This is a genomic window from Pseudomonas sp. HN8-3 (assembly GCF_020790195.1).
Classification (GTDB): domain Bacteria; phylum Pseudomonadota; class Gammaproteobacteria; order Pseudomonadales; family Pseudomonadaceae; genus Aquipseudomonas; species Aquipseudomonas synxantha_A.
In genome coordinates, this window is the sequence record NZ_CP086206.1 from 4,394,960 (window position 1) to 4,508,322 (window position 113,363).

Below are 113,363 nucleotides of genomic sequence, written 5' to 3' on the forward strand. Positions count from 1 at the left end.
CGCATCGCCGATGTGGCCGACAAGTACAACGTGCCGATGGTCAAGGTCACCGGCGGCCAGCGCATCGACTTGCTCGGCATCAAGAAGCAGGACTTGCCAGGGGTGTGGAAGGACCTGGACATGCCGTCCGGCCATGCCTACGGCAAATCCATCCGCACCGTGAAAACCTGCGTGGGCAGCGAGTTCTGCCGTTTCGGCACGCAGAATTCCACCCAACTGGGCATCGAACTGGAGCATGACCTGTTCAATATGTGGTCACCGCACAAGGTCAAGCTGGCGGTGTCCGGTTGCCCACGCAACTGTTCGGAAGCGGGCATCAAGGACGTGGGAATTATCGGTGTCGACTCCGGTTGGGAGATGTATATCGGTGGCAACGGCGGCATCAAGACCGAAGTCGCGGAGTTTTTCGTCAAGCTCAAGACCGCCGATGAAGTGCGCGAATACAACGGCGCATTTCTGCAGCTGTACCGCGAAGAAGCGTTCTACCTGGAACGCACGGTGCACTACCTGCAACGGGTGGGCATGGAGCACATCAAGAAGGCCGTTCTGGAAGACCCGGCCCGCCGCCAGGCGCTCAATGAGCGTTTGCAGTTCTCGCTGTCATTCGAACAGGACCCGTGGAAGGAACGCCTGGAACAGCCGCTGCTGAAAAAGGAGTTCGACGTTATCCCGGTCAAACAACTGGAGGTGTCGCTATGAACTGGCTGGATATCTGCGCCCTTGATGAAATCAATACCCTGGGCTCGCGCATCATCAGTGGGCCCAAAGGCGACATCGCGATTTTTCGTACCAGTGACGACGAAGTCTTCGCCCTTGACGACCGTTGCCCGCACAAGGGCGGCCCGCTCTCCCAAGGTTTGATCTACGGTAAGCGCGTCGCCTGCCCGCTGCACAACTGGCAGATCGACCTGGCGTCCGGCGAAGCCCAGGCCCCGGATATCGGCTGTGCCCACCATCATCAGGCCCGGGTAGAAAACGGCCGGGTGATGCTGGCCCTGCGGGACGCGGGTTGATGAACCGCCAGACCACCGCGTCCACCTGCTGTTATTGCGGCGTGGGCTGCGGCGTGCTGATCGAGCATGACGGCGAGCAGATCCTGGGGGTGCAAGGCGATCCGAGCCATCCGGCCAACTTCGGCAAATTGTGCAGCAAAGGCGCCAGCCTGCACCTGACCGGCGACGTGAGCGCACGCGCCCTGTATCCGGAGTTGCGCCTGGGCAAAGGTTTGGCCCGTGCCCGCACCGACTGGGACACCGCCCTGGATCACGCCGCCAACGTATTCGCCGAGACCATCGCCGAGCACGGCCCGGACAGCGTGGCGTTCTATATCTCTGGGCAACTGTTGACCGAGGATTACTACAGCTTCAACAAGCTGGCCCGGGCGTTGGTGGGCACCAACAATATCGACAGCAATTCTCGGCTGTGCATGTCATCGGCGGTGGTCGGCTACAAACGCAGCCTGGGCGCCGATGCGCCGCCATGCAGTTATGAAGACCTGGAAAACAGCGACTGCGTGATGATCGTCGGCAGTAATATGGCCTACGCCCACCCGGTATTGTTCCGACGCCTGGAGCAGGCCAAGGCGCAGCGCCCGCAGATGAAAGTGCTGGTGATTGATCCTCGGCGTACAGACACCTGCGATTTGGCTGACCTGCACCTGGCAATCTTGCCGGGGACGGACGTGGCGTTGTTTCACGGGATTTTGCATTTGCTGCTGTGGGAAGACTGGATTGATCGTGCGTTCATCCAGGCCCACACCGATGGCCTGGCCGAGCTCAAACGCCTGGTGCATGACTACACGCCGCAGATGGTCACGCAGTTGTGCGGGATCAGCGTCGAACAACTGCGCCTATGTGCGCAGTGGGTCGGCACATCCAGCAGCTTCTTGTCGCTATGGTGCATGGGCCTCAACCAATCCACTGCCGGCAGCGCAAAAAACAGCGCGTTGATCAACCTGCACTTGGCCACGGGCACCATTGGCAGGCCGGGGTGCGGGCCGTTTTCCCTGACCGGTCAACCGAATGCCATGGGCGGTCGCGAAACCGGCAGCCTGTCCAACCTGCTGCCGGGCCACCGCGAGGCGTCCAACCCGGCACATCGCGCTGAAGTGGCCACCTATTGGGGTGTGGAGCAACTGCCTGCACCCGCCGGCCTTACCGCGATCGAACTGTTTGAACAGATGCAGGCAGGCAAGATCAAGGCCCTGTGGATCGCCTGCACCAACCCTGCACAATCCTTGCCCGACCAGAACGCCGTGCGTGCGGCCTTGGCGGCGTGCCCGTTCGTGGTGTTGCAGGAGGCTTTTCGCACCACCGAAACCGCCACTTATGCCGACCTGCTGTTGCCTGCCGCCAGTTGGGGCGAAAAAGACGGCACGGTCACCAACTCCGAGCGGCGTATTTCCCACGTACGCCGCGCCATCAGCCCACCGGGAGAGGCGCGGGCGGACTGGGCAATTACCGTAGATTTCGCACAGCGCCTGGAGCGTCGCCTACGGCCAGGGTTGCCCAGCCTGTTCGCCTTTGCACAGCCGGCGCAGCTGTTTGACGAGTTCAAGGGGCTCACTCAAGGGCGTGACCTCGACTTGTCCGGTATCAGCCATGGCCTGCTCGACCAACTCGGCCCGCAGCAATGGCCGTTTCCTACAGGCGCACAGGCAGGCACAGCGCGCTTGTACACCGACGGCATCTTCCCCACCGACAATGGCCGGGCGCGGTTTGTGGCCGACCCTTACCGCGCGGCCAAGGAACAACGGGACGCGCGCTTCCCCCTGACCTTGATCACCGGCCGTCTGCGTGACCAGTGGCACGGTATGAGCCGCACCGGCACGGCCGCACAGTTGTTCGGGCATGTCAGTGAAGCGCTGTTGAGCCTGCACCCGGACGAGCTTCGCCGCCACCGCCTCCAGGAAGGTGACCTGGTCAGCCTGAAAAGCCGTCGCGGCAGCGTGATCGTCGCTGTCAGCAGCGATGACAGCGTACGGCCCGGCCAGGCATTTCTGCCGATGCATTGGGGCGACCGCTTTCTCAAGGGCGGCGTCAATGTGATCACCCAACCGGCGTTTGACCCACTGTCCAAACAGCCTGAACTCAAGCACAGCGGGGTGCGTCTGGAAGCCGTGCAACTGCCGTGGCAGCTGTTCGCGTTGATCGAGGGCAATGTGCAGCAGCATTTCGAAGCGCTGCGCCCGCTGTGTGAGGAATTTGCCTACGTCAGCCTTAGCCTGGCCGGCCGTGAACGCCCTGCGTTGCTGGTACGGGCAGCCCATACCGAGGCGCCGGACCTGCATTTGTTGACTCGGATTGACCACTTGCTGGGCCTGAACGACGGTCCGGTCATGGCCTACGACGACCCGCGCCGCTCGATCGGCAAGCGCGTGAAAATCGAAAAAGGCCGTATCACCGCCCTGCGCCTGGCCGGCGAAACCCTGGCCCGCCACTGGTTGCAAAGCCTGTGGCTGGAAGGCCGCGCCGACGAGCAACTGCGACGCTGGCTGTTGGCACCTTTAAGCGCGCCACCCGGTGCCGCAACGGCCAGCAACAAGATTGTGTGCAACTGCAAGAACGTCAGCGAAAACGCCGTGTGTGCGGGCGTTGGACGTGGCCTGGACCTGGATGGACTTAAACGGGAACTGGGTTGCGGCACCCAATGCGGCTCCTGCGTGCCGGAAATCAAACGTCTTTTGGCCAGCAAACCGCAGCCAATCGCCATCAGTGTGTAAGGGGAACAACATGAGCGCAAAAGTGTGGCTGGTAGGCGCTGGGCCCGGTGATCCGGAGTTGCTGACCCTCAAGGCAGTCAGAGCCCTGCATGAAGCGGACGTGGTGCTGATTGATGACCTGGTCAACCCGGCCGTGCTCGAACACTGCGGCGATGCACGCGTGATTACCGTCGGTAAACGCGGTGGCTGCCGCTCCACGCCCCAGGATTTTATCCATCGCCTGATGCTGCGTTATGCCCGCCAGGGCAAATGCGTGGTGCGGCTCAAGGGCGGCGACCCGTGCATTTTTGGTCGCGGTGGCGAAGAGGCGCTGTGGCTGCGCGAACGTGGCATTGAGGTGGAGTTGGTCAACGGCATCACGTCGGGGTTAGCCGGGGCGACGAGCTGCGATATTCCCCTGACGTTACGCGGTGTGAGCCGTGGGGTGACGCTGGTCACTGCTCATACTCAGGACGACAGCGCGTTGAACTGGCGCGCACTGGCGGAAAGTGGAACCACACTGGTGGTGTACATGGGCGTGGCGAAGCTGGAGGAGATTCGTCAGCAGTTGCTCGAAGGCGGCATGGCCCCGGACATGCCCGTGGTGATGATCGAAAATGCTTCGCTGCCCCAGCAGCGCGAATGCCGCAGTGATCTGGCGCGGATGCATGAGGATGCGCAAGCGTTCGCCCTGAAAAGCCCGGCTATCCTGGTGATTGGTAGCGTTGCTGGTGCTGCGCAGGCGGCTTGCCTGGCGACGGCGGCCAGTGCCTGAGGCAAATTCCAGGCGAAAAAAACCCGGCCTAAGCCGGGTTTTTTTGTAAAGCCAGGCTAATTACTTAGCGGTGGCTTCAACAGCTGCTTCTACGCGACGGTTAACAGCGCGGCCAGCTTCAGTTGCGTTGTCAGCAACTGGGCGGGACTCACCGTAACCAACGGAAGTGATGCGGCTAGGAGCTACGCCATCTTTAACCAGGACTTGCTTAACAGCGTCAGCACGACGCTGGGACAGCTTCTGGTTGTAAGCGTCTGGACCGACGGAGTCAGTGTGACCAGCAACTTCTACGTTGGTGTCTGGGTACTGAGCCATGAAGTCGGCCAGGTTTTTCACGTCGCCGTAGCTGTTAGGCTTAACAACCGACTTGTCGAAGTCGAACTTAACGTCCAGCTCAACACGAACAACCTGAGCAACCGGAGCTTCTGGCTCTGGAACTGGCTCTGGAGCTGGTGCTGGGGTAGGAGCTGGAGCAGCTGCGCCAGCGTTACCGCCGAAGTTCACGCCCAGGCCAACCAGTGCGGAGTAGTCCCACTTGCCGTTGTCCAGACCGTAGTCAGCTTCAACACCAGCACGAGCGTACAGGTTGTTGGTGAAGTAGTACTTCACGCCAGTACCGATGGTGGCGAAAGTGGTCTGGTCGCGACCGCTGTGGCCGTCAGCCTTGACGTTGGTACGGCTCTGGTGGCCGAAACCGCCTTCAACGTATGGACGCAGGCTATCAACGCCAGCCTGACCGAAGTGGTACTGAGCAACGAGGCTGCCAGTGTCACCTTTGATCTTCTGGTTGCCAGTGCCGTCGTTCGAACGGGTGTGGTTGGTCTTGTCGTACGACAGATTCAACGACAGATCGTCGGTCAGGAAGTAACCAATGCGAGCGCCTGGGTTGAAGCCGTCTTCGATGTGCTTAACGCTATCGTTGTACTGCTTCTTGTAGAACAGCTCGCCTTCAACTGCGCCTTGGCCTTGTGCCAGAACGCCGAAAGAAGTAGCGGCAATAAGAGAACCAATGGCCAAGCCCAAGGTGTTTTTCAGTTTCATCCGTTAAATCCCCATCTGGTGATTGTAAAGCAGTCCCACAAACCGGGGGACAACTCGGCGACAAGTCTAACAGAACTTGCCTACACGTAAGAGATATTTGCTACGCACTAAGTTTCAGTCTCGCCCGCAAATTTCTCACGTAATTTATCAAGAGCACGTTTGTACCGCATTTTTGTAGCACTCAAGCCCATATGCATGATGTCAGCGATTTCCTGGAATTCCAGCTCTGCGACAAAGCGAAGCACCAGAATTTCCCGGTCAATCGGGTTCACATGCACCAACCAGCGATCAAGTCCGCCCTTCTCCTCGGGTGCCGGCGCCTTTTCTTCAGACGCCTCCTCAAGGGGGTCCAGACTCAAAGCGTCCATCAAGCGACGCTTTCGCCGTTCCTTCCGATACTGCGTGATGCACTCGTTGTACGTGATGCTGTACAGCCAGGTCTTGAACTTCGATTTGCCCTCGAAGTTCTTCAGGCCATATAGCACCTTGAGCATCACTTCCTGACAGACATCGTCCGCGTCTCTATCGTTCCCCAAATACCTTGAACAAACGTTGAACAGAGTGCGTTGATACCTGCGCATCAATTCTTCGTACGCGCGTGTTACGTGAAACAGCTCCGTGTGCGAGCGCGCGACCAACTCCTCATCAGAGAGCTCACGGGGGTCATAGCGCGTGGACAGCGTTTGGGCTTTATTCAAAACAAGTCGTGCCGGCAGTCAGGTCAATGTCCGTTGCAACCCGGTCACCCGGGTTTGCGGCGGCGTACATTAGCAGGGTTTGCCGGATTAGCGGCTACTGACCTGCTGCTCCAGGAGAATCCGGTTGGACAGCGAAACCAGTTCTCCGTCATCGGTCAGCACTGTCGTCTTGACCGTGCCGATCTCCTCGATCTGCCCTTCAACCTCGCCCACACGCACTTGTTGCCCAACCTGATATAGCTCACGCACATAGATTCCCGCAAGAATCTGACCGGCAATTTCCCGGCTTCCCAAACCCATGGCCAGTGCAACGGCCAGACCAACGGTAATCAAAACAATCACAATAACGTGGTTCAGCAGGTCAGTCTTGACTTCCAACTGGCTGATCGCGACGGAAATACTGATGATGATCACCAGCCCCTGTGCGATTCGCCCCAAGCCTGCCGCGTAGTCCAACCCCACGCCTTCAGCGGCCCCGCGCACCAGCCCATTGGCCAATTGCGCGAGTAAAACACCTACCAGCAACACCAGCGCGCCGCCGAAAACTTTCGGCAAATACAGTGCCAGCATGTCGAGCGTAGCTGAAACTCGCTCAAGTCCAAGGGATTGCGCTGCAGAAACCAGAAAAATAAGTAGAACAAACCAGTAGACGATCTTGCCGATCAAGGTAGAAATCGGCACCTGCAGCCCGGCGCGACCCAGCAATTTGGTCAAACCGGTGCCGGCCATCAGGCGATCCAGCCCGAGTTTGGCGAGCAGCTTGGACAACAGGGTGTCGAGCAACTTGGCCACGACAAAGCCCAGCAACACCAGGACCAGGGCACCAAACAGGTTGGGAATGAAATTCGCAACCTTGGTCCACAATGCGGTCATCGCGGTGACCAGGCTCTGGGTCCAGAGATCAAGTTCCATATTCAATCAGCCTTATCAGCAGTGCGAGCAAGAGGTTTACGGCGCGAAACCGGTGACACATGGGCCGAACCGTTGTTCAGGGCCATCATCAATGCCGGCAACCAACGCCCGAGCAGCCCGAACAGATCACCCGCACCGACCTGACGGTTGGCGGTTTTCAATACGCGACCCAGGCAAGCATCGTCATCACGGTTGGATGGCGAAGCATTGAGCATGTCACGCAAAGACTGTTCGAACGGATCGTGCATAGAGACCTCTCGCAAGTGATTTAAAAGACGAGGGTAAAATTCATCGGGTCACATCGACCCTTTCTTACGTTCAGGTCATATTCAGCTCAAACCCATCGTAATCGTCGAAATAGCCACCATTGTCCCAGGGCCACCGAGACCATCAACAGGCACGCAATCATGAATCCGTAGGGGCTCTCGGAGAACGGAATGCCACCCACATTTATACCGAGCAAACCGGTGAGAAAACTCATCGGCAAGAAGATCCCGGTGATGATCCCGAAGCGATACATGGTGCGGTTCATGCGCAGGCTCAAGCGCCGGTCTTCGGCCTCAAGCACAAGCCCCACGCGCTCTCTGGCCAGTTCCAGCTCTTCCAGGTAACGGGTCAGACTGTTGTGCAACTCGTTCCAATAGTCAGCATCGTCATCGCAAAACCATGCCAATTTTATTCGCGTCAGCTGGGCAAAAATATCCCGCTGTGGTGCCAAAAACCGCTTGAGCCCGGCCGCGCGCCGACGGATCTGCAAAACGCTGCCGTGCTCTGGGGTATACCGTTCGTCGGCATCGAGTTTTTCTTCCTCGGAATCGACGATTTCAGACAACCCTGTAACCAGATCCTGCACTTTGTTGGTCAGGTACTGAGCCATATAAAGGATGAGTTCAGACGCCGTTTTAGGGCCTTTGCCGTCCGCCAGTTGCACCAATAGCTCATCGGTGGCGCGCAACGGGCGCAAACGCAGGGAGATCACACGATTGGCGGCGGCGAAGATACGCACCGAAACCATGTCCTCCGGCTCTGCCCCGGGGTTGAGATTGATCCCGCGCAGAAACAACAGCAATTCGGCGTCGGGCAACGGCAACAACCGTGGGCGGGTGTTCTCCTCCAGCAGCAGGTCGCAGGCAAATTCGCTCAGGCCGCTGGATTTGCGCAGCCAGGTCTGGGTCTGGGGATGGCTGCGATCCCAATGCAGCCACAGGCTTTCCTGGGGTTGCAACTGCAGATCGTCGAGCTCAGTCCGGGCAATCGAACGCGCACCGCCTTTACCATCCAGCACCAGGGCATGTACCAGCCCCCATTGCGCGTTCTCTTCCTCGAACATCCAGACTCCTTGGGTTTATTCAGGCATTTTCAGCGGGCTGGGCGACACGATCACGCCGTTATTGTCGGCGTAGATGTACTCACCCGGACGGAACGTCACACCCGCGAACGTCACAACGACGTTCAGGTCACCGAGGCCACGCTTGTCGGTTTTCATCGGGTGGGAGGCCAGTGCCTGCACACCCAGGTCGGTCTGGGCGAGAACATCCACATCCCGGACGCAACCATAGATCACCAGCCCTTCCCAGCCATTTTTCGCAGCTTTATCGGCAATCAGATCGCCCAGCAACGCGCGGCGCAGTGAGCCTCCGCCGTCAACGACCATCACTTTGCCAGCGCCCGGCTGGTCAGCCTGTTCCTTTACCAGGGAATTATCTTCGAAGCATTTGATGGTGACGATCTCACCCCCAAAAGAATCTCGGCCACCGAAGTTGCTGAACATCGGCTCCACTACCTGCACCAGTTCCGGGTAGGCGTCACACAGGTCGGGGGTCACGTAATGGTTCATCGAGAAGCTCCTGTCGTCAAAGAAGAGATCGAACATCCACGGTGTACATCAGAAAAACGCGCCGCGACAGGCATTCTTTAAGTGCCTGCCAGTGGTGAGCCGCCATGATCGGACCCGCATCAGCGCAACGCAATACACGTTGCGCGACTGAATATGACCAGAAGCGCCCAGCGCGTCATATCTTAGCCGCAACCACTCAAGAGTGAAACGCCCTTGGTAGAGCGTTTGCTCAAACTGCTGCGGCCACTTGGGGTCGAGTCCCGAATAATGGTGTCAGTGGGTCGTTCAACCACCGTTCCACCAATGGCCATACTTCGGCCTGCGCGGCTTTGTTGACCAGCATCTGCACATGCCCGAAGTCCTCGCTGAAACCCTGCTCGCGCCCCAGGCACAGATACTGGCGATGCTCGCTGCCGACCTGCTCGAAGAGCTTGCGACACGCCCAGTCCGGGTCTTGCCGATCGCCCGCCGCGCTGACCGCGAGCAACGGCACATCGATCTGCGCCAAGCCCTTCCACCAGTCACATTCGGCATCGCCGAAGCGGCCGAACAGGCCATTCCAGCGCATCGCTTCGATCATCACTCCCGCCGGCTCATCCTCGGGGCCGCGCTTGAAGCGTGGGCCAGACACATGGGCAAGGCGCTTGAGGATCAACCGAGTACCCCACTCCACGGGTGGAATTTTCAACGGCCAATGGGTGCGGCTGACCTGGCAGCCGAACAATGCCACCGAAGCCACCTCAGGCGCCCCCAAATGTTGCCCGCCCAGGGCCGCAGCCAAGGTCGTGGCACCGAGGGAATGCCCGATCCAGTGCGGGACCTGCCCGCTTTGCTCACGCACAAAGGCCCCCATGGCCGGCAAATCGTAGCGGGCGTAATCGGCGACGCGGTTTCTGGCGTACTCATGGTTGCGCTTGGACAGCCCATGGCCGCGCATTTCCGGGATCCACACATCAAAACCCCGGCGCGCCAGGTACGCGCCCAGGCCGATCCCCTTGGGCGAGTACCAGAAGCGCCGATTGGAAAAGCTGCCATGCAACAAAATAATCGGCGTGCCCCGGTTTTCCGGGACATCGGCCAGGCCCAAACGGGTAACCGCCAGCTCGACGGTGCCATCAGGGCTATTGCCGGGCTTGAGCCGGTAGACGTCTTCACTCAGGTCGCCACGACGTTCAGCGCTGATCAAGGCGACGGGAAACAGGTTGCTGCTGCTTTGCATAATGCTCTTGCACAAAAAAGGGCGGCGTCCGCAAGGAGTTCCCGCCCAGTACAGATAAGAATGCCGGTCACCCTCACGAGTGACCGGCACTTTTGACGTTGCGACTTTAAGCGGACGCTTGGCCTTCCGCCAGGAAGAACCAGGTTTCCAGCACAGAGTCCGGGTTCAGCGAGACGCTTTCAATGCCCTGCTCCATCAGCCATTTAGCCAGGTCAGGGTGGTCGGAAGGGCCTTGGCCACAGATACCAATGTACTTGCCGGCCTTGTTACACGCCTGGATGGCATTGGCCAGCAGCTTTTTGACCGCTGGGTTACGCTCGTCGAACAGGTGAGCGATGATCCCGGAGTCGCGGTCCAGGCCCAGGGTCAGCTGGGTCAGGTCGTTGGAGCCGATGGAGAAACCGTCGAAGAACTCCAGGAACTCTTCGGCGAGGATGGCGTTGGACGGCAATTCGCACATCATGATCACGCGCAGGCCGTTCTCGCCACGGGTCAAGCCGTTTTCGGCCAGCAGGTCGACCACTTGGCTCGCTTCGCCCAGGGTGCGCACGAACGGCACCATGATCTCGACGTTGGTCAGGCCCATCTCGTTGCGCACGCGCTTGAGGGCACGGCACTCAAGCTCGAAGCAGTCACGGAACGCTTCGCTGATGTAACGCGAGGCGCCACGGAAGCCCAGCATCGGGTTTTCTTCTTCCGGCTCGTAGAGCTTGCCGCCGATCAGGTTGGCGTACTCGTTGGACTTGAAGTCCGACAGGCGCACGATGACCTTTTTCGGGTAGAACGCCGCGGCCAGCGTACTGATGCCTTCCACCAGCTTCTCGACATAGAAGCCTACCGGGTCGTTGTAGCCGGCGATGCGCTTGTCGACGCTTTCCTTGATATCCAGCGGCAGGCCGTCATAGTTCAACAAGGCCTTTGGGTGCACGCCGATCATGCGATTGATGATGAACTCCAGGCGGGCCAGGCCCACCCCGGCGTTCGGCAACTGCGCGAAATCGAAGGCGCGGTCCGGGTTGCCGACGTTCATCATGATCTTGAACGGCAGGTCGGGCATGGCGTCGATGGAATTTTGCTTGATATCGAAGCCCAGCTCACCTTCGAAGATGAAACCGGTATCGCCTTCGGCGCAAGACACGGTGACACCCTGGCCCTCCTTGAGCAGTTGGGTGGCGTTGCCGCAACCGACTACCGCCGGGATCCCCAGTTCACGGGCGATGATCGCCGCGTGGCAAGTACGCCCGCCTCGGTTGGTGACGATGGCGCTGGCGCGCTTCATCACCGGCTCCCAGTCCGGGTCGGTCATGTCGGAAACCAGCACGTCGCCGGGCTGGACCTTGTCCATTTCCGACACGTCCTTGATGATCCGCACCTTGCCAGCACCGATGCGCTGACCAATGGCACGGCCTTCCACCAGTACGGTGCCGGTTTCCTTGAGCAGGTAACGCTCCATGACATTGGCCGAAGTGCGGCTCTTCACGGTTTCCGGACGCGCTTGCACGATATATAGCTTGCCGTCGTCACCGTCCTTGGCCCACTCGATGTCCATCGGGCACTTGTAGTGCTTCTCGATGATCATCGCCTGTTTGGCCAGTTCGCTGACTTCAGCATCGGTCAGGCAGAAACGCGCGCGCTCGGCCTTGTCGACGTCAACGGTTTTCACCGAGCGACCGGCCTTGGCTTCGTCGCCGTAGATCATCTTGATCGCCTTGCTGCCCAGGTTGCGGCGCAGGATGGCCGGGCGGCCGGCCTCAAGGGTGTGCTTGTGCACGTAGAATTCGTCAGGGTTGACCGCGCCTTGTACGACGGTTTCGCCCAGGCCGTAGGCACCGGTAATGAATACCACATCACGGAAGCCCGACTCAGTGTCCAGGGTGAACATCACGCCAGCAGTGCCGGTTTCCGAACGCACCATGCGCTGCACACCAGCAGACAAGGCCACCAGCTTGTGGTCGAAACCCTGGTGTACACGGTAGGAAATAGCGCGGTCGTTGAACAGCGAGGCGAATACTTCCTTGGCCGCGCGAATGACGTTTTCCACGCCACGGATATTCAGGAAGGTTTCCTGCTGGCCGGCAAAGGAAGCGTCCGGCAAGTCTTCGGCGGTGGCCGAGGAGCGTACGGCGACAGCCATGTCCGGGTTGCCGGCGGACAGGGTGGCGAAGGCGGTGCGAATTTCTTCGTTGAGCTTCTCGGGGAACTCGGCTTCCATGATCCACTGACGGATCTGGGCGCCGGTCTTGGCCAGGGCGTTGACGTCGTCGACGTCCAAGGCATCCAGCGCGGCGTGGATCTGGGCGTTGAGGCCGCTCAGCTCGAGGAAGTCGCGGTAAGCCTGGGCCGTGGTGGCGAAACCACCGGGCACCGAGACACCAGCGCCTGCAAGATTACTGATCATCTCGCCGAGGGATGCGTTCTTGCCCCCCACATGCTCTACATCATGGACGCCGAGCTTATCGAGGGAAACTACGTACTCTACCAAGGTGATCTCTCCACTTTCTGTGTTGGAAAAGCTCAGGACGCGGGTTGCTCAGTAGGAGCTAACGCCAGCGCTTGTGGCCTGGACCTGGAAAATAAGTGAGAATGCGGCCCACTGCGGGACGGCAAAATCGCGCCTATCATATCCAAGATTCGCCATCAGCTTAAGGCCCAGGGCTCAAATGAAACGATCTGCTTTCTTTATTTCCGACGGCACCGGCATCACAGCCGAAACACTGGGCCAGAGCCTGCTTGCGCAGTTCGAAAACATTACCTTCGCCAAATTCACCCGGCCTTATATAGACAGCGTGGATAAAGCGCGGGCCATGGTACAACAAATCAATCTGGCGGCTGAAAAAGACGGTTTTCGCCCGATCATTTTCGACACCATCGTCAATCAAGACATTCGTGAGATTCTCGCAACGTCGAATGGTTTCATGATCGACATTTTCTCGACCTTCCTGGCGCCATTGGAACAGGAGTTGAGTGAGCATTCTTCATACTCTGTCGGAAAGTCCCATTCCATCGGGCATAACTCCAACTATATGGAGCGCATCGAGGCGGTGAACTTTGCCCTCGACAACGATGATGGCGCCCGCACCCACTACTACGACAAGGCCGACCTGATCCTGGTGGGCGTGTCGCGTTGCGGCAAGACCCCGACCTGTCTGTACATGGCCATGCAATTCGGTATCCGTGCGGCCAACTACCCGCTGACCGAAGACGATATGGAGCACCTGACGCTGCCCGCCGCCCTGCGCGCCCACTCGCACAAACTGTTCGGCCTGACCATCGACCCGGACCGCCTGACCGCCATCCGTAACGAACGCAAGCCCAACAGCCGCTACTCCAGCTATGCGCAGTGCGAGTTCGAAGTGCGTGAAGTGGAAAATCTGTTCCGTCGCGAGAATATTGCACACATCAATTCCACGCATTTTTCGGTGGAAGAGATTTCGGCAAAGATTTTGGTTGAGAAGGGTGTGGAGCGGCGCTTCAAGTGATCTCTGTCGCCTGATCTGACGCTATCGCAGGCAAGCCAGCTCCCACAGTTGGAATGCGTTCCCCTGTGGGAGCTGGCTTGCCTGCGATGAACGGTAACGCGGATTTACAGATGAAACCGCCCCCCCCCCTGCCCCAACGCCGTCGCCAGCGCATCAAACCCCTCGCGCAGTAACTGATCATCGCCAGACGTATTGCAGATACTCGCCCGAATAAACTGCGGCACCGCCGTCTGCCCCACGGCAAACGCCTCGGCGGTGGCGATCAGGTAATTGTTCTGCCTGAGCTCTGCCTCGATTTCCGACGCACGCCATGGCTCCGGCACCTCGATCCAGAAATGCGGGCTGTTGAGGTGGGTGCGATACGCCAGCCCGGTCAATAAATCCTCGACCAAGGTCTTGCGGCGGCTGATTTCGTTGATTTGTTGGCGCAACAGATATTCCGCCGTGCCGTTTTCAATCCACTGGGTGGCCAGTTCCAGGGTCACAGGCGTCGCCATCCAGCAGGTCGAGCGCAGTGCCGCCGAGATGCGGCTGACCAGTGCCGGTGGCGCGTGCACGTAGCCTACCCGCAACCCTGCCGACACCGCTTTGCTCAGACTGCTGATCAAAATCGTACGCTCAGGCGCGAAATAGCTGAGGGGCGGCGGGCGATCCTCAACCAGCACGCCGTGGGCTTCGTCCTCGAGAATCAGCAGGTTGTGCTCACGACACACCTTGGCCAAGGCTTCGCGACGCGCCACCGACAACACCGCCGTCGTGGGATTCTGAATAGTCGGCGTGCAGTACAACGCCGAAATGCGGTGATTACGACAGACCTCATCCAGCGCCGTGGGCAACACGCCTTCTTCATCCATTTCCAGGCCAATCAGGCGCACGCCCAACATGCGCGCAGCCGTAATCAGCCCAGGATAAGTCAGTTGCTCGGTGACTACCGTATCGCCAGCACGCAGCAGCGCCATCATCGCGCACAGCAAACCGTGCTGGCCGCCGTTGACGCAGATGACCTGCTCTGGAATCGGATGAAAATCGCGCTGCACCAGCCATTGCGCCCCGGCTTCACGGTAACGCGGCAAGCCGGCGTCGGGGGTATAGGCGCTGATGTCCTGCAGGAACTTGGCGTTGGTCGACAGCGTTTGGAAGCTCTGGGCAAGAAACACCGTTTCCTGCCCCGGAATGTGCATGTTGCGACTCATGTCGAAGTACTGGCGCGGCTCCTCGCTGAAATTGCGAAAGCCTTCATCACGCTGACGCTCCATCCCACGCTTGCGCACGAAGGTTCCGTCACCGACCCGTGCAACCACCAAGCCCAGGCGCTCCAGCTCACCGTAGGCCCGGCTGATGGTGCCAATGGTCACCCCCAGGTTGTCGGACAGCACCCGATGGGGCGGCAGTTTTCGTCCCGGTTCAATCAAGCCTTCGAGGATGCCCCGCTCCATCACATCAGACAGGCGCTTGTACTTCACGCCCTGCCCGTTGGACAGGCCCTCACGCATAATTGACACCATGTCAATATTTGTTTTGACAGCCATCTTTCGCCCTAATAGTGTGCTTTTACGGGTTCAATCGCCGATAAACATAACTCATTACAAGTTCAATATAGAGTTCAATTCCGGCTCAGGGAAGCAATAAAAGATGCCAATGTCCGCCGTTCTCGAAAACACTGCAAAAACAAAAACTCAAAAACAGTGGCTCGCCGGGCTGGTGACCAGCTTGATGTTTCTGATCGTGTGCCTGAGTTGGGGCACTACATGGCTGGGCATCAAGATCGCCGTAGAGAGCGTGCCGCCGCTGACATCCGCCGGGCTGCGCTTTCTGATCGCGTTTCCGCTGTTCCTGTGTTTTGCCATGGTGCGTCGCGAGCCGATCCTGTTCCCACGGGAAAGCCGCTGGTTCTTTGTGTTTGTGACCCTGTCGTACTTCAGCGTTCCCTACTACCTGCTCAACTATGGCGAGATGCACGTGTCATCCGGCCTGACGGCCCTGCTGTTCAGCTGCATGCCGGTATTCATCCTGATCTTTTCGGCGCTGTTCCTGCGTGAGCGCATCTACTTCTCCCAGGTCGTTGGCATCGGTATCGGGTTTGGCAGCCTCTACATGATCATCAAGAGCCAGGGCCTGCACCTGGACCACGCCGAGTTCTTCGGGGTGTTGGCGATACTGAGCGCCGCGATCATGCACGCGTTGTGCTACGTGATTACCAAGCAGAAAGGCAGTGCCATCAGTGTGATTACCTACAACACCCTGCCCATCGGCATCGCCGGGCTGATGTTGTTCGTCGCCGGCCTGTGGTTTGAAACGCCAGCCTTCAATGACATCACCCTGCGCTCCTGGACTGCACTGTTCTACCTCGGGCTGGTGGCCTCGGTAGGCGGGTTTATTGTGTATTTCATGCTGCTCAAGCGCCTGAGCCCGATCATCCTGTCGTTCGTCTTCATCATCTTCCCGGTGTTCGCGGTGATCATCGGTGCCTGGTACGAAGGCGTGGAAATTTCCCGCGACCTTATGCTGTATTCGGCGATTCTGCTGGCCGGCTTTGCGATCACCAAGCTGCCGGTTGAAAAACTCCTGGCCAAGAAAAAATGACCCTCAACCAACGCGAGAGAAACATGGAAGTCCTCCGCCCCACCGCCCTGGAACAGATCTACGCCCACGCCAGCCGCAGCTACCCAGAAGAGTGCTGCGGCTTCGTCTTCGCCGACGGCAGTGTGTACCTGGGCAGCAATATCCAGAACGAGCTGCACCACAAGAACTCCCAGATGTACCCCCGCAGCGCGGCCAACGGCTACACCTTCTCGGTGGCCGATACCCTGCTGCTGAACAAGGCGTTTCGCAGCGACAATCCGGTGGTGGTGATCTATCACTCCCACCCGGATGTCGGCGCCTATTTCAGTGATGAAGACCAGGACAAGGCGCTGTTCATGGGGGAGCCGATCTACCCAGTCAGCTATCTGGTGGTGGATGTTCGCCAGAGCCAGGTCCTGGGCTCAAAACTGTTTGCCTGGGATGGCAAGCATTTCGCACCTCAACCCTTCAACGACCTGCACACGGAGTTGTCCATGAACGCTGTCTCTTTCCCCGACATTCTGGTTCGCGTGGCCAAGCTGCCGGAATCGACCCTTGAGGGCGCCGGATCGACATTGCGCGAAGTCATTGAAAATCTCTGCACCAATCACCCCCAATTGCGTCAGTACCTGTTCCATGAAAAGAACAACCAGCTCAAGGAACACTTCCTGTTTACCGCCGAGGAGGCGCTGATCGAAGCCGATGAAGTCCTGCCGCCAAAATCCCGGATCGAAGTGTTGCTCGCCACCTCAGGCGGCATGGACATCGACACCCTGAGCAACGAAGAAGTGCAGCGCTACGTGCGCCACATCACCCTGCCGGGCGTCGGCCGCGAAGGCCAATTGAACCTGAAGAAAGCCAAAGTTCTGGTCATCGGCACCGGGGGCCTGGGCTCGCCCATCAGCCTGTACCTGGCAGCGGCAGGCATCGGCACCCTGGGGCTGGTGGATTTTGACGTGGTGGAAAGCAGCAACCTGCAGCGCCAGATTGTCCATGGCAACAGCACACTGGGAATGCCCAAGGTCGAGTCCGCCAAGCAACGCCTGCTGGACCTCAACCCTCATATCCGGATCAATGCGCACAACACCGCGCTTGACACCGACAACGCTCTGGAACTGGTGGGCGCCTATGACCTGGTGATCGACGGTACCGATAATTTCGATACCCGCTACCTGGTCAACGATGCTTGCGTACAGTTGGGCAAACCTTTGGTCTATGGCGCCATCTACCGTTTCGACGGGCAGATCAGCGTGCTCAACTACAAAGGCGGGCCGTGCTATCGCTGCCTGTTTCCCAAGGCCCCGCCCGCAGAACTGGCGCCCAATTGCAGCGCCGGCGGCGTGATCGGCGTGCTGCCGGGTGTGGTAGGAATGATCCAGGCCACCGAGGCGATCAAATTGCTGATCGGCATTGGCGAACCTTTATCCGGCCGCTTGATGCGCTTTGACGCGCTGGCGATGAAGTTCAGCGAGATCCGCTTCAAGCGCCGCCTCGACTGCCCCTGCTGCTCGGAGCTGCGCAGCAGCGAAAGCGCCGCCCCCACGGCGTGTGCCGATGCCGTACCGAGCCAACCGTCGCTGGCGGCAGAACGCTACATCAAGCCTCAGAACCTCAAGCAGGTGCTTGAGCACCCCAACAGCGCCGATGTATTGCTGGACGTGCGCGACGCCAGCGAATTGGAAGTGTGCAAGCTGCCAGGCGTGTTGCACATTCCCCTAGCCGAACTGGATGGGCAACTCGACAACCTCAGCCGAGACAACACCCATTACCTGATCTGCTACGCGGGCACCCGAGCCGAACAAGCCGCCAGCACCCTGCTGGCAGCCGGGTTCGCGAACACCAAAGTCCTGCAGGGCGGCATGAAGCACTGGGTTCGCGACGTCGAACCCGACATGCCTCTGTACTGATCGTGGAGACTTGCTGATGCTGCATAACTCCATTCTCGACGTCATCGGCCAAACGCCTATCGTGCGCCTGGCCCAGTTTTCCGAAGACCTCGGCATCGAAGTCTACGCCAAGCTGGAATCCCTCAACCCCGGTGGCAGCCACAAGGCGCGCATCGCCCTGGGCATGATCCTCGATGCCGAGTGCCGTGGCGTACTGATCCGCGACTCCGGGCAAACCATCATCGAACCCAGCGGCGGCAACACCGGCATTGGCCTGGTGATGGCCGGCAATGTCCTGGGCTATAAAGTGGTGCTGGTGATCCCTGACAACTACAGCCCCGAAAAGCAGAAATTGCTACGCCTGTATGGTGCCAAAGTGGTGCTGTCAGACAGCCGCCTGGGCAACAACTCCCACGGCGAAAAGTGCATGGAACTGCAGTTGGAAAACCCCAACTTCGTGATGCTCAACCAGCAGCGCAACGGCGCCAACCCGCAGACCCACCGCGACACCACCGCGCCGGAGATCATCCGCGCCTTCGGTGATCAGCGCGTGGACTACTTCGTCAGCGGCATCGGCACAGGTGGCCATATCACCGGCATTGGCGAAACCCTCAAGGCCGCCTGGCCAGCGATCCGCGTGATGGGCGTGGAGCCGCAGGAATGCGACCTGCTCAAAGACCAGCACGCTGCGCACGCAATCCAGGGCCTGTCGATTGGCCTGATCCCGAGCATCCTCAACCTGGACGTGATCGACGGCATGCTCAAGGTGTCGCACTCGGCGTGCCTGGACATGATCAAACGCATCATGCGCACCGACGCCATCAGCCTGGGGCTGTCCTCCGCCGCCAACATGGTTGCCATCGCCCAACTCGCCCCCGAACTGCCGCCTGAAACGGTGGTGCTGACCATGGTCTACGACAATGCCGACAGTTACCTGCCCAGTTTCGAGTAACGGGTTTTTCAATCATCCAGAATGCGGGGGTGCCTCCATGGGGGGCTTTATCGACATGCAACTGCTGCACGATGAGTTGCTTACCCATCTCATCACGACCCTGACGCCCGGGCAGATGAAGCAGTTGGAACCACACCTGGCGCCACTGATCCAGAACGCCGCCCAAGCAGTGGCCGAGGACCTGATCGCCTACGCCTATCGAGATCCGGCATCGCGTGGGCGCGGTGAGTTGATCCTGGAATCCTATGCCTCGTTCAAGGCAGTGCTGTTCTATCGTCTTGCGCACCAGGTGTGGAATTTCCCCGACCCGGGCCATGGGATGTTTTCGCGCATGGCGCTCAAGCTCAGCAACCAGGGCAAGATTCTCTCCGGTGCCGAGATTCATCCGGCGGCGTGTATCGGCCGGCGCTTTGTACTGGACCATGGCTATGGCACCGTCATCGGCGAAACCTGCGTGATCGGCAACGACTGCTACATCCTGTGCGGCGTGACCCTGGGAGCCCGCGGCATCGCCAACAATCCGGACGGCAAACGCCACCCGCGCCTGGGCAACAACGTCGAGGTGGGCGCCGGTGCCCGGGTGCTGGGCTACGTGTCGATCGGCGACAACGTATTTATCAGCCCCTCCTGCGTGATCACCCAGGACGTACCGGCAGGCACCAAGGTCAAAGTAGTCAACCAGATCCAGTTGCAAAAAAACGACGAATCGGACCGCAGCAATTACCTAGGCGCCTTTGCCCTGGATGAGCGCTTGCACGTCGTCGGTGAGGTGAGTGCCGGTCATAAGGTCACGGTGCTGGATGCCGACTTTCATCCGCTGCAAGGGTTAATGCTCGAACCCACGGTGAAAGAGCGCCACCACCTGCAATTTCGCCTGCACCGTGTCGATACCGGCGAACAACTGCCGCGCTTGCCGCTGAACCTGAAAGTCTGCGGGCCGGAATTTGAAATCACCCTGCTCTCTCCCCCTGGCTTGAGCGCGATGGTGCGCCATCTCTTGCAAGCCAGCCCACTGATCGTTGGAGGTTGAACATGTCCGTGCATACCATGGAAACCCTGGCGCTGTTCGACAGCGCGCCCTATCAGAACGCGTTCAGCGCCCGGGTTATTGCGGTCAGTGAACACGGCATCGCCCTGGAGCACACACTGTTCTACCCCACCGGCGGCGGGCAACCGGGCGATACCGGCCATTTCACCCTGCCCGATGGCACGCGGGTCGAGGTGACAGGTACCGTGCGCGATCCGGTGTTGCGCTCGATCATCTGGCATCAGGTGGACCATTGCCCCGAGCAGTTGACGGCGGGCATCCAGGTAGACGCCGGCCTGGATTGGGAGCGGCGCTACCAGCACATGAAAATGCACACCTGCCTGCACTTGTTGTGCTCGCTCATCGACGCGCCCGTGACCGGTTGCAGCATCAGTGCGGATAAAGGCCGACTGGATTTCGACCTGCCGGAAATGACCCTGGACAAAGACGGTCTAACCCGTGACCTCAACGCCCTGATCGAGCAGGCCCATGCGGTGAAGACCCTGTCGATGCCCGCCACCGAATACGCGACCTTGCTACAGATCACCCGCACCCAGGCGGTTGCGCCACCGGTGGTGTCGGGCTCGGTACGGGTGATTGAAATCCCCGGCATCGATATCCAGCCATGCGGCGGCACCCATGTGCTCAACACCGAAGAAATCGGCCGGGTGTTCTGCGAGAAAATCGAAAAGAAGAGCAAGCACAACCGCAGGGTGATACTACGGTTTGAACAAGCTTGCGCCTGACCCGATAGTTGCCCCAATGGAGGACAAATGTGAGAGGGGGCTTGCTCCCTCCCACATTGGCCGCGTTGTTTTTTAGATCACCAACAGATCCATGAAACGGTTCACAGCCGTCGCCTCAAGCCGTGCCTGATCCTTGCACAACGCAACAATCTCGGCGCTGCGCTGCGCAGTGAACCGCGTCGCCAGGTTGGCTTTGAACTTGTCTTCCAGCAATGGGATACCGTCCACCCGACGGCGGCGATGGCCAATCGGGTATTCCACCGCTACCTGCTCAGTGCAGGTGCCATCCATAAAGAACACCTGCACCGCATTGGCAATGGAACGCTTGTCCGCCTCCAGGTATTCGCGGCTATAGCGTGGGTCTTCAACGATGACCATCTTGTCGCGCAGCTCGTCGATGATCGGGTGGGCCGCGTGGAAATCATCTTCGTAGTGCTCGGCCACCAGATTGCCGAACACCAAGGGCACGGCGGTCATGTATTGCAGGCAGTGGTCGCGATCGGCAGCGTTGGCCAATTGGCCAACCTTGGAAATAATCCGAATCGCCGACTCATGGGTGGTGATCACGATACGTTCGATTTCATGCAGACGATGCTTGACCTGCGGGTGCAAGGTCACCGCCGCCTCGCAGGCGGTTTGCGCGTGGAACTCCGCCGGGAAACTGATCTTGAACAGCACGTTTTCCATCACGTAGGTGCCGTAGGCCTGAGGCAGGCTGAAGGCGCGCTTGTCTGTGGGCTTGAGCGCCAGGTCCTTGTTGGTGTGGCTGAACAACACGTCGTAGAACCCCCACTGCGGCGCACTCAACACACCGGGGATGCCCATTTCGCCACGCAGGGCGATATCCGCCAGGCGCACACCACGGCTCGATGCATCGCCTGCGGCCCAGGATTTGCGCGAGCCGGCATTCGGTGCATGGCGATAGGTGCGCAACGCCTGCCCATCAACGAAAGCGTGAGACAAGGCCGACAGCAGTTGTTCACGATTGGCGCCCATCAGCTTGGCGGTGACCGCGGTGGAGGCGACTTTGACCAGCAGCACGTGGTCAAGGCCGACGCGGTTGAAAGAGTTTTCCAGGGCGATCACCCCCTGGATTTCGTGGGCCATGATCATCGCTTCCAGCACCGCACGTACGGTGAGCGGCGCCTCGCCATTGGCCACGCGTTTTTGCGAAAGGTGATCGGCCACGGCGAGAATGCCCCCGAGGTTGTCCGAAGGGTGGCCCCATTCAGCAGCGAGCCAGGTGTCGTTGTAGTCGAGCCAGCGCACGATGCAGCCAATGTCCCAGGCGGCCTTGACCGGGTCGAGGCGAAACGAAGTGCCCGGCACGCGCGCGCCGAACGGCACCACGGTGCCCTCCACTATCGGCCCCAGGTGCTTGGTGCACTCGGGGAACCGCAGGGCCAGCAGGCCACAGCCAAGGGTGTCCATCAGGCAATTGCGGGCGGTGTCCAGTGCATCCCGGGATTCGATGCGGTAGTTGAGGACATAGTCGGCGATGTCCTGCAAAAACTGGTCGTAGTCGGGGCGGTTGTTCTGGTCGACGTTGGCGCTCATGGCAGTTCTCCTAAAAGTTGGGTTGTTCCATCCTCAGGGTCAGGGTTAATCGTTGCGCAGGTCTGATTGCCTGCTTGTATCCCTGTGGGAGGGGGCTTGCTCCCGATGCCGGTGGGTCAGTTAATGAATGGGGCGACTGACACCCTGCTATCGGGAGCAAGCCCCCTCCCACATAAAGCTAAAAAGCGTCACCGGGGACGCGCACGAAACCTTCCATTAACACCCGCGCACTGCGGCTCATGATGGCTTTCTTCACCACCCATTCACCGTTCACTTGGCTGGCTTCGGCACCGACGCGCAAGGTGCCGGACGGATGCCCGAAGCGCACGGCATTGCGCTCCACGCCGCCCGCCGCCAGGTTGACCAGGGTGCCGGAGATCGCCGCCGCCGTGCCGATCGCTACCGCCGCCGTGCCCATCATGGCGTGGTGCAGTTTGCCCATGGACAGGGCACGCACCAGCAGATCCACATCGCCGGCCTTGATTGCCTTGCCGCTGGAGGCCACGTAATCCGCAGGCTTGGCCACGAAGGCGACCTTGGGTGTGTGCTGGCGCTGGGCGGCCTCGTCCAGGTGCTTGATCAGGCCCATGCGCAACGCGCCATAGGCCCGTACCGTCTCGAACATGGCCAGGGCCTTGGGGTCGCTGTTGATCGCGCCCTGCAGTTCGGTGCCGGTGTAGCCGAGGTCCTGGGCGTTGATGAAAATGGTCGGAATACCGGCGTTGATCAACGTGGCCTTGAAGGTGCCGACGCCCGGTACTTCCAGGTCGTCGATGAGGTTGCCGGTGGGGAACATCGAACCACCACCGCCCTCTTCTTCCGCCGCCGGGTCGATGAATTCCAGCTGGACTTCGGCGGCCGGGAAGGTCACACCGTCCAGTTCGAAGTCGCCGGTTTCCTGTACCGCGCCGTTGGTGATCGGCACATGGGCGATGATGCTCTTGCCAATATTGGCCTGCCATATCCGCACCACCGCCACCCCGTTCTCGGGCACGCGGGCCGGATCAACCAGGCCAGCGCTGATGGCGAACGAGCCCACTGCTGCCGACAGGTTGCCGCAGTTGCCACTCCAATCGACAAACGGCTTGTCGATGGAGACTTGGCCGAACAGATAGTCCACGTCGTGATCGGCGCGGGTGCTTTTGGCCAGGATCACGGTTTTGCTGGTACTTGAAGTGGCACCGCCCATGCCGTCGATCTGCTTGTCGTAAGGGTCGGGGCTGCCGATGACCCGCAGCAACACGGCATCGCGGGCCGCCCCCGGCACCTGCGCGACTTCGGGCAGGTCCTTGAGGCTGAAGAACACGCCCTTGCTGGTGCCGCCACGCATGTAGGTGGCTGGGATCTTGATTTGCGCTACGTGTGCCATGGTAGTCCTCTTCAGGCGGTGGCCGCCGATTCCAGGAAATCCTGGGCAAAACGTTGCAACACGCCGCCCGCCTCGTAGATCGACACTTCTTCGGCGGTATCCAGGCGGCACGTCACCGGCACCTCGACACGTTCGCCATTCCTGCGGTTGATCACCAGGGTCAGTTGCGCGCGCGGGGTGCGCTCGCCGATCACGTCATAGGTTTCACTGCCGTCGATCTTGAGGGTGTGGCGGTCGGTGCCCGGCAGGAATTCCAGCGGCAACACGCCCATGCCCACCAGGTTGGTGCGGTGAATGCGCTCGAAGCCTTCGGCGGCAATCGCTTCCACACCGGCCAGGCGCACGCCCTTGGCGGCCCAGTCGCGGGACGAGCCCTGGCCGTAGTCGGCACCGGCGATGATGATCAGCGGTTGCTTGCGCTCCATGTAGGTTTCAATCGCTTCCCACATCCGCGTGACCTTGCCTTCCGGCTCGATTCGCGCCAGCGAGCCCTGCTTGACCTTGCCGTTTTCCTGCACCATTTCGTTGAACAGTTTCGGGTTGGCGAAGGTGGCGCGCTGCGCCGTCAGATGGTCACCGCGATGGGTCGCGTAGGAGTTGAAGTCGACTTCCGGCAAGCCCATCTTCGCCAGGTATTCCCCGGCGGCACTGCCCGGCATGATCGCGTTGGACGGCGACAGGTGGTCGGTGGTGATGTTGTCCGGCAGCACCGCCAGCGGGCGCATACCCTTGAGCGGCCGCGCGCCGGCCAGCGCGCCTTCCCAGTACGGCGGGCGACGGATGTAGGTGCTCTGCGGGCGCCAGTCATACAGCGGGGTGACTTTGGGGCCGGTGTCTTCGTGAATCGCGAACATGGGGATGTACACCGCACGGAACTGCTCGGGCTTGACCGATGCTTTGACCACCGCGTCGATCTCTTCGTCGCTCGGCCAGATATCCTGCAGGCGAATTTCCTTGCCGTCGGCATCCAGGCCTAGCACGTCCTTCTCGATATCGAAACGGATGGTGCCGGCAATCGCATAGGCCACCACCAGCGGCGGCGAAGCCAGGAAGGCTTGCTTGGCGTAAGGGTGAATGCGCCCGTCGAAGTTGCGGTTGCCCGACAACACGGCGGTGGCGTACAGGTCGCGGTCGATGATTTCCTGCTGGATCACCGGGTCGAGCGCGCCGGACATGCCGTTGCAGGTGGTGCAAGCAAAGGCCACCACGCCGAAACCGAGCTTTTCCAGCTCACGGCCCAGACCGGCCTCTTCCAGGTACATGGCCACGGTTTTCGAGCCCGGCGCCAGCGACGACTTGACCCACGGCTTGCGGGCCAAGCCAAGCTTGTTGGCGTTACGTGCCAGAAGCCCCGCGGCGATGACGTTGCGCGGGTTACTGGTGTTGGTGCAACTGGTGATGGCCGCAATGATCACCGCCCCGTCGGGCATTTGCCCTGGCACTTCGTCCCATTGGCCGCTGATGCCTTTGGACGCCAGGTCGCGGGTGGCAACACGGGCGTGTGGGTTGCTGGGCCCGGCCATGTTGCGCACGACGCTGGACAGGTCGAAGGTCAGGCCACGCTCGTACTGAGCCCCCTTGAGGTCATCGGCCCACAGACCAGTGTGGCGTGCGTACTGTTCGACCAGGGCGACTTGTTCGTCTTCTCGGCCAGTGAGTTTGAGGTAGGCGATGGTCTGCTGATCGATATAGAACATCGCTGCGGTGGCGCCGTATTCAGGGGCCATGTTGGAGATGGTCGCACGGTCGCCCAGGGTCAGTGCACTAGCCCCTTCGCCGAAGAACTCCAGCCAGGCGCCGACCACTTTCTGCTGGCGCAGGAACTCGGTGAGTGCCAGCACCATATCGGTGGCGGTGATGCCCGGTTGCAGCTTGCCGGTCAGTTCCACGCCGACGCTTTCCGGCAGGCGCATCCACGACGCACGGCCGAGCATCACGCTCTCGGCCTCCAGGCCGCCGACGCCAATGGCGATCACGCCCAGGGCATCGACGTGGGGAGTATGACTGTCAGTACCGACGCAGGTATCCGGGAAGGCTACGCCGTCACGGACCTGAATCACCGGCGACATTTTCTCCAGGTTGATCTGGTGCATGATGCCGTTGCCCGGCGGGATGACATCGACGTTCTTGAAGGCTTTTTTGGTCCACTCGATAAAGTGGAAGCGGTCTTCATTGCGACGGTCTTCAATGGCGCGGTTTTTCTCGAACGCCTGTGGGTCAAAGCCGCCAGCCTCGACAGCCAGGGAGTGGTCGACGATCAGTTGGGTCGGCACCACCGGGTTGACCTGCGCCGGGTCGCCGCCTTGCAGGGCGATGGCATCGCGCAGACCAGCGAGGTCCACCAGGGCGGTCTGGCCGAGGATGTCATGGCACACCACGCGCGCCGGGAACCAGGGGAAATCGAGATCACGTTTGCGCTCGATCAGTTGGCTCAGGGATGCGTTGAGGGTGGCCGGGTCGCAACGGCGCACCAGGTTTTCGGCAAGCACGCGCGAGGTGTAAGGCAAGGTGGCGTAGGCGCCGGGGGTGATTGCTTCGACAGCCGCACGGGCGTCGAAGAAATCCAGGCGGCTGCCGGGGAGCGGTTTGCGAAATTCAGTGTTCATCGTCAGGACTCGGTCACGGTAAGTTCGAAAGGTGAACTGTCGACACTGGCTTTGTTTCCTGTGGGAGCTGGCTTGCCTGCGATTGCATCACTGCGGTGTGACAGGTACACCAAGGTGATGCCATCGCAGGCAAGCCAGCTCCCACAAAAAAGCACATTAGCCAGCGAACACAGCCCATCCCATTCAGCGACGTTCGATTGGCACGAACTTGCGCTGCTCAACGCCGATGTACTCGGCGCTTGGACGGATGATGCGGTTGTTGGCGCGCTGTTCGAACACGTGCGCGGCCCAGCCAGTCAGGCGCGAGCACACGAAGATCGGTGTGAACAATTTGGTCGGGATGCCCATGAAGTGGTAAGCCGAGGCATGGTAGAAGTCGGCGTTGGGGAACAGCTTTTTCTGCTCCCACATGGTCTTGTCGATGGCTTCAGACACCGGGAACAACACCGTGTCGCCCACTTCATCAGCGAGTTTTTTCGACCAGCCCTTGATCACTTCATTACGCGGGTCGCTGTCTTTATAGATCGCGTGGCCGAAGCCCATGATCTTGTCCTTGCGCGCCAACATGCCAAGGGTGCCTTCGACCGCTTCTTCGGCCGAGGAAAAGCGCTCGATCATTTCCATCGCCGCTTCGTTGGCACCGCCGTGCAGCGGGCCGCGCAGGGAACCGATGGCGGCGGTGACGCAGGAATACAGGTCGGACAGGGTCGAGGCGCACACCCGGGCAGTGAAGGTCGAGGCGTTGAATTCGTGCTCGGCGTAGAGAATCAGCGACACATTCATGACTTTGACGTGCAGCTCGCTGGGTTTCTTGCCGTGCAGCAGGTGCAGGAAGTGGCCGCCGATACTCGGCTCGTCGGTCACGCAGTCGATGCGCTTGCCGTCGTGGCTGAAGCGGTACCAGTAGCACATGATCGCCGGGAATGCAGCAAGCAGGCGGTCAGTGACATCGCGCTGTACGCTGAAATCTTTTTCCGGCTCGATATTGCCCAAAAACGAGCAACCGGTGCGCATCACGTCCATCGGGTGGGCGTCGGCGGGGATGCGTTCGAGCACTTCTTTCAATGCCTGGGGCAAGTCACGCAGCTTGCTCAGCTTGGCGCTGTAGGCGGCCAGTTCGGTCTTGGTCGGCAACTCGCCGTACAGCAACAGGTAGGCGACTTCTTCAAACTGCGCATCGGCGGCCAGTTCACGCACATCGTAGCCACGATAGGTCAAGCCTGCACCAGCCTGGCCCACGGTCGACAGTGCGGTCTGCCCGGCAACCTGGCCACGCAGGCCGGCGCCACTCAATACTTTTGCTTCAGCCATGTTCGTTCTCCAATCTTGAATTTATTAGGGAGGCGCACCGCATTATTTTTTCGCGGCAAACAGCGCGTCGAGCTTCTGCTCGAAGGTGTGGTAGTCGATGCGATCGTAGAGCTCCATGCGCGTTTGCATGGTGTCGATCACGTTCTGTTGGGTGCCGTCGCGACGGATCGCGGTGTAGACGTTCTCGGCGGCCTTGTTCATGGCACGGAAGGCCGAGAGCGGGTACAGCACAATGGAAACATCCGCAGATTTCAACTGTTCGGTGGTGTACAGCGGCGTCGCACCGAACTCGGTAATGTTAGCCAGGATCGGCGCCTTTACGCGGGAAGCGAACAGCTTGTACATCTCGAGCTCGGTGATGGCTTCCGGGAAGACCATGTCGGCACCGGCTTCGATACACGCGGCGGCACGTTCAAGGGCAGACTCCAGGCCCTCGACCGCCAAGGCGTCGGTGCGCGCCATGATCACGAAGCTGTCATCGGTACGCGCATCCACGGCAGCCTTGATGCGGTCGACCATTTCCTGCTGCGACACGATCTCTTTATTGGGGCGATGCCCGCAGCGCTTGGCGCCGACCTGGTCTTCGATATGGATGGCGGCGGCGCCGAACTTGATCATCGACTTGACGGTGCGCGCCACATTGAACGCCGAGGAGCCGAAACCGGTGTCCACGTCCACCAGCAGCGGCAGGTCGCAGACGTCGGTAATGCGGCGCACGTCGGTGAGTACGTCATCCAACCCGGTAATACCCAGGTCCGGCACGCCGAGCGAGCCGGCGGCGACACCGCCACCCGACAGGTAAATAGCCTTGAAGCCGGCGCGCTTGGCCAGCAACGCGTGGTTGGCATTGATTGCACCAACAACTTGCAAAGGCTGTTCGCTGGCGACTGCGTCACGGAAACGCTGGCCGGGAGTGCTGTTGTTATGGGAACTCATGACTCACCTCGTGATGAAGGAGCACCGTCCGGGAAGTGACGGGCGATGTTGCGTTTGGAGGCGCCGATATGCCGGCGCATCAACAGTTCGGCCAATTCACCATCGCGATCGGCAATCGCGTCGAGAATGCGGTGGTGTTCGGCAAAGGCCTGGCGTGGACGATTGGGGGTGGCGGAAAACTGGATGCGGTACATGCGCACCAGTTGGTACAGCTCGCCGCAGAGCATTTGGGTCAGGGTGCGGTTACCGGCGCCCTGGATGATCCGGTAATGAAAGTCGAAGTCGCCTTCCTGCTGGTAGTAGCCAACACCGGCCTGGAACGCGGCATCGCGCTCATGGGTGTGCAATACCTGGCGCAGCTCTTCGATTTCTGCGTCGGTCATGCGCTCGGCAGCGAGGCGGCAGGCCATGCCTTCCAGGGACTCGCGGATCTCATAGAGTTCGATCAGCTCGGCATGACTCAACGACACAACCCGTGCGCCGACGTGGGGCACGCGCACCAGCAGGCGCTGGCCTTCCAGGCGGTGGATCGCCTCGCGCAGCGGGCCGCGGCTGATGCCGTAGGTACGCGCCAGTTCCGGCTCGGAAATCTTGCTGCCGGGGGCGATTTCACCTTTGACGATGGCGGCCTGGATACGCCGAAAAACGTTCTCGGACATGGTTTGGGAATCGTCTGACGCCGCTATCGGAATTTCCGCCTGACCCAGCATATTGTCGACACCTTTAAAAGCAATGCCGCAAAAACTAGCTAATTACCCCTTAACAGTCAAAGAATAAATACACATTGTCGACAATCGTCTAATACGCCTGAATAATCCATCCAAGGCATGGCCGCCTGCCAGCGCTGGCGCCAAAAAAGCATCATGTTAGAATGCCCGGCGTATTTGCCTGACATCCCTGGATGAAACGGCGCACGAGGGAGTTTGCGCAGCAATGCCAGTCGCCTTGAATTGAACATCGCACGGCACCGCCTCAGGATTTATGAGACTCAAGCCCTTCCCCCTGTTTGTTTGCCTACTGTTGCTACCCAGCCTTGGCTTCACCGCCGAGAAAACGGTGTATGGCCTCAATGAATACGCCAAGCTGGACGGTATCGACCTGGAAGTCGCGGCCAAGCTCGACACCGGCGCCAAGACCGCCTCGTTGAGCGCCCGCGATATCAAGCGCTTCAAGCGCAACGGCGAAACCTGGGTACGCTTCTACCTGGCCATCGACACCGCCCACTCCCACCCCATCGAACTGCCCCTGGCCCGCGTCAGCAAGATCAAGCGCCGCGCCGGCGACTACGACCCCGATGAGGACAAGAACTACACCGCCCGTCCGGTGGTTGCCCTGGATATCTGCATGGGCACTGCTTTACGCAGCATCGAAGTGAACTTGACTGACCGCAGCAGCTTCCAATACCCGCTGCTGATCGGCTCCGAAGCGCTGAAACGCTTTGATGCGCTGGTCGACCCCAGTCTTAAATATGCAGCAGGCAAACCCGCCTGCGTCGCCGACGCTCATACCGCCGAGTAAACCGAATGCGCTCTCTGACCCTGCACCTGAAAATCCTGATCACCTTCCTGGTGGTGCTCGGCATTTCGGTCACCGCCTATCAGATTTTCGTGCTGGGGATTCCCGTGACCGAGGATGCCACCGACGACTTGTGGAACATCGACGCCAAGGTCGAGTTCGTCGCCAACCCCAAGGACCCGGTCAAGATCCAGATGTTCGTGCCGCCACTGAGCCGCGACTTCGTCAGCCTTAATGAAAGCTTTATCTCCAACAACTACGGAGTCAGCGTCAACCGCATCGACGGCAACCGCAAGGTCACCTGGTCAGCGCGCCGGGCCAAGGGCAACCAGACCCTGTATTACCGCCTGGTGCTGACCAAGCGTTACAGCGGCGAAAAGGTCAAGATCAAAGGCCCGACCTTCCGCGACAGCATCGCCGTGGAAGGCCCGGAAAAAATCGCCGCCGAAGCCTTGCTGGCGCCGATCCGCCAGCACTCGGCCGACGTCGAGACCTTTATCAGCGAAGCCATCAAGCGCACCAACAACCTCAACGACGACAATGTGAAGCTGCTGCTGGCCGGCGACCCGTCGACGCCGCACAAGGCCAGGATCGTCGAGCTGCTGCTGTCCATCGCCCATGTGCCGGTGGAGAAAGTCCACACCATCCGCCTGGTGGCCGACCAGCCGCAAACCCCGGAACTGTGGCTGCGCAGCTTCAACGGCAACGACTGGCTGTACTTCAACCCGGAGACCGGTGAACAGGGCCTGCCCGCCGACCGCCTGCTGTGGTGGACCGGCGATGAAAACCTGATCACGGTCGATGGCGGCAAGAAGGCCATGGTGACCTTCAGCCTCAACAACAGCGAAATGAACGCGATTCGCCTGGCCAAGCTGACCGACGAAAACACCGACGCCAACTTCCTCGAATACTCGCTGTACGGCCTGCCGCTGCAAACCCAGCAGACCTTCATGATCATGGTGATGATCCCGATTGGCGTGCTGGTGATTCTGATCCTGCGCAACCTGATCGGCCTGCAGACCCTGGGCACCTTCACGCCGGTGCTGATCGCCCTGGCGTTCCGCGAGACGCAATTGGGCTTCGGCATTGTGCTGTTCACGATCATCACGGCACTGGGGCTGTCACTCAGGTCGTATCTGGAACATTTGAAACTGCAGATGCTGCCGAGGCTGTCGGTGGTGCTGACCTTCGTGGTGGTGCTGATCGCCGCCATCAGCCTGTTCAGCCATAAGCTGGGGCTGGAGCGTGGCTTGTCGGTGGCGCTGTTCCCGATGGTGATCCTGACCATGACCATCGAACGCCTGTCGATTACCTGGGAAGAGCGCGGCGCCAACCATGCACTGAAAGTGGCGATTGGCACCCTGTTCGCCGCCTCGTTGGCCCACCTCATCATGAGCGTGCCGGAGTTGGTTTACTTCGTGTTTACCTTCCCGGCGATCCTGCTGATTCTGGTGGGCTTCATGCTGGCCATGGGTCGTTATCGCGGCTATCGCCTCACCGAGCTGGTGCGTTTCAAGGCATTCCTGAAGGCTGACTCCTGATGTTTGGCTTCTGGAAAACCTGGAAGGCCCTGGAAGCGCGCGGGATCATGGGCATCAATCGGCGTAACGCCGACTACGTGCTCAAGTACAACAAACGCAGCCTGTACCCGATTGTGGATGACAAGATCATCACCAAGGAACGGGCGCTGGCCGCCGGTATCCATGTGCCGGAAATGTACGGGGTGATCTCCACCGAGAAGGAAATCGACAAGCTCGACGAGATCATCGGTGGGCGCAGCGATTTCGTGATCAAGCCCGCCCAGGGTGCCGGCGGCGACGGCATCCTGGTGGTGGCAGACCGTTTTGAAGGGCGCTATCGCACGGTGTCCGGCAAGATCATCAGCCATGAAGAGATCGAGCACCAGATTTCCAGCATCCTCACTGGCCTGTATTCACTGGGTGGCCACCGCGACCGCGCACTGATCGAGTACCGTGTGGTGCCCGACCAGATCTTCAAAAGCATCAGCTACGAGGGTGTGCCGGATATTCGCATTATCGTACTGATGGGCTACCCGGTGATGGCCATGCTGCGCTTGCCGACCCGCCAGTCCGGCGGCAAGGCCAACCTGCACCAGGGCGCGATTGGCGTAGGCGTCGACCTTGCCACCGGCCTGACCCTGCGCGGTACCTGGCTGAACAACATCATCACCAAGCACCCTGACACCACCAATGCGGTCGATGGTGTGCAACTGCCCAACTGGGACGGTTTCATGCAGCTTGCGGCCGGCTGCTATGAGCTGTGCGGGCTGGGCTATATCGGCGTGGACATGGTACTGGACCAGGAAAAAGGCCCGCTGATCCTTGAATTGAATGCACGGCCGGGGCTGAATATCCAGATCGCCAATGACTGCGGGCTGACCTTGCGCACCCATGCGGTGGAGGCGCGACTGGAGGAACTCAAAGCTGCCGGCGTGACGGAAACCCCGCAAGAGCGGGTGAAGTTCGTGCAGGAGATGTTTGGGCATATACCGCCCGTGGAAGGCTGATCCGGTCTTCAAACTGTCTATCCCCGACATCCCCTCTAGGAGCAAATCCTACAGGGGACTACAATCCCCCTCCCCCGCGCCATTGGCTGATCCAACCCCGCATGTTGACCTGCTCCGTACACCCATTGCCCTACCGGGCCAACCCCGCCGAGTATTTTGCGGCGATTCGCCGTGCTCCAGGCGCGGTACTGCTCGACAGCGGCCGGCCGACGGCTGAGCGCGGCCGGTATGACCTGCTCAGTGCCTGGCCGGAAGCGACATTGACGGTAGAGCCGGACGAAAGCGGCAGTGATTTCCTGCAACGCTTACGGGAAAACCTCACGCGATTGGGTGAAGCCGCAATCCCCGCCGATTTACCGTTGCCGTTCGCCGGAGGCTTGATAGGCTACCTGAGCTACGACTTCGGCCGGCACCTTGAGAACATGCCGCACCTGGCGGTGGATGACCTGCACCTGCCGGACGCGCGCTTCGGGCTGTACGCCTGGGCGCTGATCAGCGACCACCAGGCCCGGAGCAGCCAACTGGTGTTTCATCCCACGTTGGCCGATAGCGAACGACAACGGTTGATCGCGCTGTTCAGCCACGGGACTGTCGACACCTCTGCGACGTTCAAACTCCAGGGCCCGATGGCACCAGACCTCACCGCAGAGGCCTACCGCCAAACCATCGCGCGTATCCAGGATTACATCCAGGCCGGCGACTGCTATCAGGTCAACTTTGCCCAGCGCTTTCGCGCACCCTGCATGGGGGATCCCTGGGCAGCCTATTGCGCCCTGCGCGAAGCCTGCCCCACGCCGTTTTCCGGGTTCCAGAGCTTGCCCGATGACGGTGCGGTACTGAGCCTGTCACCGGAACGCTTTGTGCGCATCAGCGAACGCCAGGTCGAGACCCGCCCGATCAAGGGCACCCGCCCTCGCGGCGTAACACCTGCAGAAGATGCCGCCAACGCCGCCGAGTTGCTCGCCAGCCCCAAGGACCGCGCAGAAAACCTGATGATCGTCGACCTGCTGCGCAACGATCTCGGTCGCAATTGCCGCATCGGCTCAGTGAAAGTGCCAGAGCTGTTCAGCCTGGAAAGCTACCCCAACGTGCACCACCTGGTGAGCAGTGTCACCGGCATATTGGCCGACGATAAAGACGCCCTCGACCTGATCGCCGGCAGCTTCCCCGGCGGCTCCATCACCGGCGCGCCGAAGATCCGTGCGATGCAGATCATCGACGAACTTGAGCCAACCCGCCGCGGGCTTTACTGCGGCTCGCTGGTGTACCTGGACGTGCGCGGCGAGATGGACAGCTCCATTGCCATCCGCAGTTTGCTGGTCAAGGACGGGCAGGTGTGTTGCTGGGGTGGCGGTGGGATTGTGGCGGATTCGCAGTGGCAGGCTGAGTATCAGGAGTCGCTGACGAAGGTGCGGGTGTTGTTACAGACTTTGGAAAGTTTGTAGGGCCTGTACCGGCCCTATCGGGGGCAAGCCCCCTCCCACCTTCGACCGCGCCGCGATCAAAGGTGGGAGCTGGCTTGCCTGCGATGGGGCAATCAGTCGCGTCGCATAACTTACAGGCTCAACTGCCGATTCGACGCCTTGATAAACTCTTTCTTCAAGTCTTCAAACGTATGCACCGCCGGGAACTGCGGGAATTCGCGAATCACATTCTCCGGCGCATGGAACAGAATCCCACGGTCCGCTTCCCCCAGCATGGTGGTGTCGTTGTACGAATCACCGGCAGCGATCACGCGGTAGTAGAGGCTTTTGAACGCCAATACCGACTGGCGCTTGGGGTCTTTCTGGCGCAACTGGTAGCTTACCACCCGATCATTTTCATCAGTGATCAAGCGGTGGCACAGCAAGGTCGGGAAACCCAGCTGGCGCATCAGCGGTTGGGAGAATTCGTAGAAGGTGTCGGACAGGATCACCACCTGGAAGCGTTCGCGCAGCCAGTTGACGAACTCGACGGCCCCGTCCAACGGTTTGAGCGTAGCAATCACCGCCTGGATATCGGCCAGTTTGAGCCCGTGCTCGTCGAGGATGCGCAGGCGCTGCTGCATCAGCACGTCATAGTCGGGAATGTCGCGTGTGGTGGCGCGCAGGGATTCAATACCGGTTTTTTCGGCGAAGGCGATCCAGATTTCCGGAACCAGCACCCCTTCCAGGTCAAGACAGGCAATTTCCACAAGACACTCCATTGGATTTATTAGTTGAGCGGGCAAAAGGACTGCCGAACTCTAGCGACTCAAGCACGCCGCCGCAACGCACGGCAGATTTTGATACCATCGCCGCCTATAGAGCGCTCAGCGCCACTGACCTGTAGGAACCGTCCTGATGAACCAAGCCTTCGACGTCGCTGAACTCGCCGCGACTTATGCCAACAAGTCTGCACAGGATATTCTCAAGCTGGCGTTCAGCCAGTTCGGCGATGACCTGTGGATTTCCTTCAGCGGTGCCGAGGATGTGGTGCTGGTGGACATGGCCTGGAAGCTGAACAAGAACGTCAAGGTATTCAGCCTCGACACTGGCCGTCTGCACCCGGAAACCTACCGGTTTATCGAGCAGGTGCGCGAGTTCTACAAGATCGACATCGAACTGATCTCGCCGGACCAGAGCAAGCTGGAACCCTTCGTCAAGGAAAAGGGCCTGTTCAGCTTCTATAAGGACGGCCATGGCGAATGCTGCGGCATCCGCAAGATCGAACCGCTGCGCCGCAAGCTCGCAAGTGTAAGTGCCTGGGCCACCGGCCAGCGCCGCGACCAGAGCCCCGGCACCCGCAGCCAGGTGGCTGCGCTGGAAATCGACACGGCTTTCTCCACCCCCGAACGTACCCTGTACAAGTTCAACCCGCTGGCGCAGATGACCAGCGAAGAGGTGTGGGGTTACATCCGCATGTTGGAGTTGCCTTACAACAGCCTGCATGAGCGCGGCTTTATCAGCATCGGCTGCGAGCCCTGCACCCGCCCGGTATTGCCGAACCAGCATGAGCGCGAAGGTCGCTGGTGGTGGGAAGAAGCCACGCAGAAGGAATGCGGGCTGCATGCGGGGAATATCATCAGCAAGGCCTGAGGCCTGGCAAACTGGTGAGGTAAAAATGTGGGAGGGGGCTTGCTCCCGATAGCGGTGGGTCAGTTGCAGATTTTCTGACTGATATACCGCTATCGGGAGCAAGCCCCCTCCCACATTTTGTTTTGTGCGCAGCATAAAATGTACACAACCTTGTAACCATCGGTGCCATTTTTGTGTGCAACTCATATTCGAGCGCACCAAAACGTAACATTCATCTCTGCTAGTCCCCACACCCCCGAATCACGCTACTCCCAATCAAAAATAAATACCTGTTCAAACGGTCAATTTATATTGCTTTCAATTCAGTAGTTTATTTAAAAATACTATAAAAAAGAAATTATCCCCGTTTTTCATATAACGAAAACTGGCACGCATGTGGCTTAGTGAAAAGTACGCCTTGTATACAATCAATACAAAACCTACATACACTTTGCCATCCGCCGCTTTGCTGCCGATGCGCTGGAGCCTGCCGGAATGCGTACAAGTCTTTCGAGCAATATCGCGCTGGATCTGCCCTCCTCCACCCTCCACCCCGAGGCTGCAAGCCCCGGCCTCCTGGTCCTCAGCCCGCGCCTGCACAACAAGGACCTGGCCCCCACCAAAATCGAGGGCCGACGCTGGGGGCGCTATAGCATCTTTGCGCTGTGGACCAATGACGTGCACAACATCGCCAACTATTCGTTTGCCATCGGCTTATATGCATTGGGCTTGGGCGGCTGGCAAATATTGCTGTCCCTGGGGATCGGCGCGGCGCTGGTGTACTTCTTCATGAACTTGTCGGGGTACATGGGACAGAAGACCGGTGTGCCGTTTCCCGTGATCAGCCGCATCAGTTTCGGTATCCACGGGGCGCAGATTCCAGCATTGATCCGGGCGGTGATTGCGATTGCCTGGTTTGGTATCCAGACGTACCTGGCGTCGGTGGTTTTCCGTGTATTGCTGACGGCGATTCATCCGGGCTTTGCCGACTATGACCACAACTCGATCCTGGGCCTGTCGAGCCTGGGCTGGGCGTGTTTTGTCGCGATCTGGCTGGTGCAGTTGGTGATCCTCGCCTATGGCATGGAAATGGTACGCCGCTATGAAGGCTTCGCCGGGCCGGTGATTTTGCTTACGGTGGCTGCGTTGGCCGGCTGGATGTACTTCCAGGCGGGCGGGCATATCGCCTGGTCGATCCGTGAACCGCTGAGCGGCGGCGAGATGTGGCGCAATATCTTTGCCGGTGGCGCGCTGTGGCTGGCGATCTACGGCACCTTGATCCTCAACTTTTGCGACTTCGCCCGCTCTTCGCCCTGCCGCAAGACCATCCAGGTCGGCAATTTCTGGGGCCTGCCGGTGAATATCCTGGTGTTCGCCGCCATTACCGTGCTGCTGTGCGGCGGCCAGTTCCAGCTCAATGGCCGAGTGATCGAGAGCCCGACCGAAATCATCGCGGCAATCCCCAATACCTTCTTCCTGGTGCTCGGTTGCCTGGCCTTCCTGATCGTCACCGTGGCGGTGAACATCATGGCCAACTTCGTCGCCCCGGCCTTTGTGCTGAGCAACCTGGCGCCCAAGTACCTGAACTTTCGCCGCGCCGGGTTGATCAGCGCCTTCGTGGCGGTGCTGATACTGCCGTGGAATCTCTACAACAGCCCGCTGGTGATTGTGTACTTCCTTTCTGGCCTGGGCGCGCTGCTGGGGCCGTTGTACGGGGTGATCATGGTCGATTACTGGCTGATCCGTAAAAGCCAGGTGGACGTGCCGCAGCTGTATAGCGAAGACCCCAATGGCGTTTATTACTACAGCCGGGGGGTGAATATGCGCGCCGTGGCGGCGTTTATTCCTGCGGCGGTGATCGCCATCCTGCTGGCGCTGTTGCCAGGGTTTGCCAGCGTTTCACCGTTCTCCTGGCTGTTCGGCGCCGGCATCGCAGGGTTGCTGTACCTGCTGATCGCCAAGCGTCAGCCGCACTACGCCGATGTCAGCGGCGAAAGCATTGCCGTCGATAACGTCAGTCATTAAACAAGGACTCTCCATGCGTATCCTCGTGGTCAACGTCAACACCACCGAATCCATCACCGACACCATTGCCCAGCAAGCACGGGCCGTGGCTTCACCGGGCACCGAGATTGTCGGGCTCACCCCGTACTTCGGCGCAGAATCGGTGGAAGGCAATTTTGAAAGCTATCTGGCAGCCATCGCCGTGATGGATCGGGTAATGGCCTACGACCAGCCCTTTGATGCGGTGATCCAGGCCGGCTATGGCGAACATGGCCGTGAAGGCCTGCAGGAGCTGCTCAATGTGCCGGTGGTGGATATCACCGAGGCGGCAGCCAGCATCGCGATGTTCCTGGGGCACGCCTACTCGGTGGTGACGACCCTGGACCGCACTGTGCCGCTGATTGAAGACCGGCTGAAACTCGCCGGCCTCTACCAGCGTTGCGCTTCGGTGCGCGCCAGCGGCATGGCAGTGCTGGAGCTGGAAGAAGACCCGCTGGGCGCCATGGAAGCCATCGTGCACCAGGCGGAACTGGCCATTCGCGACGACAAGGCCGAGGTGATCTGCCTGGGCTGCGGCGGCATGGCCGGGCTGGATGAGCAGATTCGCAAACGCACCGGAGTGCCGGTGGTGGACGGGGTGACGGCGGCGGTGATGGTTGCCGAGTCGTTGGTGAGGTTGGGGTTGTCGACGTCCAAAGTCAGGACGTATGCGGCACCCAGGCCTAAGAAAGTCATAGGTTGGCCCGGTAAGTTCGGCCACTGAAGATCAAATGTGGGAGGGGGCTTGCTCCCGATAGCGGTGTATCAGCCAGCTTATCTATAGCTGGCCCACCGCAATCGGGAGCAAGCCCCCTCCCACATTTTGATCACTACAAGGTGTTAGATGGCACTGAATCTTTGGCCTAACTGCTGCTCGGCAAACTGCTCGATGATGAAATCCACAAACGCCCGAGTCTTGCCTGGCAGCAGTTTATGTTCGGCGTAGTAGATGCAAATATTGCCGTCGTTCACATACCAGTCCGGCAATACCCGCAGCAACTTGCCGCTCGCCAGCCAGGGTACGGCAAACGGCATGCTCACCAGCGCAACGCCCAAGCCCTGTTCGGCGCAGATGCAGGCGGCCTGCGAGTCGCTCATGGTCATGCGCGGTTTGAGACTCAGCGGGCCGTGCTCGCCATTGCGATGAGTCAGTTGCCAGGAGCGCACTCGCCCGGTTTGCGGTGAGCGAATCAGGATGCCGTCGCAGTGCTCCAGGTCTTCTGGCTGCAACACCGCTGGGCGTGCCGCCAGATAGTCAGGCGATGCCACCAGCACGCGGTGAGCCGGCGTCAGCTTGCGTGCCACCACGCCTTGGGGCAACTCAAAGCCGCCGCCAAGGGCCGCGTCAAAGCCCTGGCCAATCAGATCGACCTGGCGATTGTCGAAATGCCAATCCGGGCTGATATCGGGGTAGCGTTTCAGAAACTCCCCCAGCAGCGGCACGATATACAAACAGCCGACCACCGTGCCCATGCTGACCTTGAGCGTGCCCACCGGTCGCCCTTCGGCGCTGGCCAGGTTGGCCACAGCATTCTGGATAGTGGTGAGGCTGGCGCTGACCTCTTCCAGGAATAACTTGCCGGCTTCAGTCAACGTAAGCCGCCGAGTGCTGCGCTGAAACAGCCGCACACCCAGGCGCGCTTCCAGTTTGGCGACACTTTTGCCCACGGCTGCGGGCGTCAGGCTCAGGTGCCGGGCCGCCTCGGCAAAGCTGCCACCCTCGGCGCTGCGCACAAAGCATTCGATACTGCCAAAGCTCTCCATATCGGCCACTCTAAACTTTTGGTTTACACAGACTATAGCAATCACGGTCTACCGGCGTACCGGAGGCAGGTCGATACTCAGCCCATCAACTACTTGGAGATCGACATGACCACACAAAACCTCACCGGCAAAGTCGCCCTGATTCAAGGCGGTTCCCGCGGCATCGGCGCCGCCATCGTCAAGCGCCTCGCCGCGCAGGGTGCTGCAGTCGCCTTTACCTACGTCAGTTCGGCCGCCAAGGCCCAAGCGTTGCAGCACGACGTGATCAGCGAAGGCGGCAAAGCCCTGGCGATTCAAGCCGACAGCGCCGATGCCACGGCAATTCGCAATGCCGTCAACGCCACGGTCGATGCGTTTGGGCGCCTGGATATCCTGGTGAACAACGCAGGCGTGCTGGCCATCGCGCCGCTGGAAGACTTCAAGCTGGAGGACTTCGACCAGACCCTGGCAATCAACGTGCGCAGCGTATTTATCGCCACCCAGGAAGCCGCCAGGCACATGGGCGAAGGTGGCCGCGTAATCAATATCGGCAGCACCAACGCCGAGCGTATGCCCTTCGGTGGTGGCGGGCCTTATGCCATGAGCAAGGCGGCGCTGGTGGGGTTGACCAAGGGTTTGGCGCGGGATCTGGGGCCACGGGGTATCACCATCAACAACGTGCAGCCCGGGCCGGTGGATACCGATATGAACCCGGCGAACAGTGAGTTTGCCGAAAGCTTGATCGGGTTGATGGCGGTGGGCAGGTATGGGCACGTGGAGGAGATTGCCAGCTTTGTGGCGTATCTGGCCGGGCCGGAAGCCGGGTATATCACGGGCGCCAGCCTGACCATCGATGGTGGTTTCAGCGCCTGATTTTGCAAAACCGCAAACCAAATGTGGGAGCGGGCTTGCCCGCGAAGGCGGTGTGTCAGTGCCACATCTGTCACTGCACTACCGCTTTCGCAGGCAAGCCAGCTCCCACATTTTTGACCGCGCGGGGTCAGGCCATGGGGGGCAAGCCGTAGGCGGCCAAATCAAAGTCGGCGAGCTTGCGAATAATCTGGTCAGCATGTTGGTACTTGCTGTCCGCCATGGCCTCATCGGGCACGGCGATGGCGGTCATGTTGGCAGCCTTCGCCGCAGTCACGCCGAACGGCGAATCTTCGAACACCAGGCAATCCTCAGGCGCCACACCCAGACGGCGCGCAGCCGTGAGGAAGATATCCGGCGCCGGCTTGGCCGCACCGACTTCCGGGTCGTCGGCAGTGACGATGGTGTCGAACAGGCCAAACCATTCGCGGTGCAAGGTGGTCTTGTGGCCAAACGAGTTACGCGATGAACTGGTGCCCACCGCAATCGGGATATTGTGCGCCTTCAGATGCCGCACCAACGCTTCAGCGCCCGGCATACCCAGGGCCTTGGGAAAGCGCTCGCTCATCAACGGCTCGCGAATTTCCAGAAACTGCGCGGGCGTGATCGGCAAATCCAGCGCCTTGACCACGTAATCGGCCAGATCCTGAGCGCCTCGCCCGATGATGTGCTGCTTGATACCCCAGTCATAGGTACGGCCATAGCGCTCGGCGATGATCTGCGTGACTTCGGTGTAGATGCCTTCGGTATCCAGCAACAACCCGTCCATATCGAAAATCACGGCTTTGATCGGGACAGCGGTACGCGGTGCATTCATCACGATACAACCTTGGGGCAAGGACTAAATGGATTCAGCACAATAACGGCCACCCTTGCCGGCGAGCAACCCTTTAGACTGTTTGCCCCTCCTTTCGAAGTGCCCACAATGCTCTACCGACTCGTCGCCGACGGCCTCGTGCTGTTTCACCTGACCTTTATCCTGTTCGTACTGTTCGGTGGCCTGCTCGCCCTGAAATGGCCCAGGGTAATGTGGCTGCACTTGCCCGCCGTGGCCTGGGGGATCGCGGTAGAGGTGCTGCACCTGCCCTGCCCCCTCACCCGCTGGGAAAACCTGTTTCGTCACCTGGCCGGGCAAGACGGTTATGGCGGTGGGTTTATCGAGCACTACATCCTGACGCTGATCTACCCCGCCGGGCTGACGGCGAATATTCAACTGGTGCTGGGGGCGGTGGTGATATTGATCAACGCCGTGGTGTATGGGCGGTTGATCCGGAGTTTGCTAACACGCAGACGCGCATGACTTTCAGCTCCGAGCTTGATCGCCTGGGCGCACGCACAAGCCTGAGCATGAAACCTGGGCAGATTGTTTTCAATCTGCCAACCGAGCGCTTAAAGCGTCGCCCCCTCGGGAATTGAATCTCGAGGTTGAGTCCATGGAGTTTCAAGTGAAATACGTCAGTAAAGCAGTTGCAGCAGCGGTTCTTGGTTTCACCCTGGCAGGTTGCACCGGCACCGCCATGAAAACCCAGCAATACGACGCCAGCCAATACACCGTCCTCGGCCACAGCGAAGCCAGCGCCACCGGCATCATGCTGTTGGGCGTCATCCCAATCGGCCAGAACAACCGCTTCGTACGCGCTCAGGATGCAGCCATCAAAGCCAAAGGCGGCGACGCGCTGATCAACACCCAAGTGCAAGAAAAGTGGTTCTGGGCCTGGGTATTGAACGGCTACACCACCAAGATTTCCGGTGATGTGATCAAGCTGAAAACCGCGCAATAAAGTATGAAACTGCCAGGGCGCTGACCCCGGCAAGCGACGTATCATGGGCCTGACCTTCGAGGATGGCCCATGAACATCAGCATCATTTACGCCCTCGTGGCCGCCGCCCTGTTCGGCGCCAGCACTCCGCTCGCCAAAAGCCTCGGCCTGGGCCTCTCGCCTATATTGCTGGCCGGCCTGCTTTACCTGGGCAGCGGCATTGGCCTTGCCGGCGTACGTCTGATCCGTGATCGCGGCTGGGAACCTACCGGGCTGACCCCATCGCAATGGCCCTGGCTGCTCGGCGCCATAGCCTTCGGCGGCATCCTCGGCCCCGTCGCCCTCATGTTCGGCCTGATTCGCACCGCCGGCGCCACCGCCTCCTTGATGCTCAACCTCGAATCAGTGCTCACCGCCGTGATCGCCTGGGTCGTATTCAGAGAAAACGCAGATCGGCGCATCGTGCTCGGCATGGTCGCCATTGTGCTGGGCGGCGTGGTGTTGTCATGGACAGGCGCCGGCGGCGGCAGCCAGGACTGGACCGGGCCGCTCGCCATTGCGCTGGCGTGTTTGTGCTGGGGGATAGATAACAACCTGACGCGCAAGGTGTCGGCGTCTGACGCGCTCTTTATCGCCGGTGCCAAAGGTTTGATTGCGGGGCTGGTGAATTGCAGTTTGGCGCTTTACCTCGGGACGCAGATTCCGGGGGTGTCGCAATTGGCGCCGATCCTGGTGGTGGGGTTCCTCGGCTATGGCATCAGCCTGGTGATGTTCGTACTGGCGCTACGCGGGCTGGGCAGTGCGCGCACCGGGGCTTATTTCTCCACGGCACCCTTCCTCGGTGCCGCAGTGGCGCTGCTGGTATTTGGCGAGTCGGTGACCGTGGCGTTCTGGATTGCTTCGGCGCTGATGGCCGCGGGCGTGTGGCTTCACCTGACGGAGCGCCATGCCCATGAGCATGTGCATGAGGCAACGGAACATGGGCATTGGCATGTGCATGATGAGCATCATCAGCATGAGCATGGGTTTGAGTGGGATCCGGCGCAGCCTCATAGCCATGTGCATGTGCATGCGGTGATGAAGCACAGCCATGCGCATTTTCCGGATGTGCATCATCGGCATAGGCATTGAGCGCGGTGCGGATGTATCAGGGCGGCTCTATTGGCCGCCCTGGTGGAGAACAGGCCCGTTTAAGCGTGGTGGCCCGTGTAACCTTTATGCTCATACTCCCACCCCCTACATGCCAACCCGACATGCTTGGGAATAAGCGCAGCACCACTGCTGTACGCGGTGATAGTCCTACGAGAAAAGCCCAGTTGAACAGCAGCTGCGGAAAGGGATAAATTGTTACTGAGCATCCACTTTCTGAAATCCTGGGTCAGCATGACCTCACCAGATTGCTCCAACGCCAGACGGTGCAACGTGACAGCGGACAGTTCTAGGTTATTACCCCATGTCACATCAAAGCCCCACTCACCAACTTCCACTTGGCTGAATAGCGCCAAATCCAAGAGTGGTGTGAGGACAGGAAAAGTATTTATATGATCGGTGAGGTCAACAGTGTGTCGCTTACCGTTGCTCCATTCGATCTCTAAGGCATGCTTGCCGGCAACTGGTTGCACAGCAGAAATACGAAGTTTGCTGGTCATATGTCAGTCCCTCCGGTTTTGTTCATCCCATACCCGCTTAAGATCAGCGATATGAGCTTTTGCCCAAAGCAGGGCAGCTTTCAAGGCTTTCTTCTCGGCGCCTGCGCCGGGCACAACAAGCCCTTCTAGCAGAAATGTGGGGCTCCCGTTTCAAAATCGCAATGTCTATAGTCACCCGGTCGCCCATACGGCGGCCGGGTTTGGCGACTCGAAAACAAGACGGAACGTAGACGACGTTATTTTCATGCGGCTGCCATTTTTGGCGGTTTAGCGTGAAAAGAGCTCATTGTTTTTATATTTGTCTTGTGGAGTTACACATGAACCAATACATAGCCCTCACCAGCAACGACAGCGCCACACCTGCCCTTTTTGTCGATACCACCGTGCCATTGGAAATACTCCTCGACGCTGCGACCTATCGAGTTCGTGCCGTTACACAAGTCCTTGAGAACCTCGCACTACGCAGTGAGATCAGTAGTGATGCGGTTGTACTCAGTGATTTTGCGTTGCTTTGTTCCATCTCTTTGCGCGACGGCTGCGATTTGCTGGACGTCATAGGAAGGCGAATGGATATGCCAAGCGCGTGATCTGATAAAGCTGGACTTTTCAAACCCTAGAAATCACAAAACCCCTGGTTTCTCTCGAAACCAGGGGTTTTGTTTACATCGAATTTGGCGGTGAAGGAGAGATTCGAACTCTCGATACAATTTCTTGTATACACACTTTCCAGGCGTGCTCCTTAAGCCACTCGGACACTTCACCGTATCTCGGCAAACCAGTTCAGTCTGTCGAGGCGCGCTAATGTAGTCGAAAGCCTTTCTGATGGCAAAGGTTTTTTTCAGAATTTTCATGCGGTTAGACCGTTATGCCATTCCCCGCCCGGCAAGGGGTGATGATTGTGCCATTCTCGGGCACCGGCGGCAGGCGTCTGGGACGGTTGCTGCGCCCTGCTGCGGGCCGTCTACCCTTGGGGATGCAGGAAAAGCCTGACTGGGTAGTCAGTCACGGCGCTTTACCAGCGCGGGCGTGGTGAGTAACGTCTGCGCATCTACCTCTATAACAAACCCTACAAGGAACCGCGTCATGAGTGAGTTGATTGCCTACCACTTCGAAGACGGTATCGCGACCCTGACCTTGAGCAACGGCAAGGTGAATGCCATTTCTCCGGCAGTGGTCAGTGAGTTTAATGCTGCGCTGGATCAGGCCGAGAAGGATCGGGCGGTGGTGATCATTACGGGCACGCCGGGGATTTTGTCGGGTGGTTATGATTTGAAGGTGATGACTGCCGGCCCTAAAGAAGCGATCAGCCTGGTGACGTCGGGCTCGACCCTGGCACGGCGCTTGTTGGCGCACCCGTTCCCGGTGATTGTGGCTTGCCCGGGCCATGCGGTAGCCAAGGGCGCGTTCCTGTTGTTGTCGGGCGATTACCGTATCGGCGTCGAAGGCCCGTTCAGCATTGGTTTGAATGAGGTGGCGATCGGCATGACCATGCACCATGCCGGTATCGAGTTGGCGCGGGATCGTCTGCGCAAGTCGGCGTTCCATCGGTCGGTGATCAATGCCGAGATGTTTGACCCGCAAGGCGCCTTGCAAGCGGGCTTCCTCGATAAGGTGGTGGCACCGGAGGAATTGCACGCAGCCGCCCTGGAAGCGGCACGTCAGTTGAAGAAGATCAATATGAATGCCCACAAGCACACCAAGTTGAAAGTGCGCCGCGCACTGCTGGAAGCCCTGGATGATGCGATCATCCAGGATCAGGGCCACAATCTGAGTTAACACCTACATCCGTCTTACCCGAGCCCGACCTAGTGTCGGGCTTTTTCTTACAAATGAATCCGACATATCCGTAGCCGCTCTAGCCGGCCTTTGTGGGCATATGTGGAAACATGCGCTTAAACATCGCCTATCTCCCACCTCTGTAGGGGCAATTGCCGAATACAGTGCACATCCGTACACTGCGCCACCTTTTGTCCCGATGGGCCGCTTCGATGCTTTTTCTGTTACGTATGTTGTTGATGGGCCTGCACTTTATGATCGCAGGGGTATTGGGCGTACTTTTAGGGGTATGCCGGCCATTCAATCCGGACAACAGCCGCCTCTGCGCCCGTCTTTACGCATTGCCAGCCATGTGGATCTTGCGCCTGAAGGTGAAGACGGATGTCGACTCGCTGCGCAACAAGCCCGGCACCTGTGTGGTGATCGCCAACCACCAGTCCAACTACGACCTGTTTGTACTTGGCAATGTAGTGCCGCACCGCACCGTATGCATCGCCAAGAAAAGCTTGAAATGGGTGCCGCTGTTCGGCCAGTTGTTCTGGCTGGCGGGCAATGTGCTGATCGACCGCGGTAATGCGCACAAGGCCCGACGCGCCATGCTCACCACCACCCAGACCTTGCAACACAAGGACACGTCGATCTGGGTGTTCCCGGAAGGTACGCGCAACCTGGGTAAAGGGCTGTTGCCGTTCAAGAAAGGTGCGTTTCATATGGCGATTGCGGCCGGCGTGCCTATCGTGCAGGTGTGTGTCAGCAATTATGTAACGCAGATGCAGCTCAACCGCTGGAACAGCGGGGAAGTGCTGATACGGTCGTTGCCGCCGATTCCTACCACTGGCATGACGGTGGATGACATCCCTCAATTGATGCTGGACTGTCATGCGCAAATGACCGCATGCATTGAAACAATGGACCGTGAACTTGCAGGAGCGAGCTTGCTCGCGAAAACCGTGTAAGCGCCGCGGGTCATCTGATAGCGCTGCGTCATCGTTGATGATCTTCGCGAGCAAGCTCGCTCCTGCAAGGGAATGGGCAATGTCAGTCAGCAACAACGGAACGCCATTCAGGCTAAGCTGCCCAATATCTGTCCTCTTAATAAGAAGTGATCAGCACCATGGGTAGAGTTGTTGCGGCCGCCGTCTACAGCGCCGGAAAGAAAGTCTCGGATATCACCCTCGATGAAGGCGCGGCCTGGGCCGCCAAACCCGGACACTTTGTGTGGATCGGCCTGGAAGAGCCCAGCGCCCAGGAGTTGAACAACCTGCAACGCCAGTTCAACCTGCATGAACTGGCCATCGAAGACGCCATGGAAAAGCACAGCCGGCCGAAGCTGGAAACCTTCGGTGACGCGCTGTTTATCGTCACCTACTCACCGGTGCGCGAGAACGGCAAGCTGGAGTTTATCGAAACCCATATCTTTGCCGGCAACGGCTACATCATCACTGCACGCAACGGTCACTCGGCGTCCTACGGTTTTGTGCGCCAACGCTGTGAGGCGCGGCCGCTGTTGCTGGAGCATGGGGAAGACTTCGTACTCTATGCGCTGCTGGATTTCGTCACCGAGAACTACCAGCCGGTCAGCGAGGCGATTCACGCCGAAATCGATGAGCTGGAGCGCAATGTGCTGTGCAGTTCACTCAATGAGCGAGATATCCAGCACCTCCACGGCCTGCGTCGTGATGTGCTGCGGCTCAAGCGTCATGTGGCGCCGATGGTGGAAATCAGCCAAGAGTTGCAGAAGCTGAGCTTTCCGTTTATCGACAAAAACATGCGCCCGTATTTCCGCGACGTGCAGATCCACGTCACCCGGCAGATGGAAGACCTCACCACCTTGCGCGACATTGCCAGCCAGACCATCGAGATCGGTGTGTTGCTGGAGGCGTCGCGCCAGAGCGTGGTGCAGCGCAAGTTCGCCGCGTGGGCGGCGATCCTGGCGTTCCCCACGGCGGTGGCGGGGATCTACGGGATGAACTTTCAGAACATGCCCGAGCTGCAATGGCATTACGGCTATTTTGCGGTGCTCGGGTTTATTGCTGTGGGCTGTGGCGGTTTGTGGGCCAGCTTCAAGCGTTCAGGCTGGCTTTAGGCCGCGGTATCCGGCTTGTGTGCGACAAAGCGCATCATCCACTCCGCCACGGTTACGCCGTGGTGGTCGCGATCCAGGCTGGCCACGCCGTTGGTGTAGACCTTCTCACCCAGGGTTGTCTGAAGAATCTCCAGCAACTCGCGGGAATAATCATGGATAAATTCCGGATGGCCCTGGAAGCACAGCACCTGATCGCCGATGTGGTAAGCGGCGAACGGGCAGAACTCGCTGGAAGCGATGACCGTGGCATTGTCCGGCAACGTGGTGACTTGATCCTGGTGGCTGATCAATAGCGTCAGCTCCGGCACCTCGGGGCTCATCCATGGCGTCTTGGCATCCAGCTTGTAGGCGTGGGTGCCCATGCCCCAACCCTGGCTGGCACGCTCGGCCTTGCCGCCCAGTAGCAGGGCGAGCAACTGATGGCCAAAGCACACACCCAGCAACTTGTCGCCACGCTCGTACCGTGTGAGCAAATAAGCCTTGAGAGTCTGGATCCAGGGGTCAGTGCCGAACGAGTCGGCCTTGCTGCCGGTGATCAGGTACGCGTCAAACACCTCGTCATCCGGCGGGTATTCGCCCTGCACCACGTTGTAGACGACAAATTCGGCGGCAATCGGTTGCTTGGCGAACAGGCGCTTGAACATCTGCCCGTAACCTTGGTACTGATCGATCAAGCCTGGACGCAGGATATCGGTTTCCAGGATGCAGACGCGTAGCGACATAAAAAATACCTGACACGGCGATGGGAATATTGCACACCCCAGAGCCTGCCTTGAAATACACCCTCAAGGCAAGCTCCGCTCCCACATTTTGCTCAGCCGAACACTTCGCCCTGTGCCGCTTTCTCCAGCAACAACGCCGGTGGTGAGAAGCGCTCCCCATACTCTTCGGCCAAATAACGAGCGCGGGCGACAAAATCGTTCAGCCCGTATTGGTTGATAAACTGCAGCGCGCCGCCACTCCACGCGGCAAAGCCGATGCCGAAGATCGAACCGACGTTGGCGTCAGCCGTGGACATCAACACGCCCTCCTCCACGCAGCGCACGGTTTCGATGGCCTGGATAAACAGCAAGCGGTCGCGCACGTCCTGGGGTGAAATTCGATTGCCGGGCCGTTCGAACCGGTTTTTCAACTCTGGCCACAGGTGCTTCTGGCCACCGGCGGGGTAATCGTAAAAACCGCCGCCCGCCGCCTTGCCGGTGCGCTTGTATTCATTCACCAGCAAATCAATCACCGCTGTCGCCGGATGATTCGGCAATGCCTTGCCTTCGGCCTGCAGATCCTTGGCGGTTTGCTGTCGGATATGGCTCATCAGGCTGAGGGACACTTCATCGGACACCGCCAGCGGCCCCACCGGCATCCCGGCCTTGCGCGCTTCGGTCTCGATCATCGGCGCGGCCACGCCTTCGCCGAGCATGGCAATGCCTTCGTTGGTGAAGGTACCAAAGACCCGCGAGGTGAAGAAGCCACGGCTGTCGTTGACCACAATCGGGGTTTTCTTGATTTGCAGGACGAAATCGAAACCGCGGGCCAGGGTCTCATCGCTGGTGTGGGTGCCTTTGATGATTTCCACCAGGGGCATCTTGTCCACGGGGCTGAAGAAGTGCAGACCGATAAACCTGGTTTGGTCCGGCACCGCCGTGGCCAGGCCGCTGATGGGCAAGGTGGAAGTGTTGGAGGCGATCACCGCATCGGCACCGACCACGCTTTGTGCGGCGGCCGAGACCCTGGCCTTGAGTTCGCGGTCTTCGAACACGGCCTCGATGATCAGGTCGCAACCGGCCAGGTCAGCGTCATCCTGCGTAGGGTGAATGCGCGCCAGGGTGGCCTCGCGCTGTTCGGCGGTCAATTGCCCACGGCTGACTTTCTTGTCCAGCAAGGCAGCGCTATGGGCTTTGCCCTTTTCGGCGGCGGCGAGATTGATGTCTTTGAGCACCACCTCGACCCCCGCACAGGCACTGACATAGGCGATGCCCGCACCCATCATCCCGGCGCCGAGCACACCGACCTTACGGGTGACGTGAGGGGCAAAACCCTGTGGGCGTGAGCTGCCGGCATTGATTTCATTAAGCTGAAACCAGAAGGTGCCGATCATGTTTTTCGCCACCTGCCCGGTCACCAGTTCGGTGAAGTAGCGGGTTTCGATCAGGTGTGCGGTGTCGAAATCCACTTGGGCACCTTCAACGGCGGCGCAGAGGATTTTCTCCGGTGCCGGGAAACAGCCATTGGTTTTGCTGCGCAACATCGACGGGGCAATGGCGAGCATCTGCGCGACTTTGGGGTTGGACGGCGTGCCGCCAGGGATCTGATACCCCTTGTTGTCCCAGGGTTGCCTGGCCTCGGGATTGGCGAGAATCCAGGCGCGGGACTTGGCCAGCAGCTCATCGCGATCAGCCGCCAATTGATCAATCAAGCCTGCTTGCAGTGCCTGGGCGGGCCGGACTTTTTTGCCTTCGAGCAAATACGGCAGGGCTTTTTCCAGACCCAGCATCCGCACCATGCGCACCACCCCGCCGCCGCCCGGCAACAGGCCAAGGGTGACTTCGGGCAGGCCCAACTGCACGGACTTGTCGTCCAGCGCGACCCGATGATGGCAGGCCAGGCAAATTTCCCAGCCACCGCCCAAGGCCGCGCCATTGATCGCGGCCACCACCGGCTTGCCGAGGGTTTCCAGGCGGCGTAACTGCGCTTTCAGCACCCGTACGCTGTCATGGAAATCCTTGGCTTGGGCCTTGTCGACCTTGATCAGCTCATTGAGGTCGCCACCGGCAAAAAAGGTCTTCTTGGCCGAGGTGATCACCACCCCGGCAATCTGGTCCTTTTCTGCTTCCAGGCGCGTGACGGTGGCCGCCATCGCTTCGCGGTAGACGGCGTTCATGGTGTTGGCGCTCTGGCCGGGCATGTCCAGGGTCAGTACCACGATCTGGTCCTGGCCTTTTTCGTAACGAATGGCATCGGTCATGACAAATTCCTTGGGCTCAGAGGCGTTCGATGATGGTGGCGATTCCCATGCCACCGCCGACACACAGGGTGGCCAGGCCGTAGCGTTGCTGGCGCACTTCCAGCTCGTCGAGCAAGGTGCCGAGGATTGCGCAACCGGTGGCGCCCAACGGGTGGCCCATGGCTATAGAGCCGCCGTTGACGTTGACCCGTGCGGCGTCGATGCCCATGTCTTTGATGAACTTGAGCACCACCGAGGCAAACGCTTCGTTGACTTCGAACAGGTCGATGTCTTCTACCCGCAGGCCGGCCTTGGCCAGCGCCTTGCGGGTGGCGGGTGCGGGGCCGGTGAGCATGATGGTCGGGTCGGTGCTGGTGACTGCCGTGGCGACAATGCGCGCCCGCGGTTGCAGGCCCAACTCGCGCCCCTTGGCCTCGGAGCCGATCAACATCAATGCCGCGCCATCAACGATGCCGGAGCTGTTGCCCGGCGTGTGCACATGGTCAATGCGTTCCACATGGCTGTAGACCCGCAGCGCGGTAGCATCAAAGCCCATCTGGCCCATCATTTCGAAGCTGGGCTTGAGCTTGCCCAAGCCTTCGAGGGTCGAGTCGCCGCGGATAAATTCGTCATGATCCAGCAGCACGATGCCGTTCTGATCCTGCACCGCGATCAACGACTTGTTGAAGGAACCGTCCGCCCGCGCCCTGGCGGCCTTCTGTTGTGACTGCAGGGCAAAGCTGTCCACATCCTGGCGAGTGAACCCTTCCAGCGTGGCAATCAGGTCAGCGCCAATACCTTGAGGGGTGAAGTGGCTGTGCATATTGGTTTGCGGGTCGAGCACCCAGGCGCCGCCATCGCTGCCCATGGGCACGCGGGACATGGATTCGACGCCACCCACCACGACCAGATCTTCGAAGCCGGAACGCACTTTCATTGCCCCCAGGTTGACTGCTTCCAGCCCCGAGGCGCAGAAGCGATTGACCTGGACGCCGGCGACGCTGATGTCCCAGTCCGCCACCAGGGCGGCGGTCTTGGCGATATCGGCGCCCTGGTCGCCCACCGGCGTGACGCAGCCCAGGACGATGTCATCCACTTGGCGGGTGTCGAGGTCGCTGCGTTGTGCCAGCGCCGTGAGCAAGCCGGCCACCAGGTTTACCGGTTTGACGCTGTGCAAGGCACCATCGGCCTTGCCTTTGCCCCGGGGCGTGCGTATCGCATCAAAGATCAAAGCTTGGGTCATGACATCCTCGAACCGCTGTGGGTGTATGCCCCCTACCTTAGGCCCGATTGACACGGTTTCAATGACGGATGCGCTCATTGCTTTTGACCCCCTCGCTCGGACGAACGGTAGGTAGCTACGGGAATTACCTGATTAATCGTTTTAGCTGTCTAGCCCTAGGGCTCGCGCCAAGATGGCAATAAGCCTCATGCCGTTTTTAGCGCAAATGCTGATTAGCTGATATGAAATGGATCTAAGCGAAGAAGATCGGGCGCTCTAAGGTTGAACCTGTAGGACACTGCTGCCGGGTTTTGCTGGAGCAGTTGTAAGAAAAGTGCAATGTCATCTCGCGATACTGAAAGAAACCGGCACGCATTTGACGCTCAGGAATAACAACAAATAGGCAGTCAGCCATGTTCAAACATTCGAAAGTACGTCAGGCGGGACTTATTCTGTTCGCCACCACACTGATTCTGATCTTGCCCAATTTAACCAAGGTTATCGGGTGACGATCCAGCACCCGGTCTTCGTGCTCACACAGCACCGGACCAGCAGCGTTTGGCAGCACCTGCCGGGATACTGCGCTTAGCGCTACCGTTGCGGGCGCTGTCTTTTTACCTGTGCGTTTCGGGTATCTTGTGCGCTATCGCCATTTATCGTCGGGCCTGTGCCTTGAAACTGATCCTCGCTTTTTTTACTGCTTTGCTGAGCCTACCCGCTGCGGCTGCGCAATTGACCATTGAGCTGGACCACGCCAGCAAGACCTGGCAGACCGCGCAGTTGCTCAAGCACCCCGAGGCGCAGGACGTACAAATCGTCGACGACGTGTCTTACAAGCGCGACATGACCTATCGCGCGGTGCCCCTGGCGGTACTCCTGCCGGGCCTGAAGCCTGCGAACCACCTGCAAGCCGTTGCCCTTGATGGCTTTGCCGCCGAACTCACCGCCGCGCCCTTGTTGGAAAAAACCGGTGCACGCGCCTGGCTGGCCGTGGAAGACCCGGCCCATCCGTGGCCGGCGCTGGCGCAAGGAAAACCCAGCGCCGGGCCGTTCTACCTGGTGTGGACCAACCCCCAAGCCGGGCATATCAGCCCGGAACAATGGCCCTTCCAGATTTCCACGATCAAGCAATTGCAGACGGTCGCCGAGCGCTTTCCAGCGTTGCTGCCCGACCCGAAGCTGGCGGCGGATGACCCGGTGAACCAAGGCTTTGCGTTATTCCAGAAGAACTGCCTGGCTTGCCATCGCCTCAATGGTGCCGGCGATGCGCAAATGGGGCCGGACCTGAATATTCCCTATAACCCGACCGAGTATTTCGGTGGCGATTTCCTCAAGCGCTACATCCGCGACCCACAAAGCCTGAGGCACTGGCCACAGGCCAAGATGCCGGCGTTTGCCGCCAGCGTGTTGCCAGACCACGAACTGGATTTGCTGGTGGGGTATTTGCAGCATATGGCGGGGCGTAAACAGCAACCTTAAGCCTCCCACATCTGGCCCGCTGTGCTCAGGAAGTTTATTGCTGCTGCACGGAAACCAAGGTCGGGGCTACAAATACCTTGGCATGCATCTGCTCATGCCCGCCGCCACGGCGCATACCGCGTACCGGGCAGGCGTCGAGGTAGTCCAGGCCCACGGCGAGCTTCAAATGCCGCTCCGGACGGGCCAGTTGGTTGGTCACGTCAAAGCTGTACCAGGCGCCATCCAGCCAGGCTTCGGCCCAGGCATGGCTGGCCAGGTGCGCGCTGTCTTCGGTGTACAAATACCCCGACACATACCGCGCAGCAATCCCCAGGCTGCGCGCGCAGGCCAGGAACGCATGGGTGTGGTCCTGGCACACGCCCGCCGCGCCCGCGAAGGCTTGGGCGGCGCAGGTATCGACGGCAGTCGCACCTGGCGTGTAGATCATCGCTTGGTTGAGGGCCTGCATCAGGTCGATCAACGCAGTGCGGTCGCGACGCTGATGGCAGTGTTGTTCGGCAAACCGGCGCAAGGCTTCGTCGGGCTCGGTGAGGCGCGTGCTGCGCAGGAACGGAAAGGGCGACTGGCTTTCGTGCTCGGCCTCGCGCAACTCATCAATTTCTACCTGGCCGCGGGCTCCGATGATGATGGCGTCGTGGGGTTCATCCAGGGTCAGCACATGCAGGATGTTGCCGAAGGGGTCTACTTGGGCGCGCACCGGGCGCGGCAGGTCGAGTTGCCAGCTGAGCACGTGCTGGCGCTCACTGTCGTGGGGTGTAAGGCGCAGGTATTGAATGCTGGCACGTACCTGGTCTTCGTAGTGGTAGGTGGTTTCGTGGCTGATGGAGAGTCTCATGCCGCCTCCAGGTAGGAACTGTAGATGGCGTCGCCCAACTGGCGGACCAAGGGGATAAAGTCGGTCAGCCAGGCGTGCAGGCCTTCCTCAAGGATTTCGTCGATGGCGGTGAAGCGCAGGCGCGCATCCATCTCGGCGGCCAGGCGCTGGGCCGGGCGGCCGTTAAGACCGGGCAGGCTGGCGAGGATCTGGTCGATCTCTTCACTGCACGCCCGCAGTGAACGCGGGACATCAGCACGTAACAGCAGCAGCTCGGCAACCTGCCGGGCACCTGGGGCATCACGATAAATTTCGGTGTACGCCTCGAATGACGACAGCGCACGCAGCAATGCGCTCCACTGGTAATACGCGTGAGCAGTGCCATCGCTGACCGCCGCCTGGTCGCCGGCCATTTCATAGCGGGCATCCAGCAGGCGCAGGGTGTTATCGGCGCGCTCGATAAAGGTACCCAGGCGGATAAAGCGGAAGGCATCGTTACGCATGATGGTGCCGTAGGTGGCGCCGCGGAACAGGTGGGAACGCTCCTTGACCCACTCACAAAACCGGCTCATACCGTAGTGGCTCAGCCCTTGCTGGGCGATGTCACGAATGTCCAGCCAGGTGGCGTTGATGTTTTCCCACATGTCGGCGGTAATACGCCCACGCACCGCATGGGCGCTGGCCCGCGCGGCGCCAAGGCAGCTGTAGATGCTGGCCGGGTTGGCCGCATCCAGCGCGAAAAAATGCAGCAGCCGTTCGGCATGAAGTTCGCCATGACGCTCGTGATAATCCTCCAGCGTGCCAGTGATCAACAACGGCATGGCCAGTTCGTGCAGGCCATCGCCGCGCCCATCCTGGGGCATCAGCGACAGCGAATAGCTGACATCCAGCATACGCGCGAGGTTTTCTGCGCGTTCCAGATAGCGAGACATCCAGTACAAATCCGAGGCAGTTCTACTCAGCATGGCATCAGTCCTCGACCACCCAGGTATCTTTGGTGCCGCCGCCCTGGGACGAGTTGACCACCAGCGAACCTTCGCGCAGCGCCACGCGGGTCAGGCCGCCAGGCACCACCCGGGTTTCCTTGCCGGACAACACGAACGGGCGCAGGTCGATATGCCGGGGCGCGATACCGTTTTCGACGAAGGTCGGGCAGGTGGATAAGCACAGGGTCGGCTGTGCGATATAGGCGTGGGGCTTGGCCTTGATACGCGCACGGAACGCTTCGATTTCGGCCGTCGTGGACGCCGGGCCAACCAACATGCCGTAGCCACCGGAGCCCTGGGTTTCCTTGACCACCAGGTCGGGCAGATTAGCCAGTACGTGGGACAGTTCGTCAGGCTTGCGGCATTGAAAAGTCGGAACGTTCTGCAGGATCGGTTCTTCATCCAGATAGAAACGGATCATTTCTGTCACGAACGGATACACCGATTTATCGTCCGCGACCCCGGTGCCGATGGCATTGGCCAGCACCACATTGCCACAGCGATAGGCCGCAAGCAGGCCAGGGACACCGAGCATCGAGTCGGGGTTGAATGCCAAGGGGTCGAGGAAAGCATCGTCGAGGCGGCGGTAGATCACATCGACAGCCTTGGGGCCGTCGGTGGTGCGCATGAACACGCGATCATCACGCACAAACAAATCCGCGCCCTCCACCAGTTCCACACCCATTTCCCGGGCCAGGAAGGCATGCTCAAAGAACGCACTGTTGAAGCGCCCCGGGGTCAGCACCACCACGCTGGGGTTATCCAGAGGGCTGGCGCTTTTGAGGGTATCGAGCAGCAGGTTGGGGTAATGGTCGATGGGCGCGATGCGCTGGGCGGCGAACAACTCGGGGAACAGACGCATCATCATCTTGCGGTCTTCGAGCATGTAGCTGACACCGCTGGGCGTGCGCAGGTTGTCTTCCAGCACGTAGTAGGTGCCATCGCCATCACGTACGAGGTCTACCCCAGAGATGTGGGAATACAGATCGCGGTGCAGATCCAGCCCCTGCATTGCCAACTGGTATTGCTCGTTGGCCAGCACCTGTTCGGCGGGCACGATACCGGCCTTGATGATGCGCTGTTCGTGATACAGGTCGGCGAGGAACATGTTCAACGCCTTGACCCGCTGGATACATCCACGTTCGACGATCCGCCATTCACTGGCGGGAATACTGCGCGGGATGGTGTCGAAGGGGATCAGGCGTTCGGTGCCCTGCTCGTCTCCGTAGAGGGTGAAGGTGATGCCGGCGCGGTGGAACAGCAAATCGGCTTCGCGCCGACGCTGGGCCAGCAGTTCGGCAGGGGTATCGGCGAGCCAGCGGGCGAACTCGCGGTAATGGGCGCGCACCTGCCCTGCCCCATCGTACATTTCATCGTAATAAGTGCGGATCATGCCGTACTCCTTGTCACTGGGACGCAAGAACCTTCGCAAGGCCCGTGCCATCGACATAAACACTTGGTTATCAATGAGTTGAATAAACCAAGCGGCTTCGCCGCACCGTCCTGGTGCGCAGAACGCCCGCTGTGATGTGGGGTGCTTCATTGCAACGCGCGCTTTGACTATCAACAGCATAGTCAGAGTTGATTTCACGGCTCGGCGGACACCGCACATAATCGCTTCCATCAGCTGATCAGGAGATGTCCTACAGCCAACGCTTTTGCGCAATCGGTAATGTGTTACCTGTTGTACTGATTTACTCCTCAAGGTTCCCTTTCCGCCACCCTATCCGGGTGGTTTTTTTTGCGCGCAAGACTGCGATGTGCAGCCCTGCAAACAAAAACGGCCGACCCAAAGGTCAGCCGATACGCTGCGCTGCTCATAACACTTGCTACATGGGTAACCCACGCACCTCCTGCTTGACGCCCCATCCTTCGATGATGCCGCCGAGCGGTTCGACCACCGCTTCAAAGTCTTGCTCAAAGTCTCCTATACCGTCGTAGGTGGCGAACATGACCTTGCTCAGCTCCAGGTACCAGGCGCCGTCATCGCGCGCACTGACCTGGGCATTCAGGGACTCTCCACGAAATCGACCCGCAGCCCTGCGCGCCCGTTCCTCATCCGGGAAAATGGCGTAGAACTCGATGGGGTGAAAACGCGAAAAATCAAAACCGCCTTCTTTCATGCGGCGCAGAACGTTGGTGCTGATGTCTTCTTGATAGGCTGTGCTCATGAAAAGTGCTCCTCAAATGATGGATAGACTTTCCGTGCTTCCCGAAGCTCGCGCCCTGCTGGCGCGAGTACTACGGCAGGAACAACACCGCTGGAAAACAAGCATGTAGCTGACAAGACCAGACCTTAGCGATTCATTCGCTGATCTCGATTGCAGAGTAGCGCGAAGCTATCACCTCCACCAGAGGTGCTTGAAAGGCAGACAGGGAATATTCAGGCCGCGGGTTCGACCTTGAGATTTTTGATACCGTTTTGATCATGCAGGCTCTTGACCGTGGGGTCGGGAACACGATCGGCAAGATCGTTAAGGTCCAGCTTTTCCAACACCGGCGACACACGCACGCGCACCATCTGTGCGGCTTCTTCCAGCGTCGGCTCATGCTCGCACTCGAATTGCTCGACTACCGGCTCGCCGCGGTCATTGATGAAAGAAACATTCCACTTCGGCATCGGTGCCTCCTCGATAAAACCCATTGGTGGGCTTACATTTATCTGGACCTTGAGGGCTCGCCAAACGTTCCACTCAAGCCCGGAGGCACCTGATCAACAGCGCTTATTTTTCAGCGTGTTCCTTCAAGGCTTTCAAGGTGTTGAACGGCGCGTCCACCACGAACTTGTTGGCCAACCACGACGGCACGCTGCCGCCTGGTTCGGTGTGTACCTGGTAGGTCACTTCGGTTTCGTTGGCACCTTTGGGCACCAGTTTCCAGAAGCCATCAACCTGGGCCACTCGCACGTAGCCTTTTTCTTCAGGCTTGTAAGTCGGCACGCCTACCAGCTTGCGCGTAACGCTACCGTCAGCGGCTTTGGTGGTGGTGACGTGGATATACGAATCACGATCCGTCACAGGGAACGGCGCCTTGAACTGGGTGTAGGTCCATGCCTCGTCGCCTTTCTTGTCGACGAGTTTCTGGGATTTGCATTCATGGATCCACGCGCAGGCCCCCGCGACGTCTTCCTGCAAAGCCTGGATTTTGGCGACAGGCGCCTTGATTACTGTGACACCGCGATAGGCTTTGTACTTGGAGCCGGCCATTTCGCTCAGCGAAATCTTGATGCCGTCTTCGTCCTTGGCAACTTGCCAATCCTCAGCCTGGGCAGTGGCCGCGAACATCATCGTAAAACCGCACACCACAGCCATTCGTTTCAGCGAACCCATCGTTGTATTCCTTGTTGTTGAAGTTCCGATAGTAAAGCCCATCAAGCCGCCGTCATTTGCTCCCACCAGCCGATCAAGCGAATCGCATCGGCCTGGTCGTTACCGCAGACCTCGATATCCGCCTTGAAATCACTGCACACCGCCGGACGTTCCGGTTGACCGAACAGCTGGCACAGTTGTTCCACCGACAGGTGCAGACAACGCACGCCTGCAGGTTTGCCCTGGGGCATTCCCGGCAGCGGTGAACTGATGGAGGGGGCGATGCAGCATGCGCCACAGCCTTCACGGCATTTCATGACCAGCAGGTCCTCGACGACTCAATAGGATGGCCGGGCTAGAGTACGCCCTTAAACAGCCGTTTTAAAATGGTCCAACAGGGGTTTTTCGCACAAAACAAAGATGACCGACCAGTCTACGACAGATGGTCGGCAACCCGGGTCACCTGTGACTGAACAGTTTATTGCTTGAATTCGAAATCCAGCGCGGCGCCTTCTACATCGCGACGCTCATCGTTACGCAGTTGCAGCTTCATCTCATTGCTGAGCAAGCGGCCGTTGATCTGGAACGCGCTGTTATCGGTGGGCTTTTCGCCGAACATCGGCGGCAGCAAGGGCACGCTCTTGGGTTTGGGCATGGTGCCGATCGGCTGCAAGTGCCTGACCATGTCCGAAGGCAGGGACAGGTCCAACTGTGCCGGTGGCAGTTTGGTCTGGGCCACTTCATGGGCCGACTTGGACTTACTCGCCACAGGTGCGCGCTTTTTGGTCTTCACCGCTTTTTTCACGGTGGCTGGGGCTTTTTTTGCGGGCGTTGGCTGCTTGGCCGACGTTTTCTGCTCGGCACTTGCGGCGGGCTTAACGTCAGCCACCGGCGTTGCAGCCAGCACAGTGCAGACGTTGCACAGGCTTAACAGGCCAATCACCAAAGTTACACGAAAAATAGACGTCATATCGCCAACAGCATTAACGGCAGAAGGCCATATGCTCGCTTGTTGTGCGTGGCATGACAAGGGCGCAGATCAATGTTGTCCCCTCTGCCCCCCTCAAAAACCTGCTGCAGTTTCCTGGCACAGCTGGCTGGCAAGCATGCCCAGGGTCATCAACGCCCGCTCTGCCTCGCGGTTCCACGGGGTGCCGCAATTGAGACGGATGCAGTGGTTGAACTGTTCGGTATTACTGAAGATCAGCCCTGGTGCAATGCTGATGCCCTGTTGCAGGGCACGCACGTGCAGCTCCTGGGTATTGACCCGCCCCGGCAAACTGACCCACAGGATAAAGCCGCCGGTCGGACGGGTCATCTGGGTGCCTTCGGGGAAATATTGCTGCACCGCCAGCTGGAAGGCGCTGAGGTTCTTGCGGTATTCCTGGCGAATGTAACGCAGGTGACGGTCGTAGCCGCCGTTTTCCAGGTACGCCGCCACGCCCATCTGCGTGACGCTGCAGGCGGAGTGAGTGCTGAACATTTGCAGGCGCTGAATCTCCTGCTGGTACTTGCCGGCGATCATCCAGCCGATGCGTACGCCCGGGGACAAGGTCTTGGAAAAACTCGAACAATAGATGACCCGGTCAAGACGGTCATAGGCTTTCAGGGCCTTGGTGCGGCCCAGTTCGAACATCAGCTCGCCATAGATATCGTCCTCGACGATCTGGATATCGAAATCCGACGCCAGGCGCAGCAATTGCTTCTGCCGCTCCTCCGGCATGGTGCCGCCCAAGGGGTTGCTCAGGCGCGTAGTCAGCACCAACGCTTTGATCGACCATTGGTTGGCCGCCAATTGCAGGGCTTCCAGGCTCATGCCTGTGGCGGGGTCGCTGGGGATCTCGATGACTTTGAGGCCGAGCAAATCGGCCAGTTGCAGCAAGCCGTAGTAAGTCGGTGATTCGGCGGCGATCAAGTCGCCGGGCCGGGTCAGCACGCGCAAGGACATCTGCAACGCATCGACGCAACCGTGGGTGATCACCACTTCGGACGGATCCACGACTACGCCGGCATCACGCATTCTGATCGCCACCTGGCGACGCAACGGTTCAAAGCCGGGGCTGAACATGTAGCTGAAGGCCCGTGGGCTCTGGAACCGCGTGACCTTGGCCAACTGCTGGTGCAGCGCCCGTACCGGCAGGTAGTCCACACTCGGCACCGCAGCGCCCAGGGGGAATACGCCTTCACGGCGTGACTCGACCAACACCTGCTGGATGATGCTGCTGCGGGTGACCAGCCCCGGGCGCTCGACCCGGGCGATGTCTGGCGTCGGCGCCGTGAGTGCCGGGGTCTGGTGCACGTAATAACCCGATTGCGGCCGCGCCCGAATCAACCCCTGGTCTTCCAGGTTGGCGTAGGCCTGCAACACCGTGGCATGGCTCACATTGAGCTGGGAGCTCATCTTGCGCACAGAGGGCACGCGCTCTCCCGGTTGGTAGACACCGCGCCGGATATCCTCAGCCAGTTGCTGGGCAATACGTTGGTAAAGCAACAGATTGGTCATGACGCAGCACTCGATTTCACGGCTATTTTATTTTTGTGTGAAACATACCAGCACAGTTTAGAAGTGTACGGGGACAGTTAACACAATAATCGAGCGCGAACCGTAGTGACAGCAAAAACTGTGAAGGGAGTACGCGTGACAAAATGTGGGAGGGGGCTTGCTCCCGATGACGGTGTATCAGTCGAAGATGTTGCAACTGAACTACCGCTATCGGGAGCAAGCCCCCTCCCACATGCAATTGCGTCAGACTTTAGCGAGCGGCACCCAGTTGGCCCTTCTCGTCAGAGAACACGATTTCCACCCGGCGGTTCTGCGCGCGGCCACGCTCGGAGGCATTGGCTTCCACCGGGTATTGATCACCGTAACCCTGGACTTCGATACGCTTGTCGTCGACACCCAGGTCCATCAACAGGTCTGCCACCGATTGGGCGCGGTCACGAGACAGTTTGAGGTTCTCCTGCTCGCCCCCGGTGTTGTCGGTGTAGCCCTCGATACGCACCCGACGCTTGGGGTTCAGTTGCAGAAACTGCACGATCTTGAGCACGGTGCGGCTGGCCGAGTTTTGCAGTTCGGCTTCGCCGGTATCGAACAACACATCCCCCAGGGTCATCACCAGGCCTCGGTCGGTCTGGGTGGTGAGGCTGGCGATCTGCGCTTCAACCCACTTGCCCTGCTGCTGCACACTGGCCAGCTTGTTTTCGCGCAGGGCCAGTTGCAGGCGCTGACGCTCCAACTCGAGCTGGGTGCCGCGCTCGGCATTGAGGCCCTGCTCGGTGTGTTCGCGGGCGATGGCACTGTAGCGCTGGCTCAGGTAGGCGTAATGCACCACGTCGGAGCCGCTGCCCCAGTAGCTGGACAGGCGATCGGCACGGGCCAGGGACTCGCCGGCGCGGATCACATCCTTGGGCGCAAAGCGCAGCACATTGGAGTCTTCCTTGACCTTCTGGAAGTCATCGCCCGCCTGTTGCAATGCCTGCTCGCTGCTGGGCTGGCTGGCGCATCCGCCCAGTGCCGCACTGCCCAAGAGCAACGCACAGCTCAAACCACGGATCATCGGGCTCATTGCGCGTCTCCCAATTGCAGTTGCTTGCGCAGGCGAGTGATACGGGTATTAAGCACGTTCAATTGTTCCTGGCTCTTGGCGGTCAGCACTTTTGCCTCGGCCAGGCGCGCATCCAGCTCGGCCTGCTCGGCCCGCATACGCGCGCGCTTGTAGGATTGGTCGGCCATGTTGGACTTGGCCCTGGCGAATTTTTCTTCGGCCAGTTTCAGTTCGGGCGATTCATCGGCGTTGACCCCGACCGCGTTGGCTTGCTCCAGGGCTTGCTGGGTCAGGCGCATTTGTTCATTCGGCGCAGGATCGGTTGCACATCCCGCCAGAGCGACAACGGCGAGGGCCGCGAAAAGAGGTCGAAAAATCACTGTAAATCCCTACTTTGTTGGGGTGCCGACGGGTTGTTGCAATTGCGCTTTCCAGCGCTCCAGATTGCGCTGCAGCGCGGCTTGCGCGACACCGGACGCGGGCAATTCTGTCATCTTTTTGGTCAGCTGTCCGCGCAGCCAAGGATCATTGCACGCCGAGTTATGGGAAATCGCCAGGTACAACCCGGGCTGATCGACAGGCACCTCATGGGCAACCAAGTCGTTACTCATGCCCAAAGTCTGGGCCATGGCCATGCCGGAATAGCGTCCCGCCAGCACGTAGTCCACCTCCCCCAGTAACAGTTTCTGGAACGCCGGCGTGAGATTCGGCAGGCGTTGCAGGCTGAGCTGTCGGCCGGCGAAGGTTTCGAATTCAGCGCTCAAACGGGCGCGCTCCGATACCGCACCCTTGTGGCCGTGCAGGTCAGCCGCCGTGGTATAGGCCAGCGGCGACTCCCTGCGCGTCCAGACCAGGTAGTCGGTCTGCATCAACGCCGGATGGATGTAGTCGAAGTTGTCCAGCTCACCGAGATTCAGTGGAGCATCAGCGAGAATATCCATGCGCCCGCTGCGCGCCTCATCCAAGGCCAGGGAGCGTTTGCCGCCGTAGAGCAGGTCGATTTTCAACCCAAGGTCCTTGCCCACTTGTTGCAACACGTCGGCGGTAGCGCCGATCAGGTGCGTGGGGTCCTGGGGGTCGCGCCACAGCAAGGGCGGTGCGTCCGGGCTGCCGGTGATCACCAGGCGTTCGCATTTGCCGGCGGCGAATGACAGGCTCGGCAGCAGCGTGAGGCCCAGCAGTAAAGTCCAGGGGCGCAACTCCATGGCAAGGTTCTCCTGATAAGTAAAAAAAAACCCGGTCATAAGACCGGGCTCTTTATAAGTGAAGCAGCTGGATTAGACCAGCTTCGAAAGCTCTGGTACGGCTTCGAACAAGTCCGCCACCAGGCCGTAATCGGCCACCTGGAAGATCGGTGCTTCTTCGTCCTTGTTGATCGCAACGATCACCTTGGAGTCTTTCATGCCGGCCAAGTGCTGGATCGCACCGGAAATACCGACGGCAACGTACAGCTGTGGCGCAACGATCTTGCCGGTCTGGCCGACCTGCATGTCGTTGGGTACAAAGCCTGCGTCCACGGCTGCGCGAGAAGCGCCGACCGCAGCGCCCAGCTTGTCGGCCAGGGCGTACAGGTGTTTGAAGTTGTCACCATTCTGCATGCCACGCCCGCCGGAAACGACGATCTTGGCGGCGGTCAGTTCAGGACGGTCCGACTTGGCCAGCTCTTCGCCAACAAAGCTGGAAGTACCCGCGTCGTGGGCAGCGGAGACGGCTTCAACGGCGGCTGAACCACCTTCGGCGGCAACCGGGTCGAAACCGGTGGCGCGTACGGTGATGACCTTGACCGAGGCGTTGGACTGCACGGTAGCGATGGCGTTACCGGCGTAGATCGGGCGCTTGAAGGTGTCAGCGCTTTCTACCGAGATGATCTCGGAGATCTGGTCAACGTCCAGCTGCGCGGCAACGCGTGGCAGGATGTTTTTGCCGTTGGAAGTAGCGGCAGCCAGGATGTGGCTGTAGCTTTTGCCCAGCTCTGCAACCAGAGGAGCCACGTTTTCCGGCAACTGATGCGCGTAAGCGGCATTGTCAGCGTTCAGGACTTTGCTCACGCCTGCAATTTTTGCAGCCGCTTCAGCCACGGCGCCAGCGCCTTGGCCTGCAACCAGTACGTGGATGTCACCACCGATTTTAGCGGCGGCAGCCACGGTGTTCAGGGTGGCAGGGGCCAGCACCTTGTTGTCGTGTTCAGCGATTACGAGGATAGCCATGATCAGATCACCTTCGCTTCGTTTTTCAGTTTCTCGACCAGTTCAGCCACCGACTTGACCTTGATGCCCGCGCTGCGTGCAGCCGGCGCTTCAACTTTGATGGTCTTGTTGGTGGAGGCGGTGGAAACGCCCAAAGCATCCGGAGTCACCGATTCAAGCGGCTTCTTCTTGGCTTTCATGATGTTTGGCAGGGACGCATAGCGCGGCTCGTTCAAACGCAGGTCGGTGGTGACGATGGCCGGCAGTTTCAGGGAAACCGTCTGGGCGCCGCCGTCGATTTCACGGGTGACCGCAACACTGTCGCCACTCACTTCGACTTTCGAAGCAAAGGTACCCTGGCCGTAACCGGTCAGTGCAGCCAGCATCTGGCCAGTCTGGTTGTTGTCGCTGTCGATGGCTTGTTTGCCCAGGATCACCAGCTGAGGCTGTTCCTTGTCGACAACGGCCTTGAGCAGTTTGGCAACGGCCAGGGAAGTCAGTTCTTCAGCGGACTCCACCAGAATGGCGCGGTCGGCGCCCAGGGCCAGAGCGGTACGCAGCTGCTCTTGGGCAGTGGTCGGACCGATGGACACCACGACGATTTCAGTCGCAACGCCTTTCTCTTTCAGGCGTACGGCTTCTTCCACAGCGATTTCGCAGAAAGGGTTCATCGACATCTTGACGTTAGCAAGGTCGACGCCGGAATTGTCCGCCTTGACGCGAACTTTCACGTTGTAATCGACAACGCGTTTGACAGCTACAAGAACCTTCATGGATTCCTCGTTACTCTCCGGTGAAAAGAAAGTCGCCTAGGCGAACCTGGCGGTTGATGCTCATCGGCACACAAGGGCACCTCCAAAGACCTCGGCAGTGGCCTTGCACACGGGAAAATGATGACCGTTCGTCAGCGGTGACTGAGAGGTCATTCTTTATCGCGGCGTGTAAACTGCACACCAGCTTACCTTTGGACGTGCTCTTGAAACCTGCAGTCTGCCTACGGGAAGCGCGAAACCGACCGTATCTTGACCGGAACGCCTATTCTGGTCAATACGGCAAAATGGTCAGTCATAAGCCCCGTTGCTTTGATTTACCTAGGCTGCGGGCAATTCAAACAAACGTTTGTATTGGACGCTGCCAGTGGTCTATATATAATGCGCCACCTAGAGAGACAGGTGGGTCGTGCCGTTGTGCATGACGCTACCGAACCTCCACCCATTAGAAAAAAAAGCCTGTTGAGCCTTGAGTAGGAGATAGCCTGTGGAACGCGAATACATGGAATTCGACGTGGTCATCGTCGGCGCCGGCCCGGCTGGCCTGTCTGCCGCCTGCCGACTGAAGCAGAAGGCCGCCGAAGCCGGTAAGGAAATCAGCGTCTGCGTGGTCGAGAAAGGCTCCGAAGTCGGCGCCCACATCCTCTCCGGTGCCGTGTTTGAACCCCGCGCCCTGAACGAACTGTTCCCGGACTGGAAAGCGCTCGGCGCCCCGCTCAACACCCCGGTGGTGCGCGATGACATCTATGTACTGCGCAGCGGCGATACTTCCACCAAGGTTCCCGACTTCTTTGTGCCCAAGACCATGCACAACGAAGGCAACTACATCATTTCCCTGGGCAACCTGTGCCGCTGGCTGGCCCAGCAGGCCGAAAACCTGGGCGTGGAAATCTACCCAGGCTTCGCCGCCCAGGAAGCCCTGTTCGATGAAAACGGCGTGGTGCGCGGGATCATCACTGGCGACCTCGGCGTCGACCGCGAAGGCAAGCCCAAAGACGGCCTGTATACCCCAGGTATGGAGCTGCGTGGCAAATACACTCTGTTCGCCGAGGGTTGCCGTGGACACATCGGCAAGCAACTGATCCAGCGCTTCAACCTGGACAGCGACGCCGACGCCCAGCACTACGGCATCGGCCTCAAGGAAATCTGGGAAATCGATCCAGCCAAGCACCAGCCAGGCCTGGTGGTGCACACCGCCGGTTGGCCGCTGGACATCATGGGTAACGAGAACACCGGTGGCTCGTTCCTCTATCACCTGGAAAACAATCAAGTCGTGGTCGGTCTGATCGTCGACCTGTCCTACAGCAATACCTTCCTTTCGCCCTTCGATGAATTCCAGCGCCTCAAGCACCACCCGGTGCTGGCCCAATACCTGGAAGGCGGCAAGCGGGTCAGCTACGGCGCCCGCGCGATCTGCAAAGGCGGGTTGAACTCGTTGCCAAAGATGGTCTTCAAGGGCGGTGCACTGATCGGTTGCGACCTCGGCACCCTGAACTTCGCCAAGATCAAGGGCAGCCACACCGCCATGAAGTCCGGCATGCTCGCCGCCGACGCCGTGGCCGACCGCCTGTTTGCCGAATCCGAAGGGGGTGATGAACTGACCGCGTATGTCGACAGCTTCAAAGCCAGCTGGCTGTACGAAGAACTGTTCGCCAGCCGCAATTTCGGCCCGGCCGTGCACAAGTTCGGCGCGATCATCGGCGGCGGTTTCAACTGGCTCGACCAGAACATTTTCGGCGGCAAGATTCCTTTCACCCTGCACGACACCAAGCCGGACTACGCCTGCCTGAAGCTGGCCAAAGACAGCCAGAAGATCGCCTACCCCAAACCCGACGGCAAGCTGAGCTTCGACAAACTGAGCTCGGTGTTCATCTCCGGTACCAACCATGAAGAAGAACAGCCGTGCCACCTGAAGCTCAAAGACCCGAGCATCCCGATCGGCACCAACTTGCCGCTCTACGATGAACCGGCACAGCGTTACTGCCCGGCCGGCGTGTATGAGGTGGTGACCAAGGAGGACGGCGAGAAGCGCTTCCAGATCAACGCCCAGAACTGCGTGCACTGCAAGACCTGTGACATCAAGGACCCTTCGCAGAACATTACCTGGGTGACGCCGGAAGGTGCGGGCGGGCCGACTTACCCGAATATGTAAGGCCGCTCGAATAGTGGTTCTACGATCAGGCTGCACCGGCTGAATCAATGGCTTCTTCGATTCAGCCGGTGGACGCGCTGTCAGCGGTGTTGAAATCGCTGATCGGCTCAACTGACGGCATTGGTTTTCAACGACTCCAACAATTCGACCATTTCTTCAAAAGATTGGTTATCCGGTTGAATCTGTTCCCTGAGCTCCCAAATACTGTAGCGGTCATCGGACTGTGCCAGGTTAACCCCTGCCGTCTTCGCCGAACCAAAATCCACCGGATAACACTTGCGAGTATTGGCGTCGTAAAGAATATTCCTTGCGGCCAAATCATTGTGAGCAATGCCGGCGTTTTCCAATTCGACCAGCATATTCAACACGCTGGCTGATAAGCCCTCTGGCAAGGCTTTATCCCCGGCCATCAGTTGCTCAAGCGATTCTCCCGGCACTTTGGGCATACGCATATAGGAAACGGTGTCAGCAGCATTGCTGCCAAGGAACGTCGCACGCTGTTCTCCATAATATCGGTTAAATAACGCCACCTCATTTTTCATATCGGCAATGCGCTTGGCAGCCGGTAAAGGGAACGTTACTTTGATCACATAGTCAGCACCGTCCGGGTCGGCATACACCATCGCATGGGAGCCAAACCCGACGGGGTATTTCAATCGTCCCTCAAGTTCATCCAGCCCACCGCCCGTGACTCCTCTTCGACGCCAAACACCCTGAGCATCGGGCTTGGCAACAATGGCGCTACTGGCCAACTGGTCGGGGTCATGTGGATCGACTACACGCAAAATGTAATGCGTGCCGTCCCCGGCATCAGGGGCATTGGCGACGTAATAGGGTCTGCCACCTAACTCGATTTCCCGCATACCTGGAAAAGAAGCGCCAGCATTGGGCGCTCTCATCAATTGCAGGTCGTTTGTCTGTGAGTCAAGTTCCCAGCGGTAGTGTTGGGCGGCAGTGCTATTGGTTAACGAGGGTTCTCCCAACTCTACATTTGCCTTCGCCATGGCAATTTCATGGGCCAGTTGCAAACCTGAGATCACCGCTGCGGCACCGCCGGCTACTCGATCATTTTGCGTCATGCCATCAACGGCGTCATGAACCCCGAAGACAATGTTGCCGGTGTTACCGATGATGGGCAGGTAACCGAAGGTATTGCCCCAAAATTCTTTCGCGGCTTTCCAGTTCTGCTGCGACGCACCAAAGACCTCAGTCTGGTCGGCCCACCTTGCGTCTTTTGCGTTAACAGCCTGAAAGTGAGAGGCAATGCCGCTCTTCAGATCGCCAAACTTCAGGTAATAATCGCTGTCTCTCGATTGGGTGTAATTGAATGTCTCCCGAACGGGTACGGCCCTATCCGCAAGCAGATTTTTTCTGCCTGGGAAGGTGGCGCTATTACCGTGAATAAGCGCCCCCAGAACATAGTCTGCCCTTGGCCAATGCGCGTCTGTGCCGCCTTGCCGGTCACGGGCGTTGAAACTGTTCTGCACATGAGCACGATTTCTTTCAGCCCATTTGGCAAAGTCATCATCCCCGTGCAATTCACTGACAGTGCCGCGTCTCAAATCGACCATTAAGCCTTTATCAGGTCGATGGTCATAATCACCGTGATAATGGACATAAGGAACAAAGGCATAACCTGCCAGAGAGTAACCGTATATATTTGGAACAACGACGTTTCCATTGTCCTCAAGTGTACGAATGATGGCTTTCTGGCCCGCCGGCGTAAGCTGACTGAACGTAGCCTTGTCGTCATGCAGACCTTGCAATGTCCCCTTGAGCACATAGGCGTCCGCTTTCCCCGAGCGCTCTGCTAGCTTGCCCTCAGGGTCGCGCATCGGCTTGGCTATTTCTTGCTCCCAATGACGTTGAAGTACGCTGCCCAGGGCCTCAAGTTCGTTGATCATATCCTTGGCCTGCGCATTGATATGCATGCCTTGGGCGTTCAACTGCCCCCCCGGCGCCACTTTATCGTGCTTCAACGCACCGGCTGCAATTTGCCATGCCAAGTAGGTGCGTTCATCCTGATTAGTCAGATGCGAGACACCATTGAGTTCCTTGACGTAAGACTGGAACGTCACCGTGATTTTTTGATGTGGGTCGTACCCCGCCGCCAGCAATCCACCGCTGAAATAACCTGCAGGCTCCAAGAACGGACGCAGGTGCTGGAATCTGATATTGCGTTGGCCTTCGTCGCCAGTTTCCATAGTCCGTATCTGCGCAACAACGCGACTAGCATAGGCATTGATTCGCCGTTCACGCTCGCCAAACGTATACCTTGCGGTAGGCGGTGTTACATCGAGCGAGCCGTAAATTACACCCTTGGAAAAATCAAGTTCGTGACTCGGGTCAGGGGCGACTGTCGTGTTGTTGACAACACTCACTTTCATGCCTGCCGAACCGTTAACCTCACCTGCGGTTACAGGGTTTGCAGGCAGTGCAGAAACGGATTGCTGAGTGCTGATAAGCATCGTATGAGTGAGGGGCTGAACTTTCACGCGCACTACCTCCTTGGTCCCAGACGCTAATTCGCCTGGTGCAATCGTGAGTGCATAACGAGCCAGAGCAGTTCCGTTGCCACCGCGCTGAAACAGTTATCAGGTATTGCCTCCCTATTCGATGTTCATGCAAGCAAGGCTTATCTGGCAGGCGTACCTGGCAGACTCAGGCGGCTCGCTCTTCACCAGGGTTACGCAAAAAGTAACGCTTATATTCGCGACTGAACTGCGACGTACTCTGGTACCCCACGCTGTGCGCCGCCTGCGCCACGCTCATGCCCTCCACCAGCAGCAACTGTTGGGCCTTCAATAGTCGCAGGCGCTTGAGGTACTGCACCGGCGACAACAAGGTGCAACGCTTGAAATGTTCATGAAAGGTCGACGCACTCATGTGCGCATACCCGGCCAGCGTCTCGATATTCAGCGGTTCGGCATAATGGGCATGCAGGTGATTCAATGAGGTGGCGATGCGCGAAAACTGCCCCTGTTGTTCCACCAATGCACGCAGCACATCCGCCTGCGGCCCGCGCAAGGCGGTGAACAACAATTCGCGCACCCGCGCCGGGCCCATGATCCGGCTTTCCAGCGGATCGTGCAGGCACTGCAACAGCCGTTCGACGCATCCACGCATGACGTCATCGAGCACCACCGAACTCATCGACTCCAACGTCTGCGCCGTAGGCGGCGGCCCGGCCTGCATACCCATCGCAATCACCAACTCGCCCAACACCACCCGGTCGATGCCCACCGTCACGCCATACAGCGGCGCATCGGGCGCCATGGCAAAAGTCTCGCACTCGAACGGCACCGGCATCGCCTGGATCAGATAGTGCCCGGCGCCATACTCCAGGGTACGCGGGCCCAGGTACGCGACTTTGCTGCCTTGGGCCACGAACATCAGGCTCGGCTCGTAGATCTGTGGCCCACGCGCCACATCGCAACTGGCGCGCAATACCTTTACACCGGGCAGATGAGTCGGGGAAAAACCGTCGCGGGATGCAAGGCCCTCAATCAAGGCGACCAGGGTGGCATTGGCATCGAGATGGCGGGTCAGCAACATGGCAAAAAACTTCGCGAATTAGGGATGAGAGCATCATCGCAGGTCTGGCGACCAATACATCCAAACTTGAGGCAGTGTCGGACGAATAGGCATGAGACTCGGAGCAATCGCCATGGCCGCCGGTGCGCTCGGTACGCAGAATGGCTCGCCTCACTTGTCATTGCTTTTTTGCGAGGTTTCTTCATGTACACCGCCATCGGTTATGCCGCCCAGTCGGCCACCACTCCCCTCGCCCCTATGTCGTTTGAACGCCGCAGCCCGCGTGTCGATGACGTGGCCATCGAGATCCTCTACTGCGGCGTGTGCCACTCCGATATCCACCAGGCTCGCAACGAGTGGGGCATTGCCGTGTACCCGCTGATGCCGGGCCATGAAATTGTCGGTAAGGTCACCGCCGTCGGCGGCAACGTCACCGCGCATAAAGTCGGTGATCTGGTTGGCGTGGGCTGCATGGTGGATTCGTGCCGCCACTGCGAAGCCTGCCAGTCAGACCTTGAGCAATACTGCCTCGAAGGCCCGACCATGACCTACGCCACCCCGGACCGCGTGGATGGCAGCAACACCATGGGCGGCTACTCCGACAGCATCGTAGTCAGCGAACACTTCGTGGTGAAGATCCCGGCCAAGCTCGACCTGGCCAGCGCTGCGCCGATCCTGTGTGCAGGCATCACCACGTACTCGCCGCTCAAGCACTACGGTGTGAAGGCCGGCGACAAAGTCGGGATTCTCGGCATGGGCGGCCTGGGCCATATGGGCATCAAGTTCGCCAAGGCCATGGGCGCCGAGGTGACGCTGTTCACACGCTCGGCGAGCAAGGCTGAGGAAGGCCGCCGTCAGGGCGCCGACCATGTGATCGTGTCCACCGATGCCGAGCAGATGAAAGCCGCTGCCGGGCACTTCGACTTCCTGCTCGACACCATCCCGGTGCAGCACGACCTGAACCCCTACCTCGATGTACTGCGCTTTGACGGCGTGCATATCCTGGTCGGCCTGATCGAGCCGGTAGACCCGCCCGTCAACGCCGCGAAACTGGTGCTGGGCCGTAAAGTGCTGGCCGGTTCGCTCATCGGCGGCATTGCCGAAACCCAGGAAGTCCTGGATTTCTGCGCCGAGCACAACATCACCTGCGACATCGAAATGCTCGACATCCGCCAGATCAACGAGGCTTACACGCGCATGATCGCCGGTGACGTGAAGTACCGCTTCGTTATCGACATGGCGAGCCTCAAAGCCTGATCAGGCTTTGGCGCCCAACTCCGCTGACAGCCGGGCTGCGACCTGTTTGATCACAGGGATCAGCTCGGCCATTTTCTCCAGCGGCATGTAGGGCACGGTACTGGCGATGCTGATGCCGGCGACAATTCGCCCGCCGGCATCGCGCACCGGTGCGGCCACACAGCGGATCGACGGTTCGTTGTCTTCCAGGTCGAACGCATACCCGCCCGCTACATACTCGCCCATGCGCTGTTCGAACTGCGCCCAGGATTGCTCCGGGTGCTGCGGCCATTGCAGGCTTTTGCCCGTCGCCGGCAAGCTGGCGTGGTACAGGCGCTGCCACTCCTGCGGCGAATCATCCAGCAACAACGCCTTACCGATACCGGTGCGCGCCAGCGGCATACGGTGGCCGACCCGCGAGCGCATTTCCGGGCCATTGCGGCCAGGGTTCTTGTGCAGGTAAAGCACATCGTCGTATTCACGGATCGCCAGGTGGATGGTGTCGCCGGTGAGCGCCGACAGCTCGTCCAGATAGGGTACCGCCAGGCTTACCAACGGTAGCTCTTCGCGGGCCTGGAAGCCCAGCTCGATCAACTTTGGCCCCAGCAGGTAACCAACCTGCGGCACCACGCGCAGGTAACGCTCCTCGACCAGGCAACTGGCCAGGCGGTGGGTAGTGCTACGGGTAGTGCCGATACGCCGGGCAATCTCTTTCAGATCCCGCGCACCAGCCGCCACCGCGTGCACCACGCCCAGGCCACGCAACAGGGTTTGGGTACCGGTGGGGGCGGCGTCTTTGACGAGGGTGTGGGCGTTTTCCTGCATATCGGGCCTATGTGGTAGTACGAAAACGAGCGGCATTATGGCAAATACCGCCCTCCTGAACACAGGAGATCCAAGGTGGGAGCTGGCTTGCCTGCGATGGCGGTGGGTCAGTTAAAGATAGGCTGGCTGACAGCCCGCTATCGCAGGCAAGCCAGCTCCCACAGTTTAATCTTCACAGGGCGAACATTAGCGTTGCTTCATGCGGTCGATGATGACCGCCAGCAGCAGGATCGAACCCCGGATCACATACTGGTAAAACGTGTCGATGTTCTTCAGGTTCATCGCGTTCTCGATGATCGCCAGGATCAGCACCCCGGCAATCACATGGCGAATCATGCCGATGCCGCCGCTCAGCGATACCCCGCCCAGCACGCACGCAGAGATCACCGTCAGCTCGAAACCCTGGCCGATCATCGGCTGGCCCGAGGTCATGCGCGACGCGAGAATCACCCCGGCCAATGCGCCGATCAAACCGTGCACGGCAAAGATGATGATCTTGGTGCGATCGACATTCACCCCGGCCAGCAGCGCGGCTTCCTGATTACCACCAATGGCCATGGTGTTGCGCCCATAGGTGGTGTAATTGAGCAGCCAACCGAAGAACACGAAACACAGCACAGTGATGATGATTGGCACCGGTACGCCCATCAGTTGGCCATTGCCGAATACGAAGAAATCTTCATTCATCACCCCCACTGCCTTGCCGTTGGAGAAGATGTACGCCAGGCCGCGCACGATCTGCATGGTCGCCAAGGTGGCAATCAACGCATTGATGCGCAGCTTGGCAATCACGATGCCGTTGATCAGCCCCACCACCAGCCCCATGGCCAGTGCCGCCGACACGCCGAGTACTACGCTGTCGGTGTCACGGATCACGATGCCCGCCACCACCCCGGCACAAGCGATCACCGACCCCACTGACAAGTCGAAGTGCCCCGACGCCAGGCAGAACAGCATGGTGCACGCGGCGATGCCCACCGTGGATATCGCCAGCCCCAGGCCGCGCATGTTCAGTGGCGAAAGGAAGTTGTCGATAAATACCGCGCTGAGTACAAAGATGCTCAACGCTGCCAGCAGCATCACCCAGTCGTCGAGAAACTTGCGCTGGTTGAACCCCGGCCAGAAACCCTTTGCAGTTTTAACTTCAGACATAGCCAACCCCTCTTATTTCTTCAAGCCCGCGAACGCGGGAGCGCCAGTTGCAACAGGCGCGCTTCATCCGCTTGGGCGCGGGGCAGTTCACCGCTCAGGGCGCCTTCGCTCATCACCAGGATGCGGTCGGAAATGCCCATCACCTCCATCAGGTCGCTGGACACCACGATCACCGCTATGCCGCTGGCCGCCAGGTTATGGATGATCTGGTAAATCTCCGACTTGGCACCGATGTCGATACCGCGGGTGGGCTCGTCCAGCAGCAGGACCTTCATCGGCATCGACAGCCAGCGGCCAAGAATGGCTTTCTGCTGGTTGCCGCCGGAGAGGTACAGGATCTTCTGCGCCGCGTTCGGGGTTTTGACCCGCATCGCCTGGATCTGCCGGTCGGCGTTAGCTTTCTCCCAGCCGTCGCGCAACAGCCAGCCAAAGGTGGAGTGCGCATCCCGGGCACTGATGTTGATGTTTTCGGCGACGCTGCCCAGCGGGATGATGCCTTCCTTTTTGCGATCCTCCGGGCACAGCAAGATACCGGCGGCGATGGCGTCGCGGGGTGAGCGCAATTGCAGGGCTTGCCCGCACAGCTGCAGGCTGCCGGCGCTGGCGCGCTCCAGGCCACTGAGCAGGCGAAACAGCTCGGTGCGCCCTGCCCCCACCAGCCCGAACAGCCCAAGGACCTCGCCCTTGCGCACCTCAAAGCTGATCGGCTCGCGCAGGCCCGGGCCGAGCAGGCCGTCTACCTTGAGCGCCACTTCGCCGTGCTCGCGCGGGCGGTAGTCGTAGATGTCCTGGATATCGCGACCGACCATGCAGGTCACCAACTGGTCGTGGGTCAGCGTGCTCATGTCCTCGAACGTGCGCACGTAGCGACCGTCCTTGAACACCGTCACCGCATCGCAGATACGGAACACTTCTTCCATGCGGTGCGACACGTAGAGCACCACTTTGCCCTCGTCGCGCAGGCGCGCAATGATTGCCATCAGCCGGTCGATTTCCCGCGCCGACAAACTGCTGGTGGGCTCATCGAAGGCGATCACGTTGGCACCGCGGGACAACGCCTTGGCGATTTCCACCAGTTGGCGCTGGCCCAGGGACAGGCGCCCGAGCTTCTCGTCGGGGTCGATCTCATCGGCCAGGCCCTTGAGACATGCCAGCGCCTGCTGGCGCAGCACGCCGCGGTTGACCACACCCAAACGCGTCGGCAAGTGCCCGAGGAACAGGTTCTCGGCCACGCTCATTTCCGGCACCAAATGCAGTTCCTGGTGGATCACCGCGACACCGTTGGCGATGCTGTCGGCAGCGCTCTTGAACGCCATGACCTGCGCGCCGATCTGCACGCTGCCGCTGCTGGGAATGTAGGCGCCGCCGAGGATTTTCAGCAGCGTCGACTTGCCCGCACCGTTCTCGCCCATCAGGGCATGCACCTGCCCGGGGTGGGCAGTGAAGCTGATGCCGTCCAGCGCCTTGACCCCGGGAAAGGTTTTGCCGATAGCGTCAAAACGCAGGGCCGCAGCGGTCATTTCCACAACCCGATTTTGGTCAACTCTTCCTTGAAGTTCTCGCGGGTGATCAGGGTGACTTCGTCCATGGCGGTGTACTTCGGTGGTTCAGTGCCTTTGGTGACCCACTCGTACATCATCAGTGCGGTGTTATAGCCCTCGATGTGCGGGCTCGGCAGCATGGAGCCGAAGAAACCGCTGTCGGCTTTCTTCAATTCGCCGATGGCGTCGGTGCCATTAATGCCGATGCCGATCACGTTGGCGGCCTTGAAGCCGGCGCTTTCAGTGGCGCGCACGCCGCCGAGCACGGTGTTGTCGTTCATGCCGCCGATGATCAGGTTTTTAGCGCCGCCGGGCAGCTTGACCAGGGCCGAGTTGGTGGCGTCCATGCTGCCAGGCACGTCAAGAGTCTTGAGGGCAGCGGTGAGGATGTGATCCTTGGGGATGCCGGCTTCTTCCAGGGACTTGATCGAGCCGTCAGTGCGCTTTTTACCGGTATCGAGCTCGTTGAAGGTGTTGATCACCGCGTAAGTGTCCTTCCAGTCCCAACCGCGTTTTTTCGCTTCGGCGGCCATGGCGGCCCCTTGTTTCTGGCCCACTTCAAACGCGGCCATGCCCAGGTACGGCACGTCTTCCATGAAGTTGCCCTTGGCATCGACAAAGCGGTCATCCACGGCCATGACTTTCAGGCCATTGACCTTGGCCTTGGCGACAATGGCCGGGCCCAGGGACACGTCCGGTGGGCAGATCACAAAGCCCTTGGCACCGTTGGCGGCGAGGCTGTCGATGGCCGAGAGGGTTTTCTCGCCGTCGGGCACGGCGATCTTGATCACGGTGAAGCCATGCTCCTTGCCGGCTTTTTCGGCGAAGGCCCATTCAGTCTGGAACCACGGCTCTTCGGCCTGCTTGACCAAAAAACCGATCTTCACTTCTTCAGCCGATACAAAGCCGCTGAACACCATCGCCAGCGCTACAGCGCCAAGAGTCTTCTTGAACATGAACCACCTCTTTCTTGTTATTGGAAAACGATTTAGTCGTGGTACATCACCGAACGCCCGCCATCGATCATCAGGCACGTGGCATTGATAAAGGGTGCCTCGTCGGTCGCCAGGAACAGCGCGGTCATCGCCACCTCAATGGGTTGGCCGATGCGCTTGGGCGGGTGCAGGTCAAACGCGCGCTGGCGTTCGGCGTGGGGGTCGGGGAAGCCGTTCCAGTAGTCGACGTTAAGCTGGGTTTCGATATAGCCCGGGGCGATAGCGTTTACGCGGATACCCTTGGGCGCGTATTCGATGCCCAGGGCACGAGTGAGGCCGAGCAGGCCATGCTTGGCGACAGGATAAGGAAAGCAGCCGGGGATGATGTGGCTGGAATGGGTGGAGGCAATATTGATGATGTTGCCGATGCCCTGCTCGATCATGTGCGGCAGCACCGCACGGCAACCGTACCAGGCGCCATCAAGGTCGATGGCGAAACAGCGGCGCCAATCCTCGTCGGTCATTTCCAGCGGGTCGCGAAACACATTGACCCCGGCGCAGTTGACCAGTACGTCCACCCGGCCAAAGCGCTCGATGGCGAGATTGACCAGCGCCTGCCATTGCTCTTTGGAGGTGATATCTACAGGTTGTGCGCAAATCTCGGCGCCACGTTCGCGCCAACAAGCGGCTACTTTCTCGACTTTTTCACCCTGGATGTCCGCAATCACCAGTCGCGCCTGCTGGGCCTGGAAGCAAGCCACGATCGCCTCGCCAATACCTTGCGCAGCGCCGGTGATGATCACCACCTTGTTCTTCAGCCGCTCGCCGTAAGTCGGCTCGGGCACGGCAGGTAGGGACAACGGTTGTGCCTGCATCGCTTCACCTGTTTTATTTTTGGTAGTGAGTGCTGATGCAGGCGACTATAAACCCAGACCTTGAAATATCTCAATATATAAATTTGCATCCCATATTGTGAGCGAAAGCAAAAAAAAACCGGCCATTGATAGCCGGTTTGGAATGTCGGTCAGCCTTGGGCAAAATCCCTCAGTGCATCGCCTTCCATGCGATAGCGCACCCACTCCTCCTGAGGCTGGGCACCGATGGATTTGTAGAAGGCAATCGCTGGTTCATTCCAGTCCAGCACGCTCCACTCGAAACGCCCACAGCCGTTATCGCAGGCGATCTTCGCCAGGTGGCGCAACAGCTTCTTGCCCGCTCCGCCGCCGCGTTGTTCCGGGTTGATATACAAGTCTTCCAGGTACAGGCAGTTGCTGCCCAGCCAGGTGGAGTAGCTGAAAAAGAACACGGCAAAACCAATCGGCAAACCGTCGCGCAGGCAGATCAGGCCATGGGCGGTAGCGCCCTCGCTGAACAGGCTGCGCTCGATATCCACCACGCTGGCGATCACTTCGTGCCGGGCTTTCTCATATTCGGCAAGCTCGGTGATGAAACTCAGGATCTGCGCAGCATCGCTGGGTACGGCGGGGCGAATCTCGATGGTCATGGGCGCGCCTTGGGCAATTTCAAAGCCCACATACTAAGGCGGTTTGATGACCGATTGCAGCGCAATTTCATGCCGACCGAAGTGTTTTTACTCCGCCCCAGAGTAATGCCAGCACCAGTAATCACAGAACAATCCCCATGAGCGCCCATGGTAAACAAGCGGCATAATTCCAACATTCAGGTCCTGCTCATGCCCGCCACGTCTCCAGTTGGCGCGAAGACATTCGCGCTGTTCTGCCTCGCCAGTTTCTTATTGTCGCTGTCCTACGGCTCGACCTTTTTGCTGTCGCTGCTGATTCATTCACGCGGCGGCAACGAGCACGACGCCGGCAGTATCATTGCCACGGCAATGCTCAGCACTTTTGTGGCGGTGGTCGTTTCCGGGCACCTGGCGGATGCGCTGGGCGCAGCGCGAGCGATTGCGGGCACGGGTGTAATGCTGGTGGTGGCCTGCCTCGGGTTTGCCCTGTCCCCCGGGTTTGGCCAGGGCCTGATGCTGTTCGGGTTATCCCTGGGCTTGGGCTGGGGCGTGTTCTATACCCTGGGGCCGATCATCGTGACGCTGCTGGTGCAACCCCAGCAGCGCGCCAAGTATTTTGCCCTGCTGTCCGGCAGCATGTTGAGCGGGATCGGTTCCGGCCCGTTGCTCGGGCGCGCCGCCACCGCGCTGGGCTTGCCCCTGACGACAGCGTTCTACATTGCCGGGTTGGCCAGCCTTGCCGGGGTTGTGATGTTCTGGCGCATGGGCGCGCAGTTCAAACAGCATGCAAACGTGCCGGCGTCGAAGATTACCTGGACAGCAAGCCGCCGCGTGCTGACGTCCAAGGCAGCGTTCGCGATCTTGATGGTCGGCCTGGGTGGCTGCGTGTTTGGTGGGTTGTCGTCATTCCAGACCAGCTATGCGCTGGCCCATCAGCTGGATTATTCACTGTTCTTCGCAGGTTTCCTGACTGCTGCGATTACCAGCCGGCTATTGATCGCCGGCTTTGTGGTCAAGCGTGATGCCTATCAGGCTGCGTGCGTATTGTCCGGCGTCATGTTTGGCGCGGTTGCGCTATTCGCGTTCGGGGTGAGCGGTAACTTCAGCTATCTGGTGGCTGCCGCCACGCTGGGGGTCGGGTATGGCCTGACGTACTCGGTGATCAATGGGCTGGTGGCCAGTGAAGCACCCAGCGGCACCATGTCCCAGGCGTTATTGCTGTTCAGCCTGGCGTACTTTATCGGCGTCTTCGGGTTTCCATGGCTCGCGGGCAAAATGATTGTCGAATTCGGCCTGTCGACGATGCTGTTGAGCGTACTGGTCATCGCCGCACTGAACTGGTCGATCACCGTGGCGCGACTGATCGTGCGGCGAGTATCGATACATAAAGTGATACAGGTGAGCTGATACCGTTCGTCGCCATCAAGGCACGAACAGCAAAGGGTGGCTGACCAATAAAGGGTAAGGACATTAATCATATGGAGACACCCTCATGAAAAATTCCAAATTTGCTGCCCTCGCCCTCACCGGCCTGCTGTCCGCTGCGTCCTTGAGCGCCTTTGCGGCGACTTCGTCGACCGGCCCCACCGACCCGACGCCCGACGCGACGACTGAATCGCAGAAATCCATGGGCACTGGCCTGGATACCAACGGCGGCGCGATCATCGACAACACCAACGGCGCCGACCCTCACACCCAGGGCCATGATACCCAGCGCCAGGCCCCGGCTGCGGTCGGTAACGGCAAAATGGGCCCCTCGGTCAATGAGCCGAAGATCAATAAAGGCGACGACTCGAATCTGCCAGGTGCACCGAAACAGCCAGCGCCTTGATACATCCCTGGCAACACCGACACCCGATCATTTCCCAGTGAAGAGGTACGCATGAACGTCGATAGAAACCTTGAAAAAGAAGTCCTCACCCGCCTGCTGCACGCTCATCCCCAGGGCTTGGGCAAGGAGGTACTGGACAACTACCGCGGTGAGAAAGAAGTCGCCAGTGTCTTGGCGTTTCTGCAAGACCGCGGGCTGATCAAGGATGGGCATGTGACCACCGACGACGCCGGTGAATACTCGTTGAACCTGCCGATCAAGCTCACCGCCTCGGGTGTGGATGAGGCCCGCAAGCTCGACGGTGCAGGCCCTCGGTAAGTCATTTCTGGTCTGGCCCTGCGACCGGGGCCAGAAGGAGTTTTAGCGATGCCTCGTGGAAGCAAAGCCAAATACACCGCCGAACAGAAACGCAAGGCCGCTCATATCGAAGACAGTTATGAGCACAAGGGATTGTCCAAGGAAGAAGCCGAAGCCCGGGCCTGGGCCACCGTCAACAAGCAGTCCGGCGGCGGTGAAAAGGCCGGCGGCTCGGGCCAGCATAAAGCGCCGGCGAAGAAATCCCAGGACCGGCAGGAGTCGGCCAAGCGTGCGGCAGCTAGCCGTGAGGGGCACCCGCGCAGCAGTGGGGCTTCGTTGGGTACGCAAACCAAGGAGGGCCTGATGAAGGAGGCGCGAGCCAAGAACATTCCGGGCCGCTCGACCATGCGTAAACATGAATTGATCCAGGCGTTGAAAAAAGCAGGCTAAACATAGATTCAAAATGTGGGAGGGGGCTTGCCCCCGATTGCGGTGGGCCAGCTATAGATAAGCTGGCTGATACACCGCTATCGGGAGCAAGCCCCCTCCCACATTTTGACGTGTGTTTATTCCCTGAGTAGTGCATCGACCTCGGCAGTGGCAGGTGATGTGGCCGGCCCCCAACGTGTCACCGCCAACGCCGCCGCAGCATTCGCTCGACGCGCCGCCTCGACAGGTTTCAAGCCCTGCGCCAAGCCGGCAATAAACACCCCTGCGTGCGCATCCCCCGCACCGTTGCTGTCGACCGCTTGCACCTTGAAACCGGGTACATGTTCAATTTCAGCCGTGCGCCCTACCCAGCAACCATTGGGCCCATCACGTACGACCAGCAAGGTTTGCGCAGGCAGATGTCGACTCAACTCAGGCAACGCCGCGGCGATCTCAGGGGCACCGGTAAACGCCAGAGCTTCCGGGCCATTGCTGGTCCAGATATCGATACGTGGCAACAACGCACGCATCAAGACTGAATCCGGCGCCTTGACCAGCGGTCCAGGATCGAACACCACTACGATCTCTCGCGGCAGCGCCAGCAGCCAGTCGATCAACGGCTGCGCCTTGCCCTCAAGGAGCAGGCTGTAGCCACTGACGTACACGTAGTCATCGGCGAGCGGGACGATCCTGGCCAAATCTTCGGCACTCAATTCGCCTTCGGCGCCGATATGGGAAATGAACGTACGCTCAGTGGTGGCCTCGGTCAGGGACACACACAAACCAGTGTCCTTCTCGTTGCTCGCAGTCAATGCCATTTCAATCTTTTCAGCCTGCATCGCGGCGCGAGCCAAGTCACCAAACCGGCCATTGCCGTGGCGCCCAAGGTAGACCACCGACATCCCATTGCGCCGCGCCGCCGCCATGACGTTGAAGCCACCGCCCGCTTCGAAACTGGCAGATTTGGCCAGTACGTCACCGCCAGTTGCCGGCAGGGTGTCGAGGGCCATGACCAGGTCGACAATGACCTGGCCGGTATGCAGCAATCTAGGCATGGGTACCCTCTACCAAAGCCGGGCGACGATCAGCCGCGCCGCCCAGTACCGCATAAAGGCCGCCTGCGACCAGGAAGGTGACGACCCAGCCCAGGCCGTTGTGGCCCAACCAGGAGTCGGACAGCGGCCCGGCGAACCAGATATTTTGCGCGGTGGTGCCGATGGTGGTGAAGCAGAACCCCAGCACGATAGCCACGGCCCAGGCGCCGAAGGCACGCCACTCCACACCGCCGCGATACCAGTAAGCGCTGCTCGGACTGACATCCAGCAAGTCCTTGGGGCTGTAGTAATGCCGGTGTATCAGGTCGACCACGAAGATCCCGACCCACGCCGTAATCGGCACCGCCAGCAACGAAATGAAGGTGATGAACGGGCCATAGAAGCTGTCGGCGATCAGCATGAAATAGATGGAACCGGCGAAGATCGCCACGATATCGACAATCACCGCGTGCACGCGCTTGACCTTCAGACCCAGGGTCAGGGTGGTAAGGCCGGCCGAATATACCGACAGATTGTTCGACAGCAACAGCCCGCCGAATGCGGTGATCAGGTAAGGCACCGCCATCCAGGTGGGCAGCATGTCGCGGATCGCGATGATGGGGTCGGTGGCCGACGCCAGGTCGTCGTTACCCACCGACAGCAGGCCACCAAGGGTAATCAGCAACACCAGCGGGATGCCCGCGCCAAAGGCGGCGCTGGCCACCAGGCGCACAGCCTTGACGCTGCGGTGCTGGTAGCGCGACATATCGGCACCGGCGTTGGCCCACCCAATGCCGGTGCCGGCGGCCATGGTGCCGACGCCGATGATCATCGCGCTCAACGGCGCAGGTGTGGCATTGAACACCGCGCTCCAGTCGATAGTGGCACACAGAAAGCCGCCCACCAGGATATTCAAACCGCCAAATACATAGGTGGCCCACTTCTGGATCACCAGCAGCGTGGCGTGGCCGAGGCCGGATACCGCCAGGGTCAGCAGTACAAAGATGGCGATGAAGATCAACGTGAGTACGGGGGCGCTTTTCGCCTCTACCGCCGAACCGAACAGGATCGAACACAAGGACAGCAACACAAAGGCGGCCGTGGTGGTGTTGACGGTTTCCCAACCCAGGCGCGACATCAGCGAGACCACCGTCGGGCCGATATTGCCGCGTACGCCAAAGATAGCGCGGGATAACGTCAGGCTGGGCGCGCGACCACGACGGCCGGCGATGGAGATGATGCCCACTACCGCGAAGGAACCCGCTGCGCCAAGGATTGCGACGATGATCGCCTGCCAGATGGCCAGGCCCCGAAACGCGACCAACGTCGCACCGAGCGGCAAGCCGAGGATGCTGATATTGGCGGCAAACCATACCCAGAACAGTTGCAGCGGATGGCCGTTGCACTCGCCTTCCGGGACCGGCTCGATGCCGCGTGTTTCCAACTGCCCGGCGCTTTGGCCACTAGAGGTGCTGCTCATGAAGGGGTGCTCCTGGTGCCTGTATTGTTGTGGTTGTGGCAGCGAGTCGAATCTTTATGCAGTCTTCCTGACTCAACGCTTTTTAATGTGGGAGCTGGCTTGCCTGCGATTGGGGTGTGTCAACCAGCCCAGCAGCCACTGGAAAACCGCTGTCGCAGGCAAGCCAGCTCCCACATTTAGTTCCGTGTTTATCGCAAGGCCAATAACGCTTGGACCAGCGGCTGCAAGTCCAGGCCATTGACCTGCTTGACCTGCTCGATCAGCGCCTCTGGCCAGCACTGCATCCCCAGGCACGCGCCGAGCATGGCCCCCAGGATCGCGGCGATCGTGTCGGTGTCGCCCCCCAGGCTGGCGGCCAGGCACAGTGCTTCGAAGGCATTCATATCGCCGGACGCGACTTGCTGCGCCAGGGCGAACGACACCACCACCGACTCCTGCGAGGCAACAGACGTCCCGATCAATTCGTAGAGCAAATCGGCAAACAGGGCCTTGTCATCGCTGCCGACACTCAGGGTGCGGGCCCAGCTGATGCGGGTGGAAATGCGTCCACCGGCCACCCAGTGGCCATGGCTTTCAGCCTGCTGGGCAATCTGAATGCCGATGTTCAAGGCTTCGCCGAGGTCCACGCCATTGATGCCGGCGGAGACCACCGCCGCCACGGCCGCGGCACTGGAGATACCCAGGCTGGTGTTATGGGTGACCTGGCAAGCCTGGATCACCGCCTGGATAAACGAGGCTGTCTCGCTGACATCGGCGGCGATGCCCACCGGGGTGATGCGCATGGCCGCACCATTGGTGGTGCCGTAGCGTCCGGACTCTTGCGGCGTATGGCCAGCAAGGATCATATCGATCGCCCGTTTGGTCGACGGCCCGAGCAGGTCCTGGGAACCCTTGGCGCGCATTCCCGCTTCCCAGTCGATCAGGCGCTGGGCAAGCACGGCAGGTTCGATCCGGCCTTGGCCTTGCACCAGCAACTCAGCGACCAGGATGGCCTGCTCGGTGTCATCGGTAATGGAACCGGCGGGCATGTTCGGTGCGATAGGCTGGTCGGCGTCGGCGTCTTCCAGGGCGGTGATGGTGCCGAAGCGCGCTTTCACCTGTTCGCGGCTCAAGGATTGTGTGGGCATACCCAGGGCGTCGCCCAGGGCCAAGCCGTAGAAGGCACCGAGTGCGCGGTCTTCCCGGGTCATTTGGCAGCTCCAAACTGCAGATGCAGGCGAAAGTGCAGCGGGTCGAGCAAACTTTCGACATGCTCCATGAAGCGTTCGCGACGGTCGTAGGTGGTGCGCGAAGCCTTGAGAAATACCGTGCCGGCAGCGCGCCCGAGCAATTGAGCATCTTCATCGCTCAGGGGCTCGGCGCCGATCCACTGGTCACCTTCGGCGCCCACATAACCGTAGGCCGCCAAGGTGATGGTCAGGGAATCATCGATCAGGCCAATGCGGGGCAGGCTTTCCAGGCCGCCCACTGCTGGCATCAACGAACGCTCCAGAGACACCGCAGCGCCATCGGCCGTGTTCCGGCGGCGATCCAGGGCAATAAATTGATCGGTGCCGAAACGGCTGAACAGGTCCGGGCGCATCACCGCTTCGAAACGCAGCACGTCGGTGCTCACCTGAGCCCCCGTGTCTGCCAGGGCCTGGGCCCAACCGCTGCGTTGGTCGAGGACCATGCCATCAAAGGTGACGATGGAGCCGACGCCACTCTGGGTGGCGATATAGTTACGGCGCTTGAGCTCGGCCAGCGCTTCGCGCAGCGTGCCACGGCTGACCGCAAACTCCTCGGCCAACTGGTGCTCACCTGGCAATAGCAAACCGTCGGCCATGACCCCACCTTCGATACGGCGGATGAGCTCGTCGACGACGCGTTTTTTCTTATCAAATCGAACATGTCTAATCATGTACAAATTGATAACCGAAAGCGGGCATTTACAGCAAGGAAATTATTTCAGGATGAAGGCAGAATCAGCCTCAGGGTTCCAGGCCGATGGGGAAAAACTCCCCTGCACTCCATACGCCAAGCCAGTTCTGACCGTTGATCGGACGAGTCACCGCCAGCTCCACCAATTGGTAGAACACGTTGCGATGCACGAGGGCTTCAAGGTTGGTGCGAACTCGCACGTAGGGTGCAGGTTCCTGGGTGACAGGGTCCGTCACCACCCGCAAGGGGTGTTCGAGGCCGGCCTCGACCTGCTCGTCGACGTTGGTGGTAAAGCGCAATACCTGGCTTTCGCCCTGCCCTTGCACGTCCAGGGTTACCGCCACAAATGGCGCATCATCGACGCTGATGCCGACTTTCTCTACCGGCGTCACCAGGAAATAATCATCGCCGTCTCGGCGCAGGATATTGGAAAACAGTTTGACCATCGGCTTTCGCCCGATAGGCGTGCCCTGGTAAAACCAGGTGCCGTCGCGGGCAATGCGCATGTCGATGTTGCCGCAAAAATCCGGATTCCACAGATGCACCGGTGCCGGCCCCTTGCCCTTGGGCAGTTGGGCCAATAGGTCATTGGCCTTGGCGGAATCGGTCATGGGGGTTCTCCTCAGGTCTACTGATTGCTCATGCCCAGCAAGCCTCGGGCGTATTGCGCCAGGGGGCGGGCAATCAGATCTTGTGGCGATGTGTCGTGGAACGTCAGTAAACCGCCACGACTGCGAATACGTGCAGTATCAATCAAATACTGGGTGCTGGTCTCGATCAACATGACCTGGATCACACCGCTGTCCAGCCCCAGGCGGTCCAGAGCTTGCTGGTCGGTCCACTCATCGGCATTGCCGATACGGTCATCGGCTGCCGCAAAACGGCAATACAGCAGGTAGTGAGCCCCCGCCTCGCGGGCTTCGGCCATGGCCTGCTCGAGACCTTCGGGTTGGCGGGCACGACGGACCATGGGGAAATATTCGACGAAACCGTTGAACGCTTCCTCGGCGACCACGTTGGGTCGCGGGTACGCGCTGCCCGGCGGCACGAAGGCGCCCTGGGCGATAAATACAAAGGAATCCGGCTGTATGCGCACCGAGGCCGTACGCCGGGTGTCGCTATGGTCCAGCAGCCCGGCATCGCTCATCTGATAGCGAGTGCCTTCGGCCATATCGCTGACGGTCATACAACCACTCAGGGCCAACGCCGCCAGCAGTAAAACCAGACTACGCATCCTAATCCTCCAGAAGCCGGTGACGGAAAACCGGCGAATGGGCGTGAGATGCAGGTTCTGCGCCAGCTTGAAGGACAACACATTGAGGCATGCGCGACCTTAGCCGCCAATGATCTTCATGATCGTCGCGCCGCCCGAAAACGCCACTTCCTGCTTGTCGCCCAGCGCCTTCATCAACAAGCCCTGCAAGGCCGGCAGTGCCTGGTGGCGCGGTTGATCAAGCAAGTCACCGACGTAGTGGCGATTGCTTGAGGACAAGCAACCATGCAGCCAGCCCGTGGAGGACAACCGCAACCGCGAACACGTACGACAGAACGGTACACTTTCGTTGGCGATCACGCCGAAGAAGCCTTTGCCCGGTACTTCGTAGCGTACGGCGGTAGCGTCAACGGGCGCGTTGGCTTGCAGGTATTCGTGGCGCTCACCGATCAGGCTGAGCAATTGCTGCAAGCTGACAAATTGCTGGAGGAACGCGTTGGAGTCTTTCGCCAGGTGCCCCATGCGCATCAATTCGATAAAGCGCAACTCGTAGCCACGCTCCAGGCAGTAATCGAGCAGAGGCATCACCTGATCCAGGTTCTGGCCACGCAATGGCACCATATTGACCTTGATCTTCATGCCGGCCGCGCTGGCCTGGTCCATGCCATCGAGCACGGTGGCCAGGTCGCCGCCACGGGCGATGCTGCGAAAGGCATCGGCATCCAGGGTATCGAGGGAGACATTGATACGCCGAATGCCGGCATCCACCAGCAACGGCAGTTTGCGCGCCAGCAATTGGCCGTTGGTCGTGAGGCTGATGTCGCTGAGGCCCATCTGCCCTACCGCGTCCATGAACGCTTCCAGCTTGGGGCTCACCAGCGGTTCGCCGCCAGTGATGCGCAGGCGTTCGATGCCCGCCGCTTCAATCAGGTAAGCCACGCCCCGGGCCATGGCCGCGGCCGAGAGTTCGTCCTGGGCAGCCACCAGCCGCTTGCCGTCAGGCACGCAGTAGGTACACGCGTAATTGCAGGCTGAGGTCAGGCTGATCCGCAAATTGCGAAAACGCCTGCCTTGACGATCAACGATCATGGATCACTCCGGCAGAAGATAATTCGGGCGCACTAAAAACTGACTCATAAATCAGCTTTTAGCAAGGTCCTTGCCTGAGTATATTCCTGGGTTAATACCCCTGGCAGTAAATCATTGCCCCATCACTGCAGCGAATAACTTACGTAGCCGGGGTCTCATCACCTTTTTCAGGGCCAGGCAGTTCAGTGCTGTGCTTGCGCTTGTTGCCCATGCGCACGCCGATGTCCATCAGGAACTGGAAGAAACCTTCCTGGTCCTCCAGCACATTGCTCCAGAACGGCGAGTGATACAGCGCCACGGCGCCATGCACCAGGGCCCAGGCGGCGCAGTAGTGGAAATACGGCGGCACGTCTTCAAGCTTGCCTTCACTGATGCGCCCCTTGATCAGCAGGGTCAGGCGTTCGAAGTTCGAGGCGCGGATCTTGTGCAGCTCCTCGACCATTTCCGGCACCTGGTGCCCCTTGACCACCTTCTCTTCCAGGCGGTCGAACAGGCGGTAGCGCTGCGGGTCACGCATACGGAACTCGAAGTAAGCGCGAGACAGCGCTTCCTTGTCCTTGTCGACATCGGCCGAGTGCAGCAGCTCGTTCAAGTCGCGCTCGTAGTCGAGCATCAGACGCAAGTAGATCTCGGCCTTGGATTTGAAGTGCTTGTAGATGGTGCCCTTGCCGATACCCACGGCATCCGCAATCATCTCTACCGTGACGCTGTCTTCGCCCTGTTCGAGGAATAACTTGAGTGCGGTGTCGAGAATTTCCTGCTCACGGCGGCGAAACTCACGGACCTTACGGGGTTCTTTGTGCATGAGGAAGAAGTCTGCAAAGGTCGGAATAGGGAGGGTTGCGCAGGGCCACAGATACGTGGCGATACGATTTACCCGATGCGAGGGATTATCCCGACTGAACGGTCGTTGGGCAATGTCTATGTGAACCCGCGATGCACTTAACTTTCAATACGCCAACGTTTTTATCGATATCAGTCAGAAATAGACGCACCACCTGAAGCTGCCCACCTGCTCAATGAGAACTCAAGCTAAGCGGGCGTATTCCAAATCTGTTTAAAAAACGATCAGATCTGACTGGACTGAATCGGATACTGATCAATACTTCAACTGTCGCCGCGACATCTCCCCCAAGTGACGCGACGACCTGGGTACCGACGGACTGCGTGCCCTTGTTTTACTCCTAATGGTCTTAGCCCGGATTCACCCCCCAGAACCCGGGTTTTTTTTGCCTGCGATTCAGCCGTGCTATCCGGCTACATGGGCCAACGGAAACAGGCGTTTGAAGTTTTCGGTGGTCTGCTCGGCGAAGCGCTCGTACGACTCGCCGCGCAGCATCGCCAAGTAATCGGCCACGTCACGCACATATTCAGGCAGGTTTGGCTTGCCGCGATGGGGGATAGGCGCCAGGTACGGCGAGTCGGTTTCCACCAGCAGGCGATCGGCTGGCACTTGGCGAGCCACGTCGCGCAGCGCGTCGGCGTTGCGAAAGGTGACGATACCCGACAGGGAAATATAGAACCCCAGGTCCAGAGCAGCCTTGGCCATGTCCCAATCTTCGGTAAAACAATGCAACACACCGGCCTGCGGCAGCGCAGCTTCGCGCAGCAAGGTCAGGGTATCGGCGCGGGCACCTCGGGTGTGGACGATCACCGGCTTGCCGGTCTGCCGGGCGGCTTGCAAGTGCAGGCGGAAAGAGGCCTGCTGCAACTCGGCGGCTTCAGGCTCGTAGTGGTAGTCCAGGCCGGTTTCGCCAATGGCCACCACCCGTGGATGGTTCAGTTCGCCCAATAGCCAATCCAGAGCCGGGGCTTCGCCGGGTTTGAGGTCCAGCGGGTGGATGCCCACCGAGCAATCCACATCGGCGTAGCGATCAGCCAGGGCTTTGACGTCACCGGCGTTTTCAGCGCTGACGCCGATGCACAGAAAGTGCCCTACCCCACGCTGGCGTGCAGCTTCAAGGGCGGCGTCGAGGGAACCGCCGTGCTGGGCAAGGTCAAGGCGATCAAGATGGCAATGGGAATCTACGAGCATAGGGAGTCAGGGCTTAATTCACGAAAAGGGTCTGGCCAACCATACACCTGTCGGCCCCGGAAATTAACGGCGCCCGAGCAGGCCAACCCACTGCACCAGCAGCGCCTCAAGCAACAGCACGCGGTTGAGGTTGGCCTTGCCGAGTACCTTCTGGCGCTGAGCAAGAATCCAGTCCTGGATGTTCAGCACTTTGTCCTGGGCACTTTTCTGCGCGAGGTATTGCACCACCTTGCGCATATCCGCCAGGCCAAGGCCGTTTTCATCCTGGGTCAGTTGGTAGCGCAGGATCAGGCTGGACCAGTCGCAGAACCAATCGAACAACAGCAGCAGGGGAATATCCTTCCAGGCGCTTTCGGCCAGTTGCGTGGCGGACAGCTCCTGCTTGAGCAGCTTCTTCACACCCTCCACAACCAGTGCTCGTTGCTCACGCACGCCCTGGGCTTGCAGCTTCACGGCTGCCAGGGGTGAACCGGCCGCCAGGGTCAACAACTCGACCCGTTCCTGCTCGGTGCACTCCGGCAACGCCTGCGCCAGCCATTGCAGGCTCATGGCCTCGCTCGGCAACGGGCACGCCTGCTGTACGCAGCGGCTGCGAATCGTCGGCAACAAACGGCTGGACTGATGGCTCACCAGCAAGAGCACGGTGTCGCCGGACGGTTCTTCAAGGCTTTTGAGCAAGGCGTTGGCGGCGTTGATGTTCATCGCCTCGACTGGCTCGATCAGCACCACTTTGCGCCCGCCCATCTGCGCGGTCTGCACTACGAAGCTGACGAGGTCGCGTACCTGGTCGACCTTGATCGCCTTGTCGGCTTCCTCGGGCTCCAGCACATAGTTGTCCGGGTGACTGCCAGCCTTGAGCAGCAGGCAGGATTTGCACTCGCCACACGCCTGCAGATTGACCGGGCGCTGGCACAACAGGCTAGCCATCAAGCGCTCGGCGAGGTGACGTTTACCGATGCCCACGGGCCCATGCAGCAAATAGGCATGGGCGTGCTGGGCACGACCGGCCAGTTGCTGCCACAGGCTGTCCTGCCACGGGTAGGACTCAGCCACGAGTGCGCTCCAGCAGAGTCGGCAACAGCGCATCAATGGCCTGTTGCACCTGGTTCAACGGCTGCGCCGCATCGAGCAGGTAATAACGCGCCGGCTCAGCCTTGGCGCGCTGCAGGAAAGCGCTGCGCACCGCGTCGAAAAATACCGGGCCTTCCAGTTCGAAACGATCCAGGCGACCGCGAGCGCTGGCGCGGGCCATGCCCACTTCCACGGGCAGATCGAACAGCAGGGTCAAATCCGGACGCACATCGCCCTGTACGAAGGTTTCAAGGGTGGCGATACGCTCTACTGACAAGCCTCGGCCACCGCCCTGGTAGGCGTAGGTGGAATCCGTGAACCGATCACAAATCACCACGGCGCCGCGTGCCAGCGCGGGGCGAATCACTTCGGCCAGGTGTTGGGCTCGGGCGGCAAATACCAGCAGCAGCTCGGTGTCCGGGTTCATTGGCTCATCACCCGGGGCCAACAGCACTTCGCGTATACGCTCGGCCAGCGGCGTACCGCCCGGCTCGCGGGTCAGCACCACTTCGACGCCCTGCGCACGCAGGCGCTCGGCCAGGTAGTCGCGGTTCGTGCTTTTACCGGCACCTTCCGGGCCTTCCAGGGTAATAAACAAGCCAGTCACAGGCAGTCCTTAGTCAGAGTCATTGCGGGCTTTGCGGCGCGGTACTGTCCGGCGCGGGCTCAATCGGTGCCTCGGCAGGTGCGGTTGCATCTTCCAGCGGTTTCACCACCGGCGCCGGGCTGGAGCGGTAATCGCCACGCCGCTTGAGCTGGAACTCGCGCACGGCGGCATTATGGGCATCCAGGTTATCCGAGAAAATATGGCTACCGTCGCCACGGGCGACAAAATACAGGCTGCTGCCCGGCACCGGGTTCAGCGCTGCATGGATCGCCTCGCGACCGACCATCGCAATAGGCGTGGGCGGCAGGCCGGCGATCATATAGGTGTTGTAGGGGTTGGCTTCCTTGAGGTGGGCGCGGGTCAACTTGCCGTTGTAGCGCTCACCCAGGCCGTAAATCACGGTGGGATCAGTCTGCAGCATCATGCCGATCTTCATGCGGCGCACGAACACACCGGCAATCTGCCCACGCTCTTGCGGCACGCCGGTCTCCTTTTCCACCAGGGACGCCATGATCAGTGCCTGATAAGGGTCGGTGTACGGCGCATCGTCGGCACGCTTGCTCCACTCCTGGGCGAGCACATCGTCCAGGCGGTTGTAGGCTTTTTTCAGGAATTCGACATCGGTCATGCCGCGTACAAAACGGTAGGTGTCAGGGAAGAAACGCCCTTCCGGAAACTCACCCGCATGGCCGAGCTTGTCCATCACTTCGCTGTCAGTCAGGCCAGGAAGGGTCTGAACGATTTTTTCATGCTTGGCCAGGGCGGTGCGCACCTGGCGGAAATTCCAGCCCTCCACCAGGGTCAGGCTGTATTGCACCACCTCGCCGCGCTGCCACAGGCCGATCAAGCCTTCGGCAGTGAGGCCGGGTGTCATGCGGTATTCGCCGCTGTGCAGTGGCTGGCCTTCAAGGTTGAAGCGCCAGTACAGGCGTAACCAGAATGCATCGTCGAGTACACCGTCGGCTTCCAGACGATTGAAAGTACCCGTCGGGGTAGCGCCAGCCGGCACGTCGAGCAACTGCTCCTGGGGCAGCTTCAGGGGCTGCTTGAGGGCAGAGTCGAGTTTCCAGGCCGAAAAGCCCACGAGCAACGCTGCCGAGACCAGGCTGATCTGCAGCAGTAACACCAGTTTTCGTATCAACTCAAATATCCAATAGCGCGCGAACAATACCCTGCAGTTTACGGGTGAGCGGCCCAACCGGCCAGCTCATCGCAGCGCATCCACGCACCGGCCAAATGCCATATACGCTGTTGCAGACAAAGACTTCATCGGCCTGCTGCAACTGCTCAATATTGATGTCGGCCACGACCACCGGGACGCCCAGCGCATGTGCCTGGGCCAGCAGTTCGGCGCGCATCACCCCGGCCACGCCGCAACGGGTCAGATCAGCGGTTAGTAACAAGCCGTTGCGCACCAGGAACAGGTTGCTGAACACGCCTTCGATCACCCGCCCGGACATATCCAGCATCAGGCCTTCGGCATGTTCGGTATCTTGCCATTCGGCACGGGCGATCACTTGCTCCAGGCGGTTGAGGTGCTTGAGACCGGCCAGCAGCGGCTGCTCAGCCAAGCGCGTGGTACAGGGGAACAGGCGGATGCCTTCGATTGCATGGGCGGGCGGGTAAATAGCGGGCGCACTGCCCTGCAAGATACGACGCACCGGGGCGCCAGGGTTGATGCCATAACCGCGCAGGCTGTCGCCACGGGTGAGGATCAACTTGAGGACACCGTCACCCAGCGCAGCGGCGAAGCCAAGCACTTCGTTGCGAATCAACCCGTGATCGGCCACCAGTGCCAAGCGCCTGCAACCCTCTTCCAGGCGTTGCAGGTGACGGTCGAGCAGCAACGGCTGCCCGGCCTTGACGGCGATGGTCTCGAATATCCCATCGCCATACGCCAGGCCACGATCTTTCAGGGGCACGCTGCCCGCCGGCTGACCGTCGACCCAGCTGTGCATCACTCGGCAAACCGGCGGAACACCAGGGAGCCGTTGGTGCCACCAAACCCGAACGAGTTGGAGATCACCACGTCGATCGGCATCGGTTGCGCTTCGTGGGGCACGAAGTTCAGGTCGCAGCCTTCGTCCGGCTCATCAAGGTTGATGGTCGGCGGAGCGACCTGATCCTTGATCGCCATTACACTGAAGATCGCCTCGACCGCGCCCGCCGCACCCAACAGGTGGCCGGTCATGGACTTGGTGGAACTGACCGCCAGCTTGTAGGCATGTTCACCGAACACCGACTTGATGGCTTCGGCTTCCGCCAGGTCGCCGGTCGGCGTCGAAGTACCATGGGCGTTGATGTACTGCACCTGGTCAGGGTTGACCTTCGCATCGCGCAGTGCATTGGTGATGCAGCGCGCAGCACCGGCACCGTCGGACGGTGGCGACGTCATGTGATAGGCATCGCCGCTCATGCCAAAGCCGATCAACTCGGCGTAGATGGTGGCGCCACGCGCCTTGGCGTGCTCCAACTCTTCCAGCACCAGGGCACCGGCGCCGTCAGACAGCACGAAGCCATCACGGCCCTTGTCCCACGGACGGCTGGCTCGGGTGGGCTCGTCATTGCGGGTCGACAACGCACGGGATGCACCGAAGCCACCCATGCCCAGGCCGCAGGCGGCCATTTCAGCGCCACCGGCGATCATCACATCCGCTTCGTCATAAGCGATGTTGCGCGCCGCCATGCCGATGCAGTGGGTGCCCGTGGTGCACGCCGTTGCGATGGCGTAGTTAGGCCCTTGTGCACCCAGGTGGATGGACAGGAAGCCGGAAATCATATTGATGATCGAGCCGGGCACGAAGAACGGTGAAATTCGACGCGGGCCGGAATCGTGCAGCGTGCGGCTGGTTTCTTCGATATTGGTCAAACCGCCAATCCCCGAACCCATGGCCACGCCGATGCGGTCACGGTTGGCGTCGGTGACTTCCAGGCCGGCGTTGCGCACCGCCTGAAAACCGGCTGCCAAGCCGTATTGAATGAACAGGTCGAGCTTGCGGGATTCTTTGATCGAGAGATATTCCTCGACATTGAAGCCCTTTACCGAGCCGCCAAAACGGGTGGAATAGGCAGAAAGGTCCGTGTGTTCGATCAGACCAATACCACTGCGGCCAGCCAGAATGCCCTGCCAACTGCTCGGCACATCCGTACCCAGTGGCGACAACATACCCATACCGGTGACTACGACGCGTCTACGCGACACAGCACTCTCCTTTTTCTAATGACGACACTTCGATTCGCAGCTTACTTTTCATCACCGCCTAAAGAAAAAACCGCACGCCGTTACAGCAGTGCGGTTTTTCCCTGACAGCAAGCGACGACTACAAACTATTACGCCTGGTGGCTGGTAACGTAGTCGATGGCAGCTTGAACAGTAGTGATTTTTTCAGCTTCTTCGTCCGGGATTTCGGTCTCGAATTCCTCTTCCAGAGCCATCACCAGCTCAACGGTGTCAAGGGAATCGGCACCCAAGTCTTCTACGAAGGAAGCAGTGTTGACCACTTCTTCTTCCTTAACGCCCAGTTGCTCGGCAACGATTTTCTTGACGCGCTCTTCGATGGTGCTCATACCTTGTTTAACTCCTAATGGACAAATTCAGGCAGCTGGCCAGTGGGTAAGTGTATAGAAAGCCATTTCAGCTTTTCAACTGAAAGCTTCACCCTGTACCCGGTCGGCCACCTGCCTATAAATTAAGTTGCAGCTTTATAACGGATTTTAGACAGCTCGTATGACATTTTTTTGAAGCGATCCGTCACAATTTAACTCATGTACATCCCGCCGTTCACCGGGATTGTAGCCCCAGTCACGTATGCCGCACCGTCGGATGCCAGGAAAGTGACCACATTCGCGATCTCTTGAGCCTGGCCCAGACGGCCCAGCGGAATCTGCGTCAGCAACGCTTCACGCTGTGCTTCCGGCAGTTCGCGGGTCATATCGGTGTCGATGAACCCTGGGGCCACCGAGTTGACCGTAATCGACCGCGAACCGACTTCACGTGCCAGTGCACGGCTGAAACCTTCCAGACCGGCCTTGGCGGAAGCGTAGTTTACTTGGCCTGCGTTGCCCATGGCACCCACTACGGAGCCAATATTGATAATTCGGCCCCAACGCGCCTTGGTCATGCCGCGCAAAACACCCTTGGACAGGCGGAACAGACTGTTCAGGTTGGTATCGACCACGTCGTACCACTCGTCGTCTTTCATGCGCATCATCAGGTTGTCACGGGTGATACCGGCGTTGTTCACCAGAATCGCCGGCGCACCGAACTGTGCAGTGATCTCGGCCAATACGGCAGCCACGGACTCATCGCTGGTCACATTCAGCTCAAGGCCGGTACCCTGCACGCCGTTTTCCTTCAGGGTCGCGGCGATACGCTCGGCGCCCGAGGCGGAAGTGGCGGTGCCGATCACAACGGCGCCCTGACGGCCCAGCTCCAGGGCGATGGCCTGGCCAATGCCACGGCTAGCGCCGGTAACCAGTGCAACTTTACCTTGCAGACTCATGCAGGCTTCTCCTAAGTACGGGATTCAGGCCAGTGCCGCGCGAGCGGCAGCGAAGGCTTCAGGGGTATTGAGGTTGGCGGTCGACACACCGTCGGCGCAGCGCTTGTTCAGGCCGGCCAGGACTTTGCCCGGGCCGCACTCGACCAACTCGTTGGCGCCGTTGGCAGCCAGGGTCTGGACCGATTCAACCCAGCGCACCGGCTTGTACAGTTGCTCCAGCAGGTCGCGCTTGAGGGTGTCGAGGTCGGCAGCCACGGCCGCGCTGACGTTCTGCACCAGCGGGATCTGCGGCGCCTGCCAGTTGATGGCCGCGATAGACTCGGCAAAGCGCTCGGCAGCCGGGCGCATCAGTTCGCAGTGGGACGGCACGCTCACCGGCAACGGCAGTGCACGCTTGGCACCCCGGGCCTTGCAGCCTTCGATGGCGCGCTCAACAGCCGCCTTGGCGCCGGCGATCACCACCTGCCCCGGGGAGTTGAAGTTCACCGCGCTGACCACCTCACCTTGCGCCGCTTCGGCGCAGGCCTCGATTACCACCGCATCATCCAGGCCCAGGATCGCGGCCATGCCGCCCTGCCCGGCCGGAACGGCTTCTTGCATCAACTGGCCACGACGCTCGACCAGCTTGACCGCTTCACCAAGGGTCAGACTGCCCGCCGCCACCAGGGCGCTGTATTCGCCCAGGCTGTGCCCGGCAACAAATGCCGGACGCGCCCCACCTTCTGCCAGCCACAAGCGCCACAGGGCGATCGAAGCGGTCAGAATGGCCGGCTGGGTTTTATCGGTTTGATTGAGCTGCTCTTCCGGCCCCTGCTGGGTCAGCGCCCACAGGTCGTAACCCAGGGCATCGGAAGCTTCCTTGAAGGTATCCAGGACCAGCGGGTATTGCGCGCCCAGCTCGGCCAACATGCCGAGGGACTGCGAACCCTGCCCTGGAAAGACGAATGCGAGGGATGTAGACATGTAACAAGCCCCTAATGATCTGGTCGTCAAAAATGCGCACTCCAACGGTGGGAGCGCGCGAAACTGACAGATTGGATGGTCAATTGAACTGGCCGGTCACATTTAAGCACTCCCGGACCAATTCGCCTAAGGCAACAGATCCTCAAGACGGCCGTGCAGGCGTTGCGGCAGGTTTTCCTGTATCTCGATCAACGCCCGCGCAATCGCACTTTGAAACCCCTGCACGCCGGCCGAGCCGTGGCTTTTGACCACAATGCCCTGCAAGCCGAGAAAGCTCGCTCCGTTGTGCCGTGCCGGTGCCAGGTCGGCCTGCAAGCGGCGCATCAACGGCAGCGCCAGAGCACCGACCATGCGCGATACCAGGCTCTGCTTGAACAAGGCTTCGATACGCGTGGCAATCATGGTTGCCAAGCCCTCGCTCGACTTGAGCAGGATGTTGCCGACAAACCCGTCACACACCACCACGTCGGCTTCACCACGGTACAAGCCGTCACCTTCGACAAAACCTATGTAGTTCAAGCCCGGCGCGCCTTGCAACAACGTGGCGGCCAGCTTGACCTGCTGGTTGCCCTTGATGTCCTCGGTGCCGATATTCAGCAGGGCGACCCTTGGCCGGGCTACGCCCAGCGCTTCAGCGGCCACCGAGCCCATCACGGCGAACTGCAACAGGTGCTCGGCACTGCAATCGACATTGGCGCCCAGGTCCAGCAACTGGCAATAGCCCTTCTGCGTCGGGATCGCCGCCACCATCGCCGGGCGGTCGATACCCGGCAAGGTCTTGAGCAAATGCCGCGACAAGGCCATCAACGCCCCTGTATTACCGGCACTGACACAGGCTTGCACCTTGCCATCACGCAGCAGCTCAAGAGCCACACGCATTGAAGAGTCGGGCTTGCCGCGCAAGGCTGCGGCCGGCTTTTCATCCATGCTGATGGTTTCGCTGGCGGGCGTAATGGTCAGGCGCGCACGATCCACCGCCGGATGGCTGGCAATCAGTTCTTCAAGAAGGGTAGGTTGACCGACGAGGGTCAGGTGCAGCGAGGGCGTAGCAGACAGGCTGGCAATGCAGGCCTGAACAATGCTGCGGGGACCGAAGTCCCCGCCCATTGCGTCAATCGCGATGACTTGGGCAGACAAGTGATTACTCGTCAGCGCCCTTGTCGATCACTTTACGGCCACGGTATACGCCTTCTGGCGATACGTGGTGACGCAGGTGAACTTCACCAGTGGTCTTTTCCACGGACAGGGTGCTAGCCTCGAGAGCGTCGTGCGAACGGCGCATGTCACGGGCGGAGCGGGATTTTTTGTTCTGCTGAACAGCCATAATTGATTAACTCCTAAACGTTTGGGTCACGCTTTAACTGCGCCAATACACTGAACGGGTTGGACCGCGTTACCTCGTCCTCGCTCGGCTCGGCCTCGTCATCGAGACCCTCCGGCTGCTGGCATTCTTCCGGATGATGAGCAGGCACAATGGGCAAGGCGAGCAAAAGCTCCTCCTCGATCAGTGCATGCAGATCCAATGGATCTTCGCCCAGTTCCAGCACGTCATAACCTTTCGGCAACGACTGGGTATTCGCACCCTCTTTCACCACAGCATAACTGCATTCGCTGTGGATCGGCAGGGTGACCAGCTCAAGACAACGCTGGCAAACCATTTTGACTTCGGTGTCGATAAAGCTGTGGATTACCACAGACTTACGTTCATCTCGTTCAAAAACGAATTTAGCCTGCACCGTACCGACAGTGTCGGAAAGCGGGTCGCAGAGTCTCTCCAAATCGGCCAGCAGCACTTCACCTTGAAGGGTGGTGCCACGATCAGCCAATTTGCGCGGGTCAACGTGAGGTGGAATCGGGTCATTCAACATAGGCGCAGCATTATAGGGATGCACCCAGCCATGTCAAAGGAAATTCAGCCCTGTGCGTCAGCCGGTCGCGTCGCTAGAATCGGTGACTGCCTTGAGGAGACGTATATGCTGCCTTTATTACTCGCGTCCAGCTCGGTTTATCGCCGGGAATTACTGAGCCGCCTGCACCTGCCTTTCACCTGCAGCTCGCCGGATATCGACGAAAGCCACCGCCCGGACGAATCCGCCATCGAACTGGTAAAGCGCCTGGCCGAAGAAAAAGCCCGCGCCCTCGCCGCCAGCCATCCTGGCCATTTAATCATTGGCTCTGACCAGGTCGCTGCACTGGAAGGCCGGATCATCGGCAAGCCTCACACCTTTGAAAACGCCCGCGAACAGTTGTTGGCGGCCAGTGGCAAGCGTGTGAGCTTTCTTACCGGGCTGGCACTACTCAACAGCAACACAGGGCATTGCCAGGTCGACTGCGTGCCTTTCACGGTAACCATGCGCGAGCTGGATGCAGAGCGTATTGAGCGCTACCTGCGGATCGAGCAGCCCTATGACTGCGCGGGCAGCTTCAAGGCCGAGGGGCTGGGCGTGAGCCTGTTCCAAAGCACCGAAGGGCCGGATGCGACCAGCCTTGTCGGGCTGCCGCTGATTCGGCTGGTGGATATGCTGCTCGCTGAGGGCGTGCAAATCCCTTAAATACACCACCGGCCAAATGTGGGAGGGAGAAAGCCCCCCTCCCACCTTTTGATCTACAGCAGGCTCGGGGTATCAGCGTAGCGTCGGGCCTTGGAAGCCCATGTACAGCGCAAGCTTCTCAGCCACGCTGGCGCCGAGCTTTTTGGAGAAGCGATCAAACGGCGATTCCTCGACCGTAAAATCCACCAACTCCTTCTCGCCAACCACATCCCGCGCCACCGAGCTGGCACTACCCAATCCGTCAATCAAGCCCAGCGGCAATGCCTGCTCGCCCGACCACACCAACCCGGAGAACAACTCCGGATGATCCTTATCCTTCAACCGGTCACCACGGCCCTGCTTGACGCTGGCAATGAACTGGCGATGAGTGGTATCGAGCACGCTCTGCCAAAACGCGGTTTCATCCGCCTTTTGCGGCTGGAAAGGATCCAGGAACGCCTTGTGCTCACCCGAGGTGTAGGTGCGACGCTCCACCCCCAGCTTCTCCATGGTGCCGACAAAACCGTAACCGGCCGCCGTCACACCAATGGAGCCCACCAGGCTGGCCTTATCGGCATAGATCTGGTCAGCGGCACTGGCGATGTAATAAGCCCCCGAGGCGCCCAGGTCGGAAATTACCGCGTAGAGCTTGGTATCCGGATGGAGTGCGCGCAGCCGGCGAATCTCGTCATACACATAGCCCGACTGCACAGGGCTGCCGCCAGGACTGTTGATACGCAGGATCACGCCCTTGACCTTGGGGTCTTCGAAGGCGGCGCGCAGGCTGGTGACGATATTGTCGGCACTCGCGGGCTCGTTGTCGGCAATCACACCGCGCACCTCAATCAGGGCGGTGTAGTGACTACCGCGGGTAGCGCTTTTTTCCATATCCATCAGCGGACTGAACAGCGCCAGCATCCCAAGCAGATAAACAAAGGTCAGCAGCTTGAAAAAAATCCCCCAGCGCCGCGAACGACGCTGTTCCTGGACACTGGCCAGGAGGGTCTTCTCCAGCAGCTTCCAGCTTTTATCATCACTGCTTTCGGCCTTTTCGGGCGCTTTCCACTCGTCACTCATGCCATCAACCCCAGCAAAGACTTATCGGGCCCGGCTGAGCCAGGCCTGCAATTCAGAAAAATGATCAATCGTGAGCCTCGGCTCGTATTGCTGCAACGCCTCGGCAGCCTGGGCGCCATAGCTGACCGCCACGCTGTCCATGCCAGCATTGCGCGCCATCATCAGGTCGAAAGACGCATCACCCACCATCAATGCCTGGCGCGGCGATACACCGCAATGATCCAGGATCTGCTCCAGCATCAGAGGATGGGGCTTGCTGGCGGTTTCATCAGCCGCACGGGTAATGTCGAAATAGTCTTCCCAGCCATGCGCCTTGAGCACCCGATCCAGCCCGCGACGGGCTTTTCCGGTGGCGACCGCCAGCTGATAGCCCTCGGCACACAAGGCCTCCAGCGACTGCACCACACCGTCGAACAGCGGCGAAGGCTCGGCCTCCAGCGCAATGTAGTGATCGGCATAGTGCTCGCGGAACGCTATCAGCTCGTCGTCGGCAATTTGCGGGTAAAGCGTGCGGATTGCTTCAGGCAAGCCCAGGCCAATGATGCCCTTGACCGCGATGTCGCTGCACAACTCAAAACCCGAGCGAGTCGAAGCCATATGCATCGACTCGACAATCCGACCAATGGAATCGCACAGCGTCCCATCCCAATCGAAGATCAGCAGTTTGTAGTCAGGGTGCGACACTCAAACGCTCCACGGTCTTGGCCCACATCTCGTCGACCGGCGCCTGCAATTTCAGCTCGCCACCATCGGGCAGCGGCACAGTGAGCATGTAGGCGTGCAGGAACAGACGTTTACCGCCCAGATCGCGGATCTCCTTGGAGAAACCTTCATCACCGTACTTGGTGTCACCGGCAATGCAGTGCCCTGCGTGCAGGGTGTGCACGCGTATCTGGTGAGTACGACCAGTGACCGGTTTGGCTTCGACCATGGTGGCGAAGTCGCCGAAGCGGCGCAGTACCTTGAACAGGGTCAGGGCTTCTTTGCCCTCCTCGTCCACCTCGACCATACGCTCACCGGAACGCAGGTTGCTCTTTTGCAGCGGTGCACGAACGCTCTTGATCGAGCTGGCCCAATTGCCACGCACCAGCGCCATGTAGCGCTTGTCCACACCGTCGCCACGCAGGGCGGTGTGCAGGTGGCGCAACATGCTGCGCTTCTTGGCGATCATCAACAGGCCGGAGGTGTCACGGTCCAGGCGATGGACCAGCTCCAGCTCCTTGGCATCCGGGCGCAACTGGCGAAAGGCTTCGATCACGCCGAAGTTCAGGCCACTGCCGCCGTGAACTGCGATGCCGCACGGCTTGTTTATCACGATCAGTTTGTTGTCTTCGAAGACAATCGAGGCTTCCAGGCGCTGCAACAGCCCCTGGGCCAAGGGCACAGGCTCGTCGCGCTCAGGCACGCGCACGGGCGGCACACGGACGATATCGCCCGCCTGCAACTTGTACTCAGGCTTGATCCGCCCCTTGTTCACGCGCACTTCGCCTTTACGCAAAATGCGGTAAATCAAGGTCTTGGGCACGCCTTTGAGCCGGGCCAGGAGAAAATTGTCGATGCGTTGGCCGGCATATTCCGGCGAGACCTCAAGCAGCTGGACGCTGGGGGTCGGGGGGGTGGTAGTCGTCATGGCCGCGATGATAACAATTTTTTATGGAATTGAAGCACTTAATCATTGCTGCTATAGTCGCGAACGCCGCCAAAAGCGGCCTGGGCAGAGGACATGCGGCAAATTGCCGGCCCTGACCATCGCAATTCATCAGGACGCGAGGCCGTCCTACGGGGCTTCGGCCACCTTGGAAGGCTCGGGATTGTAACAAGCGCAGGTGACATGAGGCCTGAAGCGAGTGCAAAAAGCAGAGTGAATACTCGCGTTTTGCGCCGATATTTACGGCCAGTTCACAAAGTGCAGTCAGTCTTGAGCCAGACCATGGCAGATGCTTCGGAAACAACGCCTGTTAAGAGCTGAGTGAGAGCGCAGTCGCCCACACCTAGTCTTGTTTAGCCATGAGCGTGGACTCCCCATTGGAGCCCACGGTAAATGCCAACCCGCTGCGGATTCTGCGCGCGGCAGCACCCGAATTATCAGGGATACGTGTAGGGTGGAGATGCACAACCGTCGGACTGTGTAGCACTAGGCTTGTTTTAGACGCTTCATCTCGTCCACAGTCGCCGGTTGATTCCTCCTCCTGACCTTAGCTTTTGTTGAAGTGGTGCCTTTGTCACCACCGCTAACGAGCAGGACGCGTCCGTCGCGATACCGGCCCAATTGGCAGGTTTTGCTGGACACTGGAGTGGCCAACCACTCTTGACGCACCTGACACCGACCGTGAGAAGTCGTGTGTGCCGAACGCCGTTTCCGGCAGCCCGGAAACCGACGGTACAACATGAAAAGAATGCTGATTAACGCGACTCAACCCGAAGAGTTGCGTGTTGCACTGGTAGATGGCCAACGCCTCTACGACCTGGACATCGAATCCGGTGCACGCGAGCAAAAGAAGGCCAACATCTATAAAGGCCGTATTACTCGCATCGAACCAAGCCTTGAGGCTGCCTTTGTCGATTTCGGCTCCGAGCGCCACGGCTTCCTGCCCCTCAAAGAAATCTCCCGCGAATACTTCAAGAAAGCCCCCGAAGGCCGCGTGAACATCAAGGACGTCCTGAGCGAAGGCCAGGAAGTCATCGTCCAGGTCGAGAAAGAAGAACGTGGCAACAAGGGCGCCGCCCTGACCACCTTCATCAGCCTCGCTGGCCGTTACCTGGTCCTGATGCCGAACAACCCGCGTGCCGGCGGTATTTCCCGTCGCATCGAAGGCGAAGAGCGCAACGAACTGCGCGAAGCGCTGAACGGCCTGATCGCACCGGCCGACATGGGCCTGATCGTTCGCACTGCAGGCCTGGGCCGCAGCAGCGAAGAAATGCAGTGGGACCTCGACTACCTGCTGCAACTGTGGACCGCTATCAAGGAAGCGTCCCTGGATCGTTCCGCGCCATTCCTGATCTACCAGGAAAGCAACGTGATCATCCGCGCCATCCGCGACTACCTGCGCCAGGACATCGGCGAAGTGCTGATCGACAGCGTTGAAGCCCAGGACGAAGCCCTGACCTTCATCCGCCAGGTGATGCCGCAGTACGCCAGCAAGATCAAGCTGTACGAAGACAGCGTTCCGCTGTTCAACCGTTTCCAGATCGAAAGCCAGATCGAGACCGCCTTCCAGCGCGTGGTCGAACTGCCTTCCGGCGGCTCCATCGTCATCGACCCGACCGAAGCCCTGGTGTCCATCGACATCAACTCGGCGCGCGCCACCAAAGGCAGCGACATCGAAGAAACCGCCCTGCAGACCAACCTGGAAGCGGCTGAAGAAATCGCCCGCCAGCTGCGCCTGCGTGACATCGGCGGCCTGATCGTGATCGACTTCATCGACATGACCCCTGCCAAGAACCAGCGCGCCGTGGAAGAGAAAGTCCGCGAGTGCCTGGAAGCCGACCGTGCCCGCGTACAAGTGGGCCGTATCTCGCGCTTCGGCCTGCTGGAAATGTCCCGTCAGCGCCTGCGCCCGTCCCTGGGTGAGAGCAGCGGTATCGTGTGCCCGCGTTGCAACGGCACCGGCATCATCCGTGACGTTGAATCGCTGTCCCTGGCAATCCTGCGCCTGATCGAAGAAGAAGCCCTGAAAGACCGCACCGCCGAAGTTCGCGCACAAGTGCCGATTCCGGTTGCCGCCTTCCTGCTCAACGAAAAACGCAACTCGATCACCAAGATCGAACTGCGCACCCGTGCTCGTATCGTCATCCTGCCGAACGATCACCTCGAGACGCCGCACTTCGAAGTACAGCGCCTGCGTGATGACAGCCCGGAAGCCCATAGCGGGCAGTCCAGCTATGAAATCGCTGCTGCCGCGGCCGAAGTGGAAGAAGTTCAGCCAGCGGCCGCGACCCGCACCCTGGTTCGCCAGGAAGCCGCCGTCAAGACTGCACCGGCACGTGCCAACGCACCGGTCCCGACCGAAGCTGCCGCACCGGTTGCCGCACCGGCCGCCCTGCCTGAGCCAAGCCTGTTCAAGGGCCTGGTGAAGTCGCTGGTCAGCCTGTTCGCCACCAAGGAAGAGCCTGCCGCCCCGGTTGTGGTTGAAAAGCCTGCCACCGAGCGCCCGGCGCGCAACGAAGAGCGTCGCAACGGCCGCCAGCAGAGCCGCAACCGCAACGGCCGCCGTGACGAAGAACGCAAGCCACGCGAAGAACGTGCACCGCGTGAAGAACGCGCCCCCCGTGAAGAGCGCGCTCCTCGCGAAGCCCGTGAAGAAGCCCCGGCCGTAGCCCGTGAAGAACGTGCACCGCGTGAAGAGCGCGCACCACGTACCCCGCGTGCTCCGCGCGAAGATCGCAAGCCGCGTGGCGAGCGTGAAGAGCGTGTGCGTGAACTGCGCGAGCCGCTGGATGCGGCACCTGCCGTCGCTGCTGCCACTGCCGCAACCACCGAAGAACGCCCGGCGCGCCAGCCGCGTGAAGAGCGTGCCCCACGTGAAGAGCGCCAGCCGCGCCCGCCGCGTGAAGAGCGTCAACCACGCGCCGAGCAAGCCGCTGCCGCCAGCGAAGAAGAAGTACTGACCGGCGAAGAGCAACTGCAGGAAGACGGCCAGGACAACGCCGAAGGCGATCGTCCACGCCGCCGCTCCCGTGGCCAGCGTCGTCGCAGCAACCGTCGTGAGCGTCAGCGTGACGCCAACGGCAACGTGATCGAAGGCTCGGAAGAAGCCGGCGAAAACGCAGAAGCGGCCAGCAACGAACCAACGGGCGCCGAACTGGCTGCCGGCTTGGCCGTTACCGCTGCCGTCGCCAGCTCGGTCATCAGCGCACCTGCTGAAGCCCAGGCTCACGAGCAAGCCGAGCGTGCTACCGCCGCTGTCGAAGAAACTGCTGCCGTAGAAACACCCGTTGTCCAGACCCCAGTGGTTGAAGCGCCGGTTGTGGAAGCGCCAGTTGTTGAAGCCACGACCCCTATCGAAGCCCCAGTGGTTGCGCAAGTGGAAGTTGCTCCGGTTCGCGACGCACAGCCAGAAACCGAAGTGGTTGCTGTTGAGCCCGCACCGGTTATCGAGCCTGCGCCAGTGGTTGAAGTGGCTGTAGAAACACCGGTTGCCGAAGAAGCCGCCCCGGTTGTGCGTGAAGTTCGCGAAGAACAGACCGCCTTCCAGTGGACCGCTGAGCCAGCTGCCCCGGTTGAAGCGCCAACGCCTGCCCCTGCGGTAGAAGAAGCGCCGACGCCGGTTGCTGAAGTCGTCGCCGAGCCAGCCCCAGTGGTTGAGCCGACGCCGGTTGTGGAGCCCGCACCCGTGGTTGAAGTTGAAGCCCCAGTGGTTGCCGAAGTGGCTGCCCCAGTGGTTGAAGCTGCACCTGCCAGCGCCCTTACCGAAAATGGCCGTGCGCCGAACGACCCGCGTGAAGTGCGTCGTCGTCGCAAGGAAGCCGAAGCAGCTGCCGCAGCGGCTGCCCAGGCGGTAGAGCACAAGGCCGTGGAAGAAGAGCCTAAACCCCTCGTCTGATTCCATCCGCCACTAAAAAGCCCCGCCTGAGCAATCAGGCGGGGCTTTTTTATGGCTACTTGGAATGCCAGCTCCCACACTTAACCTGCAGTAAAACTCAACCGTTGCGGCACATCGACATCCCAAAGCACACCAGGATCATCTACCTGCACCTCTCGCACCTGTGTTTGTGCAAACAACGGCTTGGCCCCACGATCCCCACTCAGAGCCATCAGCGCCGGCCCAAACGTGTGATCGAAAGCCACCGGGTGCCCATACTGCCCGGCAGATACCGGCACAGTGATGCCCTCCACGCTGGCAATAAGCCGCTCGATACTCGATGACTGGATAAACGGCATATCCCCCAACACCACCAGCCACCCATCCGCTGCACCGCTGGCCTTGACCGCGGCCGCAATGCTGTCGCCCATCCCGCTGGAGTCCAGCAGTACAACCTGACAGCCATAAGCCTCTGCCAGGCGGATAACCTCCCCGCGCCCCGGCGACGTCACCAGCCAGCGCGTTACAACACGCTCAGGCAAGTTGCGCAGCACCTGCTCGATGACCGGCCGGATAACGCCATCCGGCCCCACGCAAGCAGCCAGTAACTTGTCTTGATCCGCCCCGGCTTCGGCGCGAAAGCGACTGCCCTGCCCCGCTGCCAGCACAATCGCTGTAACGGTCACTGCGCCGCTACCGCCAGGGGCTTTTTCTGCATCGGTGCCACGCCGTTCTTGATCGCGACAATTTCCGCCATCAACGACAGGGCTATCTCCGCCGGTGTATGGCTGCCGATATGCAAACCAATCGGCCCGTGCAAGCGCGCAATCGCATCCGCCGACAAGCCCAGCGCCGCCAGGTTCTCCCGGCGCTTCTGGGTATTGACCCGCGAACCCAGGGCGCCGATGTAGAACGCAGCGGAGTTCAGCGCCGTCAGCAGCGCCATATCATCCAAACGCGGATCATGGGTCAGGCAAACGATGGCCGTGCGCTCATCGGTGTGGATGTTCAACACCGCCTCGTCGGGCATACCAGGTACAAAGCGGCCATGTTGCTCTTCCCAGCCGTAGACGAACTCTTCGCGGGGGTCGCAAATCAGCACTTCGAAATCCAGCAAGCGCGCCATTTCGGCGACGTAGCGCGACAGTTGCCCGGCGCCGATCAGCAGCAGCCGCCAGCGCGGGCCGTAAATGGCGCGCAGGCGTTCGCCGTCGAAGCTCACCACATCAGTCTTGCTCGCAGCGCTCAGGGTTACCGCGCCCGTGGCCAGGTTCAATTCACGTGCGACGACCTGGTGGTCTTCACAGCGCGCCAACAGTTGCTCGACCCAGGCCCAATCATCCACCCGCTCTTCGGTCAGGCGCAGCGTGCCGCCACACGGCAAGCCAAAACGTGCCGCTTCGTCGCGGGTGACGCCGTAGGTCACCAGCTGCACTGGTGGTCCGTCGTCCGCCAGCCGCCCGTCCTGCAGGCGTGCGATCAAGTCATCTTCGATGCAGCCTCCGGACACAGAACCAATGACCACACCGTCGCCACGCAAGGCCAGCATCGCCCCCGGAGGGCGCGGCGCGCTGCCCCAGGTCTGTACCACGCTGTACAGCACCACGCGCTGCCCGGCGCGGCGCCATTCCAGGACGCTACGCAGGACATTCAAATCCACACTGTCCATCAAACCTTCCTGCCAGCGTTGAAAAATCGTCGTTTACTGTAAAGCAAAATAATCAAAAAGTGGCCGCGCACAAACGCAAACGCCCCGAACCAGTCGGGGCGTTTGCCAATTGCCTAAGCGTCAGATCACGCCATCAGCGGCTTACTTGACCACAGGAGCAGGGCCTTCGGCCACACCCAGGTCATCGAGCTCGCGAGTTTCGGAGATACCGGTACCACCGGATGCCAGCTCGCTTTGCAGCTTGTCGGTGTCCAGCTCCTTGACCCACTTGGCCACAACGATGGTGGCTACGGCGTTACCCACCAGGTTGGTCAGGGCACGGGCTTCGGACATGAAGCGGTCGATACCCAGGATCAGCGCCAGGCCGGCAACCGGCAGGTGGCCGACAGCCGACAGGGTGGCAGCCAGGACAATAAAGCCCGAGCCAGTCACACCTGCAGCGCCTTTGGAGGACAGCAGCAGCACCAGCAGCAGGGTGATCTGGTGGGTGATGTCCATGTGGGTGTCGGTCGCCTGAGCGATGAACACGGCAGCCATGGTCAGGTAGATCGACGTACCGTCGAGGTTGAAGGAGTAACCGGTTGGGATCACCAGGCCGACGACGGACTTCTTCGCACCCAGGCGCTCCATCTTGATCAGCATACGCGGCAGTGCGGATTCGGAAGACGAAGTACCCAGTACGATCAGCAGCTCTTCACGGATGTAGCGAATCAGTTTCAACACGCTGAAACCGTGAGCGCGGCAGATTGCGCCCAGCACCAGCACGACGAACAGGATGCAGGTGATGTAGAAGCAGATCATCAACTGGCCCAGCTGCACCAGCGAACCCACACCGTAGGCACCGATGGTGAACGCCATGGCGCCCAGGGCACCGATTGGCGCGAGCTTCATGATCATGTTGATGATGTTGAACATCACGTGGGCGAAGCGATCGATGAAGTCCAGCACCGGCTTGCCGTAGGCACCCAGGCGGTGCAGGGCGAAACCGAAGATCACCGAGAACATCAGCACTTGCAGGATGTCGCCGTTGGCAAAGGCGCCGACGATGGTGTTCGGGATGACGTTGAGGATAAAGCCGACAATGCTCTGGTCTTTACCGGCGGTGACGTAGGCCGCCACTTTGGAAGCGTCCAGGGTGGCGACGTCGATGTGCATGCCGGCGCCCGGCTGCACAACGTTGACCACGACCAGGCCGATCAGCAAGGCGATGGTGGACACGATTTCGAAGTACAGCAGTGCGTAGCCACCGGTTTTGCCGACCGATTTCATGCTTTGCATGCCAGCGATACCGCTGACAACGGTGCAGAAGATGATGGGGGCGATGACCATTTTGATCAGCTTGATAAAGCCGTCACCCAGTGGCTTGAGGGCCACGCCGGTCTGCGGGTAGAAGTGGCCGAGCAAAATACCGATAACGATTGCAACGATCACCTGGAAATACAGGGATTTGTAGATTGGCTGACGAGTCGTCATTGCAAAGTTCCTCAATCGTCCCGTGTGGCAAATATCCGCCATTGCCCACGACACTTGAATTGCGAACCCTCCTGCACTGGAGGGATTTGTTGTTTGCGAAGCCTGTAGGAGAGAGCCTGCGCTGCAATCCCTATCGCAAACAGCGTGCCACTTTGCTTAAACACCCTGAAGGCCCTTCAACATCGGGGCTTGGCGTTTATTGACGCGCTTGAGCCGTGGAACAAGGTGGCGGATTTCCGCCCGCCCACCCCGTCTCGTCCTACAATTTGGCGGATATCCGCCTTGCCGTCGCGCCGGGGTCTGACTACCATCCGCCACTCCATGGATGAGGCCCTTTCATGCGTGAACGTACCATCGCCAGTCACTACGCCCGAGCCGCCCTCGGCGGTGCGCGTCGTGTGGGTTACGACTACTCAGGGCTGTTGCAGCAGGTGGGCATCAGCCCCGAACTGCTGACCGAGCCCCGCGCCCGTATCGCTCCGGAGCAATTTACGCGGTTGCTGCAAATGCTCTGGCTGGGGCTGGATGACGAATACCTGGGGTTCGCCGAAGGCCCGAGCAAGCGTGGCACCTTCGCCATGATGTGCCACGCCCTGATCCACTGCCGCACGCTGGAAAAGGCTCTGGAACGCGGCTTATTGTTTTATAGCCTATTCCCACAGGGCCCGCGCTGGCAGCTGACGAAAGAAGGCGATATGGCGCGGCTGAGCCTGGATGACTCGCAGCTATGGGACCCGGATCACTTCCTCAGTGAATGCCTGCTGGTGATCTGGCATCGCCTGGGCAGTTGGCTGATTGGCCAGCGAATCCGGCTGCAACAGGCCACCTTCAGTTACCCGATGCCGGACCATGCTGGCGAGTACGACCTGCTGTTCCCCTGCCCCTTGGTGTTCGGTGCGCCGACCAGCAGCCTGGTGTTTCCCAGCCGCTACCTGAGCCTGCCGTTGTTGCAGGATGAACGCACTCTCAAGCATTTTTTGCAGCGCTCCCCTGCCGACTTGCTGTCGCGGCCGGATGAAGGCGACAGCCTGAGCAGCCAGTTGCGCCGCTTGCTCAGCCGCGACCGCACGCCCTGGCCGGACCTGGAAGCCGTCGCCCAGCATTTGCACATCAGCCCGCAAACCCTGCGCCGGCATCTGCGCGAAGAAGGCAGCAGCTTTCAGGCTCTGAAGGATGAGTTACGGCGAGACATCGCCATCTACCACCTGGGGCGGGCGGATTTGTCTTTGCAGGAAATTGCCGAACAGTTGGGGTTCTCCGAACCGTCGGCGTTTCATCGGGCGTTCAAGAAGTGGACGGGGTTGACGCCGGGGGCCTACAGGGCGCAGGAGAGTTAAAGGTATAGCGCCTGGGAGGGCCTCTTCGCAGGCAAGCCAGCTCCCACAGTTGATCGGGTTTACAAAATCTGATGTGTGAATACATTCAGAGGCCAGTGCAGATCACAAGGCCGGAAAATGAATCCTGAACGCAGCCCCCCCTAACGCTGAATCCCCCAACGTCAAACGCGCGTGATAGCTTTCGATGATGTCCTTGACCACCGCCAACCCGATGCCCTGCCCCGGGTGCTGGCGGTCCAGACGTTCGCCTCTTTGCAGGATCCGGGCGCGCTGGTCCGGTGGCACGCCTGGGCCATCATCTTCGATACACAGCTCAAGGCCGTCCAGGTTTTCCACCAAGCTGATTCGCACTTGCTTGAGGCACAGGCGATAGGCGTTTTCCAGCAGGTTGCCGAGCATTTCGAGCAGCGCGCCTTTCTCGATGGGCACGTCGCACTCAGGTGGCAGATCAAAGGTGACGGTGACACGCTTGTCGCGGTAAACCTTCTCCAATGTATCGCACAGGCTTTGCAGCACGGGCTCCAGACGTACCTGGTGACGCACCAGTCCGCTTTTACGCAGACTCGCACGCTGCAATTGGTAGCCGATCTGCTGGCTCATGCGCTCAATCTGCGATTGCAATACCCACGCCTGGCTGCGCTCTTCGGGACGCTGGGCCATGTCTTCGCTCACCCCCTGCAAGACCGCCAGCGGGGTTTTCAAACTGTGGGCCAAGTCGTCAAGGGAGTCACGGTAGCGCGTACGCTGTTCGCGCTCGCTGTGCAGCAAACGGTTGAGCGAGCCGGTCAGGCGCAACAGTTCGCGGGGGTGTTCTTCACTGAGGCTTTCGCGGGTACCGCCTTCGATCTGGTCAAGTTCCTGACTCAGGCGCCGCAAGGCTTGCAGGCCCCAGGTCAGGCCCAGCCACAGCAGCGTCAACAGCACCAGCAGGGCCGCGCCGAATCCAAGGTAAAGGTTCTCGCGCAAGCCTTCGAGGGTCAGTTGGTACTCACGCACCGGTTGCAGGGCGACGATACTGAAGGCGGCGCTCTTGCCCCCCAGCAACCTGACCTCAACGTCATACACGAAGAATTCCTGGCCATTGGCCTCGCGGATGCGCGCAAACTCATTACCGCGCCCGTCGTAACGCGGTTTGTAGTTGATGTTTTCTTCCTGGGTCGCCCGCGAACGCCACACCAGATGGCCTTCGCGGTCGTAGATATAGCCGAGCAGGCGGCTGTCGGTAAGGTTGAAACGTTCGTCAGGCAACTGCGCCGGCATCAGCAGGCGGTTATTTTCCACCCGCGCCGCAGAAATCAGGGTGGTCACATCCGACGCCAGACGCTGCTCGATGGAATCCTGCAGGGCCAGGCTGAAGGCGCCTTGCATGGCCGGCAACAGGCCGAGCATAAACAGCACGGCCAGGGTGGCGGCCGCCAGCATCAGGCGCACACGTAGCGAGCGAATCAACGGCAGCGCTCATTGAACAGGTAACCCAAGCCGCGCACGGTATCGATCGGCTTGAACCCGGCGGGGCCTTCCAGCTTGCGGCGCAGGCGACCGACCAGCACTTCGATCACGTTCGGATCGCGCTCGTCATCATCAGGGTAGAGCTGCTCCATCAAGCGATCCTTGGCCACCACCTGTTGATGATGACGCATCAAGTACTCAAGGATCCGATATTCGTAGGCGGTCAACGCCAGCGGCTGTTCATCCAGGGAGGCCTGCTTGCGGTTGAGGTCCAGCAGCAACGGCCCGGCGATGATAGTGGACTGGGTAAAGCCGCTGGAGCGGCGCAGCAAGGCATTCATGCGCGCCTCCAGCTCTTCGAACTGGAAGGGTTTGACCACGTAGTCGTCGGCACCGGCCGCCAGGCCTTCGACCTTGTCCTGCCAGTTGCCGCGAGCGGTCAGGATCAGGATCGGGAAAGTCTTGGCCTGGGTACGCAATTGGCGGATCAGGTCCAGGCCACCCATGCCGGGCAGGCCAAGGTCGATGATCGCCAGGTCATGGTTGAACTGGCCGGTCTGGTACAGGGCTTCCTCGGCATTGGCCACAGCTTCGACCACATGCCCACTGTCGGTCAGGCGGGTAAACAGGTGATGACGCAGCAGCGCCTCATCTTCCACCACCAGCAATTTCATAAGGCTCTCCAAGGCAATTCAACTGTCCGACAGAGGGATATCATAGCGGCCCTGCACGTCTTGCGGGCGCAGTTTAATGCCATTGTACTGGCCCGTCAGGTGCGTGTAGCCGCTGCGATAGTCGGGTTGCGCAGCGGTAACGCCCAGGGCCTGACCCCACGGCGCGGCCTGGGTGCCGACGTCTTCGAAGCTGACACGATGGATCAGGTTGCCGGATTTCCTGGTTTTTTCGCCGCCAAAGGCCGCAAAGGCGCCATCGCTGGCCTGCACGCCCGCGGTGGCACCGAGCATGGTTAACGCCAACATCAGCTTCTTGATCGCAGTCATGGTCATTACCTCATATGCGTTTGGCCTGTGAGGTCCAGACTACGCAGGCGCCCCTGAACTCCCCCTGAACAGGCTCTTAACCACACCTGAACCGCGCCGGACTATCCACTGGCGCGCCAACTCGGCAAAATACCGCGCATGACTCCCCTACCCTCTTGCTGCACCCCGCTCGATGCCCGTTGGCCGCTGCCTGTCGCCTTACCTGGCACTGTGTTTTTGAGCACCCGATTCGATCCGGCCTTATTGGACGCAGGCGATTTCCAACGCAGCGCTGTGCCGCCGCCGGCGAGCATCCAGCGCTCGGTTGCCAAGCGTCAGGCGGAGTTTCTCGCAGGGCGCCTGTGCGCCCGCGAAGCACTGCAACGCCTGGATAACCTCAACTGCATTCCAGCCATCGGTGAAGACCGCGCGCCTGTCTGGCCAGGGCATATCAGTGGTTCCATCACCCACAGCACCGGGCACGCCGCAGCGATTGTCGGGCATAAGGCGCAATGGCGCGGGCTGGGCATGGACCTGGAGAATGTGCTGACTCTGGAGCGGGCGGAGCGCCTGGCCGGGGAAATTCTGACAGCCAACGAGCTGCAGCGTATGGCGACCATACCGCGTGAGCTGCATGGGTTGCTGGTGACGCTGACGTTTTCGATTAAGGAGAGTCTGTTCAAGGCGCTCTACCCCATCGTGCAAAAGCGCTTTTACTTTGAACATGCCGAGCTGTTGGAGTGGTCACAGGCGGGCCATGTGCGGCTGCGGTTGCTCACGGATCTTTCTGAAGAATGGGGTGATGGCAAAGAGTTGGAGGGGCAGTTTGGGGTGGAAGGGGAGCAGTTGTTGAGCCTGGTGGCCATCGGCGCTAGATAGACTTGGTCCCGATAGCGGTGTCAGGGTGTGTCTTGATCCCTTGGCCAACTCAGGCTGAAGCACGCCCCGCCCAGGTTGTTGCTCTTGCTGATCAACGCCCGCCCGCCGTGCCAATAGATGATCCGCCGCACAATCGACAGGCCCAGGCCATGGCCCCCCGAGGCGCGGGTACGGCTGTCGTCCAAGCGCAGGAACGGCGTGAAAATTCGCTCCCAGGCACTCTCCGGCACGCCGGGGCCATCGTCTTCC

110 protein-coding genes and 1 tRNA gene (2 of these 111 running past the window's edge) are annotated in these 113,363 nt (G+C 59.9%); 36 read left to right on the forward strand and 75 right to left on the reverse strand.

The window, feature by feature from the left end; translation table 11 throughout:
- The 4 genes in view from nirB to cobA are tightly spaced (at most 10 nt apart) and all read left to right on the forward strand, a layout consistent with a single transcriptional unit that may run on beyond the window.
- On the forward strand, positions 1-699 hold the 3' portion of the coding sequence (gene nirB, locus LJX92_RS19455) for a nitrite reductase large subunit NirB (RefSeq protein WP_032879922.1). It extends 1,755 nt beyond the left edge of the window; only the last 699 of its 2,454 coding nucleotides appear in the window; its start codon lies off the left edge, out of view; the stop codon is at positions 697-699.
- Entirely contained in the window at positions 696-1,013 is a 318-nt protein-coding gene (gene nirD, locus LJX92_RS19460; RefSeq protein WP_005790365.1) for a nitrite reductase small subunit NirD, read from the forward strand. The genes nirB and nirD overlap by 4 nt, the downstream gene beginning before the upstream one ends.
- Positions 1,013-3,721, forward strand: a complete 2,709-nt coding sequence (locus tag LJX92_RS19465) for a nitrate reductase (protein WP_228308837.1) — start codon at positions 1,013-1,015, stop codon at positions 3,719-3,721. The genes nirD and LJX92_RS19465 overlap by 1 nt, the downstream gene beginning before the upstream one ends.
- Before the next feature lie 10 nt (positions 3,722-3,731).
- On the forward strand, positions 3,732-4,475 hold the full coding sequence (gene cobA / locus LJX92_RS19470) for a uroporphyrinogen-III C-methyltransferase (RefSeq protein WP_228308838.1): 744 nt from the start codon (positions 3,732-3,734) through the stop codon (positions 4,473-4,475).
- 60 nt (positions 4,476-4,535) lie between these two features.
- Here the strand turns inward: cobA and LJX92_RS19475 are convergent, their stop codons facing one another.
- The 8 genes from LJX92_RS19475 to ppsA all read right to left on the reverse strand — a co-directional run bounded on the left by LJX92_RS19475 (position 4,536) and on the right by ppsA (position 12,664).
- Positions 4,536-5,516: an OmpA family protein gene (locus tag LJX92_RS19475; protein ID WP_005790371.1), complete on the reverse strand. Its 981-nt coding sequence runs from the start codon at positions 5,514-5,516 to the stop codon at positions 4,536-4,538.
- A gap of 107 nt (positions 5,517-5,623) precedes the next feature.
- Positions 5,624-6,214, reverse strand: a complete 591-nt coding sequence (gene sigX / locus LJX92_RS19480) for an RNA polymerase sigma factor SigX (protein ID WP_003193286.1) — start codon at positions 6,212-6,214, stop codon at positions 5,624-5,626.
- 87 nt (positions 6,215-6,301) lie between these two features.
- Positions 6,302-7,126, reverse strand: coding sequence for a mechanosensitive ion channel family protein (locus LJX92_RS19485; RefSeq protein ID WP_003193288.1), 825 nt, complete (start codon positions 7,124-7,126; stop codon positions 6,302-6,304).
- A gap of 2 nt (positions 7,127-7,128) precedes the next feature.
- The gene (locus LJX92_RS19490) at positions 7,129-7,374 is read right to left on the reverse strand and encodes a hypothetical protein (RefSeq protein WP_005790375.1); all 246 of its coding nucleotides are present in this window, start codon (positions 7,372-7,374) and stop codon (positions 7,129-7,131) included.
- A gap of 86 nt (positions 7,375-7,460) precedes the next feature.
- Positions 7,461-8,456, reverse strand: coding sequence for a zinc transporter ZntB (locus LJX92_RS19495; protein WP_005790378.1), 996 nt, complete (start codon positions 8,454-8,456; stop codon positions 7,461-7,463).
- Between the two features lie 15 nt (positions 8,457-8,471).
- Positions 8,472-8,963, reverse strand: coding sequence for a ribonuclease E activity regulator RraA (rraA, locus tag LJX92_RS19500; RefSeq protein WP_005790380.1), 492 nt, complete (start codon positions 8,961-8,963; stop codon positions 8,472-8,474).
- 229 nt (positions 8,964-9,192) lie between these two features.
- Positions 9,193-10,182: an alpha/beta fold hydrolase gene (locus tag LJX92_RS19505; protein ID WP_228308839.1), complete on the reverse strand. Its 990-nt coding sequence runs from the start codon at positions 10,180-10,182 to the stop codon at positions 9,193-9,195.
- A 106-nt stretch (positions 10,183-10,288) separates the two neighbouring features.
- On the reverse strand, positions 10,289-12,664 hold the full coding sequence (gene ppsA / locus LJX92_RS19510) for a phosphoenolpyruvate synthase (RefSeq protein WP_005790384.1): 2,376 nt from the start codon (positions 12,662-12,664) through the stop codon (positions 10,289-10,291).
- Between the two features lie 178 nt (positions 12,665-12,842).
- Here ppsA and LJX92_RS19515 point away from each other — a divergent pair, with 178 nt between their 5' ends.
- Entirely contained in the window at positions 12,843-13,661 is an 819-nt protein-coding gene (locus tag LJX92_RS19515; protein ID WP_003193298.1) for a pyruvate, water dikinase regulatory protein, read from the forward strand.
- Positions 13,662-13,765: 104 nt separating this feature from the next.
- Here the strand turns inward: LJX92_RS19515 and LJX92_RS19520 are convergent, their stop codons facing one another.
- Positions 13,766-15,190, reverse strand: coding sequence for a PLP-dependent aminotransferase family protein (locus tag LJX92_RS19520; protein ID WP_005790387.1), 1,425 nt, complete (start codon positions 15,188-15,190; stop codon positions 13,766-13,768).
- 109 nt (positions 15,191-15,299) lie between these two features.
- Between LJX92_RS19520 and LJX92_RS19525 the strand changes: the two genes are divergently transcribed.
- From LJX92_RS19525 to LJX92_RS19545, 5 genes are read left to right on the forward strand one after another with little or no spacing between them, the layout of a single operon-like run.
- Entirely contained in the window at positions 15,300-16,244 is a 945-nt protein-coding gene (locus LJX92_RS19525; RefSeq protein WP_032879916.1) for a DMT family transporter, read from the forward strand.
- Positions 16,245-16,267: 23 nt separating this feature from the next.
- Positions 16,268-18,130 (forward strand): molybdopterin-synthase adenylyltransferase MoeB, encoded by a 1,863-nt coding sequence (gene moeB, locus LJX92_RS19530; RefSeq protein WP_078822106.1) that lies wholly within the window; start codon positions 16,268-16,270, stop codon positions 18,128-18,130.
- Positions 18,131-18,146: 16 nt separating this feature from the next.
- Entirely contained in the window at positions 18,147-19,061 is a 915-nt protein-coding gene (locus tag LJX92_RS19535; protein WP_228308840.1) for a PLP-dependent cysteine synthase family protein, read from the forward strand.
- A gap of 37 nt (positions 19,062-19,098) precedes the next feature.
- Complete coding sequence (locus LJX92_RS19540; RefSeq protein ID WP_228308841.1) at positions 19,099-20,091, forward strand: serine O-acetyltransferase; 993 nt, start codon at positions 19,099-19,101, stop codon at positions 20,089-20,091.
- 2 nt (positions 20,092-20,093) lie between these two features.
- Positions 20,094-20,834: an alanyl-tRNA editing protein gene (locus tag LJX92_RS19545; protein ID WP_032879914.1), complete on the forward strand. Its 741-nt coding sequence runs from the start codon at positions 20,094-20,096 to the stop codon at positions 20,832-20,834.
- 72 nt (positions 20,835-20,906) lie between these two features.
- On the opposite strand, the gene prpD is transcribed toward LJX92_RS19545, so the two are convergent.
- From prpD to LJX92_RS19575, 6 genes are all read right to left on the reverse strand, one after another.
- Positions 20,907-22,391, reverse strand: a complete 1,485-nt coding sequence (prpD, locus tag LJX92_RS19550) for a 2-methylcitrate dehydratase (protein ID WP_216091960.1) — start codon at positions 22,389-22,391, stop codon at positions 20,907-20,909.
- Positions 22,392-22,569: 178 nt separating this feature from the next.
- A complete protein-coding gene (gene prpF / locus LJX92_RS19555) occupies positions 22,570-23,760 on the reverse strand; it encodes a 2-methylaconitate cis-trans isomerase PrpF (RefSeq protein ID WP_228308842.1) in 1,191 nt (396 codons plus the stop codon).
- 11 nt (positions 23,761-23,771) lie between these two features.
- Entirely contained in the window at positions 23,772-26,366 is a 2,595-nt protein-coding gene (gene acnD / locus LJX92_RS19560) for a Fe/S-dependent 2-methylisocitrate dehydratase AcnD (protein WP_228308843.1), read from the reverse strand.
- A 183-nt stretch (positions 26,367-26,549) separates the two neighbouring features.
- Complete coding sequence (prpC, locus tag LJX92_RS19565; RefSeq protein WP_005790404.1) at positions 26,550-27,677, reverse strand: 2-methylcitrate synthase; 1,128 nt, start codon at positions 27,675-27,677, stop codon at positions 26,550-26,552.
- A 42-nt stretch (positions 27,678-27,719) separates the two neighbouring features.
- Positions 27,720-28,613 (reverse strand): methylisocitrate lyase, encoded by an 894-nt coding sequence (gene prpB, locus LJX92_RS19570; protein WP_032879910.1) that lies wholly within the window; start codon positions 28,611-28,613, stop codon positions 27,720-27,722.
- The gene (locus LJX92_RS19575; RefSeq protein ID WP_032879909.1) at positions 28,610-29,323 is read right to left on the reverse strand and encodes a GntR family transcriptional regulator; all 714 of its coding nucleotides are present in this window, start codon (positions 29,321-29,323) and stop codon (positions 28,610-28,612) included. The genes prpB and LJX92_RS19575 overlap by 4 nt, the downstream gene beginning before the upstream one ends.
- A 271-nt stretch (positions 29,324-29,594) precedes the next feature.
- On the opposite strand from LJX92_RS19575, the gene LJX92_RS19580 reads away from it, so the two are divergent.
- From LJX92_RS19580 to pabB, 4 genes are all read left to right on the forward strand, one after another.
- Positions 29,595-30,131 carry an ATP-dependent zinc protease gene (locus LJX92_RS19580; protein ID WP_032879908.1) on the forward strand — a complete coding sequence of 179 codons (537 nt, stop codon included), beginning with the start codon at positions 29,595-29,597 and terminating at the stop codon, positions 30,129-30,131.
- A gap of 5 nt (positions 30,132-30,136) precedes the next feature.
- The gene (locus LJX92_RS19585; RefSeq protein WP_032879907.1) at positions 30,137-31,669 is read left to right on the forward strand and encodes an inactive transglutaminase family protein; all 1,533 of its coding nucleotides are present in this window, start codon (positions 30,137-30,139) and stop codon (positions 31,667-31,669) included.
- Positions 31,669-32,655, forward strand: coding sequence for an alpha-L-glutamate ligase-like protein (locus tag LJX92_RS19590; protein ID WP_005790412.1), 987 nt, complete (start codon positions 31,669-31,671; stop codon positions 32,653-32,655). The genes LJX92_RS19585 and LJX92_RS19590 overlap by 1 nt, the downstream gene beginning before the upstream one ends.
- A gap of 101 nt (positions 32,656-32,756) precedes the next feature.
- Positions 32,757-34,100 (forward strand): aminodeoxychorismate synthase component I, encoded by a 1,344-nt coding sequence (gene pabB / locus LJX92_RS19595; protein ID WP_223018088.1) that lies wholly within the window; start codon positions 32,757-32,759, stop codon positions 34,098-34,100.
- A gap of 110 nt (positions 34,101-34,210) precedes the next feature.
- Here pabB and thrH read toward each other — a convergent pair whose 3' ends face one another.
- On the reverse strand, positions 34,211-34,828 hold the full coding sequence (gene thrH, locus LJX92_RS19600; protein WP_005790415.1) for a bifunctional phosphoserine phosphatase/homoserine phosphotransferase ThrH: 618 nt from the start codon (positions 34,826-34,828) through the stop codon (positions 34,211-34,213).
- A gap of 148 nt (positions 34,829-34,976) precedes the next feature.
- On the opposite strand from thrH, the gene LJX92_RS19605 reads away from it, so the two are divergent.
- The 3 genes from LJX92_RS19605 to LJX92_RS19615 all read left to right on the forward strand — a co-directional run bounded on the left by LJX92_RS19605 (position 34,977) and on the right by LJX92_RS19615 (position 38,457).
- On the forward strand, positions 34,977-35,711 hold the full coding sequence (locus LJX92_RS19605) for a phosphoadenylyl-sulfate reductase (RefSeq protein ID WP_032879905.1): 735 nt from the start codon (positions 34,977-34,979) through the stop codon (positions 35,709-35,711).
- Positions 35,712-36,185: 474 nt separating this feature from the next.
- The gene (locus tag LJX92_RS19610; RefSeq protein ID WP_228308844.1) at positions 36,186-37,715 is read left to right on the forward strand and encodes an NCS1 family nucleobase:cation symporter-1; all 1,530 of its coding nucleotides are present in this window, start codon (positions 36,186-36,188) and stop codon (positions 37,713-37,715) included.
- A gap of 13 nt (positions 37,716-37,728) precedes the next feature.
- Positions 37,729-38,457 carry an aspartate/glutamate racemase family protein gene (locus LJX92_RS19615; protein WP_228308845.1) on the forward strand — a complete coding sequence of 243 codons (729 nt, stop codon included), beginning with the start codon at positions 37,729-37,731 and terminating at the stop codon, positions 38,455-38,457.
- Positions 38,458-38,573: 116 nt separating this feature from the next.
- Here LJX92_RS19615 and LJX92_RS19620 read toward each other — a convergent pair whose 3' ends face one another.
- Complete coding sequence (locus LJX92_RS19620; RefSeq protein ID WP_032879902.1) at positions 38,574-39,497, reverse strand: LysR family transcriptional regulator; 924 nt, start codon at positions 39,495-39,497, stop codon at positions 38,574-38,576.
- A gap of 105 nt (positions 39,498-39,602) precedes the next feature.
- On the opposite strand from LJX92_RS19620, the gene LJX92_RS19625 reads away from it, so the two are divergent.
- The gene (locus LJX92_RS19625) at positions 39,603-40,349 is read left to right on the forward strand and encodes a 3-oxoacyl-ACP reductase family protein (RefSeq protein WP_032879901.1); all 747 of its coding nucleotides are present in this window, start codon (positions 39,603-39,605) and stop codon (positions 40,347-40,349) included.
- Between the two features lie 127 nt (positions 40,350-40,476).
- Here LJX92_RS19625 and LJX92_RS19630 read toward each other — a convergent pair whose 3' ends face one another.
- Positions 40,477-41,163 carry an HAD-IA family hydrolase gene (locus LJX92_RS19630; RefSeq protein ID WP_103733612.1) on the reverse strand — a complete coding sequence of 229 codons (687 nt, stop codon included), beginning with the start codon at positions 41,161-41,163 and terminating at the stop codon, positions 40,477-40,479.
- 108 nt (positions 41,164-41,271) lie between these two features.
- Here LJX92_RS19630 and LJX92_RS19635 point away from each other — a divergent pair, with 108 nt between their 5' ends.
- From LJX92_RS19635 to LJX92_RS19645, 3 genes are all read left to right on the forward strand, one after another.
- Positions 41,272-41,646 carry a DUF2784 domain-containing protein gene (locus tag LJX92_RS19635; RefSeq protein ID WP_228308846.1) on the forward strand — a complete coding sequence of 125 codons (375 nt, stop codon included), beginning with the start codon at positions 41,272-41,274 and terminating at the stop codon, positions 41,644-41,646.
- 145 nt (positions 41,647-41,791) lie between these two features.
- Complete coding sequence (locus LJX92_RS19640; protein WP_032881258.1) at positions 41,792-42,127, forward strand: hypothetical protein; 336 nt, start codon at positions 41,792-41,794, stop codon at positions 42,125-42,127.
- 69 nt (positions 42,128-42,196) lie between these two features.
- The gene (locus LJX92_RS19645; protein WP_228308847.1) at positions 42,197-43,237 is read left to right on the forward strand and encodes a DMT family transporter; all 1,041 of its coding nucleotides are present in this window, start codon (positions 42,197-42,199) and stop codon (positions 43,235-43,237) included.
- A 59-nt stretch (positions 43,238-43,296) separates the two neighbouring features.
- On the opposite strand, the gene LJX92_RS19650 is transcribed toward LJX92_RS19645, so the two are convergent.
- Positions 43,297-43,755 (reverse strand): DUF2442 domain-containing protein, encoded by a 459-nt coding sequence (locus LJX92_RS19650; RefSeq protein ID WP_228308848.1) that lies wholly within the window; start codon positions 43,753-43,755, stop codon positions 43,297-43,299.
- 317 nt (positions 43,756-44,072) lie between these two features.
- Between LJX92_RS19650 and LJX92_RS19655 the strand changes: the two genes are divergently transcribed.
- On the forward strand, positions 44,073-44,342 hold the full coding sequence (locus LJX92_RS19655) for a short-chain dehydrogenase (protein WP_148852832.1): 270 nt from the start codon (positions 44,073-44,075) through the stop codon (positions 44,340-44,342).
- 85 nt (positions 44,343-44,427) lie between these two features.
- Here the strand turns inward: LJX92_RS19655 and LJX92_RS19660 are convergent.
- A tRNA-Ser gene (locus LJX92_RS19660) sits at positions 44,428-44,517 on the reverse strand.
- Positions 44,518-44,838: 321 nt separating this feature from the next.
- Between LJX92_RS19660 and LJX92_RS19665 the strand changes: the two genes are divergently transcribed.
- From LJX92_RS19665 to LJX92_RS19675, 3 genes are all read left to right on the forward strand, one after another.
- On the forward strand, positions 44,839-45,531 hold the full coding sequence (locus LJX92_RS19665; protein WP_148852835.1) for a crotonase/enoyl-CoA hydratase family protein: 693 nt from the start codon (positions 44,839-44,841) through the stop codon (positions 45,529-45,531).
- Positions 45,532-45,743: 212 nt separating this feature from the next.
- Positions 45,744-46,487: a 1-acylglycerol-3-phosphate O-acyltransferase gene (locus tag LJX92_RS19670; RefSeq protein ID WP_103733607.1), complete on the forward strand. Its 744-nt coding sequence runs from the start codon at positions 45,744-45,746 to the stop codon at positions 46,485-46,487.
- 158 nt (positions 46,488-46,645) lie between these two features.
- Positions 46,646-47,617: a magnesium and cobalt transport protein CorA gene (locus tag LJX92_RS19675; RefSeq protein WP_032879893.1), complete on the forward strand. Its 972-nt coding sequence runs from the start codon at positions 46,646-46,648 to the stop codon at positions 47,615-47,617.
- Here the strand turns inward: LJX92_RS19675 and LJX92_RS19680 are convergent.
- The 3 genes from LJX92_RS19680 to LJX92_RS19690 all read right to left on the reverse strand — a co-directional run bounded on the left by LJX92_RS19680 (position 47,614) and on the right by LJX92_RS19690 (position 51,801).
- Positions 47,614-48,339 (reverse strand): amidotransferase, encoded by a 726-nt coding sequence (locus tag LJX92_RS19680; protein WP_032879891.1) that lies wholly within the window; start codon positions 48,337-48,339, stop codon positions 47,614-47,616. The genes LJX92_RS19675 and LJX92_RS19680 overlap by 4 nt on opposite strands.
- A 92-nt stretch (positions 48,340-48,431) precedes the next feature.
- On the reverse strand, positions 48,432-50,579 hold the full coding sequence (locus LJX92_RS19685; RefSeq protein ID WP_228308849.1) for a 3-hydroxyacyl-CoA dehydrogenase NAD-binding domain-containing protein: 2,148 nt from the start codon (positions 50,577-50,579) through the stop codon (positions 48,432-48,434).
- Positions 50,580-50,595: 16 nt separating this feature from the next.
- Complete coding sequence (locus tag LJX92_RS19690) at positions 50,596-51,801, reverse strand: acetyl-CoA C-acetyltransferase (RefSeq protein WP_032879889.1); 1,206 nt, start codon at positions 51,799-51,801, stop codon at positions 50,596-50,598.
- Between the two features lie 651 nt (positions 51,802-52,452).
- Between LJX92_RS19690 and LJX92_RS19695 the strand changes: the two genes are divergently transcribed.
- Positions 52,453-53,259, forward strand: a complete 807-nt coding sequence (locus LJX92_RS19695; RefSeq protein ID WP_078822079.1) for a c-type cytochrome — start codon at positions 52,453-52,455, stop codon at positions 53,257-53,259.
- 34 nt (positions 53,260-53,293) lie between these two features.
- On the opposite strand, the gene LJX92_RS19700 is transcribed toward LJX92_RS19695, so the two are convergent.
- The 14 genes from LJX92_RS19700 to LJX92_RS19765 form a co-directional block, all read right to left on the reverse strand.
- The gene (locus LJX92_RS19700; RefSeq protein ID WP_005790450.1) at positions 53,294-54,094 is read right to left on the reverse strand and encodes a transglutaminase family protein; all 801 of its coding nucleotides are present in this window, start codon (positions 54,092-54,094) and stop codon (positions 53,294-53,296) included.
- Positions 54,091-55,038 carry an alpha-E domain-containing protein gene (locus LJX92_RS19705; protein ID WP_005790452.1) on the reverse strand — a complete coding sequence of 316 codons (948 nt, stop codon included), beginning with the start codon at positions 55,036-55,038 and terminating at the stop codon, positions 54,091-54,093. Before LJX92_RS19705 ends, LJX92_RS19700 begins: the two co-directional genes overlap by 4 nt.
- Positions 55,039-55,042: 4 nt before the next feature.
- The gene (locus LJX92_RS19710; RefSeq protein ID WP_005790454.1) at positions 55,043-56,452 is read right to left on the reverse strand and encodes a circularly permuted type 2 ATP-grasp protein; all 1,410 of its coding nucleotides are present in this window, start codon (positions 56,450-56,452) and stop codon (positions 55,043-55,045) included.
- 436 nt (positions 56,453-56,888) lie between these two features.
- Positions 56,889-57,230 carry a ribonuclease E inhibitor RraB gene (locus tag LJX92_RS19715; protein ID WP_005790456.1) on the reverse strand — a complete coding sequence of 114 codons (342 nt, stop codon included), beginning with the start codon at positions 57,228-57,230 and terminating at the stop codon, positions 56,889-56,891.
- Between the two features lie 212 nt (positions 57,231-57,442).
- Positions 57,443-57,703, reverse strand: a complete 261-nt coding sequence (locus LJX92_RS19720) for a hypothetical protein (RefSeq protein ID WP_005790458.1) — start codon at positions 57,701-57,703, stop codon at positions 57,443-57,445.
- Positions 57,704-57,782: 79 nt separating this feature from the next.
- Complete coding sequence (locus LJX92_RS19725; protein ID WP_032879886.1) at positions 57,783-58,388, reverse strand: START domain-containing protein; 606 nt, start codon at positions 58,386-58,388, stop codon at positions 57,783-57,785.
- Positions 58,389-58,429: 41 nt separating this feature from the next.
- The gene (locus LJX92_RS19730) at positions 58,430-58,684 is read right to left on the reverse strand and encodes a YkgJ family cysteine cluster protein (protein WP_005790462.1); all 255 of its coding nucleotides are present in this window, start codon (positions 58,682-58,684) and stop codon (positions 58,430-58,432) included.
- 161 nt (positions 58,685-58,845) lie between these two features.
- The gene (locus LJX92_RS19735) at positions 58,846-59,337 is read right to left on the reverse strand and encodes a translation initiation factor 2 (protein WP_078822081.1); all 492 of its coding nucleotides are present in this window, start codon (positions 59,335-59,337) and stop codon (positions 58,846-58,848) included.
- A gap of 93 nt (positions 59,338-59,430) precedes the next feature.
- Positions 59,431-60,870, reverse strand: coding sequence for a PLP-dependent aminotransferase family protein (locus LJX92_RS19740; RefSeq protein WP_005790467.1), 1,440 nt, complete (start codon positions 60,868-60,870; stop codon positions 59,431-59,433).
- A gap of 250 nt (positions 60,871-61,120) precedes the next feature.
- Positions 61,121-61,933 (reverse strand): OmpA family protein, encoded by an 813-nt coding sequence (locus LJX92_RS19745; protein ID WP_005790469.1) that lies wholly within the window; start codon positions 61,931-61,933, stop codon positions 61,121-61,123.
- Positions 61,930-62,292 carry a DUF4398 domain-containing protein gene (locus LJX92_RS19750; protein WP_005790472.1) on the reverse strand — a complete coding sequence of 121 codons (363 nt, stop codon included), beginning with the start codon at positions 62,290-62,292 and terminating at the stop codon, positions 61,930-61,932. Before LJX92_RS19750 ends, LJX92_RS19745 begins: the two co-directional genes overlap by 4 nt.
- A 9-nt stretch (positions 62,293-62,301) precedes the next feature.
- Positions 62,302-63,117, reverse strand: coding sequence for a substrate-binding periplasmic protein (locus LJX92_RS19755; RefSeq protein WP_103733850.1), 816 nt, complete (start codon positions 63,115-63,117; stop codon positions 62,302-62,304).
- A gap of 72 nt (positions 63,118-63,189) precedes the next feature.
- Positions 63,190-64,119, reverse strand: coding sequence for an electron transfer flavoprotein subunit alpha/FixB family protein (locus LJX92_RS19760; protein WP_228308850.1), 930 nt, complete (start codon positions 64,117-64,119; stop codon positions 63,190-63,192).
- Between the two features lie 2 nt (positions 64,120-64,121).
- The gene (locus tag LJX92_RS19765; RefSeq protein WP_005790477.1) at positions 64,122-64,871 is read right to left on the reverse strand and encodes an electron transfer flavoprotein subunit beta/FixA family protein; all 750 of its coding nucleotides are present in this window, start codon (positions 64,869-64,871) and stop codon (positions 64,122-64,124) included.
- Between the two features lie 484 nt (positions 64,872-65,355).
- Here LJX92_RS19765 and LJX92_RS19770 point away from each other — a divergent pair, with 484 nt between their 5' ends.
- Entirely contained in the window at positions 65,356-67,020 is a 1,665-nt protein-coding gene (locus LJX92_RS19770) for an electron transfer flavoprotein-ubiquinone oxidoreductase (RefSeq protein ID WP_032879883.1), read from the forward strand.
- Positions 67,021-67,127: 107 nt separating this feature from the next.
- Here LJX92_RS19770 and LJX92_RS19775 read toward each other — a convergent pair whose 3' ends face one another.
- Both LJX92_RS19775 and LJX92_RS19780 read right to left on the reverse strand, forming a co-directional pair.
- On the reverse strand, positions 67,128-69,515 hold the full coding sequence (locus LJX92_RS19775) for a hypothetical protein (protein ID WP_228308851.1): 2,388 nt from the start codon (positions 69,513-69,515) through the stop codon (positions 67,128-67,130).
- Positions 69,516-69,681: 166 nt separating this feature from the next.
- A complete protein-coding gene (locus tag LJX92_RS19780; RefSeq protein ID WP_005790482.1) occupies positions 69,682-70,575 on the reverse strand; it encodes an AraC family transcriptional regulator in 894 nt (297 codons plus the stop codon).
- A 183-nt stretch (positions 70,576-70,758) separates the two neighbouring features.
- On the opposite strand from LJX92_RS19780, the gene LJX92_RS19785 reads away from it, so the two are divergent.
- A complete protein-coding gene (locus LJX92_RS19785; protein ID WP_228308852.1) occupies positions 70,759-71,811 on the forward strand; it encodes an NAD(P)-dependent alcohol dehydrogenase in 1,053 nt (350 codons plus the stop codon).
- Here the strand turns inward: LJX92_RS19785 and LJX92_RS19790 are convergent, their stop codons facing one another.
- The 6 genes from LJX92_RS19790 to LJX92_RS19815 all read right to left on the reverse strand — a co-directional run bounded on the left by LJX92_RS19790 (position 71,812) and on the right by LJX92_RS19815 (position 77,747).
- Positions 71,812-72,615: an IclR family transcriptional regulator gene (locus LJX92_RS19790; protein WP_228308853.1), complete on the reverse strand. Its 804-nt coding sequence runs from the start codon at positions 72,613-72,615 to the stop codon at positions 71,812-71,814.
- Between the two features lie 186 nt (positions 72,616-72,801).
- The gene (gene araH, locus LJX92_RS19795) at positions 72,802-73,767 is read right to left on the reverse strand and encodes an L-arabinose ABC transporter permease AraH (protein WP_005790489.1); all 966 of its coding nucleotides are present in this window, start codon (positions 73,765-73,767) and stop codon (positions 72,802-72,804) included.
- Positions 73,768-73,787: 20 nt separating this feature from the next.
- On the reverse strand, positions 73,788-75,287 hold the full coding sequence (gene araG, locus LJX92_RS19800; protein ID WP_228308854.1) for an L-arabinose ABC transporter ATP-binding protein AraG: 1,500 nt from the start codon (positions 75,285-75,287) through the stop codon (positions 73,788-73,790).
- A complete protein-coding gene (locus LJX92_RS19805) occupies positions 75,284-76,264 on the reverse strand; it encodes a substrate-binding domain-containing protein (RefSeq protein ID WP_228308855.1) in 981 nt (326 codons plus the stop codon). The genes araG and LJX92_RS19805 overlap by 4 nt, the downstream gene beginning before the upstream one ends.
- Positions 76,265-76,296: 32 nt before the next feature.
- Positions 76,297-77,118: an SDR family oxidoreductase gene (locus LJX92_RS19810; RefSeq protein WP_148854166.1), complete on the reverse strand. Its 822-nt coding sequence runs from the start codon at positions 77,116-77,118 to the stop codon at positions 76,297-76,299.
- A 149-nt stretch (positions 77,119-77,267) separates the two neighbouring features.
- Positions 77,268-77,747 carry a GNAT family N-acetyltransferase gene (locus tag LJX92_RS19815; protein ID WP_057704631.1) on the reverse strand — a complete coding sequence of 160 codons (480 nt, stop codon included), beginning with the start codon at positions 77,745-77,747 and terminating at the stop codon, positions 77,268-77,270.
- Between the two features lie 189 nt (positions 77,748-77,936).
- On the opposite strand from LJX92_RS19815, the gene LJX92_RS19820 reads away from it, so the two are divergent.
- The 4 genes from LJX92_RS19820 to LJX92_RS19835 all read left to right on the forward strand — a co-directional run bounded on the left by LJX92_RS19820 (position 77,937) and on the right by LJX92_RS19835 (position 80,304).
- Complete coding sequence (locus LJX92_RS19820) at positions 77,937-79,133, forward strand: MFS transporter (RefSeq protein ID WP_228308856.1); 1,197 nt, start codon at positions 77,937-77,939, stop codon at positions 79,131-79,133.
- A gap of 85 nt (positions 79,134-79,218) precedes the next feature.
- Positions 79,219-79,557: a hypothetical protein gene (locus LJX92_RS19825; protein ID WP_005790501.1), complete on the forward strand. Its 339-nt coding sequence runs from the start codon at positions 79,219-79,221 to the stop codon at positions 79,555-79,557.
- A 51-nt stretch (positions 79,558-79,608) separates the two neighbouring features.
- Positions 79,609-79,875 (forward strand): hypothetical protein, encoded by a 267-nt coding sequence (locus tag LJX92_RS19830; protein ID WP_005790502.1) that lies wholly within the window; start codon positions 79,609-79,611, stop codon positions 79,873-79,875.
- A gap of 48 nt (positions 79,876-79,923) precedes the next feature.
- Positions 79,924-80,304, forward strand: coding sequence for a hypothetical protein (locus LJX92_RS19835; protein WP_032879873.1), 381 nt, complete (start codon positions 79,924-79,926; stop codon positions 80,302-80,304).
- Positions 80,305-80,420: 116 nt separating this feature from the next.
- Here the strand turns inward: LJX92_RS19835 and LJX92_RS19840 are convergent, their stop codons facing one another.
- The 20 genes from LJX92_RS19840 to LJX92_RS19935 all read right to left on the reverse strand — a co-directional run bounded on the left by LJX92_RS19840 (position 80,421) and on the right by LJX92_RS19935 (position 98,065).
- Complete coding sequence (locus LJX92_RS19840) at positions 80,421-81,338, reverse strand: PfkB family carbohydrate kinase (protein ID WP_032879871.1); 918 nt, start codon at positions 81,336-81,338, stop codon at positions 80,421-80,423.
- On the reverse strand, positions 81,331-82,797 hold the full coding sequence (locus LJX92_RS19845) for a purine-cytosine permease family protein (protein ID WP_216091980.1): 1,467 nt from the start codon (positions 82,795-82,797) through the stop codon (positions 81,331-81,333). The genes LJX92_RS19840 and LJX92_RS19845 overlap by 8 nt, the downstream gene beginning before the upstream one ends.
- Before the next feature lie 188 nt (positions 82,798-82,985).
- Positions 82,986-83,987: an ADP-ribosylglycohydrolase family protein gene (locus LJX92_RS19850; protein WP_005790510.1), complete on the reverse strand. Its 1,002-nt coding sequence runs from the start codon at positions 83,985-83,987 to the stop codon at positions 82,986-82,988.
- Positions 83,984-84,697 (reverse strand): GntR family transcriptional regulator, encoded by a 714-nt coding sequence (locus tag LJX92_RS19855; RefSeq protein WP_228308857.1) that lies wholly within the window; start codon positions 84,695-84,697, stop codon positions 83,984-83,986. Before LJX92_RS19855 ends, LJX92_RS19850 begins: the two co-directional genes overlap by 4 nt.
- A gap of 70 nt (positions 84,698-84,767) precedes the next feature.
- Positions 84,768-85,328, reverse strand: a complete 561-nt coding sequence (locus tag LJX92_RS19860; RefSeq protein ID WP_032879868.1) for a DUF1285 domain-containing protein — start codon at positions 85,326-85,328, stop codon at positions 84,768-84,770.
- Between the two features lie 17 nt (positions 85,329-85,345).
- Positions 85,346-85,951: a DUF4823 domain-containing protein gene (locus LJX92_RS19865; RefSeq protein ID WP_005790515.1), complete on the reverse strand. Its 606-nt coding sequence runs from the start codon at positions 85,949-85,951 to the stop codon at positions 85,346-85,348.
- Positions 85,952-86,050: 99 nt separating this feature from the next.
- The gene (locus LJX92_RS19870; protein WP_228308858.1) at positions 86,051-87,019 is read right to left on the reverse strand and encodes a GTP 3',8-cyclase MoaA; all 969 of its coding nucleotides are present in this window, start codon (positions 87,017-87,019) and stop codon (positions 86,051-86,053) included.
- Between the two features lie 139 nt (positions 87,020-87,158).
- Positions 87,159-87,824, reverse strand: coding sequence for a TetR/AcrR family transcriptional regulator (locus tag LJX92_RS19875; protein WP_032879867.1), 666 nt, complete (start codon positions 87,822-87,824; stop codon positions 87,159-87,161).
- Positions 87,825-88,268: 444 nt separating this feature from the next.
- The gene (locus LJX92_RS19880; RefSeq protein ID WP_005790519.1) at positions 88,269-89,054 is read right to left on the reverse strand and encodes a TatD family hydrolase; all 786 of its coding nucleotides are present in this window, start codon (positions 89,052-89,054) and stop codon (positions 88,269-88,271) included.
- Positions 89,055-89,117: 63 nt separating this feature from the next.
- Positions 89,118-90,107 (reverse strand): DNA polymerase III subunit delta', encoded by a 990-nt coding sequence (locus LJX92_RS19885; protein ID WP_032879865.1) that lies wholly within the window; start codon positions 90,105-90,107, stop codon positions 89,118-89,120.
- Positions 90,100-90,732 (reverse strand): dTMP kinase, encoded by a 633-nt coding sequence (gene tmk / locus LJX92_RS19890; RefSeq protein ID WP_228308859.1) that lies wholly within the window; start codon positions 90,730-90,732, stop codon positions 90,100-90,102. Before tmk ends, LJX92_RS19885 begins: the two co-directional genes overlap by 8 nt.
- 19 nt (positions 90,733-90,751) lie before the next feature.
- Positions 90,752-91,873 carry an endolytic transglycosylase MltG gene (gene mltG / locus LJX92_RS19895; RefSeq protein ID WP_032879863.1) on the reverse strand — a complete coding sequence of 374 codons (1,122 nt, stop codon included), beginning with the start codon at positions 91,871-91,873 and terminating at the stop codon, positions 90,752-90,754.
- A 1-nt stretch (position 91,874) separates the two neighbouring features.
- The gene (gene pabC, locus LJX92_RS19900) at positions 91,875-92,690 is read right to left on the reverse strand and encodes an aminodeoxychorismate lyase (RefSeq protein ID WP_032879862.1); all 816 of its coding nucleotides are present in this window, start codon (positions 92,688-92,690) and stop codon (positions 91,875-91,877) included.
- A complete protein-coding gene (fabF, locus tag LJX92_RS19905) occupies positions 92,690-93,934 on the reverse strand; it encodes a beta-ketoacyl-ACP synthase II (protein ID WP_005790527.1) in 1,245 nt (414 codons plus the stop codon). The genes pabC and fabF overlap by 1 nt, the downstream gene beginning before the upstream one ends.
- 128 nt (positions 93,935-94,062) lie before the next feature.
- Positions 94,063-94,299, reverse strand: a complete 237-nt coding sequence (gene acpP, locus LJX92_RS19910; RefSeq protein WP_003175607.1) for an acyl carrier protein — start codon at positions 94,297-94,299, stop codon at positions 94,063-94,065.
- A gap of 191 nt (positions 94,300-94,490) precedes the next feature.
- Positions 94,491-95,234 (reverse strand): 3-oxoacyl-ACP reductase FabG, encoded by a 744-nt coding sequence (gene fabG, locus LJX92_RS19915; RefSeq protein WP_005790544.1) that lies wholly within the window; start codon positions 95,232-95,234, stop codon positions 94,491-94,493.
- A gap of 24 nt (positions 95,235-95,258) precedes the next feature.
- Positions 95,259-96,197 (reverse strand): ACP S-malonyltransferase, encoded by a 939-nt coding sequence (fabD, locus tag LJX92_RS19920; RefSeq protein ID WP_032879861.1) that lies wholly within the window; start codon positions 96,195-96,197, stop codon positions 95,259-95,261.
- A 126-nt stretch (positions 96,198-96,323) separates the two neighbouring features.
- Positions 96,324-97,334 carry a phosphate acyltransferase PlsX gene (gene plsX / locus LJX92_RS19925; RefSeq protein ID WP_228308860.1) on the reverse strand — a complete coding sequence of 337 codons (1,011 nt, stop codon included), beginning with the start codon at positions 97,332-97,334 and terminating at the stop codon, positions 96,324-96,326.
- Between the two features lie 4 nt (positions 97,335-97,338).
- Entirely contained in the window at positions 97,339-97,521 is a 183-nt protein-coding gene (gene rpmF, locus LJX92_RS19930; protein ID WP_003179396.1) for a 50S ribosomal protein L32, read from the reverse strand.
- A 13-nt stretch (positions 97,522-97,534) separates the two neighbouring features.
- Positions 97,535-98,065, reverse strand: coding sequence for a YceD family protein (locus LJX92_RS19935; RefSeq protein ID WP_005790551.1), 531 nt, complete (start codon positions 98,063-98,065; stop codon positions 97,535-97,537).
- A 105-nt stretch (positions 98,066-98,170) separates the two neighbouring features.
- Here LJX92_RS19935 and LJX92_RS19940 point away from each other — a divergent pair, with 105 nt between their 5' ends.
- A complete protein-coding gene (locus tag LJX92_RS19940) occupies positions 98,171-98,749 on the forward strand; it encodes a Maf family protein (RefSeq protein WP_032879859.1) in 579 nt (192 codons plus the stop codon).
- Positions 98,750-98,821: 72 nt separating this feature from the next.
- Here the strand turns inward: LJX92_RS19940 and LJX92_RS19945 are convergent, their stop codons facing one another.
- Genes LJX92_RS19945 through rluC form a run of 3 tightly spaced genes read right to left on the reverse strand, consistent with a single transcriptional unit; the run spans position 98,822 to position 101,435 of the window.
- Positions 98,822-99,805, reverse strand: a complete 984-nt coding sequence (locus LJX92_RS19945) for a S49 family peptidase (protein ID WP_228308861.1) — start codon at positions 99,803-99,805, stop codon at positions 98,822-98,824.
- 21 nt (positions 99,806-99,826) lie between these two features.
- A complete protein-coding gene (locus LJX92_RS19950; protein ID WP_228308862.1) occupies positions 99,827-100,489 on the reverse strand; it encodes an HAD-IA family hydrolase in 663 nt (220 codons plus the stop codon).
- A complete protein-coding gene (gene rluC / locus LJX92_RS19955; RefSeq protein ID WP_005790558.1) occupies positions 100,476-101,435 on the reverse strand; it encodes a 23S rRNA pseudouridine(955/2504/2580) synthase RluC in 960 nt (319 codons plus the stop codon). Before rluC ends, LJX92_RS19950 begins: the two co-directional genes overlap by 14 nt.
- Positions 101,436-102,201: 766 nt before the next feature.
- On the opposite strand from rluC, the gene rne reads away from it, so the two are divergent.
- Positions 102,202-105,348: a ribonuclease E gene (rne, locus tag LJX92_RS19960; protein WP_218276558.1), complete on the forward strand. Its 3,147-nt coding sequence runs from the start codon at positions 102,202-102,204 to the stop codon at positions 105,346-105,348.
- Positions 105,349-105,428: 80 nt separating this feature from the next.
- Here rne and LJX92_RS19965 read toward each other — a convergent pair whose 3' ends face one another.
- From LJX92_RS19965 to LJX92_RS19975, 3 genes are all read right to left on the reverse strand, one after another.
- Entirely contained in the window at positions 105,429-106,013 is a 585-nt protein-coding gene (locus LJX92_RS19965; RefSeq protein ID WP_228308863.1) for a nucleotidyltransferase family protein, read from the reverse strand.
- Entirely contained in the window at positions 106,010-106,996 is a 987-nt protein-coding gene (locus LJX92_RS19970; protein WP_078822099.1) for an XdhC family protein, read from the reverse strand. The genes LJX92_RS19965 and LJX92_RS19970 overlap by 4 nt, the downstream gene beginning before the upstream one ends.
- Before the next feature lie 141 nt (positions 106,997-107,137).
- Positions 107,138-108,469 carry a dicarboxylate/amino acid:cation symporter gene (locus LJX92_RS19975; RefSeq protein WP_003189258.1) on the reverse strand — a complete coding sequence of 444 codons (1,332 nt, stop codon included), beginning with the start codon at positions 108,467-108,469 and terminating at the stop codon, positions 107,138-107,140.
- Between the two features lie 338 nt (positions 108,470-108,807).
- Between LJX92_RS19975 and LJX92_RS19980 the strand changes: the two genes are divergently transcribed.
- Complete coding sequence (locus LJX92_RS19980; protein ID WP_005790566.1) at positions 108,808-109,806, forward strand: AraC family transcriptional regulator; 999 nt, start codon at positions 108,808-108,810, stop codon at positions 109,804-109,806.
- A 102-nt stretch (positions 109,807-109,908) separates the two neighbouring features.
- On the opposite strand, the gene LJX92_RS19985 is transcribed toward LJX92_RS19980, so the two are convergent.
- From LJX92_RS19985 to LJX92_RS19995, 3 genes are read right to left on the reverse strand one after another with little or no spacing between them, the layout of a single operon-like run.
- Positions 109,909-111,255, reverse strand: coding sequence for an ATP-binding protein (locus tag LJX92_RS19985; RefSeq protein WP_005790567.1), 1,347 nt, complete (start codon positions 111,253-111,255; stop codon positions 109,909-109,911).
- Positions 111,252-111,929, reverse strand: a complete 678-nt coding sequence (locus LJX92_RS19990) for a response regulator (protein WP_005790569.1) — start codon at positions 111,927-111,929, stop codon at positions 111,252-111,254. Before LJX92_RS19990 ends, LJX92_RS19985 begins: the two co-directional genes overlap by 4 nt.
- An 18-nt stretch (positions 111,930-111,947) precedes the next feature.
- Positions 111,948-112,256: a hypothetical protein gene (locus tag LJX92_RS19995; protein WP_005790571.1), complete on the reverse strand. Its 309-nt coding sequence runs from the start codon at positions 112,254-112,256 to the stop codon at positions 111,948-111,950.
- A gap of 138 nt (positions 112,257-112,394) precedes the next feature.
- Here LJX92_RS19995 and LJX92_RS20000 point away from each other — a divergent pair, with 138 nt between their 5' ends.
- Positions 112,395-113,114 (forward strand): 4'-phosphopantetheinyl transferase family protein, encoded by a 720-nt coding sequence (locus tag LJX92_RS20000; RefSeq protein ID WP_078822101.1) that lies wholly within the window; start codon positions 112,395-112,397, stop codon positions 113,112-113,114.
- Between the two features lie 20 nt (positions 113,115-113,134).
- On the opposite strand, the gene LJX92_RS20005 is transcribed toward LJX92_RS20000, so the two are convergent.
- Positions 113,135-113,363: the end of an ATP-binding protein gene (locus tag LJX92_RS20005; protein WP_228308864.1), read on the reverse strand. The gene runs 1,382 nt beyond the window's last position; the window shows 229 of its 1,611 coding nt (coding positions 1,383-1,611); its start codon lies beyond the right edge, outside the window; its stop codon occupies positions 113,135-113,137.

What these genes read in the sequence shown, in the direction of transcription:
- nirD (WP_005790365.1), top strand. Translation starts at nt 696, where the DNA reads ATGAACTGGCTGGATATCTGCGCCCTTGATGAAATCAATACCCTGGGC.
- LJX92_RS19465 (WP_228308837.1), top strand. Translation starts at nt 1,013, where the DNA reads ATGAACCGCCAGACCACCGCGTCCACCTGCTGTTATTGCGGCGTGGGC.
- cobA (WP_228308838.1), top strand. Translation starts at nt 3,732, where the DNA reads ATGAGCGCAAAAGTGTGGCTGGTAGGCGCTGGGCCCGGTGATCCGGAG.
- LJX92_RS19475 (WP_005790371.1), bottom strand. Translation starts at nt 5,516, where the DNA reads ATGAAACTGAAAAACACCTTGGGCTTGGCCATTGGTTCTCTTATTGCC.
- LJX92_RS19485 (WP_003193288.1), bottom strand. Translation starts at nt 7,126, where the DNA reads ATGGAACTTGATCTCTGGACCCAGAGCCTGGTCACCGCGATGACCGCA.
- LJX92_RS19490 (WP_005790375.1), bottom strand. Translation starts at nt 7,374, where the DNA reads ATGCACGATCCGTTCGAACAGTCTTTGCGTGACATGCTCAATGCTTCG.
- LJX92_RS19495 (WP_005790378.1), bottom strand. Translation starts at nt 8,456, where the DNA reads ATGTTCGAGGAAGAGAACGCGCAATGGGGGCTGGTACATGCCCTGGTG.
- rraA (WP_005790380.1), bottom strand. Translation starts at nt 8,963, where the DNA reads ATGAACCATTACGTGACCCCCGACCTGTGTGACGCCTACCCGGAACTG.
- LJX92_RS19505 (WP_228308839.1), bottom strand. Translation starts at nt 10,182, where the DNA reads ATGCAAAGCAGCAGCAACCTGTTTCCCGTCGCCTTGATCAGCGCTGAA.
- LJX92_RS19515 (WP_003193298.1), top strand. Translation starts at nt 12,843, where the DNA reads ATGAAACGATCTGCTTTCTTTATTTCCGACGGCACCGGCATCACAGCC.
- LJX92_RS19520 (WP_005790387.1), bottom strand. Translation starts at nt 15,190, where the DNA reads ATGGCTGTCAAAACAAATATTGACATGGTGTCAATTATGCGTGAGGGC.
- LJX92_RS19525 (WP_032879916.1), top strand. Translation starts at nt 15,300, where the DNA reads ATGTCCGCCGTTCTCGAAAACACTGCAAAAACAAAAACTCAAAAACAG.
- moeB (WP_078822106.1), top strand. Translation starts at nt 16,268, where the DNA reads ATGGAAGTCCTCCGCCCCACCGCCCTGGAACAGATCTACGCCCACGCC.
- LJX92_RS19535 (WP_228308840.1), top strand. Translation starts at nt 18,147, where the DNA reads ATGCTGCATAACTCCATTCTCGACGTCATCGGCCAAACGCCTATCGTG.
- LJX92_RS19540 (WP_228308841.1), top strand. Translation starts at nt 19,099, where the DNA reads ATGGGGGGCTTTATCGACATGCAACTGCTGCACGATGAGTTGCTTACC.
- LJX92_RS19545 (WP_032879914.1), top strand. Translation starts at nt 20,094, where the DNA reads ATGTCCGTGCATACCATGGAAACCCTGGCGCTGTTCGACAGCGCGCCC.
- prpD (WP_216091960.1), bottom strand. Translation starts at nt 22,391, where the DNA reads ATGAGCGCCAACGTCGACCAGAACAACCGCCCCGACTACGACCAGTTT.
- prpF (WP_228308842.1), bottom strand. Translation starts at nt 23,760, where the DNA reads ATGGCACACGTAGCGCAAATCAAGATCCCAGCCACCTACATGCGTGGC.
- acnD (WP_228308843.1), bottom strand. Translation starts at nt 26,366, where the DNA reads ATGAACACTGAATTTCGCAAACCGCTCCCCGGCAGCCGCCTGGATTTC.
- prpC (WP_005790404.1), bottom strand. Translation starts at nt 27,677, where the DNA reads ATGGCTGAAGCAAAAGTATTGAGTGGCGCCGGCCTGCGTGGCCAGGTT.
- prpB (WP_032879910.1), bottom strand. Translation starts at nt 28,613, where the DNA reads ATGAGTTCCCATAACAACAGCACTCCCGGCCAGCGTTTCCGTGACGCA.
- LJX92_RS19575 (WP_032879909.1), bottom strand. Translation starts at nt 29,323, where the DNA reads ATGCTGGGTCAGGCGGAAATTCCGATAGCGGCGTCAGACGATTCCCAA.
- LJX92_RS19580 (WP_032879908.1), top strand. Translation starts at nt 29,595, where the DNA reads ATGAGACTCAAGCCCTTCCCCCTGTTTGTTTGCCTACTGTTGCTACCC.
- LJX92_RS19585 (WP_032879907.1), top strand. Translation starts at nt 30,137, where the DNA reads ATGCGCTCTCTGACCCTGCACCTGAAAATCCTGATCACCTTCCTGGTG.
- LJX92_RS19590 (WP_005790412.1), top strand. Translation starts at nt 31,669, where the DNA reads ATGTTTGGCTTCTGGAAAACCTGGAAGGCCCTGGAAGCGCGCGGGATC.
- pabB (WP_223018088.1), top strand. Translation starts at nt 32,757, where the DNA reads ATGTTGACCTGCTCCGTACACCCATTGCCCTACCGGGCCAACCCCGCC.
- LJX92_RS19605 (WP_032879905.1), top strand. Translation starts at nt 34,977, where the DNA reads ATGAACCAAGCCTTCGACGTCGCTGAACTCGCCGCGACTTATGCCAAC.
- LJX92_RS19610 (WP_228308844.1), top strand. Translation starts at nt 36,186, where the DNA reads ATGCGTACAAGTCTTTCGAGCAATATCGCGCTGGATCTGCCCTCCTCC.
- LJX92_RS19615 (WP_228308845.1), top strand. Translation starts at nt 37,729, where the DNA reads ATGCGTATCCTCGTGGTCAACGTCAACACCACCGAATCCATCACCGAC.
- LJX92_RS19620 (WP_032879902.1), bottom strand. Translation starts at nt 39,497, where the DNA reads ATGGAGAGCTTTGGCAGTATCGAATGCTTTGTGCGCAGCGCCGAGGGT.
- LJX92_RS19625 (WP_032879901.1), top strand. Translation starts at nt 39,603, where the DNA reads ATGACCACACAAAACCTCACCGGCAAAGTCGCCCTGATTCAAGGCGGT.
- LJX92_RS19630 (WP_103733612.1), bottom strand. Translation starts at nt 41,163, where the DNA reads ATGAATGCACCGCGTACCGCTGTCCCGATCAAAGCCGTGATTTTCGAT.
- LJX92_RS19635 (WP_228308846.1), top strand. Translation starts at nt 41,272, where the DNA reads ATGCTCTACCGACTCGTCGCCGACGGCCTCGTGCTGTTTCACCTGACC.
- LJX92_RS19645 (WP_228308847.1), top strand. Translation starts at nt 42,197, where the DNA reads ATGAACATCAGCATCATTTACGCCCTCGTGGCCGCCGCCCTGTTCGGC.
- LJX92_RS19650 (WP_228308848.1), bottom strand. Translation starts at nt 43,755, where the DNA reads ATGACCAGCAAACTTCGTATTTCTGCTGTGCAACCAGTTGCCGGCAAG.
- LJX92_RS19655 (WP_148852832.1), top strand. Translation starts at nt 44,073, where the DNA reads ATGAACCAATACATAGCCCTCACCAGCAACGACAGCGCCACACCTGCC.
- LJX92_RS19665 (WP_148852835.1), top strand. Translation starts at nt 44,839, where the DNA reads ATGAGTGAGTTGATTGCCTACCACTTCGAAGACGGTATCGCGACCCTG.
- LJX92_RS19670 (WP_103733607.1), top strand. Translation starts at nt 45,744, where the DNA reads ATGCTTTTTCTGTTACGTATGTTGTTGATGGGCCTGCACTTTATGATC.
- LJX92_RS19675 (WP_032879893.1), top strand. Translation starts at nt 46,646, where the DNA reads ATGGGTAGAGTTGTTGCGGCCGCCGTCTACAGCGCCGGAAAGAAAGTC.
- LJX92_RS19680 (WP_032879891.1), bottom strand. Translation starts at nt 48,339, where the DNA reads ATGTCGCTACGCGTCTGCATCCTGGAAACCGATATCCTGCGTCCAGGC.
- LJX92_RS19685 (WP_228308849.1), bottom strand. Translation starts at nt 50,579, where the DNA reads ATGACCGATGCCATTCGTTACGAAAAAGGCCAGGACCAGATCGTGGTA.
- LJX92_RS19690 (WP_032879889.1), bottom strand. Translation starts at nt 51,801, where the DNA reads ATGACCCAAGCTTTGATCTTTGATGCGATACGCACGCCCCGGGGCAAA.
- LJX92_RS19700 (WP_005790450.1), bottom strand. Translation starts at nt 54,094, where the DNA reads ATGAGACTCTCCATCAGCCACGAAACCACCTACCACTACGAAGACCAG.
- LJX92_RS19705 (WP_005790452.1), bottom strand. Translation starts at nt 55,038, where the DNA reads ATGCTGAGTAGAACTGCCTCGGATTTGTACTGGATGTCTCGCTATCTG.
- LJX92_RS19710 (WP_005790454.1), bottom strand. Translation starts at nt 56,452, where the DNA reads ATGATCCGCACTTATTACGATGAAATGTACGATGGGGCAGGGCAGGTG.
- LJX92_RS19715 (WP_005790456.1), bottom strand. Translation starts at nt 57,230, where the DNA reads ATGAGCACAGCCTATCAAGAAGACATCAGCACCAACGTTCTGCGCCGC.
- LJX92_RS19720 (WP_005790458.1), bottom strand. Translation starts at nt 57,703, where the DNA reads ATGGGTTTTATCGAGGAGGCACCGATGCCGAAGTGGAATGTTTCTTTC.
- LJX92_RS19725 (WP_032879886.1), bottom strand. Translation starts at nt 58,388, where the DNA reads ATGGGTTCGCTGAAACGAATGGCTGTGGTGTGCGGTTTTACGATGATG.
- LJX92_RS19730 (WP_005790462.1), bottom strand. Translation starts at nt 58,684, where the DNA reads ATGAAATGCCGTGAAGGCTGTGGCGCATGCTGCATCGCCCCCTCCATC.
- LJX92_RS19735 (WP_078822081.1), bottom strand. Translation starts at nt 59,337, where the DNA reads ATGACGTCTATTTTTCGTGTAACTTTGGTGATTGGCCTGTTAAGCCTG.
- LJX92_RS19740 (WP_005790467.1), bottom strand. Translation starts at nt 60,870, where the DNA reads ATGACCAATCTGTTGCTTTACCAACGTATTGCCCAGCAACTGGCTGAG.
- LJX92_RS19745 (WP_005790469.1), bottom strand. Translation starts at nt 61,933, where the DNA reads ATGAGCCCGATGATCCGTGGTTTGAGCTGTGCGTTGCTCTTGGGCAGT.
- LJX92_RS19755 (WP_103733850.1), bottom strand. Translation starts at nt 63,117, where the DNA reads ATGGAGTTGCGCCCCTGGACTTTACTGCTGGGCCTCACGCTGCTGCCG.
- LJX92_RS19760 (WP_228308850.1), bottom strand. Translation starts at nt 64,119, where the DNA reads ATGGCTATCCTCGTAATCGCTGAACACGACAACAAGGTGCTGGCCCCT.
- LJX92_RS19765 (WP_005790477.1), bottom strand. Translation starts at nt 64,871, where the DNA reads ATGAAGGTTCTTGTAGCTGTCAAACGCGTTGTCGATTACAACGTGAAA.
- LJX92_RS19780 (WP_005790482.1), bottom strand. Translation starts at nt 70,575, where the DNA reads ATGTTGCTGACCCGCCATCTCGATGCCAATGCCACCCTGGTCGCCTTG.
- LJX92_RS19785 (WP_228308852.1), top strand. Translation starts at nt 70,759, where the DNA reads ATGTACACCGCCATCGGTTATGCCGCCCAGTCGGCCACCACTCCCCTC.
- LJX92_RS19790 (WP_228308853.1), bottom strand. Translation starts at nt 72,615, where the DNA reads ATGCAGGAAAACGCCCACACCCTCGTCAAAGACGCCGCCCCCACCGGT.
- araH (WP_005790489.1), bottom strand. Translation starts at nt 73,767, where the DNA reads ATGTCTGAAGTTAAAACTGCAAAGGGTTTCTGGCCGGGGTTCAACCAG.
- araG (WP_228308854.1), bottom strand. Translation starts at nt 75,287, where the DNA reads ATGACCGCTGCGGCCCTGCGTTTTGACGCTATCGGCAAAACCTTTCCC.
- LJX92_RS19805 (WP_228308855.1), bottom strand. Translation starts at nt 76,264, where the DNA reads ATGTTCAAGAAGACTCTTGGCGCTGTAGCGCTGGCGATGGTGTTCAGC.
- LJX92_RS19810 (WP_148854166.1), bottom strand. Translation starts at nt 77,118, where the DNA reads ATGCAGGCACAACCGTTGTCCCTACCTGCCGTGCCCGAGCCGACTTAC.
- LJX92_RS19815 (WP_057704631.1), bottom strand. Translation starts at nt 77,747, where the DNA reads ATGACCATCGAGATTCGCCCCGCCGTACCCAGCGATGCTGCGCAGATC.
- LJX92_RS19820 (WP_228308856.1), top strand. Translation starts at nt 77,937, where the DNA reads ATGCCCGCCACGTCTCCAGTTGGCGCGAAGACATTCGCGCTGTTCTGC.
- LJX92_RS19825 (WP_005790501.1), top strand. Translation starts at nt 79,219, where the DNA reads ATGAAAAATTCCAAATTTGCTGCCCTCGCCCTCACCGGCCTGCTGTCC.
- LJX92_RS19830 (WP_005790502.1), top strand. Translation starts at nt 79,609, where the DNA reads ATGAACGTCGATAGAAACCTTGAAAAAGAAGTCCTCACCCGCCTGCTG.
- LJX92_RS19835 (WP_032879873.1), top strand. Translation starts at nt 79,924, where the DNA reads ATGCCTCGTGGAAGCAAAGCCAAATACACCGCCGAACAGAAACGCAAG.
- LJX92_RS19840 (WP_032879871.1), bottom strand. Translation starts at nt 81,338, where the DNA reads ATGCCTAGATTGCTGCATACCGGCCAGGTCATTGTCGACCTGGTCATG.
- LJX92_RS19845 (WP_216091980.1), bottom strand. Translation starts at nt 82,797, where the DNA reads ATGAGCAGCACCTCTAGTGGCCAAAGCGCCGGGCAGTTGGAAACACGC.
- LJX92_RS19850 (WP_005790510.1), bottom strand. Translation starts at nt 83,987, where the DNA reads ATGACCCGGGAAGACCGCGCACTCGGTGCCTTCTACGGCTTGGCCCTG.
- LJX92_RS19855 (WP_228308857.1), bottom strand. Translation starts at nt 84,697, where the DNA reads ATGATTAGACATGTTCGATTTGATAAGAAAAAACGCGTCGTCGACGAG.
- LJX92_RS19860 (WP_032879868.1), bottom strand. Translation starts at nt 85,328, where the DNA reads ATGACCGATTCCGCCAAGGCCAATGACCTATTGGCCCAACTGCCCAAG.
- LJX92_RS19865 (WP_005790515.1), bottom strand. Translation starts at nt 85,951, where the DNA reads ATGCGTAGTCTGGTTTTACTGCTGGCGGCGTTGGCCCTGAGTGGTTGT.
- LJX92_RS19870 (WP_228308858.1), bottom strand. Translation starts at nt 87,019, where the DNA reads ATGATCGTTGATCGTCAAGGCAGGCGTTTTCGCAATTTGCGGATCAGC.
- LJX92_RS19875 (WP_032879867.1), bottom strand. Translation starts at nt 87,824, where the DNA reads ATGCACAAAGAACCCCGTAAGGTCCGTGAGTTTCGCCGCCGTGAGCAG.
- LJX92_RS19880 (WP_005790519.1), bottom strand. Translation starts at nt 89,054, where the DNA reads ATGCTCGTAGATTCCCATTGCCATCTTGATCGCCTTGACCTTGCCCAG.
- pabC (WP_032879862.1), bottom strand. Translation starts at nt 92,690, where the DNA reads ATGCACAGCTGGGTCGACGGTCAGCCGGCGGGCAGCGTGCCCCTGAAA.
- acpP (WP_003175607.1), bottom strand. Translation starts at nt 94,299, where the DNA reads ATGAGCACCATCGAAGAGCGCGTCAAGAAAATCGTTGCCGAGCAACTG.
- fabG (WP_005790544.1), bottom strand. Translation starts at nt 95,234, where the DNA reads ATGAGTCTGCAAGGTAAAGTTGCACTGGTTACCGGCGCTAGCCGTGGC.
- fabD (WP_032879861.1), bottom strand. Translation starts at nt 96,197, where the DNA reads ATGTCTACATCCCTCGCATTCGTCTTTCCAGGGCAGGGTTCGCAGTCC.
- rpmF (WP_003179396.1), bottom strand. Translation starts at nt 97,521, where the DNA reads ATGGCTGTTCAGCAGAACAAAAAATCCCGCTCCGCCCGTGACATGCGC.
- LJX92_RS19935 (WP_005790551.1), bottom strand. Translation starts at nt 98,065, where the DNA reads ATGTTGAATGACCCGATTCCACCTCACGTTGACCCGCGCAAATTGGCT.
- LJX92_RS19940 (WP_032879859.1), top strand. Translation starts at nt 98,171, where the DNA reads ATGCTGCCTTTATTACTCGCGTCCAGCTCGGTTTATCGCCGGGAATTA.
- LJX92_RS19945 (WP_228308861.1), bottom strand. Translation starts at nt 99,805, where the DNA reads ATGAGTGACGAGTGGAAAGCGCCCGAAAAGGCCGAAAGCAGTGATGAT.
- rluC (WP_005790558.1), bottom strand. Translation starts at nt 101,435, where the DNA reads ATGACGACTACCACCCCCCCGACCCCCAGCGTCCAGCTGCTTGAGGTC.
- rne (WP_218276558.1), top strand. Translation starts at nt 102,202, where the DNA reads ATGCTGATTAACGCGACTCAACCCGAAGAGTTGCGTGTTGCACTGGTA.
- LJX92_RS19970 (WP_078822099.1), bottom strand. Translation starts at nt 106,996, where the DNA reads ATGGACAGTGTGGATTTGAATGTCCTGCGTAGCGTCCTGGAATGGCGC.
- LJX92_RS19975 (WP_003189258.1), bottom strand. Translation starts at nt 108,469, where the DNA reads ATGACGACTCGTCAGCCAATCTACAAATCCCTGTATTTCCAGGTGATC.
- LJX92_RS19980 (WP_005790566.1), top strand. Translation starts at nt 108,808, where the DNA reads ATGCGTGAACGTACCATCGCCAGTCACTACGCCCGAGCCGCCCTCGGC.
- LJX92_RS19990 (WP_005790569.1), bottom strand. Translation starts at nt 111,929, where the DNA reads ATGAAATTGCTGGTGGTGGAAGATGAGGCGCTGCTGCGTCATCACCTG.
- LJX92_RS19995 (WP_005790571.1), bottom strand. Translation starts at nt 112,256, where the DNA reads ATGACTGCGATCAAGAAGCTGATGTTGGCGTTAACCATGCTCGGTGCC.
- LJX92_RS20000 (WP_078822101.1), top strand. Translation starts at nt 112,395, where the DNA reads ATGACTCCCCTACCCTCTTGCTGCACCCCGCTCGATGCCCGTTGGCCG.